Genomic DNA, 92846 nt, shown 5'->3' with positions numbered 1-92846 from the left:
CTCAGACATGGGCTGCTCTTCGGCCACGCCAGGCTCCGGTGCTCGGCTCGCTCTACGGCTCGATTCAAGTCAAAGGCTGGAAGCCGAAGCCGAAGCCGAAGCCGAAGCAAGAGCAAAAGCTTGAGGAATGTTGAAAGAACCGTCACTCCCGCCATACCAGACATGCGTCTGTTGAAAGCCGCGTGGATGACGAGCGCAACTCGACTTGATCAGCGGTGCTAGAAGCCGGCGCCTGGGCAGGCTGCGCCCGCAAAAGCAAACCCGGTCATCTGTCGTGACACGCCGGCATCGCCAAAACGAAAACGGGCGGAACCCTGAGGTTCCGCCCGTCGTCGTATCACGTGTCGCCCTGGATCAGCAGCAGCGGAATCCGCTGCGTCCGCCGAAGCGGGCTTCCTGCCGTTCGCGGAAGAACGTCTTGTAGTCCATCGGCTCGCGGTCGGGATGCTTCTCGAGGATGTGGCGCACGTAGTTGTCGTAGTCGGGGACGCCGCAGCACAGCCGCGCCGTCTGGACGACTCTCCGCCACACACGCTTGTGCGTGGCGAAGTACTCGACGGGAACCAGCGCGCCGGCCATCAGTTCGGCACTCCGGTCACGCGCCGCGCCGTCACAGCCAGGCCTGCTGCTGTTCGGGCGTCAGTTCGACGAACGCCGATTCCTTGGCCGTCGGCGCGGATGCGCGGCGGGCCTTGAGAATGGCGCGGACGGCGAAGAACAGCACGCTGAAGACCACGAACAGGAACAGCGCCGTCAGGCCGGCATTGACGTAGCCGTTGATGATGACCTGACGCATCTGGCCCGCGGTCTTGGCCGCACCCAGCAGTTCGCCGTTGGCCAGCGCCGCCTGGTAGTGGCGGGCCTGGGCGAGGAAGCCCATGGCCGGCTTCGGGTCGAACAGCTTGATCAGACCCGCGGCCGTGGTGCAGATCAGCAGCCACGATGCCGGCACGATGGTCACCCACGCGTAGCGGTCCTTCTTCATCTTGAAGAGCACCACCGTGCACAACATCAGTGCGATGCCCGCGAGCATCTGGTTGGCGATACCGAACAGCGGCCACAGGGTGTTGATGCCACCCAGCGGATCCACGACGCCCTGATAGAGGAAGTAGCCCCACAGCGCGACGCAGCCCGCGGTGCCGAGTGCGTTCGCACCCCAGTTGTCGGTCTTGCGCAGCACCGGCACGAAGTTGCCCAGCAGGTCCTGCAGCATGAAGCGACCGGCACGGGTACCTGCGTCGACGGCGGTCAGGATGAAGAGCGCCTCGAACAGGATCGCGAAGTGGTACCAGAACGCCATGGCGCCGTCGCCGGTGCCGGGCAGGGCGTCGTGCAGGATCACCGCGATGCCGACAGCGAGCGTCGGTGCGCCACCGGCGCGCGAGATGATGGTGCCTTCGCCGATCTGCTGGGCCTTGAGTTCCAGCGCCTCGGGCGTGATGACGAAGCCCATCTGGCTGACCGCGGCCGCCGCGCTCTGCACGTCTGTGCCGAGCACCGCTGCGGGGCTGTTCATCGCGAAGTAGATGCCCGGATCGAGGATCGAGGCCGCGACCAGCGCCATGATCGCCACGAACGATTCCATCAGCATGCCGCCGTAGCCGATGTAGCGGGCGTGGGTTTCGTTGGCGAGCAGCTTGGGCGTGGTACCCGAGGAAATCAGCGCATGGAAGCCCGAGACGGCGCCGCAGGCGATCGTGATGAAGAGGAACGGGAACAGGCCGCCCTTCCAGACCGGACCGTCGCCGGTGGAGGCGAACTCGGTCAGCGCCGGCATCTTCAGCGTGGTGACTTCCGGGCTGGCGATGACGATACCGATGGCCAGCGCGACGATCACGCCGATCTTGAGGAACGTCGACAGGTAGTCGCGCGGGGCCAGCAGTAGCCATACCGGCAGGGTCGCGGCGACGAAGCCGTAACCGATCAGCATCCAGGTGATCTGGGTGCCGGTGAAGGTGAAGGCCGGGCCCCAGTAGGGATCCGCGCCGACCTTGCCACCGAACCAGATCGCGGCGAGCAGAGCGATGATGCCGAAGATCGAGATCTCGCCGATCTTGCCCGGGCGGATGTAGCGCATGTAGATGCCCATGAAGACCGCGATGGGCATCGTCGCGATCACCGTGAACATGCCCCACGGGCTCTCGGCCAGTGCCTTGACGACGATCATCGCCAGCACCGCGAGGATGATGATCATGATCATGAAGGCGCCGAACAGCGCGATGGTGCCGGCGACCTGGCCCATTTCCTCGCGCACCAGATCACCGAGCGAACGGCCGTTCCGGCGCGTGGAAATGAAGAGGACCATGAAGTCCTGCACGGCGCCTGCGAGCACCACGCCGACGATCAGCCACAGCATGCCGGGCAGGTAGCCCATCTGCGCGGCGAGCACGGGACCGACCAGCGGACCGGCACCAGCGATGGCGGCGAAGTGGTGACCGAACAGCACGTGCTTGTTGGTCGGTACGTAATCGAGGCCGTCGTTGTTGACGTGCGCGGGGGTGGCCCGACGCGGATTGAGGCCCAACACCTTGTCGGCGATGTAGAGGCTGTAATACCGGTAGGCGACCAGATAGATCGAGACTGCGGCCACGACGATCCAGAGCGCGCTGATCTGTTCGCCTTGTCGCAGGGCGACAACGCCCATACAGGACGCGCCCAGCAGCGCGACCGCGCCCCAGACTACGTGATTGATGGCACCCTTCATTTTCAGTTAATCCCCGGGAAGACGCGCACAGGGTCGCCCCGGGGACGCGTGGGGTCAATGCGCAATCGGTCGAATGCGGCGCCAGGGTCTTAAGACTTTCGTCGTAGACATGTGCATCGCCTGCTAGCATCGCGCTTCCGAATTCCGTGTCGAGCGCCCATGCAGGCTGTCGCGAACGGCCTGCGCCGCAGGTCCGCCCCCGTTCCAGAATCGATCGAGCACGCGGCACGATGACCGGCGCGAACGACACCCCGACGCTGCGCGGGCAACTGCAGTCGCTGATCGCGCGCTTGCCCGATGGCGACGTGCAGGTCGGTCCGCTGGTCGATGAGCTCGGAACCCAGGGCATGTTGCTGCTGGTGATCCTGCTGACGCTGGTGTTCCTGATTCCGGTGTCGATTCCCGGCGTCAGCACCGTGTTCGGCGCGGTGATCGTGCTGATCGGATTCGCGCGCATGGCCGGTCGCGCGCTGTGGCTGCCCGATGCGGTGCGTCGGCGCACGGTGCCCGCGGGCCGGCTGCGCGGCGCGCTCGATACCGGCCTGACGTGGGTCCGTCGTCTGGAGCGCATCACGAAGCCAGGACGTCTGGCGCGACTGACCGACGGTCGCGCGATGGGTCTGGTCAACGACGGCGCGCTGGTCCTCGGCGCGGTGCTGCTGATGGCACCGTTCGGCTTCATTCCCTTCAGCAACACGATTCCCGGTGTCGCCCTGATGTGCCTGGCGATCGGCCTGCTGCAGCGCGACGGACTGATGGTGCTGCTGGGCCACGTCGCCAACGTGCTGACGATGGTCTACTTCGCGATCCTGATCGGCGGGGGCGGTCTGGCGATCCGCGAACTGTTCGTGCGCTTCTGGCCGGGTTGAGTCGGCAGGCGCGCGGCTACAGCCAGCGCGCCTTCTTGAACATCCGGTAGAGCACGACCATCACCACGCCCACGCCGCCGATCAGTACGGGATACGCGTAGCGTTCGTCGAGTTCGGGCATGCCGTGGAAGTTCATGCCGTACCAACTGGTGATCAGCGTCGGCGCGGCGAGCAGGGCGGCCCAGGCACCGAGCTTCTTGACGATCTCGCCCTGGGTCAGCGTCACCAGCGCCTGGTTGACGCCCAGCGCGGTGCCGAGGATGTCGCGGATCGCGTCGATGGTCTCGTTGATGCGCACCGAGTGGTCGAGCACGTCGCGGATGTAGAGCTTGGCGTCGCTGGGAATCAGCGGGCTGCTGCTGCGCACGAGCTGCGAGAGCACGTCCTGCAATGGCGTCACCGCGACGCGCATGTAGGTCAGCTCGCGCTTGAGCTGGTAGAGCCGGATCACGATGCCGCGATGGAACTGCTCGCTGATGATGTCCTGCTCGAGCGCATTGAGCGTGGTCTTGAAGTCGTCGACGATCGGCAGATAGTTGTCGACGATCGCGTCGAGCACCGCGTACAGCGCCGCCGGCGCGCCCATCGCCATCAGTTCGGGCTCGCGTTCGATGCGTTGCCGCGCCGGCGCATACGACAGCGACGCCCCGTGGCGCACGGTCACCAGATAGCGCGCGCCCAGGAAGATGTGGGTCTCCCCGTAGGCGATGCGTTCGTCGATCGCCTGCGCGGTGTTGGCCACGATGAACAGCGAATCGCCGTAGGCCTCAATCTTCGGCCGCTGGTGCGCCTTGCCGGCGTCCTCGATCGCGAGATCGTGCAGGCAGAACTCTTCCTGCAGCTGCGCGAGCACCTCGGCGGCCGGCTCGTACAGGCCGATCCACACGAAGCTGCCGTCGTCGACCGCCAGGACCTCGCTGATGTCGTCGAGCAGGATGTTCTGCTTGCGGCCATCCGGCCCGTATACGGCGCAATTGACCACGCAGGCTGGATTGGCGGCGGCGGGTGCCGCGGCGACGACTGGATCGGCTGGGGTCTGCATCGCGCCATCGTCCGCCAGCGCGGTCCGCTCGACAAGCGCGGCGCGCCCGGTAGGCGCGCGCCTGACGCTCAGCGTGCGATGAAACGCACCGCCTGGCCGCCGCCCGATGCCATCGCGATCGACAGCGTGTCGCCGGCGCCGACCTCGCGCGATTCGATCGCGATCGCATGCGGATCGGTGCGCCAGCCCGCGCCGTCGCCGTCGCGGTAGATCTGCGCGGTGTAGCGACGGTCCGGGTCGAGGAAATCCAGCGGCAGCGCGACCGTGCGCGCGGTGTCGTCGGTCACCGCGCCCAGATACCAGTCGTCGCCACTGCGCTCGCGGCGTGCGATCACCGCGAACTCGCCGACGGCGCCCTCGAGCGCGCGCGTCTCTTCCCAGTCCACCGGCACGTCGCGGACGAACTGGAATGCCTCGGGCCGCGATTCGTAGTGTTCGAGCAGATCGGCCGCCATCTGCAGCGGGCTATAGATCACCACGTACAGCGCCAGCTGCTTGGCCAGCGTCGTCGCCATCGGCGTGCCGGACTTGGTATCCATGCCGAAGATGCCCGGGGTGAAGTCCATCGGCCCGGCGAGCAGGCGCGTGTAGACCAGCGTCGCTTCGTGTTCCGGTGGATTGCCCGGCTGGCCCCAGGCGTTGTATTCCATGCCGCGCGCGCCCTCGCGCGTGACGAGGTTCGGATACGTGCGGCGCAGGCCGGTGTCCTTCACCGGCTCGTGCGGATTGACGCTGATGTGCTGCGCCGCCGCAGCCTCGATCACCTTCTGGTGGTGGCGCACCATCGCCTGACCTTCGTGCCAGGCGTAGTGCAGCGCGCCGTCGTCGCCACGCACCTTGGCCTGGCCCGCGTCGGCGACGTAACCGGTCTTGACCGCCTGTACGCCGAGGCGTCCGTAGAGCGCCATTGCATCGTCGAGCTGCGCTTCGTAGTGCGCGGCGTGGCCGGAGGTTTCGTGGTGGCCGATCAGGGTCACGCCCTTGTCGCGCGCGTGGCGGGTCACCGCTTCGATGTCGAAATCGGGGTAGGGCCGGGTGAAGCTGAAGGTCTCGCCGTTGCCGAACCAGTCGCCGTCCCAGCCGACGTTCCAGCCTTCCACCAGCACGCCGCCGAAGCCGTTCGCCGCGGCGAAATCGATGTGCCGGATCGCATGCGCGGTGGTCGCGCCGTGCTTGGGCCCCGACGCCCAGGTCTTGCGGTCGAGGTGCATCTCCCACCAGATGCCGACGTACTTCATCGGCCGCACCCACGACACATCGCCGAGCGCGTTGGGTGCATTGAGGTTGAGGATCAGGCCCGACTCGACCAGACCGCCTGCGCGATCACTGATCTGGATCGTGCGCCAGGGCGTCGCGAATGGCGTGGCCACTTCGACCTTGGCCGCGCCGATGCCCGGCGTCAGCGCGGCGCGGAAGCGGCGACCGTCGACGCGCGCCAGATTCATGCCCGAGTAGTCGACCAGCGCTGCTTCGTGGATCGACAGGTGCAGGCCGTCACCGGTGCGCAGCGTGACCGGCGTCTGCGCCTGGCCGACCTGCTCGACCGGCGTGCGGTGATAGATGTACTCCTCGCGGTTCCATTCGAACGCGGGAATCCACCACGCGGTCGCGGCATCGGCGATGTCGAACTCGGTCAGTTCCTCGGCGATCGACAGGCGATCCAGCCCGGGCTGTTTCGGAACGTCGTAGCGGAAGCCCACACCGTCGTCGAACACCCGGAACACGACGTCGAAGCGGCGCTTCGGTCCGGCGGTCTCGGCCAGCGTGACCCGCAATGCGGTGTGGTGGTCGCGCATCTCGCGGCGCTCGCCCCAGGGCTGCTCCCAGCGCTCATCGTGCGCCTGCGTGCGCTGGTCGACGATCGCCAGATTGCGTTCGAACTTGCGCGTGTCGGTGAACATCAGGCCCAGGCGCGACGGCGCGATGACCGGGCGGCCGTCGCGACTGACGGCGTAGCTGGCGCGGCCTTCGGTGTCGGTCGTGACCTCGACGGTGATGCGTCCATCCGGCGATACGGCACGCGCGCTGGTGCGCGGTTCGGCAGCGAGTGCGGTGAGGGTGGCGAGCGGCAGCAGTGCGGCCAGTAATCCGACGAGACGGTTCGACATCGTGCGGCGCCCTCCCAGACGCGTGCAATCGTGCGTGCGTCCGGATTCTTGCACGCGCATTCCGCGTGGTCGGGGTGCATACGTATGCAGCGATGCGCGTCCCCGCAGGCGTGGTCCTACCGGGCGTGTCGCCTGCGAAGCGCGCACCACAACCCCACATGCACCGGCATCAGCAGCGACAGCCACGCCGCATTGCGCTGCGGCAGTACCGGCAGCCAGTGCAGGAACAGCGCCACGATGCCGCACACCAGCACGACGGTCAGCACCCAGCCGAACAGTGCACCGGGTGCGCGTCCACGTGCCATGCGCCAGCCGCCCGGCAGCAGCAGCAGGCACAGCGGGTTGAACAGCAGCAGGTTGTGATTGCGCCAGGCGAAGACGTGTTCGCTGCCCAGCCACAGGAACAGCATCACGCCGCCGAGCAGGGCGCTCAGGGTCCAGAACGGCAGGGCGATCGCGGCCAACGCACGCGGTGCGAACCGGCCGGCGACGAGAATCGCCACGCCCAGTGCGAGACCGGCCACCAGCCACGGCCACAACAGACGCGCGCGCTCGACCGGTTCCGGTGCCTGCGTGTGCGGCACGATGATCTGCTCACCGGAGACCAGCGGACGGCCATCGACATTGCGCGCGCTGCGCAGCGCTTCGGCCAGCCGCATCGGCACGAAGGCGTCTTCCCACAAGGCATTCGGTCGATCGGCGGACGGCCCCAGGCCGATGTCGAAGCCCAGCCACATCCACGGCGCCGGCGAGGCCAGCCGCACCGCGTCGCCGCGGTAGGTGTTGCCACGCGAGCGGCCCTGCAACTGGCTGCGCAGCGCGCCGCCGAGCGCGGTGTCGATCGCGTCGCGCACGCGCGTGGAGCAGTTGTCGGTGAAGTAGTCGTAGCGGTAGTGCGCGTTCTCGGGTTTCGCGTTCTCGGCCAGCGCGCCGGCGAGCTCGCGCGCCTGCGCGGGGTCGAGATCCAGCCACTGGATCGACACGCCGCGGCCGACATCGCGGTAGTAGGCCAGGTCATCTGCCAGCGGCAACGCGGCCAGCATGTAACGCATGTCGCCGCGGATGAAACGCGGCACGAAATCCGGCTCGTTCGGATCGAAGAAGCCGAAGTTGTACGACAGCGGTTCCGGCTCGCCCGGATCGTCGACGACCAGCGCGTTGTGGCCGAAGCGTTCGAAGAACACGTCGCCGGGCTGCATCGTCGCCACGCCGATGCGCGGCGCGCCCGCGTCCTGTGCGACCGCGAGCAGCGGCCACAGCGTCAGGCACAGCAACAGGACACACGCACGCGCGAACGTGCGCGCCCGTCCGCGCAGCAGATCAGGCTTCGGCATGCACGCTGACGTGCAGCGCGTGCAGACGTCGCGAGTCGGCATCGGTCACCCGGAACGCGAAGCGGCCGAGCGTGAGTTCCTCGCCGACCTCGGGCAGATGGCCGATCGCACCGGTGATCACGCCACCGATCGTGTCGTACTCGGCGTCGTCGAAATCGGACCCGAAGCGCTCGTTGAAATCGGCGATCGGGGTCAGCGCGCTGACCGCGAACTGGCCGTCGGCCTGGGCCGCGATCAACGCGTTGGGATCCTCGGCGTCGTCGTGTTCGTCGTCGATCTCGCCGACGATCTCCTCCAGCACGTCCTCGATCGTCACCAGGCCGGCGACGCCGCCGTACTCGTCGATGACGATCGCCATGTGGTTGCGCGACAGGCGGAACTCGCGCAGCAGCACATTGAGCTTCTTGGATTCGGGAATCAGCACCGCGGGGCGCAGCAGCTCGTGGATCGAGCCGGGGCCGTTGTCGGCCACCACGCCGCGCAGCAGATCCTTGGCCAGCAGGATGCCGAGAATCTCGTCCTTGTCGTCGCCGTGCACCGGAAAGCGCGAGTGGCCGGAATCGACGACCTGCTTCATCAGCTCGAGGAAGGGCGCATCGGACGGCAACGCGACCATCTGCGCGCGCGGCACCATCACGTCACCGACCGTTTTGCTGGAAATGCCCAGCGCACCTTCGAACATGCGCAGCGTATCGGCGTCAATGAGGCCATCGGCATGGGTATCGCGGAGCAGTTCCACGAGGTCCTCGCGGTTGCTCGGCTCGCCTGAAATGGCCGAGCTCAGGCGCTCGAGCCAGCCGCGGCGGCGCTCCTGGGGTTCGGAAGCGGGGGAAGGTCGACTGTCGTCCTCGGACATGGCGTGCTGCGTGTTCGCGAATCGCCCGGATGGGCCTTGGTGGCAGTCTATCAGGCCGCCGTGGAGGCGCCCGTCAGCGCAGCTCGCCGGCGTAGGGATCGTCGATGCCGAGACCGGCGAGGATCTCGCGCTCGAGCTGCTCCATCGCCTCGGCGTCCTTGTCGTCCTCGTGGTCCCAGCCGAGCAGGTGGAGCACGCCGTGGACGGTGAGGTGCGCGTAGTGCGCGTTCAAGGACTTGGCCTGCTCCGTGGCCTCGCGCGCGACCACCGATGCGCAGATGACGAGGTCTCCGAGCAGCGGCAGATGCACGCCCTCGGGCAGGCCTTCCGGCAGTTCCGCGGGGAAGCTCAGCACGTTGGTCGCGTAGTCCTTGCCGCGGTAATGGCGGTTGAGCGCACGGCCTTCGTCCTCGTCGACGATCCGGATCGCCAGATCCGCCTCGCGGATGCGTCCGGCCAGTGCGGCCGCAGCCCACTTCCGGAAACTCGCCGCGGCCGGCAGGCCCTTGCGCGGCAGCGCATAGCCGATTGCGACATCGAGGCGGGTGGGGCCTTGCGTCATCCCTGCGCCGCCGGGCCGGTGGCCGCGTCGCTGGCGTCGCGGCGCTCGTAGGCGGTGACGATGCGCGCGACCAGCGGATGGCGCACCACGTCGCGTGCTTCGAAGAACGTGAAGCTGACGCCGTCGACCTCGTGCAGCACCTCGATCGCATCGCGCAGGCCGGACTTCACGTGCTTGGGCAGATCGATCTGGGTGAGGTCGCCGGTGACGACCGCGGTCGAGCCGAAGCCGAGGCGGGTCAGGAACATCTTCATCTGTTCGATCGTGGTGTTCTGCGCCTCGTCGAGGATCACGAACGCATCGTTGAGTGTGCGGCCGCGCATGTAGGCCAGCGGCGCGATCTCGATGACGTTGCGTTCCAGCAGCTTGGCCACTTTTTCGACGCCGAGCATTTCGTACAGCGCGTCGTAGAGCGGGCGCAGATAGGGATCGACCTTCTGGGTCAGATCGCCGGGCAGGAAGCCGAGCTTCTCGCCCGCCTCGACCGCCGGCCGCACCAGGATCAGGCGCTGCACCTTGGCTTCGTTGAGCGCCTCGACCGCCATCGCGACCGCGAGGAAGGTCTTGCCGGTACCCGCCGGGCCGACGCCGAAATTGATGTCGTGGCCGGTGATCTTGTGGAGGTATTTGGCCTGGTTCGCGCCGCGCCCGCGGATCGTGCCGCGCTTGACCCGCACCGAGACTTCCTGCGGTGTGTAGTCCTCTTCGACGTTCGCCGGGCTCAACCGCAGGTTGATGGCATGGCTGTCGAACACCTCGGCCTCGCTCTCGGCGTACAGCGCCTTGAGCAGCTTCTCGGTGCGGTCGAGCATGGCCTCGTCGCGCCCGGTGACGCGGAAGATGTTGCCGCGGTTGGCGATCTCCACGCCCAGGCGCAGTTCGATCTGGCGCAGATGGCCGTCGAACGGACCGGCGAGATTGGACAGGCGCTCGGAGTCCGCGGGCTCGAGCAGGAAGGTGCGTTCGGGGAGGGCGTTGGTCATGGCGCGGATTCTAGCGAGGGGCGCGACAGGAGAACGTGTAAAGCCGTGCCGCGGCGCGGTTCAGTCGGTGTCGCGCAGCACCAGGCGACCGCGCAGCGAATTGCTCAGCGCCGCGGTGATCTCGACGTCGACGAACTGGCCGATCAGGCGCGCCGGCGCCGGGAAGTTCACCGACCGCATGTTCTCGGTCTTGCCGGTGAGCTCGGCCGGATCCTTGCGAGAGGGACCTTCGACCAGCACCGTCTGCACGGTGCCGACCATGCGTTCGGAAATGCCGGCGGCATACGCATTGATGTGCGCCTGCAGACGCGACAGGCGCGCATGCTTTTCTTCCTGGGTCACCGAATCCTCGAGATCCGAGGCCGGCGTGCCCGGGCGGCGCGAATAGATGAAGGAGAACGACTGGTCGAAGCCGACGTCCTCGATCAGCTTCATCGTCTTCTCGAAATCGGCGTCGGTCTCGCCGGGGAAGCCGACGATGAAATCCGAACTGATCGAGATGTCCGGCCGCACCGCGCGGAGCTTGCGGATCTTCTGCTTGAATTCCAGTGCGGTGTAGCCGCGCTTCATCGCCGACAGGATGCGGTCGCTCCCGGCCTGCACCGGCAGATGCAGGTAATTCGCGAGCTGCGGCACGTCGCGATAGGCCTCGACCAGCGAGTCGGAGAACTCCAGCGGGTGCGAGGTGGTGAAGCGGATGCGGTCGACACCGTCGATCTCGGCGATCGTGCGGATCAGCAGGCCGAGATCGGCGACGGGCTGCTCCCGCGAGCCGAGGCTCGCGTCGGCGCCGTCTCCCATCGGGCCGCGATAGGCGTTGACGTTCTGGCCGAGCAGGTTGATCTCGCGCACGCCCTGGCCGGCCAGTTGCACGACCTCGACCAGCACGTCCTCGAACGGCCGGCTGACTTCCTCGCCGCGCGTGTAGGGCACCACGCAGAACGAGCAGTACTTCGAGCAGCCTTCCATGATCGACACGAACGCGCTCGGCCCCTCGGCGCGCGGCTCGGGCAGGCGGTCGAACTTCTCGATCTCGGGAAAGCTGATGTCGACCTGCGGCAGGCCGGTCTCGCGCTTGGCGCGGATCAGCTCGGGCAGGCGATGCAGGGTCTGCGGGCCGAACACCAGATCCACGTAGGGCGCGCGCTTGACGATCGCCTCGCCTTCCTGCGACGCCACGCAGCCGCCGACGCCGATCAGCACCGGCTTGCCGTCCTTCTTGAGCGCCTTCCAGCGGCCGAGCTGGCTGAAGACCTTTTCCTGCGCCTTCTCGCGGATCGAGCAGGTGTTGACCAGCACGACGTCCGCGTCCTCGACGTTGTCGGTGAGTTCCAGACCATCACTGGCGGCGAGCACGTCGGCCATCTTGGCCGAGTCGTACTCGTTCATCTGGCACCCGTGGGTCTGGATGTAGAGCTTGCCGCGCGGCGCGGCAGCGCCGGGCGCCGGCGAAACGGACAGGTCGGAAGCAGGCGCGCTCGGCGCCGCGGATGCGGTCTGGGTCATGGCATGTCCGGGGCGCGGTGTTGAGTCCGGGCCGGATGGCTGGAATGGGGCGGGCAGTGTACCGGCAAGCGCCGCGTCCGCGTCCTCCGGGCTGCGCCGGAGAACCGTCGGCGCCGTTCACAATCAAGCACTTGGCAACCGCCGCCGAACATCGGACACTCCGCATCGTGAAACGGGGATGGGGACTCATCGCGACACTCGGTCTGCTGGCGGCCTTTCCGGTTGCCGGCAGCACGCTGTATCGCTGCGATTCCGGTGACGGCATCCCGCAGTACGTCAGCAAGCGCGTCAGCGGCGCCAGTTGCCGGCTCGTCAGCAGCGCGCCCGCGGCGCCGCGTTCCAGCGGCACCCGCGCGTCGCGCCCGGCAGCGGCAACGCCCACGCCGGCGACGGCACCCGCGAACGTCGACAGCGGCGCGCCCGCGACCTTCATGGGCGGCACCTCTTCGCCTGCGCCCGCAGCCACGACGGCATCGGCACGGCCCGTCGCCACCGCGACCGCGGCACCGACACCGCGAGCCCAGCCCGGCAGCAACCAGCGGCGCCTGCAGCAGGGCCAGGTCTACTCGTATGTGAAGGACGGCGTGCGTCACTACAGCAGCAGCCGGCCGACCGGTGGTGCGCAGGTCGCCGCGGTCCGCACGATCCGCTACAGCTTCTTCGAGACCTGCTACGCCTGCGGCGCGGCGCCGGGGGTGAACTTCGGCAGCGTGCGGCTCAACGAGAACGCCTACCGCGACGAGGTCGCGCGCGCCGCCCGCGAGTTCGGGGTCGAGGAAGCGATCGTGCGGGCGATCATGCACGCCGAGTCCGCGTTCAATCCCAATGCGCTCTCGCGCGCCGGTGCCCAGGGCCTGATGCAGCTGATGCCGGCCACGGCCGCGCGTTTCGGCGTGGTCAACGCCTTCGACCCCGAGCAGAATATCCGCGGCGGCGTCGAGTACCTCGCGTGGCTGCTCAAGCGGTTCAACGGCGATCTGACCCTGGCCGCGGCCGGCTACAACGCCGGCGAAGGCGCCGTGCAGCGCCACGGCGGGGTGCCGCCGTACGCCGAGACCCAGCGCTACGTGGTCCGGGTCGGCACGCTGGCCGACCGGTATCGCGGCCAGCTCGCCAGCCGCTGAGCCGGGATCCGCATCCGGCATCTGCAAATCGATTGTCGGTCGATTCAGGGTTCCGCTACACTCGGGCCTCTCTATATGCGGCCAGCCGTCCCACGCGGGCGAAACGGTCCGCGGCAGCCAGTACGCAACAGCTACCGAAAGAGGGCGGGGTACCGGATGGTCGATGAAGCGGTGAGCGGACCTGGTGGGGATGGTCCAGTCAATGAGGGGCGGCGTCGGTTCCTGACCGCCAGTACCCTCGTCGTGGGAGCGGTGGGCGCGGGTGTGACCGCGATTCCGTTCATCAAGTCATGGAACCCCAGCGCCCGGGCCAAGCTCGCCGGTGCGCCGGTGACCGTGGACATCAGTGCGCTGCAGGAGGGCCAACGTCTGGTCGCCGAGTGGCGCGGGCAGCCGATTTGGATCGTCAAGCGCTCCAAGGCGATTCTCGAGGCGCTGCCGACGCTCGACGGCATGCTCAAGGATCCCGAATCCGGGAATCCCGACCAGCAGCCGGCGTACGTGCTGGAGGCGAACCCCGAACTGCGCTCGATCAAGGCCGACATCTCGGTGCTGGTCGGTCTGTGCACGCATCTGGGCTGCTCGCCGGAGATGGTCGCCGAGATCCGGCCGGCGCCGTTCGACGCCAACTGGAAGGGCGGTTACTTCTGTCCCTGCCACAAGTCGAAGTTCGACATGGCCGGCCGCGTCTACGACGGCGTGCCCGCACCGACGAACCTGCTCGTGCCGCCGCATCACTACGTCGACGACAACACGCTTGTCATCGGCGTCGATCCGCAGGGAGCCGCCTGATGGCCAACGTCCTCGTCCGCGGCGCCAACGGCGTCTTCAACTGGGTCACCGAGCGCGCACCGGCCTTGATGCCGATGTACCGCAAGCACATGACCGAGTACTACGCGCCGAAGAACTTCAACATCTGGTACATCTTCGGCGTGCTGTCACTGGTGGTGCTGGTCAACCAGATCCTGACCGGCATCTTCCTGACGATGCACTACAAGCCGAGCGCGACGGAAGCCTTCGCCTCGGTCGAATACATCATGCGCGACGTGGAGTGGGGCTGGCTGATCCGCTACATGCACTCCACGGGTGCGTCGCTGTTCTTCATCGTGGTCTACATCCACATGTTCCGCGGCCTGATGTACGGCAGTTACAAGAAGCCGCGCGAACTGGTGTGGATCCTCGGCATGCTGATCTACCTGGTGCTGATGGCCGAAGCCTTCCTCGGCTACGTGCTGCCGTGGGGCCAGATGTCGTTCTGGGGCGCGAAGGTCATCATCTCGCTGTTCGGCGCGATTCCGGTGATCGGCAACGGCCTGACCGAGTGGATCATGGGCGACTACCTGCCCAGCGATGCCACGCTCAACCGCTTCTTCGCCTTGCACGTCATCGCGCTGCCGCTGGTGCTGCTGCTGCTGGTGGTGCTGCACCTGGGCGCGCTGCACGAGGTGGGTTCGAACAATCCCGACGGCGTCGAGATCAAGTACGGCCCGAAGGGCAATCGCTGGTCGCCGACCGCGCCGGCCGACGGCATTCCGTTCCACCCGTACTACTCGGTGAAGGACGGCTTCTACGTCTGCTTCTTCCTGATCATCGCCGCCTTCATCATCTTCTTCGCGCCCGCGTTCGGCGGCTGGTTCCTCGAGCACGACAACTTCACCGAGGCCAACCGCCTGGTGACGCCCGAGCACATCAAGCCGGTCTGGTACTACACGCCGTACTACGCGATGTTGCGCGTGGTGCCGCACAAGCTCAGCGGCGTGCTGGTGATGTTCGGTGCAATCGCGATCCTGTTTCTTGTGCCGTGGCTGGACCGCTGCAAGGTCAAGTCGCATCGCTACCGCGGCCCGATCACCAAGATCATGCTCGCCGTGCTGGTGGTGTGCTTCGTGTGGCTCGGCAAGATCGGCGCAGGCCCCGGCACCGATCCCGTCGAGACCTGGATCGGCCGTGGCCTGACGATCCTCTACTTCCTGTTCTTCTTCACGATGCCGATCTGGACCGTGCTCGACAGAACCAAGCCTGTGCCGGAACGGGTGACGACCCATGACTGACCGTTCCTTCTTCCGCATGTGCGCCGCCCGCGTGGCGACAGCCATCGCCGGTCTGCTGCTGTCGTTCGGTGCGCTGGCTGCGGCCGGCGGACCGGTCGAACAGGCCGGCACCGACATCGGCGATCGCGCGTCGCTGCAGCGGGGCGCGCAGCTTTACATGAACTATTGTGCTGGCTGCCATTCGCTGAAGTTCATGCGCTACTCGCGCATGGCCGAGGATCTCGGGCTGACCGAGGACGAGGTGATGAACAACCTCAACCTCACCGGCGCGGCCTATGGCGAGCACATCGTGTCGTCAATGCCGGCCGAGCAGGGCGCCAAGTGGTTCGGCCAGGCGCCGCCGGACCTGAGCCTGATCACCCGCGTGCGCGGCAGCGACTGGGTCTACACCTATCTCAAGTCGTTCTATCTCGACGAGAGCCGTCCGCTGGGCTGGAACAACACGCTGTTCCCGAACGCTTCGATGCCCAATCCGCTTTGGGAAATGCAGGGCCTGCAGCGTCCGGTGCACGGCGAGGTCGACGACTCGGGCGAGCCGGTGGTCGCGCATCTGGAGCTGGGCACGCCCGGCAGCCAGGACGCCCGCCAGTTCGACCAGACCGTCCGCGACATCACCACGTTCCTGGAATACGTCGGCGAGCCGGCCGCGCTCAAGCGCCAGCAGCTCGGCGTCTGGGTGCTGCTGTTCCTGACCCTGCTGACGTTCCTGGCCTGGCTGCTGAAGCAGGAATACTGGCGCGACGTCCACTGATCGATCCCGTCCCCGGCGCACGCCGGGGGCAGTGTCCGCGTGCCGTCCGGCCCATTGCCGTCCGGATCACGTAGATGCGAGACTCGGGAAACCGCGACAACCGTCTGCGAGCAGCAGTCGGCGTCACCGGGCTGGCGGACTCCAGCCTCCGGACAGGCCGGGCGACGGCCGTGAGTGCATCCATGCGAAACGTGCTGACGCTGTTCTCTTCTGTCGACGACGTGCTCTGTCATCGCGCACGCCTGGTGCTGGCCGCCAAAGGCGTGAACTACGACATGGTGCCGGTCGATGCGCAGAATCCGCCCGAGGATCTGATCGATCTCAACCCCTACCACTCGGTGCCGACCCTGGTCGAGCGCGAGCTGGTGCTCTACGCCGCCAGCGTGGTCAGCGAGTATCTCGACGAGCGCTACCCGCATCCACCGCTGATGCCGGTCGATCCGCTGTCGCGCGCGCGCCTGCGTCTGGCGATGCTGCGCATCGAGCACGACTGGGTACCGCAGGTCCAAGCCATCCAGATGGGCAACAAGGCGCAGGCCGAGAGCGGCCGCAAGCGCCTGAAGGAGCTGGTGACCTCGGCGGTGCCGTTGTTCAAGGCCAGCAAGTTCTTCCTCAATCCGGAAATGAGTCTGGCCGACTGTGCGGTCGCGCCGATCGTCTGGCGCCTGCAGGCGCTCGACATCCCGCTGCCGAAGGACGGCGCCAAGGCCATCGAGGACTACGGCAACCGGATCTTCCGCAGCCCCGGATTCGTCCGCAGCCTGACGCCACAGGAGCGGCAACTGCGCGCGCTGCCCGACTGACGGCGGCTTGGCGCGCCATTCAGCCCTGCACATCTGAACGACGGAATGAACGGCTAAACTGTCGCGCATGACGGACAGCACGCCCCCGATGACCAGCCATCGCCCGTACCTGCTGCGGGCGCTCTACGAATGGATCGCCGACAACGGCATGACGCCGCACATCCTCGTGGATGCGCGGCAGCCGGGCGTGCGCGTGCCGGCCCATGCGGTCAAGGACGGGCGCATCGTGCTCAACGTCGCCGACCGCGCTGTCGGCCGGCTCGAAATGGACAACGACAGCGTGCGGTTCTCCGCGCGGTTCGGCGGTGTCAGCCAGTCGGTGCTGGTGCCGGTGGGCGCGGTGCTCGCGATCTACGCGCGCGAAACCGGGCAGGGCATGGCGCTGCCGGAAGAGATCGTCGGCTCGGGTGAGCCGCGCGACGATGCAGAGGACAGCGCGCCTTCGCTCCACGCGGTGGAAGACGACGGCAACGGCACGGCCGAAGGCCCCGACGATCCGCCCGATGGCGACACGCCGCCGGAGCCGCGTCGCGGCCATTTGCGGGTCGTGAAGTAGGCGGCGGCAGCCGTTACGGCGTGCGTGCGTCAGGACGTGAGAGCGTCGGAACGTAAAGCGTCAGTACGTCAAAGCGCGAGGGCGATGACGAGCGCCCTTCGATCTCAGTTGGTCCAGTGGATCGACGCGGGCTGCGGGCGGGTCGGGCCGCTGAAGGCGACCAGCTGTTCGCCGCGCAGCACCAGGTGCCCGATGTGGCGCTGCACGCCATCCTCCGAATACTCGAAACGGAAGCTGCGCTCGACGCGCAGGCGTCCGTCGTCACCACGGCGCAGCCGCATCGAATGCGCGTGTACCGCCTGGTCCAGCCACTGCACGCCCGCGCGTTCGCAGGCATCGCGTCCGAGCTGACCGGCGCGCTCGGCCGCCGCGCGCGCACCGCTCCACCACAGGAATGCGGCGAACGCGGCCAGCATCACGAAGATCATCGTCGGAAAGTCGGGCATGCGCGAACTGTGGCGGCGGCAGTGGCGGGATACAAGTGTGAATGTGGCAATGCCGTGTTGCGGCTTGCGGTCTGCGCGGCCCGTGGCTCGACGTTTCGCCTGGGCGTGAGAACGTCAGTGACGTGAGTGGGTCAGTGAAAAGCAGCCGCGTGCGAGCGGATTGCGACGCGCGAGCGCGATCAGGTCGGCGGCGGGCCGAGCTTGAGCGACAGATCGATCGCGCGGACGTGCTTGGTAAGCCCACCGATCGACACGAAGTCCACGCCGTCCTCGGCGATCGCGCGCAGGCCGTCGAGATCGACGCTACCCGAGACTTCCAGCGGAATGCGTCCGTCGTACGGCGCGGCGTGCGCGATCCGCACGGCCTCGCGGCGCGTGGCCGCGTCGAAATCGTCGATCAGCACGCGCGTGCAACCGGCATCGAGCGCGGCGCGCAGTTCGTCCAGCGTCTCCACCTCGATCACCAGCGGCAGGCCGGGCGATTGCGCACGCGCGGCATCGACCGCCGCGGCGATCCCGCCGGCCGCGCGCACGTGGTTTTCCTTGAGCATCACCGTGTCGTAGAGGCCGATGCGGTGGTTGTGGCCACCGCCGACCCGCACCGCGTATTTCTGCGCCAGTCGCAGGCCGGGCAGGGTCTTGCGGGTATCGAGAATGCGCGTGCCGGTACCGGCCACTGCGGCGACGTGGCGCGCGGTGACGGTCGCCGTGGCGCTCAGCGTCTGCATGAAATTGAGCGAGGTGCGTTCCGCGCTGACCAGCGTGCGGGCACGGCCTTCGAGCGTCGCGAGCACGGTGCCGGCGATGACGTGGTCGCCCTCGGCCACGCGCCACTCGATGCGCACCTCGGGATCGAGCGCGCGATGGCAGGCGTCGAACCAGGGACGTCCGCAGACCACGGCGTCTTCCTTGCACAGCAGGTACGCGACGTCGTCGTGATCGGGCAGCAGCGCCGCGGTGACGTCGCCGCTGCCGATGTCTTCGGCAAGCGCGGCTGCGACGTTGGCCGCGACCGCCGCGTGCGGGATGTCGAAGCGGTCGGTTCCGCTCATGCCTTCGGGAAGTCGGGAATCTGCGCGGTGCCGATCGCTTCCTCGACGAGCAGCACCGGAATGCCGTCGTCGACGCGGTAGACGCGCTTGCGATCGTGGGTGATCAGCGCTTCGCGCACCGGACCGGCCTGCGCGGCGCCGTCTTCGCGACGCGCCGATCCCGCGGCGATCGCCGCATTGAGCGCGTCGAGGCCCGCAGCATTGAGCAGCGTGAGCGGCTGGCGGCTGGCGGGGCAGACGAGAATATCGAGCAGCTTGCGGTCCATGGGCGGTCTTGTGCGGGCAACGGGAGCGGACCGGAAGGTTAGCATTCGGCGATGCGCCGCCGTGGCATCCAAGCACGATGGCGCCGGGACGGATAAAATGCGTCTTTGTGGCCGGGGACCCCCAAATGACCGCCAGTTCCGTTCCGCCGAAGGTCGGCATCGTGATGGGATCGCGATCCGACTGGGACACGATGCAGCACGCCGCGCAGAAGCTCGAGCAGCTCGGCGTCCCGCACGAAGTCCGCGTGGTGTCCGCGCACCGCACCCCCGACGTGCTGTTCGAATACGCCGCCAGCGCGCAGGCGCGTGGCCTGCGCGCGATCATCGCCGGCGCCGGTGGCGCGGCGCATCTGCCGGGCATGCTGGCGTCGAAGACCGCGGTGCCGGTGCTCGGCGTGCCGGTGCAGTCGAAGGCGCTCAACGGCATGGATTCGCTGCTGTCGATCGTGCAGATGCCGGCCGGCATTCCGGTGGCGACGTTCGCGATCGGCAATGCCGGGGCCGCCAATGCGGCGCTGTTCGCCGCGGCGATGCTGGCGTCCGATGATGCCGCGGTCGCCGCTGCACTCGCCGAGTTCCGTCAGCGCCAGACCGACGACGTCGCCGGCAACGACGACCCGCGTCGATGAGCGCGACGACGGTCGGCATCCTCGGCGGTGGCCAGCTCGCCCGCATGCTCGCGCTGTCGGGCGCGCCGCTGGGTCTGCGCTTCCTGGTGATGGACACCGCCGACGACGCCTGCGCGGGGCAGTTCGCGCCGCTGCTGGTCGGCGATTATCGCGACGAGGCCGCGCTGGCCGAATTCGCCGGCAAGGTGGATGTCGCGACCTTCGATTTCGAGAACGTGCCGGCCGAGAGCGCGCACTGGCTCGCCGAGCGCGTGCCGGTGTTTCCCAATCCCGGTGCGCTGGCACTCACCCAGGACCGGCTTGCCGAGAAGACGCTGTTCCGTGAACTCGACATCCCGGTGCCGGACTTCGGCGACGTCGCCACGCGCGCGCAGCTCGACGACGCCGTCGCGCGTATCGGCACGCCGTGCATCCTCAAGACCCGGCGGCTGGGGTACGACGGCAAGGGGCAGTTCCGGATCAAGTCGCCGGCCGACGTCGATGCCGCGTGGGATGCACTCGGTGCGCAGGCAGACACGGTCGGGTTGATCCTCGAAGGCTTCGTCGCGTTCCAGCGCGAACTCAGCGTGGTCGCCGTGCGCAGCCGCGATGGCGAGTTCCGCGCCTGGCCGTTGACCGAGAACTGGCATGTCGACGGCGTGCTGTCGGCGAGCCTGGCGCCGGCGCGTGTCGATGCGTCGCTGCATACGATGGCGCTGTCGCATGCGCGCGCGATCGCCGAGCGTCTCGGTTATGTCGGCGTGTTCGCGCTCGAGCTGTTCTGCCGCGATGGCGAACTGCTCGCCAACGAGCTCGCGCCGCGCGTGCACAACTCCGGGCACTGGACGATCGAGGGCAGTGAGACCTCGCAGTTCCAGAACCATCTGCGTGCGGTGCTCGGTCTGCCGCTGGGCGATACCGCCGTGCGCGGCGTGGTCAGCATGCTCAACTGGATCGGCGCGATGCCCGATGCCGCGCCGGTGCTGTCGACGGCCGGCGGACACTGGCACGACTACGGCAAGCAGTCGCGCGACGGCCGCAAGGTCGGCCATGCGACGCTGCGCGCCGACGAGGCGGAGGCACTCGCGCAGCGGCTGGCGGATGTCGGCGAAGCGCTGGGCCGGCAGGCGCAGGTCGCGCCGGTCGTCGCGCGTCTGCGCGAAGGCTGATTGCTGCATCGGAGCGCGCGAGCGCGCTCCCGACAGATCAGACGCTCACTCGGTCCACGGATCGTAGCTGCCGAACCACCACAGATGGCCTTCCGGGTCGCGGCAGGAATAGCCGCGACCGCCGTAGGGCTGATCGGCGATGTCCTGCACGATCTCCGCGCCCGCGGCCTTCGCGCGTGCGTAGTGCGCGTCGGGATCGGTCACGACGACGCAGGGACTCTGGGTGGTGCGGCCGCCGATGTCGCGCGGCTGGGTGATCAGATCGCCCCATTCACTGCCGCGCTGCGTCGAGCCGAGCATCAGCATCCCGCTGCCGAACACCAGCTGCGCGTGGTGGACGGTGTCGCCGTCGGCGTACACGGCCTGGACCTGGAAGCCGAAGGCGTCGCGGAGCCAGTCGATCATGCGCGGGGCGTCGTCGTAGCGCAGGCAGGGGATGATGGTGGAACCGGCGGAAGGGGACATCGCGGGTCTCCGGCTTTTGCGCGATTGGCTGCGGTGGCTCGATGATGCGCTGGTGGCTTCGCGGCGCCAAGTGGAGCGGGTTCTGGTGCGGCGCGAAGGAGTGTGCCCCTCACCAACCCCTCTTCCAGAGGGAGAGGGGCCTTGGACTTCGCGGGCGGCGGGTGTCGCTGACGACTGATGCGGTATCGAGTCGGCGTGTGTCGAACAGCGTGCGAACAGGCGGATCCGCTTGAATCAGCTCGGCGAGCGCGGATCGTCGCTGACCACCAGCGGCACGCCGCGGGTCGGGTGTTCGAGCACCAGGACCGGTTGCGCATAGACGCGTTCGATCGTCGCCTGGGTCAGCACTTCGCGCGGCGTGCCGTCGGCGGCGATGCGGCCCTGGTGCAGCATCGCGATGCGGTCGGCGTAGCCGGCAGCGAGGTTGAGATCGTGCAGGACGACGATCACGCAGGCGCCGTCGTCGGCGAGACCGCGGGCGATGCGCAGCACGGCTTCCTGATGCTGCAGGTCGAGTGCGGCGGTGGGCTCGTCGAGGAAGACGACCGGCGTGGTCTGGGCGAGCACGCGCGCGAAGGCCGTGCGTGAGGATTCGCCGCCGGACAGGGTCTGCACATCGCGCGCGGCGAGGTGGGTGACGTCGGCCGACACCAGCGCTGCGTCGACGATACGGCCGTCGGCGTCGGGATCCGGCGCATGCGGCAGACGGCCCATTGCGACGACTTCGCGCACGCTGAAGCCGAAGCGCACCGCGTGGTCCTGTGGCAGCACGCTGCGCTCGCGGGCGAGCGGTCGGGCTTTCCAGTCGCGGAGTTCAGCGCCCGACAGACGGACGCGCCCCGCGGCAGGCACGAGATCGCCGCTGGCGACCGCAAGCAGGGTCGACTTGCCGGCGCCGTTCGGGCCGACCAGTGCAGTGAGCGTGCCGCGTGCGAAGCGCAGGTCGACCGCGTCGAGAATCGCGCGGCCGTCCATGCGCACGGTCACGCCGTCGAGTGCGAGCACGTCGTGCGCGGCGTCGGCATGGTCGTGACTCATGCGGCGCCCTTGCGGCGCAGCACCAGCCACAGGAAGAATGGCGCACCGAGCGCGGCCGAGAACAGGCCGAGCGGGATTTCGGATGGCGGATCGAGGCTGCGCGCGGCCGTGTCGGCAACGACGATCAGCAGGCCGCCGGCAACGGCCGACAGCGGTACCAGCCAGCGATGGCCGGGGCCTGCGAGCAGACGCACGAAATGCGGTACGACGAGGCCGACGAAACCGACCACGCCGGCGAACGCGACCGCCGAGCCGACCAGCAGCGCGCAGACCGCGATCAGCATCAGCCGCGCGCGTTTGACGTCCAGACCGATGTGCTGGGCCTGACGTTCGCCGAGCGCCAGCATGTCGAGCGGCGTCGCGAGCGCGCGCAGTGCGACCGCGCCGAGTGCGAAGGCGGGCAGGGCCGCCAGCATCGAGTTCCAGTTCGCCATCGCCAGCGAGCCCATCTGCCAGAACACCAGCGACTGCAGTTCGTCGGCATCGGCGATGTAGGTGAAGAAGCCGATCGCCGCCGAACACGCGGCTGCGATCGCGATGCCGACCAGCAGCAGCGTCGCGGTGCCGGTGCCGCGATCGGGCCGGGCCAGCACGTAGATCAGCGTCGTCGTCGCGGCGCCGCCGAGAAATGCCGCGACCGGGATTGTCCACGCACCGAACGCGGTCATCCCGAGCACGATCGCCGACACCGCGCCGAGCGCGGCGCCATGGGTCACGCCGACGATGCCGGGATCGGCCAGCGGATTGCCGAACAGGCCCTGCAGCCCCGCGCCGGCCATCGCCAGCGACGCGCCGACGATCACCGCCAGCAGCGCACGCGGCACGCGCAGGTTCCAGACCACCGAGATGTCGCGTTGTGTGAGCGCGCCGGCATCGACGAGGCCCAGCTTGTGCGCGATCACGTGCACCACGTCGCCGGGCGGAATGCGCAGCGGACCGATGCCGAACGACAGCACGATCACGATCACCAGCAGGGCGAGCATGCCGACGAACAGCAGCCCGCCAGGCGGTCGCCGGACCAGGCCGGTGCGTCGTGCCGCTCCGGTCATGCGCCGGGCGCGGTGTCGAGTTCGGCGGCCAGCGCGGTCAGCGCCTGCGCCAGCGCGACCGCGCCGGTGCCGCCGCCGATGCTGCTGACCTTGAGCTGCGTGTCGGGCATCACCCAGACGCGATTGGCGAGGCCGGCCGGCGTCTGCTGCAGCGTCGGATACGCCTTCCACAGACCGGCTTCACCGCCGAACACGCGCAGGTCGTCCTCGCTGACGAGGATCACTTCCGGTTCGACCGCGACGATGCCCTCGTTGCTGAGCTGCGAGTAGTTGGCGACCTTGGCTTCGTCGCCGACGTTGATGCCGCCCGCGAGGCGGATCAGCACTGCGGCCGCGGTGTCGGCGCCGCCGACGGTCGGCGATCCGCCGCCACCGGTCGCGGAAATATGGATCACGCGCGGCTTGCGCGTGTGTGTGGCGGCGATGCGCGCGGCTTCGTCGAGCTGTTGCTGCACCTGCGTGGCGAGCTGTTCGCCTTCATCGGCGTGGCCGAACACGGTGGCGAGCTTGCGCACCTTGTCGGGAATCGGCTGCAGCTCGTCGACGATCACCAGCGTCTGCCCGGCATCGCGCAGCGGCTGCGCGAGCTTGCCGTGGCGGCGCAGGCTGTTGCCGACGAACAGGGTGCCGTCGAGGCTCAGGATGCCTTCGACGCCGGTGGTGCGGTTGAACAGAAAATGGTGTTGCGCATCGCGGCCGGTGTCGGTGACGGCATTGGTCGGCGCGGCGAACACCTGGTCGGACAGGCCGAGTGAATCCATGACCATCACGATGTCGTCGTTGCCGACGATCGTGCGGCTGGTATCGGCGATGGTGACGTCGACGCCGTCATCGGACCGCACCGTGACCGGCAGGTCCTGCTGCGAACGTGCGACGCGCGGGATGTCGGTACCGGCGATCCGCAGCCAGCCTTCCGACAACGCATCCGGCGTGGCGCGTGCATCGGTCGACGATGCAGCCTCGGGCGGCGTGGACGACGGCGCGCACGCGGCGAGCGCGCAGGCGAGGGCAAGGAGAAACGGAGCGCGCAGGCGATGTTCGGACATCAGCAATCCAGTTCGTAAAAGACGGCAGCCGGACCGGAGTCCGGCCGCCGTGGGGCCATTTTACCGCGGTTTCCTCACTCGGCCTTCGGCGCGATCCGGCGGATCTGGTCGCCGTCCTGGTCCTCGGCGCCGCGCGACTTGTTGACCGCGTACACCGTGCCGTCGCCGGTCGGCAGCACGTGGTTGGGGAACGTGCCGCCATCGAGGTTCGCGACGATGTTGCCGTTCGCGTCCACCGCCGTGATCGTGCCGGCACCGCGGCTCGCCACGTAGGCGAGCTTGCTGTGCGGATCGAAGGCGACGTACACGGCGCCGGCGCCGACGTAGACGTCGTGCAGCACTTCACCGGTGTCGGCGTTGGCGATCACCAGGTTGTCGCTGCCCTGCGCCGCGACGTAGAGACGACGGCCTTCGGGATCGATCGCGACGCCGATGCCGCCATTGACCGACGGGAAGCGGAACATCTTGTCGACCGCGCCGGTCGCGCCGTCGAGTACGACGACCTCGCCGGTCGACAGCCCCACCGAGTAGAGCTTGCCGGCCGCGCGGTCGAGCGTCAGCGCCATCGGACCGAACTCCTCGCCGCGCACTTCCGACGCGACGGTCAGGTCCTGCACCAGCTCGAGCGTCGTCGCATCGAAGGCCACGAACTTGCCGCCGCCGAAGCCACTGGCCCAGACGCGGTTGTCCTTGGTGTCGACGACCAGATCGCGGCCGTGCGGCAGCACGCCCTTGTCGAACTGCTTGACCAGCGACAGGTCGGACTGCTTGTAGACGGCGACCGTGTCGTCGCGGGTATTGGTGACCCAGACGTTGCCGTTGACGTCGTCGACGGCCACGCCGTAGACCGCGTACACGCGGCCATCGGTCTGGCCTGCGACCTGGGCCGGCGTGACCCGGGCCGTGACTTCGAGCGTGACGGGATCGAGCTTGAGCAGCTCCGACTGCGTGACCGGCGGACGGCCGACGGCGGCCGTCACGAACAGCGCATTCGACGCCTCGCTGTGCGCGACCTGGTACAGGCCCTGCACCAGCTTGTTGGTGGTCACGTCGTAACGCTCGGCGCCGGACAGCGGCAGTTCCTTCGAGATCTTCAGATCGAACACGACGGCGGCATCCGGGTTGGCGGCGCGCACGACGACCGGATGACGACCGGTCACGGCGTCGGCCGGGATCTGCACATTGCCCTTGAAGCGGCCTTCGGCATCGGCGGTCCAGGGCTGGGCGTTGAGCACGGTTTCGCCACGCAGCAGCGTGACCGACTGGCCGGGCTGGAAGCCGGTGCCGTTGAGCTCGACCGTGTCACCGGCCTTGATCACCGGGCTGCCGGCGCGCACGGCGCCCTTGAAGTCGATGGCCGGCTGGCCGAAGCCCTGCGCACCCGCGGCGCCGACGGCGGCGCACAGGGCGATGGACAGGGCGGCGAGCCGCAGACGACGCGAGGACAACTTTTGCATGACGAACTCCTGGAGCGTGGATTGGACCGGCGTTCCGTATCGCCGGAAGGACATTGCATGTAGAGGGGGCACAACGTGTGCTGGGCGGGCGACGGCAGTCATCGCGGCACCTGGCGTAAGGCGGCGGACCCGATCGCCGGCAACAGCGCCAACGCGGGAACGCCCGTAAGCGGCGCGAGTTGACGCGACAGCGCATCGGCCGACGTGTCGCGGCTCGACGGCAGGCAGGCATGCACGAAGCCGGCCCAGGTCAGGGCCTGCAACGCCTGGTTGAGCAGGCCCGGCGCGGTGGCGTAGGGCGCGCGCGTGCGCAGCTCGGCGAACGACAGCGGCCCCTGCGCGAGTGCATCGAGCGCCGGTGCGAACAGATCGCGCGCGCCGGTCACCGGGCCGATGCGGGTGTCGAAACGCAGATCGCCGGTGAGCGTGGTCGGCGCGCCGGGCAGGGCGGCGAACACCAGCGCATCGAGTGCGTCGAGATGCGCGGCGTCGTCGAGGCGACGCGCGTCGCGCTGGAACAGGTCGCGGCGCAGGCTCTGGTTGCGCGCGAGATCGCGTGCGGTCTCGGCGAGTGGCCCGGGCGGCAGTGTGCGCAGCCGTGCCTGCAGCTGGCCGGGAATCGACAGCGCATCGATGTTCTCGATCGGCGTTGCGCTGCCGAGAAAACCGCAGCCCACACCCGCGACGTCGCGGATCACGTCGGCGACGTGTTGCGGCTGCCAGTGCGCGCCGAGGAATTCGTGGGCGATGTAGCCCGCAGGTTCGCGCGCCATCGCATCGAGCTGGCGCGACGCGCCCGGATGCTCGGCGAAGAAACCCGCGCCGCCATCGGCGAGATTGCGCAGCAGCGACAGCGCGGTGGTGGTCCGCAATACCGTGTCGCCTTCGAGATGGCGGCTCGCCTCGTGCAGCAGACGCTGCGCGCCCTGCAGCTGCGAGGCGCCCGGATGACTCATGTAGCCGACTGCGACCAGACCCCCGGGCGCGAGACGCCTCTCGACGATCGCAAGGCACGCTGCGCGCACCGCGTCCGACACCCAGGCCCAAAGACCGTGCGAGACGATGAAATCGAAGGACTCGCCCTCGTGCGTGGCGTAATCGCGCAGATCGGCGTGGACGCACTCGAGATTCGCCAGGCCCGCGCGCTCGGCGATGTCGCGCGTCCGCGCGACCTGCGTCGCGTCGGCATCGACGGCGGTGAAACGGCCCGTCGGATTGCAGGCCGCGGCAACCAGTGCGGTCAGGCCTGCGCCGCTGCCGAGCTCGCACCAGCGGTAGGGCCGGGCCAGATCGGGGGCGCGGAAGCCGAGCGCGGTGGCGGTGGCGTGCAGCCACGCCGGCATCTGTTCGCGATGGAAATGCATCGGGTACGCGGCATCCGCCACGTAGCCGTCGATGTCCGTCGCGCGTGCGCTCACCGGTTCGGATCCACGCCGTCGGCGTGACTCGGCGTGTCGCTGTGATCGGCGACGCCGGTGATCGCGTGCAGCGCCCACATCAGCGAGGCGCGGAACATCGGGCCGTGGGTCAGCCCGGGGAACTGGCGGTATTCGACCTGCAGGCCGTCGACCTCGGACAGGCGCTGCGCGAGTTTCTCCGCCGAATCCGGCGGCGCGGCTTCGATGCGGCGCAGATGCACCTGCACGCGCGGATCGTTGAGATCGCGGTGCGCGACCTCGCGCGTGCGCTCGCCTTCGCCCAGGCCGATCAGTACGCGCGCCTGGCGGCCCGCGTTGTTGGCGACGAAGCGCTGCTCGGGCGCGCCGAGCAATGCGCCATCGCCCCACCACAGTGACGGGCTGCCGGCGGCGTAGGTGTCGAACGCGCCGGTGCGCGTGTACAGCACGTGCAGCGCGAACAGGCCGGCCAGCGAATGGCCCCACAGCGTCTGTTGCGTCGGATCGGTGGCAACGCGGCGCTCGACTTCGGGCCGGATCGACCGTTCGATGATTTCCAGCAGCGCATCCGCGCCACCGCCGCCGACGATCGTGCCGCCGTCGCGCACCGGGCGCTCGCCCGCGAACGGCGTGTAGTCGCGCGTGCGCGCTTCGGAATCGATGCGCAGGTCGTTGGCGTAACCCACGAACACCAGCGCGTGCGGCACCGGCTGCGCGGCGAGTTCGGCGAGCAGCGCGTCGTCGAATTCGATCAGTGCGGCGTTGCCGTCGAGCATCCAGAACGCCGGCCAGCCGCCCGCGGGCGCGGCACCCTTCGGCGCGGCGACGTGCACGCGCCAGGTGCGCTGGCCGTCGGCGCTGCTGACGTCGAAACGCTGGAACGCGTAGTGCTGCGAGGCGTGGTTGGCGACGGTGTCGGTGATGAGACGCGTCGGATCGCGCTGCTGCGCGGCGGCGGTCTGCGGCATGGCCTGCAGCGCGAACAGCAGGCCCGCGGCCGCGGCGAGCGTGGCCAGGCGCAGCGGACGGACGGCGTTGGATCGGCGGTTGGACATGCGGGACATCGTGGCGTGTGGGGTTCCGATCTTCGGGCGACGGGCCGGATGCGTCCAGAACGTCGCAAATGAGGGCCGGACCCTGGGCGGTCCGGCTGGTGCGGCATCAGAAGCCGATCTGCATGCTCACGTAGTACGCGCGGCCCGGCTCGTTGTAGGTCGCCGCGCCCGCGTACTGGCTGTTGGACTCGCGGAACAGACGCTTGTCGAACAGGTTGTTGACGCCACCGCCGAGGCTGACCGTCGGCGTGATGCGGTAGCGCGCGCCGATGCCCCAGACGGTGTAGGGCTCGCGCACCTGGCGGACGGACACGCAATCCGCGCCCGCTTCGTCGCAGCGGTCGTCGTTGTTGATGTCGCGCGTCGCCGGTTCCTGCCGGCCGTAGAACGTGCCGGTCAGCAGCAGCGACAGCGCATCGGTGGCCTGCCAGTCGAGCGAGGTGTTGACGGTGTATTCCGGGATCACCGACAGCGGCTGACCGGTCACCTTGTTCTCGTTCTCGATCATGTAAGTGACGTTGTTGTTCCACTTCAGCACGCGGCCGCGGTCGCCTATCAGCGGAATGTTGAGGTTGCCCTCCAGGCCCGAGACCACGGCCTCGGGCGCGTTCTCCCACTGGAAGAGGCGCGCGGGGCGCACGGTCGGCGTGCCCGGCGTCTGCCCGATCGGGGTGAAGCCGGCGACCACCTTGTCCTTGTAGTCGTTGTGGAAGTAGGTCAGCGACGCATGCTGGCCGGAGACCGGCGCCCACTCGATGCCGATTTCCTTGTTGATGCTGGTCTCGGCATCCAGATCGGCGTTGCCGAGGATGTAGCAGCCCGAGCCGAAGCTCGGGAAGTTGTCCGGGCAGCCGAAGCCCATCGTGTAGTACAGATAGTTCGGGTTCGACTGGTAGAGATTCGGCGCCTTGAACGCGCGCGCCACGCCGCCCTTGAGCTTGAGATCCTCGCTCAGCGCGAACTGCACGTTGAGGCTGGGGCTGGCGTTGTTGCCGAACTGGCTGTGGTGGTCGAAGCGCACGCCCGGGGTCAGGATCCAGCGCTCGCCGGCGTAGATGTTGTCTTCGACGAACACGGCCGACGTCTGCGCGTCGGCCTTGCCGCCGCCGCGGTTGGGGTCGAGGCCGGGAATGCCGCCGCCGTTGCCGCCCGACTGCGACATCGAGTACGGATCTTCCAGCGCGCTGTCGCGGTGCTCGAAGCCGACTGTCCAGATGTGCTCGGTCGCGCCGAGGGTCGTCGGCAGATTCACTTCGCCGTCGATCGCGTAGTTGCGCAGGCGCGAGGTCGACGACGCGGTCGCGCTGCCGATCGTGCCTTCCGGCCCGCCGGCCAGGCCTTCGTTGAGGCGCGTGTTGTTGGTGCCTTCGAACGCCAGCGTCACGCGCGAGGACGCATCGCCCCAGCGCCCGCGATGGGTCACCGCGCCGCTGTTGCGGTACATGCGATTGGTTTCGGCGCCCTGTTCGGCGAGCTCGGTCGTCAGCGGCGTGCCGTCGAGGCTGACCGCGCGGTCGCCGGCGTAGATGTTGCCCTGGCGGCTGGTGCCGGCCTCGAACTCGATCACATGCGCGTCGTTGATATCCCAGCGCAGCAGGGCGTTGATGTCGCGATTGCGTACGCCTTCGCGGCCCGCGGGCGGGGTGACGCCGGCATCGGTCAGGAAGTCGGCGTTGAGGTCGAGCGAGTCGGCCTCGGTCTTGTTGACGTTGCCGTAGAGGCGGAACGACAGCGCATCGGTCAACGGTCCGCTCAGGGTCACGCCGGCGCGCTGGCTGCCGCCTTCGACGCCGTGCTGTGGCACCTGGCCGAACAGGCTCAGCGAGCCGCTGAGATCGCCGGTCGGGCGCTTGGTGATGATGTTGACCACGCCGCCCGAGGCGCCGGAGCCGTACCGCGCGGCCGCGGGACCGCGCAGCACTTCGATGCGTTCGACCGCTTCGGCCGGCACCCAGTTGGTGTCGCCGCGCGTGTTGCGCTCGCCGCTGCGGCCCATGCGGATCGAATCGCGCGAACCGACCGGCTTGCCGTCGACGAGGATCAGCGTGTTCTCCGGGCCCATGCCGCGCAGGTCGATCTGGCGGTTGTTGCCGTACTGGCCGGACGAGCTGTTCCCGGTGAGGTTCACGCCCGGCATCGTGCGGATCAGTTCCGACAGATCGTTCGCCGGCGGGCGGCGCGCGATGTCCTCGACCGTGATCACCGAGGTGCCCAGCGCCTGGCGGGCGATGGCTTCGGCGGTCACGCGGACGGTGTCGAGTTCGACGGCGTCGCGATCGGTGTCGTCGGACACGCTCTGCGCCAGGGCAGGCGCGGACAGCAGCAGGGCGATCGAGGCGGACAGGGCAGTGCGGTGCAGAGGGGCGGACGACATGCGGAAACTCCGGCGCTGGTAACTCGCCATGGCGGCGGCAGGCGGTGACGTGGGAAGGGCGTCGCTGGGCGACGTTCGCGAATAGTAAAATGAATGCGAATTATTCTCAATAACGCCATGGCCGCGGAACGATGCATCCCGCGTCGCCAGGACCGCAGCTGGTAAATGCGATCTGTTATCATTTGGGGCTTCCAGCAGGCCTGGGCCCGTCACCCGCCGGATCGCTGATCCGTTGCCCCCGACGGGCCGCTGCTGGCGCCTGCGAACCGAGACCCCGATGCTCACTGCGACGACCGCGCCCCGCACCGCTTCCGCCCTGCCGGCGCTGGTGTTCACTGCCCTCGTGGGCACGATGGCGATGATGGCTTTCGTCGCGGTGGTCGGCCCGGTCGTGCGCCTGCTGGGGTTGGCCGAATGGCATGCCGGCCTGTCGGTCACCGCTGCGGGCGTGCTGTGGATGCTGTCGGCGCGACGCTGGGGCCGGCTCAGTGATCGCATCGGCCGTCGTCGCGTGCTGCTGATCGGTCTGACCGGCTACGCCGTGGTCTACATCGCGATGGCGGTGTTCGTGGACGTGGCGCTGCGGTCGCCGCCGGCGGTGCTGGTGTCGGTGGTGATGCTGGTGGGCACGCGCGCGTTGATCGGCCTGTTCTATGCGGCGATTCCGCCGACCGCCGGCGCGCTGGTCGCCGATGAGGTCGCGCCCGGTCTGCGCGGCAGTGCGATGGCCAAGCTCGGCACGGCGAATGCGCTGGGCATGGTGCTGGGCCCGGCCGCGGCCGGCTGGATCGCCTTCCACGGGATTGCGCTGGCGCTGTACATCGCCGCGGCGCTGCCGCTGCTGGCGCTCGTCGTGCTGTGGTGGCGGCTGCCCGACACGCCGCCTTCGGACAGCGTGCACCAGAAGCCGAAGACGGGCATGGCGCTGGCCGATCCACGCCTGCGCCTGCCGGTGTTCACCGTGTTCGCGGCGATGGTCTCGGTGACGATTGCCCAGGTCGTCGTCGGCTTCTTCGCGATCGACCGGTTGCAGCTGTCCCCGGCCGATGGCGCGCGCGTCGCCGGTCTGGCGCTGACGGCGGTTGGCATCGGTCTGATCCTCGCCCAGTCGCTGGTCATGCGTTTCAAGTCGGTGCCGCCGGCGCGCTGGATCGCGTTCGGCGCGCTGGTCTCCGGCATCGGCTTCGCGTCGTCGGCGCTGGTGGCCGTGCAATGGCAGCTGCTGGCGGCCTATGGATTCGCCGCGTTCGGCATGGGCTTCGTGTTTCCGTCGTTCCAGGCGCTGGCGGCTGATTCGGTCGAGTCGCACGAGCAGGGCGCGGCGGCAGGCACGGTCGCGGCGGTGCAGGGCATGGGCATGGTCGCCGGCCCGCTGCTCGGCACGCTGCTGTATCGCTGGTCGCCGTCGGCGCCGTATCTGTTCGTGGGCGTGGTGCTGGCAGTGCTGTCGCTGGTCGCCACCCTGCACGCGAGGCGGCCCGCATGAGCGCGACCCGCGCCCTCGACGCGCGCGATCCGAATGACGACGTCGCCAGCCTGTTCCGCCTGCACGCGCCGGACCGGCGCCTGGCGACCGACGGCATCCGCACCCGTCTGCCGGCCGGCCCGGCGGCCACGCTCGGCGAACGCGTCGCCACGTTCTTCGCCACGCCGCGCAGCGGACCGGCGCTGCTGGTCGGCGCGCTGCCGTTCGATCCGCACCAGGACGACGCGTTGTATCAGCCCGAGCGCGTCTCCACGCCCGGTACCGGCAGCCTGCCTTCGACGCTCGGCCCGCTGTTCGCCGCGGCGGAACTGCCACCGGCGGCCGACTACGCCGACGCGGTCGCGCGCTGCATCGCCGTGTTGCGCGATGCGCCGGCCGGAGAGGACGCGCTGCGCAAGGTCGTGCTCGCGCGCGGCCTGCGTGTGGAAGCTGCGGCGCCGATCGATCCGCACGTGCTCGCGGTCAAGCTCGGCAGCGATGCCAGCGTGACCACCTATGTCGTGCCGCTGCCGGTCGCGCCGGGCGAGGCGCCCGCCTGGCTGGTCGGCGCGACGCCGGAACTGCTCGTCTCGCGGCGTGGTCGCGCGGTCGTCTCACATCCGCTGGCCGGTTCGGCGCGTCGCGTCGGCAACGAGGCAGAGGACCGCCGCCGCACCGATGCGCTGCTGGCCTCGGACAAGGATCTGCACGAACACCGGTTCGTCGTCGAAGCGATCCTCGACGGCCTCGCGCCGCTGTGCAGCCAGTTGCAGGCGCCACCGCGACCGTCGCTGCATGCGACCGCGACGATGTGGCATCTCGCGACGCGTATCACCGGCACGTTGAAGACCTACGACATCTCGTCGGCGACGCTCGCCGGCGTGCTGCATCCCACGCCCGCGGTCTGCGGCACGCCGCGTCTGCCGGCGCTGCAGGCGATCCGCGATCTCGAACCCTTCGATCGCGGCTTCTACGCCGGCGCGGTCGGCTGGACCGATGCGTCGGGCGATGGCGACTGGTACGTGGCGATCCGCTGCGCGCGCGTGCAGGGCCACGCGATGCATCTGTTCGCCGGGGCCGGTATCGTGGCCGATTCGCAGCCCGCGCTCGAGGTCGACGAGACCGCGGCGAAGTTCATGGCCCTGCGCAACGCGCTCGGCATCGACGACGCCCGCGCGGCCTGAAGACACACCAGGACACCTGTTCCGCATGACCGATGCATCCCCACACACCGTGCCGCTGCGGCAGACGTGGCCCGACGATTTCGTCGCGCGCTATCGCGCTGCCGGCCACTGGCGCGGCGAGACCTTCCCCGGCTTCCTGCGCGAGCGCGCGGCGCGTTTCGCAGACAGCGTTGCCGTCATCGGCGGCGGCACGCGCTGGACCTATGCGCAGCTGTGGGCCGAGGCCGAACGCATCGCCGCGGGTCTGCTCGCGAGCGGTCTGGCGCCCGGCGACCGCGTCGTCGTGCAGCTGGGCAACATCCCCGAATTCGTCGCCGTGGTCTGTGCGCTGTTCCGCGCGCAGCTGGTGCCGGTGTACGCCTTGCCCGCGCACCGGCTGACCGAGGTCGCGCACTTCGCGCGCAAGTCGGAAGCCAGCGCCTACATCTGCGCGGAGCGCTACGAGACCTTCGATTACCGCACGCTCGCCCGCGAACTGCAGACCGAGGTGCCGGCAGTGCGGCAGGTCTTCGTCGTCGGCGATGCTGCGGAGTTCGTGTCCATCGAATCACTCGACGGCGCGCGCGACGCGTTGCCGGGCGATCCAGATCCGCAGTCGGTTGCGTTCCTGCAGATCTCCGGCGGTAGTACCGGGCTGTCGAAGCTGATTCCGCGCACGCACGACGACTACATCTACAGTTTCCGCGCCAGCAACACGCTGTGCGGTATCGATGCGGACAGCGTCTACATGGTCGCGCTGCCGGCCGCGCACAATTTCCCGATGAGTTCGCCCGGCTTCTTCGGCGCGCTGTATGCCGGCGCGCGCGTGGTGCTGAGTTCCGGCCCGGGGCCCGATGCCGCGTTCCCGCTGATCGCACGCGAGCGCGTGACCTGCGTCGGCCTCGTGCCGCCGCTCGCGCTGCTGTGGGCAGATGCCGCGGGCAAGACCGCGCACGATCTGTCGAGTCTGCAGGTGCTGCAGGTCGGCGGCGCCAAGCTGGTACCGGAAGCCGCGCGCCGCGTCGTCACGGGCCTGGGCTGCACGCTGCAGCAGGTGTTCGGCATGGCCGAGGGGCTCGTGAACTACACGCGCCTCGATGATGCCGATGAGCTCGTGCGGACCACGCAGGGCCGGCCGATCAGCGACGACGATGAAGTCCTCGTGGTCGACGATCACGGCGCGCCGGTCGCCGAAGGCGAAATCGGCCATCTGCTGACGCGTGGCCCGTACACGATCCGCGGCTATCACAACGACGACGCGGCGAATGCGCGCTCGTTCACCGACGACGGCTTCTACCGCACCGGCGACATGGTGCAGCGTCTGCCGAGTGGCCATCTGATCGTGCAGGGCCGGGCGACCGACCACATCAACCGCGCCGGCGAGAAGATCTCGGCCGAGGAGATCGAAGACCACCTGCTCGCGCACCCACAGGTGTTCGACGCGGCGGTGGTGTCAATTCCTGACGAATTCCTCGGCGAGCGCAGCTGCGCGTTCGTGATTCCCGGCGATACGAAGCCGCGCCCGGCCGAGCTCAAGGCCTGGGTGCGCGGACGCGGGCTCGCGGCGTTCAAGGTGCCGGACCAGATCGTGTTCGTGGATGCGTTCGGCACCACGGCGGTCGGCAAGATCAGCCGGCGCGAGCTGCGTGCGCAGCTGCGCGCGCGTTTCCTCGATGAACAGAAGGACGCTGGCTGATGGGGCTGCCGAAGATCGCACCGTACCCGCTGCCCACCGCCGCCGAACTGCCGGCCGCGCGCGGCCAGTGGCTGCCCGAAACCTCGCGCGCCGCGTTGCTCGTCCACGACATGCAGCGCTACTTCCTCGCCGCATTCGCGCAGGACGACGCGCCGCTGGCGCCTGCCGTGCAGAACCTCGCGCGCTTGCTCGCGCATTGCCGCGGCGCGGGCATCCCGGTGTTCTACACCGCGCAGCGCGGCCACCAGGACCGGCGCGATCGCGGCCTGCAGGCCGATCTCTGGGGCCCGGGCATGCAGGCGAGTGCCGAGCACGAGACCATCATCGACGCACTGGCGCCGGCCGACGGCGACCACGTGCTGGTCAAGCATCGCTACAGCGCCTTCCAGCGCAGCAACCTCGACACGCTGATGCGCGCGCGCGGACGCGACCAGCTGCTGATCACCGGCGTCTACGCGCACATCGGCGTGCTGTCGACGGCGACCGACGCCTTCCAGCGCGACATCGAAACCTTCGTCGTCGCCGATGCGGTCGCCGATTTCTCGCGCGCCGACCACGACCTCGCGCTGCACTGGATCGCGCGCACCTGCGGCGTGCCGCTGACCACCGACCGACTTCTGGAGATATTTCAGTGACTGTGGACCGCACCGGCCCGTTGACCCTCGAGCGCATGCGCGCCGATGTCGCCAAGCTCGTCGGCGAAGCGCCCGAAGACGTGCGCGACGACGACAATCTGATGGACCTCGGTCTCGATTCGATGCGCGTGCTGGGCCTGGTGATGGCCTGGGGCGAGCACGGCATCGCGCTGGAGTTCTCGCATCTGGCCGAGCACACCACGCTCGCCGGCTGGTGGCAGGTCGTGCAGGGCCTGCAACGCGACACGCCCGCCGCAGGATGACCGCGACGGCGTCCCGCGTCGAAGCCGAAGCCGAAGCCGTCGCGTCGGGCACGGGCTGGCCGCTGACCGAAGCGCAGACCGGCCTCTGGTATGCGCAGCGGCTGGCGCCGGACAATCCGGCATTCAACACCGCGCACGCCTTGTGGATCGACGGCGCGCTGGATGTCGAGGCCTTCGTGCGCGCCGCGAACCAGGCTGCCGACGAGGCGCCGGCGCTGGGCTTGCGCGTGCGCGAGACCGGCGACGGTCCGATCCAATGGATCGACGCGGGTCACGTGCCGCATCTGGACGTCGTCGATCTGTCGGCCGAACCGGCGCCGGATGACGCCGCGCGTGCGGCGATGACGCGCGATCGGCTCTCGCCGGTCGATCCCGCGCGCGATCGTCTCGCGCTGCAGCGGCTGTACGTGCTGGGCGGCGACCGCTACGTCTGGTATCTGCGCGTGCATCACCTCGCGACCGACGGCTACGGCATGGCGCTGCTGACCGAGCGCGCCTGCACTCTGTACGCCGACGCATCTGCCGGTGCGGCATTCGCGCCACTCGATGGCGTGCTGTCCGAGGACGCGACCTATCGCGCGTCGGACAAGCGCACGACCGATGCGGCGTACTGGCAGGAGACGCTGGCCGGCATGCCGGCGGCGTCCGGACTCGGCGGCGGTTTCGCCCATGCCGCGTCCGATTGCCTGCGTCATGTCGAAGCGCTCGACGCGGACTTCCGCGACGGCCTCGCGCGCGCGGCGACCGCGCTCGGCCAGCCCTGGCCGGACGTGCTGACCGCACTCACCGCCGCCTATTGCCAGCGCTTCGGCGGGCAGGGCGAAGCCGTCGTCGGTGTGCCCTTCATGGGGCGTCTCGGCAGCGCGTCCGCGCGCGTGCCGGCGATGGTCATGAACGTGCTGCCGCTGCGTGTGCCCGCGCTGCCGGATGCGAGCGTCGCGGATTTCATGCAGACGATGATTCGCGCGCTGCTGCGCGGCCGCCGGCATGGTCGCTATCGCGGCGAGCAGCTGCGGCGTGATCTCGGCCTGATCGGCGGCCAGCGTCGCCTGCATGGACCGCTGATCAATGTGCAGCCGTTCTACCGGCCGACGCTGCTCGCCGGCGCGCGCGCGTCGATGGAAATCCTCGGCACCGGACCGGTCGACGACATCACACTCGGCTTCCGCGGCGATGGCGTGCAGGCGCTCGATCTGGAGATCGAGGCCAATCCCGATCTCTACGCGCCGTCCGATGTCGTGGCGCACGCGACGCGTCTGCGCACGTTTCTTGCTGCGGCGTTCGAGCTTGCCGGGCACGCAGATGCACGGCTCGATGATGTGCCGCTCGCAACGCCGGCCGAAGCCGCGCGCACGCTGTTCGACTTCAATGCCACGGCACACCCGGTACCCGACACGACCCTGGTCGCGCTGATCGAAGCGTCGATGGCGGCCACGCCCGATGCGCCGGCACTGGTGTTCGGCGGCGAGATGCTGACCTACCGCGCGCTCGACACGCGCAGCCGCGCACTCGCGCAGGCGCTCCACGCGCGTGGTGCAGGCGCCGACACGGTGGTCGCGGTCGCATTGCCGCGCTCGATTGAACTCGTCGTCGCGCTGGTCGCTGTGTTGCGCGCCGGTGCGGCCTACCTGCCGATGGATCTCGCGCATCCGGTCGAGCGACGCGCGCGCATCCTGCGGTCCGCACAGCCGCTCGCACTGCTCGCGCACGCCGACGACGGGATCGACTGGCCGGACGATGCGCAGCCTTTCGCGCCGTCAGACTGGCCGCAGCGTGCGGACGACGGCGCCCTGCCGTCCGTCGACCCGCAGCATGCGGCTTACGTCATCTACACCTCCGGCTCGACCGGTGAGCCCAAAGGCGTCGTCGTCGCGCATCGCGCGATCGTCAACCGACTCGAATGGATGCGCACGCATTACGGCATCGACGCGAGTGATCGCATCCTGCAGAAGACGCCGGCCACGTTCGACGTCTCGGTCTGGGAGTTCTTCCTGCCGCTGCTGGCCGGCGCCACGCTGGTGGTCGCAGCGCCGGACGCACATCGCGACCCGGTCACGATTGCGCGGCTGATCCGCGAGGCCGGCATCACCACCCTGCATTTCGTGCCGTCGATGCTCGCCGCGTTCCTCAGCGCGCCGGAAGCGCGCGGGCTGTCGACGCGTCGCGTCTTCGTCAGCGGCGAAGCGCTGGATGCCGATCTGCGCGACCGCTTCCATGCGACGCTCGAGTCGGAACTGCACAATCTCTACGGACCGACCGAAGCTGCGGTCGACGTCAGTTTCTGGCCTGCCGGTGCGGATGACACTTCACGCCCGGTGCCGATCGGCTTTCCGGTCTGGAACACGCGGCTCTACGTGCTCGATGCGCGCATGCGCGCGTTGCCGCCGGGCGTCGTCGGCGATCTGTACCTCGGCGGCGTGCAGCTCGCGCGCGGCTATCTGGGTCGCAACGATCTGACCGCCGAACGCTTTCTCGCCGATCCGCATCTGCCGGGCGAGCGCATCTACCGCACCGGCGACCTCGCACGCTGGCGTGAGGATGGCGCGGTCGAGTTTTTCGGCCGCAGCGACCACCAGGTCAAGTTGCGCGGGCTGCGGATCGAACTGGGCGAAATCGAAGCCGCCATCGTCGCCAGCGGGCTCGCGTCGCAGGCGGCCGTCATCGTGCGCGAGGACCGCGCCGGCGACCGGCGTCTGGTCGGCTATCTGCAGCCGACGGCCAGTTTCGACGCTCCGTCGCTACGCACGTTCGTCGCCGCACAGCTGCCGGACTACATGGTGCCGTCGGCCTTCGTCGCGCTCGCCGACTGGCCGGTGACCGCGAACGGCAAGCTCGACCGCGACGCCTTGCCGGCACCCGCGTTCGAGGCAGGCGCCTTCGTCGCGCCCCGCACGCCGACAGAATCCGCGCTCGCCGCGTTGTTCGCCGAAGCCCTCGGCATGGACCGCGTCGGTGCGGACGCCGACTTCTTCGCGCTCGGCGGCGATTCGCTGCTCGCGGTGCATCTGCTGCTCGCGATCCAGCAGACCTTCGGCCGGGATCCGGGGCTCGGTGCCTTGTTCGCAACGCCGACGGTGGAAGGACTCGCCGCCGTGCTCGACGCGGGCGAGGGCGACGATCCCGATCACGGCCTGGCGCCGGTGATCGCCCTCGCGCAAGGCGAGTTCGCGCGCGCGCCTCTGTTCGTCGTGCATCCGGCCGGCGGCATCGCCTGGTGTTATCGCGACCTCGCACGCGCACTCGCGCCGGCGCGTAGCGTGTACGGCCTGCAGTCGCCCGCGCTCGATCTCGCGCAGGCGTTGCCCGGCAGCATCGACGCGCTGGCGGCCGAATATGCCGACCGTGTGGTTGTCCTGCAGCCGGACGGACCCGTGCATCTGCTCGGCTGGTCGGTCGGCGGCATCCTCGCCCAGGCGATGGCGGTGCGTCTGCGCGCGCTCGGTCGCCAAGTCGGTGTTCTCGCGCTGCTCGATGCGTATCCAGCGGAAGTCTGGCGCGCCGAGCCCGAACCCGACGCGATCGCCGCGTTGCGCGCCTTGCTCGCGATCGCCGGTTACGACCCGGATGCGTATCCCGCGCTGCGCACGCGCGAGGCGATCATCGATTTCCTGCGTCGCGGCGACAGTGCGCTGGGCAATCTGCCGGGCGCGGTGCTCGATGGCGTCGTGCGCGCGGTGACCGATACCAACCGCCTGGTGCGGCTGCATCACCACCATCATTTCGACGGCACGCTGCTGCACGTGCGCGCCGGCAACGACCACGCCGACCGCCCGCAGCTGCAGTCGTCGCTGTGGGCCGCGCATGCCGCGCACATCGAATCGATCGAACTGCCGTTCCTGCATGCCGAGCTGACGGGTCGAGATGCCACTGCGCGCATCGCGCCGTTGCTCGATGCGCGACTGGCGGTCTTCGACGCGCGCTGATCAGCCCATCATCCACTCGACAGAAGAAATACCGGGAACCGCACGCATGCAACTCACAGGCTTCGACGGAAAGATTGCCCTCGTCACCGGCGCGGCAGGTGGTATCGGTGCTGCGGTGGTGCGGCTGCTGCGGGAGAGTGGCGCGACAGTGGTGGCGACGGATCGGGAGGCGCCGGTTGTAGAAGGCGAATTGGAAAAAATCGCGCTTGCTGATGCCGCCCTCACCCCAACCTCTCTCCCGGAGGGAGAGGGGCTTGAGAGCGACAGTCCGCGAAATTCAAGCCCCTCTCCCTCCGGGAGAGGGGTTGGGGTGAGGGCAGGTTCCGCAACCCTCCATTCCCACGCCCTAGACGTCACCGACGCGACCGCCGTCGACACCCTGGTCAACGAGGTCGAAGCCGATCTCGGCCCCATCGATCTCGCCATCAACGTCGCCGGCATCCTCTCGACCGCCTCGATTCTCGACCTCACTGCCGACGAGTGGCGCCGCACCTTCGCGGTCAACACCGACGGCGTTTTCCACGTCTCCCAGGCCGTTGCCCGGGTCATGGCGTCGCGTCGCCGCGGCGCGATGGTGACCGTCAGTTCCAACGCCGCCGGCATCCCGCGCCAGAACATGGCCGCCTACGCCGCGTCCAAGGCCGCGACCACGATGTTCGTGCGCTGCCTCGGCCTCGAACTCGCGCCGCTGGGCATTCGCTGCAACATCGTCGCGCCCGGTTCGACGCGCACGCCGATGCAGACCGGAATGTGGACCGATGCCGGCGGCGAGGCGCGCACCATCGCCGGCACACTCGACACCTTCAAGAGCGGTATCCCGCTCGGCAAACTCGCCGAACCCGACGACATCGCACACGCGGTGATGTTCCTGCTGTCCGACCAGGCCGGGCACATCGCGATGAGCGATCTGTACGTCGACGGCGGCGCGACGCTGCGCGCCTGATGGACTTGTATCGGCGCATTGAAATAGCGCTGACTTCTGGACACGACGGGACACGGATATGACGACGCAAGTGCAGTCCGGCGCAGTCCTGGTGGGCGTCGGCGTGATCATCCTCCGCGACGGCAAGGTGCTGCTCGGCGAACGTGCCGGCTCACACGGCGCCGGCACCTGGGCCTTGCCGGGCGGCCATCTGGAATTCGGCGAAACGGTCGCGGACTGCGCGCGGCGCGAGGTGCTGGAAGAAACCGGGCTCGCGATCCACGACATCACGCCCGCGCCGTACACCAGCGATGTCTTCGCCGTCGAAGGCCGCCATTACGTCACCCTGTTCGTCACCGCGCAGGCGACCGGTGAGCCCGCGGTGCTCGAACCCGCGAAGTGCCTGGGCTGGGCATGGTGTCGATGGGCCGACTTCCCGAATCCATTGTTTCGGCCCTTGCAGACCCTGCGCGATTCCGGCTTCGTGCCCGCGGGCGCGGTCTGATCCTTCGTCCCGGATGCGCGCTGCGCACAGGCACGTCTTCCGCACGGCACGACCGAAGCGCGTCGCGCGGGCGCACGGCATTGGGGCATCATCCGCGCAACCACACCGGAGCCCCGCCATGCCCGCCCACGAAAAGCTCAACTACGTCGAACTTCCCGCCCGCGATCTGGATGCGACGAGGCGCTTCTTCGCCCAGGTATTCGGCTGGACCTTCGAAGACTACGGTCCGGACTACATCGCGTTCGCGAATGAAGGACTCGACGGGGGCTTCTATCGCGCGGATCTGCAGGCGCGCAGCGAGGCGGGCAGTGCACTGCTGGTGTTCTACAGCGCCCGCATCGAAGAGACGCTGGCGAAGGTCGAGGCCGCGGGCGGCACGATCCTGAAATCTGTCTTCGAGTTTCCGGGCGGTCGCCGGTTCCACTTCGCCGAGCCGAGCGGCAACGAGTTCGCGGTGTGGTCGGATCCGGTCGCCTGAGCGTTCCGACTGCGCGCTGCACATCCCGATGCGCGGATCAAGCGGCAGGACTCACCCGCATCGATAGGCTGGTGAAAATTTGACCGCACGAAACCGGGCCGCCTGCGAGGCGGGCTCGCGGTGCTTATCCACACCTTTGTCATCAGACCATCCACATCCGATGTGGACAACGCGCGCTGGAGTGGTCGACGCGGTGCAGTCAAGCGCGGCGTCGACGCCGCATCGCCGGTCAGGCCGGCGCGCTGTCGTCCGGCTGCAGCAGCGACATCGCGACTGCGCGTCCGCTGTCGGTGAGTTGCGCGAGCGTCCGCTCGCCATCCTCGACCGTGCGCACCCAGCCCGGCCCTTGCGCATCGCCGATGCGTTCTTCGCCGAGATAGGCGAGGGTGCGCAACAGCACGCTCATGCGGATGCCGAGCCGCTTGCACAGTCGCGGCAGCGACATGCCGTCCGGCGCTGCCGCCAGTTCGGTCAGCAGCGCCTGCAGCAGGGCCTCGTCAGCGGACAATGGTGGCCGTGATGTCGCGCTGGCGCGGCATGTGCGCGCCGACGTCGGCGACGTGCGGCGTCACGATGACCGGCACCGATTTCGAGGTCGGCGTGCGCGATTCGTCGGCGAAGCTCGACAGCGGCACCAGCGGATTGGTCTCCGGGTAGTACGCCGCGAGGCAGCCGCGCGGGATGTTGTACTCGACCAGCAGGAAACGCGGCGCCTGACGGCGCACGCCGTCCTCGCACAGGCTCTCCAGATCCACCCAGTCGCCGGCTTTCATGCCGAGCGCGGCGATGTCGTCCGCGTTCGCGAACAGCACGCGACGCTCGCCGAACACGCCGCGATAGCGGTCGTCGAGACCGTAGATCGTGGTGTTGTACTGGTCGTGCGAACGCGTGGTCGCGAGCGTGAACACCGGTTGCGTGCCGTGCATGCGGCGCGCGCGGTGGATCGGGTTGTCGGTCGGCACCGGACAGGCGAAGAACACCGCCTTGCCGGCGGGGTTGGCCCACTTGCGGTCACGCGCCGTGTTCGACAGCCGAAACCCGCCCGGCACGCGCACGCGGGTATTGAAGTCGTGGAAGTCGTCGAAGGTCGCGGCGATCGCATCGCGGATGCGGTCGTAGTCCTCGACCATGCCCAGCCAGTCGATCTTCGAACGCGCGCCGAGCGTGGCGTGCGCGAGACGCGCGACGATCGCCGGTTCCGACAGCAGCGTGTCCGACGCCGGCGGATTGATGCCCGACGACAGGTGCACCATGCTCATAGAATCCTCGACGGTCACGCCCTGCGGGCCAGCAGCCTGGATGTCGATCTCGGTGCGGCCCAGGCACGGCAGGATCAGCGCATCCTTGCCGTGGATCAGATGGCTGCGGTTGAGCTTGGTGGTGACGTGCGCGGTCAAGGCGCAGCTGCGCAAGCCGCGCGCGGTGGCGTCGGAGTCGGGCGTGGCGATGGCGAAGTTGCCGCCCATCCCGAAGAACACCTGGCCGCGGCCGTCGAGCATCGCCTCGATCGCGCCAACGGTATCGAAGCCGTCCTCACGCGGCGGCTCGAAGCCGAACACGTCGCGGATGCGATCGAGAAACGCGACCGGCGGCTTCTCGTAGATCATCATCGTGCGGTCGCCCTGCACGTTGCTGTGGCCACGCACGGGGCACGCGCCGGCGCCGGGGCGACCGAGGTTGCCGCGCAGCAGCAGCAGGTTCATCAGCACATTGATCGTCGCGACCGAATGCTTGTGCTGGGTGATGCCCATGCCCCAGCACGCGATGACGCGTTCGCACGACAGATACAGCTCGCCGGCGCGGCGGAGCTGCGCCTCGTCGAGTCCGGATTCCTCGATGATCACGTCCCAGGATTCGGCCAGTACGTCGACGACGAACTCATCGAAGCCCGTCGTGTGCTCGGCGATGAACGCATGGTCGAGCAGCGACGGCCGGCCGAGCCCCGTCTCTTCGACGTCGCGTTCGAGCACGTGCTTGATCATGCCTTTCACGGCCGCGAGGTCGCCGCCGATCTTGAGCTGGAAATAGTCCGACGAGATCTTCGTCGAACCGTAGGTCGCCATCTCCAGCTTGTCCTGCGGATCGGCGAAGCGTTCCAGGCCGCGCTCGCGCAGCGGATTGAACGAGACGATCTTCGCGCCGCGCTTCGCCGCCTCGCGCAGTTCGCCGAGCATGCGGGGATGGTTGGTGCCGGGGTTCTGGCCGAAGATGAAGATGCCGTCGGCGAGTTCGAAATCGTGCAGCGACACCGTGCCCTTGCCGACGCCGATCTGTTTCTTCAGTGCCGTGCCGGACGACTCGTGACACATGTTCGAGCAATCGGGGAAATTGTTGGTGCCGTACTCGCGCACGAACAGCTGGTACAGGAACGCGGCCTCGTTCGAGGTGCGGCCCGAGGTGTAGAAGATCGCGTTGTCGGGCGAGGGCAGGGCGTTGAGATGCTGTGCGACGAGGCCGAACGCATCGTCCCAGCTCACCGGCACGTAATGATCGGTCCCCGCGTTGTAGCGCATCGGCGTGGTCAGGCGGCCCTGCTGTTCCAGCCAGTAGTCGCTGTACTCGGCGAGTTGCGAGACCGTATATTTGGCGAACAGCTCGGGGCCGGCGCGGAACTTCGTCGCTTCGGCGGCGACGGCCTTGGCGCCGTTCTCGCAGAACTCGAAAGTCGAAGTGTGGTCGCGGTCCGGCCAGGCGCAGCCGGGGCAGTCGAAGCCGTCGGGCTGGTTGGCCTTGAGCAGGGTCTTCGCGCCGCTGACCGCGATCTTCTGTTCGGTCAGATGCCTGGCCACACTCTTGAGCGCGCCCCAGCCACCGGCGGGACCGTCGTACTTGCGGATCGTGTCGTTGCTCATGGGGCAAAGCTCCTGCCTGTGCGCGCGGCGACCGGCGATGTCGCCGGCGGGGGCAGCAGCCGCTGCGCGTGGGTGTACACGGCATGCCCGTCGTCGCGGGCGAAACCGATCAGGGTGAGATGGGCGCGCTGCGCCAGCGAGATCGCCAGCGCGGTCGGCGCGGAAATCGCCGCCATCAATGCGATGCCGACGCTCGCCGCCTTCATCGCCATTTCGTAGCTGGCGCGGCTGGTGACGACGAGAAAACCGTTTGCCGGATCGAAATCATCCGCGTGCAGCGCGCCGATCAGTTTGTCGAGCGCGTTGTGGCGGCCGACATCCTCGCGTGCGAACTGCAGTGTGCCGTCGAGCGACGCCCAGCCTGCCGCATGCGTCGCGCCAGTGAGCGCGGCGATGGATTGCGCATCTCGCAATGCGCGCAATGCGCGTGACAGTGCTTCGGGTGACACACGGACATCAGTCGTGACCGGCGCCGGGTAGCGCAAGGCGGCTTCCAGCAACTCGCTACCGCAGACGCCGCAGCCACTGCGTCCGCTCATGCTGCGGCGACGCAGGGCCAAAGCTTCGGCGCGCGCCTCGGGAATCCGCAGGCGGATCTCGATGCCTTCGATGAAATGCGCGATGCCTTCGATCGCCACATCGCCCGGTACATTGACGATGCCTTCGCTGATCGCGAAACCGCGCGCGAAATCCTCGAGATCGGCGGGCGTCGCCATCATCACCGCGAACGGCACGTCGTTGTAGACGAAGGCCACCGGCACTTCTTCGGCGACATGGTCGTCGACCTGACGCACCGCACCGGCGCGCCAGCGTTCGACCGGACGGCGCACCGCGCCGGCCGTCGTGTCGTTCTGAAGAAGATCTGTGTCGGGGGGACGTGTCATGTCGGGAGGGTACCGGCGACCGCGTGAGCGGCCGCCGGTCCTTGGCCGGGCCTCAGGCGAACAGCACCAGGGCTTTTTCCAGCGTTTTCCAGATGCCGAAGGCGAGCGGAATGCTGACTGCGGCCCAGCAGAACGCGACCAGTGCCGGGTTGCCACCCGCGCCGATGCGATCCATCTCGTCCTGCGAGATCAGCGACTTGCCGCTGGCATCGACCTTCTCGTGCGCCAGCTGCTTCTCGTGCGCCAGTTCCTCGGGCGACATGAAGTACTTCGGGTTCACCGGGCGCACCAGCAGGTTGCAGATCAGGCCCAGCACCAGCATGCCGGCGAGGATGTACATCGTGGTGTTGTAGACCTGCGACGGCGGCATGCCGAGGCTCAGCTGATGCTCGCGCATGTAGCCGATCACCAGCGGGCCGAGGATGCCGGCAGTCGCCCATGCGGTCAGCAGGCGGCCGTGGATCGCGCCGACGTGCTGGGTGCCGAACAGGTCGGCGAGATACGCCGGCACGGTGGCGAAGCCGCCGCCGTACATCGACAGGATCACGCAGAACGCCGCGACGAACAGTGCGATCGAGCCCGCGTTGCCGAGTGTCGGCGCCGAGGCGTAGAGCGCGATACCGAGCACGAAGAAGATCGAGTAGGTGACCTTGCGGCCGAACTTGTCCGACATCGACGCCCAGAAGAACCGGCCGATGATGTTGGCCAGGCTCAGCATGCCGACGAAGCCCGCGGCGATCGCGGCGATGGCCGACAGCTGCTCGGTGCTCAGATCGCCGAAGCCGACATCCAGACCGATCAGACGGCCCCCGAACATCTCCTGCAGCATCGGCGACGCCAGACCCAGCACGCCGATACCGGCCGACACGTTGAGGCACAGCACGCCCCAGACCAGCCAGAACTGCGGGATGCCCCAGACGCGCTTCACGTGCACGTGGCCCTGGGTGATCATCGCGTTGTCCTGCGCCGGGGGCGGCGTCCAGCCCTTCGGCTTCCAGCCGGTCGGCGGCACGCGATAGCCGAATGCGCCGGCCATCATGAAGACGAAGTAGGCCGCGGCCATCACCAAGAAGGTTTCCTTCACGCCGACCGAGGTCGGGGTGGCGAAGTGGCGCATCAGCATGTCGGCCAGCGGACTGCCGATCAGCGCACCGCCGCCGAAACCCATGATCGCCATGCCGGTCGCCATGCCGCGGCGGTCCGGGAACCACTTGATCAGCGTCGACACCGGCGAGATGTAGCCCAGGCCCAGACCGATACCGCCGATCACGCCCGACCCCAGCCACAGCATCCAGATCTGGTGCAGGTGCACGCCGAGCGCCGAGATCAGCAGACCGCCGCACCAGCACAGCGCGGCGACGAAGCCGGCCTTGCGCGGGCCGACGCGTTCCAGCCAGCCGCCCCAGATCGCCGCCGAGCAGCCCAGCAGCACGAAGAACAGCGTGTACATCCACTGCAGTTCGCTGATCTGCCAGTCGCAGCTGGCCGAAGTGATGCGGGCGAAGAAACCCATGTCGGCGCTGCAGGCGATGGCCGCATCGATGCCGACCGCCTTCGACAGCGGCAACCAGAACACGCTGAAGCCGTAGGCCATGCCGATGCACAGATGGATCGCCAGCGCGGCGGGCGGGACCAGCCAGCGGTTGAAGCCGGGCTTGGCGATGATGCGTTCTTTCGAGAGCAGGCCGCCTTCGCGGGCGCTGCTGGCGGGTGGTGTCGTTGCGGAACTGGTGGCCATGAATCCTCCCCGGGTCGATGTGCCGATCTCTGACCTTCGTCGCGTAGTTATGTTATTGGATACATATTGGCTGCGACAAATCGCCGCAACGGTACCCCCGCAGCCCTTGTGCCGCCAGTTCCAATGGTCGAATATCCGGCTTTCAGGAACATATTGAACCTGCGGCGGATGTGCGCTGCGCTGCAGCAGGTTCGACGGGAGTCGCGCATGTACAAGGTCCGCATCCAGCCACGCTGGGAACTGGAAAGCGCCGCCGGCGCCAAGCTGCCGTCGCATCTGGTCGAGCTGCTGATCGCGGTACGCGGGACGGGCTCGCTGGCCGCCGCGGCGCGCAAGGTCGGCCTGTCCTACCGCTACGCCTGGGGCCAGCTGCAGGACGCGCGCGAAGTCTTCGGTCAGCCGCTGCTACGCATGACCCGCGGCCGTGGCGCGCGCCTGACCCCGATCGGCGAGCGCCTGGTCTGGGCCGACAACCGCATCGCCGCACGCCTGTCGCCGATGCTCGACAGTCTGGCCACCGAACTCGAAGCCGAACTCGAACGCACGGTCAGCGCGCATGCCACGCCGCTGCGCATCCACGCCTCGCACGGCTTCGGCGTTGAAACACTGCGCCGGACGATGGCCGAAGCCGACCTCGCGCTGGACCTCAAATACCGCAGCCCCGACGACGCGCTGGTCGCGCTGCGCAGCGGTGCCTGCGACATCGCCGGCCTGCATCTGCCGATCGGCGATCTGGAACCGGCGCTGTTCGCGCACTATCGCGACCGTCTCGATCTCGACGCCGACCGGGTGATCCATCTGGCGATGCGCCGCCAGGGCTTGGTGCTCGCGCCGGGCAATCCGCGCGGTATCGAGACGCTGCAGGATCTCGAACGCCCCGACATCCGCATGATCCACCGCCAGCCCGGGTCGGGCACGCGCCTGTTACTGGAAGCGATGCTCGCGCGCCACGGCATCGCATTCGACCGCATCCGCGCCTGCGATGTCGAGGAACTCACGCACGCTGCGGTGTCTGCGTATGTCGCCAGCGGCCTCGCAGATGTCGGCTTCGCCCTGGAACCACCCGCGCGCAAGTACGGACTGGATTTCTTCCCGCTGATCACCGAGCACTATTTCTTCCTATGCCACAACGATGTGCTGGATTCCGGGCGCCTGACGGAACTGCTGACGCTGCTGCGCAGCGACGGCTTCCGGCGTGATCTGGGCATGCTACCGGGGTATGACCCGAGCTATTGCGGCAAGGTGCAGACGTTGCCCGAGGCGTTCGAGGCGGCGCGGGGGTAGGGCGAGCGCTCCGCGCGAACGTCAAAATGGGCTCCAGCGTGCGCTGGAGCGACGCGCAGGATCGGTTGCAATCTCGTCCGCCGTCATCCCGGCGGACACCGGGATCCAGTGACTTGAGTTCGGCCAGTCGGCGCCTCGTTGAAAGGTCGTGCAAGTCGCTGGGCCCCGGCCTGCGCCGGGGCGACGGCAAGGTGATGCCGCGCCGCGCGCAGGTACGGCGATCCGAAGGTAAAGGCAGCGGGAGGTGAATCGGGAATCTACAACCCCTCCGCAGCCAACTTCGCCTTCAGCGCCGCCACCGTGTCCGCATCCCATCCGTCGGGCGCCGACGTCGCGATCCATGCATCGACGTAATCCTCGGCCGCGAACACATGCCCGTAGCCGGTCGGTGTCGAAGTCGCGACCGCCATGTCCATGCCGAGCTGCAGGAACGTCACCAGCGGAAACCAGTGCAGCGAATCGGAGACGTCCTCGGCGCGTGGCCCGGACAGCCATGCCGGCCGGCGCAATGCCGAGCCGGCTTCGAAGAACGTGATCGGGTCGCTCGGATACTGCAGGTAGACGATGCGTGTGCCGTTCCATGACGCGTTGCCCGGGGGCGCGCCGTCCTGGGTCATGAAGCGCACGACCGCGCCGTCGCCGTAGCGCGGTCGCCATGCCGGTGTGGCGGGATCGCGCCCGAGCGTCGCGTGACGCCACGTGCGACTCGGAAACGGCGGGCCCGCCCACAGTGCGCCATCGAAGGGCTCGCCGAGGATGTCGAACAGATCCACCGACAGATCGGAATTCAGCGCGCCCAGACTCAAGCCGTGCAGATACAGGCGCGGGCGTTGATCACGCGGCAGCGTGCGCCAGTGGCCGTGCACCGCGGCGAACAGGGCGCGCGCCGAATCCGCGCCATAGGTCGGATCGACCATCAGCGCCAGCCAGCTGGCGAGGTACGAGTACTGCATCGAGACCGTGGCCACGTCGCCGCGCTGCAGGTATTCGATCGCTTTCTGGCTCGCGGGATCGAGCCAGCCGGTGCCGGTCGGCGTGTTGATCACCAGCGCCGAGCGCTCGAACGCGCCGACGCGGATCATCTCCGCCAGTGCGAGATCGGCACGCGCCCGGATGTCCGGCGCGGAATTGAGACCGACGTAGATCCGCAACGGTTCCTGCGCAGGCTGTCCGGTCAGCGCTTCGATCTCGGCCTGCGTCGGGCCGGCGGCGACGGCGGCGCGGCCCATGCGGCCGAGCCCCGACCAGCCGATCAGCGACGCGTCGCTGCCCGTCTTCAATGGATCTGAAGGGGGATCGAGGGCGGTATCGACGACCGAATCGAGTTGCCGGTACGACGAATCCAGCGCACGCAGGCCGGCCTCGAACACGACGCCGTTGCCGATCGACCAGAACAGCAGGCCGGCGAGCGCGACGCTGACGATCAAGGACACGCGTCGCGGCAGATGCCGGCCGAGGCGTTGCGACAGCACGTAGACCACGCCGCCGAACACACGGCCGAGCAGCAACAGCACCAGCGCGACACCGCCCGCCACCAGACCGACGAACAGCGGCCGCGCGCTCGCGACGGCCTCCATGCCCATGCGCGCGCGGATGTCGTTCTGCCAGCCGGAGGCCTGCGCGAGGAACCCGATCACCATCGCCGCGCACACGACGACCGCGAGCCCGGTCGCGATGCGTCCGATCGCCAGATCGCGCAACCGCGGGAGACCGAGAAAAATCCACAGCCAGCGCATCAACACGCCGATGCCGTAACCGGCGGCGAACGCGATGCCCGACAGCACGCCCTGCAGCAGTGCGTCCCGCGGAATCAGGCTGGGCGTCAGCGACGCCGCGACGCACAGCGTGCCGAGCCACAGGCCCATGCTGCACAAGGGATCGAGCATGCGCGCGGCGGCGTGGCGGAGAGAAGCGCGTGTGGGCATGACGCGATGATATCGCGGGTGCCTTAATCACCTGGGTCACGTTCACGGCCAAGAGCGCCATAAGGCGTTCGAGTGTCGCTACCGCGTTTCAGTCGTCAACGAGTCTTACGACCCGTCATCCCAGCGAAGGCTGGGATCCATTTCGATCTTGCTCTTGTGCAAGAAAATAAAATGGGCCCCAGCTTCCGCTGGGGCGACGTGACGTGGCAATCGACGGATCGACAACCAGCCGCTTACTCGATGGTCTCGTCCAGCATCAGCTGACGCGCGAAGCGCACCGGCGGGGCGCCCTGCGCGAGCATGTCGTCATGGTACTGCTTGAGGTTGAACGCCTCGCCGGCCTTGGCTTCGGCCGCCTTGCGCGCGTCGAAATGTTCCTGCGCGCCGACGAAATATGTGGCGAGCTGGGTCGACGACAGCTGCGCGCGGATCCACTTGCCTTCGGCTTCGCTGGTCTGCTGGAAGGTCTGGCGGACCATCAGGTCCATCGCCTGTTCCTTGGTCCAGTTGTCGACGTGGATGCCCTGGTCGAGGATCGCGTTGGCCACCGCGCGCGCGTAGAACTTCAGCTGCATCAGGCGGAACAGCGGGTCGTTGTCGGCGTAGCCGGCGTCGGCCATCATCCGCTCGGTGTAGACCGCCCAGCCTTCGGCGAACGGCCCCGAGCGGAACACCGCGCGCAGCGTCGACGGGTGGTTCACCGAATGCGCGCCTTCGAGGTAATGACCGGGCATCGCCTCGTGGATCGTCAGCACGTGGATCATGTGCTTGTTGTATTCGCGCAGGAACGAATCGACCTGCTTGTCGTCCCAGTCGTCGGGAATGGGCGAGATCGCGTAATAGGTGTCCAGGCCTTTGTCGAGCGGGCCGGGCGAATCGCAGTACGCGACCGCGACGCCGCGCTGGAATTCCGGCATCAGGATGATCTTGACCGGATCGTCGGGCACGGTCACCAGATCGTGCTGGCGGTTGAATTCGGTCGCGACGTCCAGCGTGTGCTTGGCGAAATCGACGACTTCATTGCGGCCCGGCTTGTCGGCGTAGGCGACTTCCATCGCCGCTTCGATCGCGGCCTGGCGCTGGTCTTCGCTCGGCTGCGCCGGCGTCTCCGGTGCGCCTTCGCGATCCTTCAGCACGGCCTGGGCGACGACGTACATCTCGTCGCGGATGCGCACGAGTTCGGCTTCCGCGCGCTGACGGATGTCCTGGCGGCTGAGCGAGGAATTGAGCGCGAACTTGAGCTTCTGGTCGTAGATCTCCGCACCGACGCGGAACTCGCCCTTGGCATTCGGCACGAGCGTGTCGTCGAGCCAGGTCTGGTGTTCGTCGACGGCGGCGCGCAGCGTTTCCACCGCGGCGTCGAGACGCGTGCGGTCCTCGCCCTGCAGCTGGTCGGCGTTGGGCGTGATGAAGGTGTCGATCAGCGACAGCACGCCCTTGTTCTGCGCGGCGACGGTGCGCGCGTGCGTCGCGGGCACGCGCGCCGGGTCGAGGTTCTCGCGGGCCTGGGCGAGGATTGCCGGGATCTTCTCCATGCGCGCAGTCGCCGACTTCAGGCGCTCGGGCATCGGCGCGAACTCGCGCGCCATCAGGTTGTAGATCGCGCCACCGGCCAGGCCGCTGTACATCTGCGTATCCCAGGCCCAGCTCTGCAGCGTCTCGGTATCCCAGATGCCGTATTCGAGGGTGTTCTTCAGAATCAGCGCATCGACATGGTTGTCGCGCGAGAGCTGGGCGAAATCGATCGCCTCGAGTTCGGTCAGGTAACGGCGGTTGAAGTCGAGACCCGCCTGGCGACCGGCGGCCGAGAGATCATCGACTTCAGAATCGAAGCGGTGATCGCCGATCTGCGTGGCCGAGATCGGCGAGAACTTCATGCCTTCGTCGAGATAGCGCTTCGACAGTTCGGCGAACGCGGCGTCGGCCTGCGACGGTGCGGTGGCGGCCGCGCCGTCCTGCGCGGTGGCGGGCGCGGTCGGCGCCTCACGATTGCAGCCGGCGAGGGCGGCGGTGAGCACGGCGACGGCGAGCAGGGAACGGCGCATACGGAATCCTGGGGCGAAAGATCGACAGGATAGCCGGGCTTCTTCCCGCAGATGCGGGAATGTGGAAGAGTGCGTGCAAACTTGAGGGGACAGGGATGTTGAAGATGCGATGGACGGCTGCTGTGGGTGCGTTGCTGGTGCTGGCGTCTGCCGCTACGGCCAAAGCACCTTCACTGGACGACCTGCTTCGCCAGCCCGCCGTGAACTGGATGGCGCTGTCACCCAAGGGCGACTACTACGCGATCAGTGTGCCGATGTCCGACCGGGTGATGGTGGCGGTCCTGCGTCGATCCGATCTGCAGGTCACCGCCCGGATCGATCCGGGCAAGGACGGCAGGGTCGACTCGATCGTATGGGTCGAAGATGAGCGTCTGTTCGCGAGCTGGTCGTTCAAGTCCGGACAGACCGCGCAGCCCGTGAGCGCGAACATGATCTACGCGATCAACGCGGACGGCAGCGGGCGACGGGGTTTCTACGGCGCGCTGGTCGATCCGCTCGTCGACAAGCCGGGCCGGGTGCTGGTCCAGAGTTGTGTCCGGGTGCAGCGGCGCCAGTGTCTGATGCGGCTGCAGGAGGTGCCCGCCCAGGGCGGCGGCAAGAGCATCGACATCGTGGATGGTCCGGTGCCGGATGCAATGTTCATGACCGACCGTCTCGGAGCGCCGCGCTTTGCCTGGGCGATCGATGACGACGACGTGCAGACGGTATATGTGCGACGTGACGACACGTGGGTGCTGGTCAACGACGAAGCGAAAAGCGGTTTGCGCGTTTCGCCCGTCGGGATGGATTACGCACTGCAGGCCGCCTACCTGTGGGCCGAGCGGACGGACGGACCGGATGTAATCGAACGCATGGATCTGGCGACCGGCTCCCGTCGTGTCGTGGCCTCGCATCCCAGGCTCAGCCCCCACAGCATCGTCAGATCGCTCGACGGGCGGGAGCCGATCGGGGTGCGGTACGGCACTGGCGTTCCTACTGTAACCTTTTTCGACGACACGCATCCGCATGCGGTGCTGATCCGCGCGCTGGAGGCGGAGTTTCCCGGGCAGTTCGCACGCGTCGTGAGCAGCAGCCGTGACGGCCGGTCCGTGGTCGCGCTCGTGTCGAGTGACCGCGAGCCCGGCCGGTTCTATTCGCTGGAGTCCGAATCGGGAGAGATGCGCGCGATCATGCGCAGCCATGCCTGGCTGGAACCGGACGCGTTGTCGGCCACGACGCCCGTGGAGTTCGCCGCGCGCGACGGCCTGTCGCTCGACGGCTACCTGACCCGTCCGGCGCACGTCGAAGGCGACGCGCCCCTGGTGGTGCTGGTGCATGGAGGTCCCTTCGGCGTGCAGAACGCGTGGGGCTACGACAAGGAAGTGCAGATCCTCGCCGCGCAGGGTTACGCCGTCATGCAGGTGAATTTCCGCGGCTCCAGCGGTCGCGGTCGAGGCTTCGAGCGGCTGGGCTATCGCGAGTGGGGTGGCGCGATGCAGCGCGACGTAACGGACGCGACGCGCTGGGCGCAGGCGCAGGCCGGCATCGATCCGGTGCGCGCCTGCATCATGGGCGGCAGCTATGGCGCGTATGCCGCGCTGATGGGGGCGGCGCGGGAGCCGGAGCTCTATCGCTGCGCCATCGGATTCGCCGGCCCATACGATCTGCCGACCATGTTCCGCTGGGGTGATACGCAGCGCTCGAGGTGGGGCCGGAACCGGCTTGCGGACATCATCGGAACCGAACCTGTGGAACTGCGCGAAGCATCGGTCACGACGCATGCAGCGCGCATTCGCGCGGATCTGCTGCTCGTGCAGGGTGCGCGGGACCCGCGCGTGTCGCCGGAGCACTTCCGCGCGATGCGCCGCGCGCTCGATGCAGCGGGGGTCCCCTATCAGAGCCACATGCCGCTGAGCGAGACACACGGCCTGTACGATCGTGACAACGAGCGGGTCTACTACGGGCTCGTGCTGGAAACGCTTCGCCGCAATCTGGCGACGAACGCAGCGGAGGTTGCGGCGACGCGCTGATCATCCGCGCTCGTTCTGTCGGTGCCCAGTCCGTCGGCGGTGCGCGCGTGCGATGAGGCAGAGTCTGCGCGCAATGTGCCGAAGGGCATTTGACGTGCGCGGTACCGCCACCGAAGAATCGGGCGGTGTGCGGCCATCGCCGCGGGGAGAGTGGAATGCGGCGTCGTGACTTCATGGCTTACAGTGGAATCGGGCTCGGCAGCCTGTTGTTGCCGGGCGGCATCGGCCGCGCGATCGCCGCGGAAGACCTCGTCAGCACCCTCGACCCGGCACTGAAGAAGCGGCTTGCCGATGTGGCCTTGCAGGCCTCGCGCTATGGCGGTGGCAGCTATTGCGACGTGCGCATCGGGCGTTATCTGCGCCAGTACGTGATGACCCGCGAGACGCGGGTGGAGAACGTGGTCAACGAGGAGTCGACCGGCGTCGGCATCCGCGTGATCGCGAACGGTGCCTGGGGCTTCGCGGCGACGCGATCGCTCGATCCCGACGGCATTGCCGAAGCGACGCGGCAGGCGCTGGAGATCGCCAAGGCCAATGCACGCATCCAGACCGAGCCGGTGCAACTGGCGCCGGTGCGCGGCGTGGGGGAAGTGTCGTGGGCCACCCCGGTGCGGCGCAACGGCATGGCCGTGCCGCTGGAGGACAAGGTCGCGCTGCTGATGGACGTCAATGCCGCGGCGACCGCGGAAGGCGCGGACTTCGTGAGTTCACGACTGTTCCTGGTCAACGAGCAGAAGTACTTCGCCAGCACCGACGGCTCGTACATCGACCAGGACGTGCACCGGATCTGGGCACCGTTCACCGTCACCGCCGTCGACAAGGCCAGCGGCAAGTTCCGCACCCGCGACGGCCTGTCGGCGCCGATGGGTTTGGGCTATGAGTACCTCTCGCCCGATCCCGCGCAGCGCTTCGAACTTCCGGGTGGCGTGATCGCCTACGGACAGGCCTACGACATGCGCGCCGATGCCGCAGCCGCGGCGCGTCAGGCGCGCGAGAAGCTGTCCGCGCCGTCGGTGCAGCCGGGGCGCTACGACCTCGTGCTCGATCCGTCGAACCTGTTCCTGACCATCCACGAGAACGTCGGTCACCCGCTCGAACTCGACCGCGTGCTCGGCTACGAAGCCAACTACGCCGGCACCAGCTTCGCCACGCTCGACAAGCGCGAAGCGGGGTATCGCTGGGGCAGCGACATCGTCAATTTCTTCGCCGACAAGACCCAGCCGGGCAGTCTCGGCGCGGTCGGTTTCGACGACGAAGGCGTGCAGTGCAAGCGCTGGGATCTGGTCAAGGACGGCATCCTCGTCGACTACCAGACCACGCGCGACCAGGCGCACATCCTCGGCAAGACCGAGTCGGACGGCTGCAGTTATGCCGATGCGTGGTCGAGCGTGCAGTTCCAGCGCATGCCCAACGTCTCGCTGGCGCCGGGCAAAACGCCGCTGACGGTCAAGGAGATGATCGCCGGCGTCGAACGCGGTCTCTACATCCACGGCCGCGGCTCGTACTCGATCGACCAGCAACGCTACAACGCGCAGTTCGGCGGGCAGCTGTACTACGAGATCAAAAACGGCGAGATCGCCGGCATGGTCGAGGACGCGGCCTACCAGATCCGCACGCCGGAATTCTGGAACGCCTGCTCGGCGATCTGCGACGAACGCGATTTCCGACTCGGCGGCTCGTTCTTCGACGGCAAGGGCCAACCGAGCCAGGTCTCGGCGGTGTCGCACGGTTCGGCGACGACGCGCTTCGACGGGATCAACATCATCAATACGGCGCGGAATATTTGAGACGTGCAACGCGCTTCGTAGGATGGGTCGAGCGCAGCGAAACCCATGCTGTATGGCTGAAGTCGGCATCGATGCGAGCGTTTGCCCTCACCCCAACCCCTCTCCCCGAGGGAGAGGGGCTCGCTCAACGTGCGTCTAAGGATTCTCATTGCATCCAACGCATCGCATGACCCAGCACATCTCCCTCCGGGAGAGCGCCTACCCTTGACTTGATCCGGGGTCGACGCGCGCAGCGCGTCGGGTGAGGGCTGTCAGTGAGGCGGTGCAGGACGCCTCTTGCTCGATCCGCGGACAATCGACCGGGACACACCCGCCCCGCGACCCCCATCACACACGCGTATGCCGAAAGTCACTGGACGCTGTGCACGCATCGCGTCAAGAATCGGGATGGCGCCGCAGGACGCGATGCCACCCTTGCCAACCCCGTCCACGGCGAACGCCGCTGCGGACCCGTTCCGGGAGAGCTCCCTTGCATAGACGCGACTTCCTCGCCCTCGCTGGTGTCGGCGCGGGCGGCCTGATGCTGCCTGCCGTCTTCGGCCGGGTCATCGCCGCCGAGCAGCTGGTGTCCACGCTCGATGTCGGCTTCAAGAAGCGGCTCGCCGATGCCGGCCTCAATGCCGCGACGTCCGCGGGCGCCACCTACTGCGATGTCCGCGTCGGCCGCTATCTGCGCCAGTTCGTGATGACGCGCGAGGACAAGGTGCAGAACGTCGTCAGCACCGAGTCGATCGGTGTCGGCGTGCGCGTGATCGCGGGCGGGGCCTGGGGCTTCGCGGCGACCAATACGCTGACCGAGCAGGGCGTGGCCGAGGCCGCGCGCCAGGCGACGGCGATCGCGATGGCGAATTCGAAGGTGCAGACCGCGCCGGTGCAGCTCGCCCCGGTCAAGGGCGTGGGCGAAGTGTCCTGGCGCACGCCGCTGACCAAGAACGGCATGGAAGTGCCGGTGGCCGAGAAGGTGGAGCTGCTGCTCGGCGTCAATGCCGCGGCGATGGGCGCGGGCGCGAGTTTCGTGAACTCCACGCTGTTCCTGGTCAACGAGCAGAAGTATTTCGCCAGCACCGACGGCTCCTACATCGATCAGGACGTGCACCGCATCTGGGCGCCGATGACGGTCACCGCGATCGACAAGGCCAGCGGCAAGTTCCGCACGCGCGAAGGCCTGTCCGCGCCGATGGGCATGGGCTACGAATATCTGGACGGCGCGGCGTCGGGCAAGATCGTCTCGCCCAACGGTGTCGTCAACTACGGCAACTCCTACGACATGCGCGAGGACGCGATCGCCGCGGCGAAGCAGGCACAGGAGAAGCTCAAGGCGCCGACGGTCAAGCCGGGCCGCTACGACCTCGTGCTCGACCCCTCGCACACCTGGCTCACCATCCACGAGGCGATCGGCCATCCGCTCGAACTCGACCGCGTGCTCGGCTACGAGGCCAACTACGCCGGTACCAGCTTCGCCACGCTCGACAAGCGCGAGCAGCGCTTCCAGTACGGCAGCGACATCGTCACCGTGTTCGCCGACAAGACCCAGGCAGGCAGCCTCGGCGCCGTGGGCTTTGATGACGAAGGCGTGGCGACCAAGCGCTGGAACATGATCACCGACGGCAAGCTGGTCGATTACCAGGCGATCCGCGACCAGGCCCATATCCTCGGCAAGACCGAATCCGACGGCTGCTGCTACGCCGATTCGTGGTCGAGCGTGCAGTTCCAGCGCATGCCCAACGTCTCGCTGGCGCCGGGCAAGGCAAAGCTGAGCGTCGCGGACATGATCAAGGACGTCGAGGACGGTATCTACATCGTCGGCGACGGTTCGTTCTCGATCGATCAGCAGCGCTACAACGCGCAGTTCGGCGGCCAGCTGTTCTACGAGATCAAGAACGGCGCGATCACCGGCATGATCGAGGACGTGGCCTACCAGATCCGCACGCCGGAATTCTGGAACGCCTGCGTCGCGATCTGCGACGAGAGCGACTATCGCCTCGGTGGTTCGTTCTTCGACGGCAAGGGCCAGCCGAGCCAGGTTTCGGCGGTTTCGCACGGTTCCTCGACCGCGCGCTTCAACGGCATCAACGTCATCAACACCGCGCGTTCGCTCGGCTAAGGAGATCCCACCATGACCATCTTCACCGAAGCCCAGGCGCGCGAGATCCTCGAGAAGACCGTCGCCCTGTCCACCGCCGACGAATGCACGGCCACGCTGGCCGGCTCCGTCGACGGGAACATCCGCTTCGCGCTCAACAACGTGTCCACCAGCGGCATCGTCAGCAATGCCGAGCTCGCGGTGCAGGTCGCGTTCGGCAAACGCGTCGGCACGGCCAGCATCAACGCCTTCGACGACGCCTCGCTGCGCAGCGTGGTCAAGCGCGCCGAAGACCTCGCGCGCCTGGCGCCCGAGAATCCGGAATTCCTGCCGGCGATCGGCAAGCAGGAGTATCGCCCCAGCCCGACCTTCAGCGAATCGACGGCCGCGATCACGCCGGAATTCCGCGCCCAGGTCGCCGCCGGTTCGATCACCCCGTGTCGCGCCGAGCAGCTGATCGCCGCAGGCTTCCTCGACGACGGCAAGAACTTCGTCGCCTTCGCCAACAGCAACGGCAACTTCGGTTACCAGCAGGCGACGAACTTCAACTACACCTGCACCGTGCGCACCGAAGACGGTCGCGGTTCGGGCTGGGTGGGCCGCAATCTCAAGGACGCGAGCGCGTTCGATGCCGGCCGCGACATCCGCGTGGCGATGCGCAAGGCCAGTGATTCGGCCGAGGCCAAGGCCTTGGAGCCGGGCAAGTACACGGTGATCCTGGAGCCGGCCGCGGCCGCGGGCCTGATCAGTTTCATGATGCGGTTCTTCGACGCGCGCACCGCCGATGAAGGCCGCAGCTTCCTGTCCAAGCGCGGCGGCGGCAACAAGCTCGGCGAGCAGGTCTACGACCCGCGCGTGAACATCGTCGCCGACCCGTGGCACCCCGAAGCGGCGGTGATGCCGTGGGACGGCGAGGGTCTGCCGCGCGAGAAGATGCCGATCATCGAGAACGGCAAGATCGCCAACCTCGACTACTCGCGCTTCTGGGCGCAGCAGCAGGGCAAGCGCGCGGTGGGTCGTCCGGGCAACCTGCTGATGTCGGGCGGCGAGGGCACCACGGCCGACCTCATCCGCGGCACCGATCGCGGCATCCTGGTCACGCGCACCTGGTACATCCGCATGGTCGATCCGCAGACCGTGCTGCTGACGGGTCTCACCCGCGACGGCACGTTCTACATCGAGAACGGCGAGATCAAGCATCCGGTGAAGAACTTCCGCTTCAACGAGTCGCCGGTGATCATGCTCAATAACATCGACGAACTGGGGCGCCCGGTACGCGTGGGTGGCGACGAGTCGTCGATGGTGATGATGCTGCCGCCGATGCGGCTGCGGGACTTCACGTTCACGTCGTTGTCGGATGCGGTCTAACGCACGGTGCTCCGACGTCGCCTGACAGCGCGAGGCTTCTGCTTTCCGTGACGTACGCAGTGCAGTGTGCAGACCCGAAGGGCGCCGGCCATGGATGGCCGGTGTTTTCCGACCGAGGCAGGATGCCGAGTCGGAAAATCCCGGTGCACGTAACCCCGGAGGCTTCGGACTTGTCGGGGAGACGTTTTTCTTTGGTTCCGTTTCTTTTGGCGTCAACCAAAAGAAATGAACTAGGCCGCGTCAGCGGACGAAAGCCTTTGATTTACGCCTGTGCGTTTGCCTGCGGCACGAAAAGCAACGTCAAACGCTTCCACTCGCCTTGCGGCGAGCGGGTTCATTTCTTTTGCTGGCCCTACGCACGCAGTGCGAACGGCGAAGCCGGCCCCGAAGGGGCGAGCATCGAAGATGCGAGTCAAAGAAACGGAACCAAAGAAAAGGGCCAGCCCCGATCACAGCGTCAGGGCGAGTCAGTCATTCCGGGATTTTTCGACTCGCCATCCTTGGCTCGGTCGAAAAACGCCGCACATCCATGTGCGGCGCCCTACGGGTCTGCGCCCTGTATCGACCAATCAATGCAAAGCCAAAGCCAAAGTGACTGCGCGCTGTATCGGCGACACCGCAGGCGTGCGGAGGCGTGCGCGCGATGAACCGCCGCCAATCCCTGCAACTGCTGCTCGCCAGCGCCGCAACGCTCGCGCTGCCGCCTGTGGCGGCCCAGTCCGCCCGCTACGACTTCTGGTTCACCCGCCTGCGCTACGAATCAGGCAACTGGGATGTGGACCAGCGGATGCCGTCCAACGTCATCACCTCGCTGATCGACTACACGAACCTGCGGGTCGATCCCGAGGAGCGCGTCGTCGCGCTGTCGGATCCGAAGATGCTCGCCTCGCCGTTCTGCTATCTCGCCGGGCACAAGCTGGTCGAGTTCAGCCCCGCCGAGCGACGCAATTTCGAGCGTTATGTACGCGGCGGTGGCTTCGTGTTCGTCGATGACTGCAACCACGACATCGACGGGCTGTTCGCGAAGTCCTTCGAGGCGCAGATGGCGGCGATCTTCGGCGCGACTGCGCTGAAGAAGCTGCCGAACACGCATGCGCTCTACCGGAGCTTCTTCCAGTTTCCCGACGGGCCACCGGCGACGAGTTTCGAGCTCAACGGCTGGGGCGACGATCTGGTGCACGACTATCTGAAAGGCATCACGATCGACGGGCGCCTGGCCGTGCTCTACAGCAACAAGGATTACGGTTGCGAGTGGGACTACGACTGGCGCAACAAGCGGTTCCTGGCCGAGGACAATACGAAGTTCGCGGTCAACATCGTCATGTATGCGTTGAGCGCATGACCCGGATTCTTTCGCCCGTGGGAGCGCGCTTGCGCGCGATGGCGCTCTACCGGGACAGCCTGATCGCGCGCGAGCGCGCTCCTACAGGAATTTCTGCATGACCCCTACCGCTCCCACCGAAGCCGATCTGCAGGCCCGTCTCGCCGAGCTCGATGCATTGCGCGCCGCGATCGGCCGCGCGGTCGTGGGCCAGGCCGACGTCGTCGAACAACTGCTGGTCGCGCTGCTCGCGGGCGGTCACGTGCTGCTCGAAGGCGTGCCCGGGCTCGGCAAGACGCTGCTGGTACGCACGCTGGGGCAGGCGCTCGATCTGGGCTTCCGGCGCGTGCAGTTCACGCCCGACCTGATGCCCAGCGATCTGCTCGGCACCGAACTGCTCGAAGAAGATCACGGCACCGGCAAGCGTCACTTCCGGTTCCAGGAAGGCCCGGTGTTCACCCAGTTGCTGTTGGCCGACGAACTCAACCGCACGCCGCCCAAGACCCAGGCCGCGCTGCTCGAAGCAATGGCCGAGCACACCGTCAGCCATGCCGGCGTCACGCGCGCGCTGCCGCAGCCGTTCTTCGTGCTGGCGACGCAGAATCCGATCGAACAGGCCGGTACCTATCCCTTGCCCGAAGCGCAGCTCGACCGCTTCCTGCTGCACGTCGCGCTCGGTTATCCCGATGCGGATGAAGAGCAGGCGATCCTCGCGCGCACCACAGGCACGGCCGGGGCCGAAGTGCCGCGCGTCATGGGCGCCGACGCGGTGCTCGCGCTGCAGGCGCTCGTACGCGAGGTGCACGTCAGCGAAGACCTGCTGGCGTGGATCACCGCGCTGGTGCGTGCGACGCGACCTGGCGAGGGCGCGCCGGAGGTCGTGCGCGAGTACGTGCGCTGGGGCGCGGGTCCGCGCGCGGGCCAGTCGCTGGTGCTCGCAGCGAAGGCGCGTGCGTTGCTGCAGGGCCGGCTCGCGGCGACACGCGAGGATGTCGCGGCCTTGCTCGCGCCGGTGCTGCGCCATCGTCTGGTGCTGTCGTTCGCGGCCGAGGCTGCGCAGATCGATGCCGACGCGGTGATCGCCGGCCTGCTGCGCGCCTTGCCCGCGCCGGCACGCTGATTCCCGCGATGGCGACTGCGGGACCCGATGCACCCGGAACGCCCGCGGTCGATGCCGCGGGCGACCTGCTGTCGCCTGCGTTGCGATCATGGCTGGCGACCCTGCGCCTGCGGCCGCGTCGTGCGCTCGGGCGACAGGGCATCGGCCATCATGCGAGTCGCAACCGCGGCAGCGGACTCGAATTCTCCCAGTACCGCGCCTACGAATCCGGTGACGAACCCCGGCAGATCGACTGGAAACTCTACGCGCGCAGCGATCGTTTCTTCGTCCGCGAGGCCGAGCGCGACAGCCCCGTGCGTGCGTGGGTGCTGCTCGACACCACCGCATCGATGACCCAGGCCGACGAGGCCGCGTCGACGCGCACGCGCTTCGATGTCGCGTGTTTGCTGGCGACCTGCATCTACGAGATCGCGCAACGGCAAGGCGATGCCTGCGGCCTGGTGCTGTGCGGTGGCGCGGGTGTCACGCTGGTGACCCCGGGCACCGGCCCGCGTCAGCGCGACCGGTTGCGGCATGCGATGGCCGCGGTGCGTCCGCAGGGCGAATGGCCCGACGCGAAGGCGCTGGCGCCCGCGTGGGGCCGCATCGCGCGTGGCGATCTCCTCATTGCGGTCGGCGACTGGTTCGACGACGTCGCGGTCGAGCATCTGGTGCAGCTGGCCAACGCGGGCCGCGACGTGGTCGCGCTGCAGGTGCTGACCGCGGACGAGCGGGATTTCCCGTTCCGCGACGGACGCCGCTTCGTCGAACCCGAGGCCGGCGAGGCGCTGCTCGGCGATGGTCCTGCGCTGCGCACGGAGTACCTCGCGCGCTTCGGGGCGGCGCGACACGCGCTGGCGGCGCGGCTCGCCGCGGCCGGCATCCGCTTCGCCACGCATGTGATCGATACGCCGCCGGAGTCCGTGCTGCGCGCACTGTTCGGTGACCGCGCGCCATGAGTGTCGGTCTGCTCGCGCCTGCCGCGCTCGCGACGCTGGTGGCACTGCTGTTGCCGCTGCTGCTGCATCTGGCACGCCGCGATGCGACGCGGCCCACGCCGTTCGCCGCGTTGCGCTGGCTGCGCGAGCGGCCGAAGCCGCGACGTCGCCTGCGCTTCGACGACTGGCCTCTGTTGCTGGTGCGGCTGCTGCTTCTGGCACTGCTTGCGCTGTGGCTGGCGTGGCCGGTGCTGCACGGCGAAACCGCGCCGGCGCGCTGGACCGTCGTCGTGCCCGGCGTCGCCGACGGGGCGCTGCCGCCAATCGAAGAAGGCGCGCCGGCACCGCGGTGGCTCGCGCCAGGCTTCCCCGAAGTGGGACGCGACCCCGTGCCCGCGGACAGCGGCGCCAGTGTCGCCAGCCTGCTGCGCGAGCTGGACATGACCGCACCGGTCGGCACCGCCCTGACGGTGCTGGTCCCGGATACGGTCGATGGCGCGGACGGCAGCCGCATCGTGCTGTCGCGTCCGGTCGATTGGCGCATCGTCGCCGGCGATGCGACTGGCACGGACGCGACGCCGATCCTGCCGCCGCGTCTCGATGTCTTCGGGATCGCCGCCGACGATCCGGCGTTGCGCGTGCTGCGCGCCGTCGCACGCGCGTGGCGCCCCGATGATGCCGATGCGTTGCGCATCGCGAACGCCGACGATGCGCCGCGCGCGGATGCGATTGCCGTGTGGTGGGGCGCGTCCGCGCCGCCCGCCGCGTTGCTGGCCGGACGTGCCGGCCGTGTGTTGCTGCTGGGTCCGGATGTGCCGCGCGACGACATCGACTGGCAGCCGCTGCAGCAGACCGCGGACGGCGCCCCGTTGTTCGAGCGCGGCAGCTGCGCTGATGGGGTCTGCCTACGTTTCGCGCAGGCCGTCGACCCGGCGACGATGCCCGGCGTGCTCGATCCCGCATTCCCGTCGCGTCTGCGCGATCTGCTGCAGCCGCCGCCCGCACCGCGGCGCATCGCTGCCCCTGACCTGGCGCCATCGACAGGGGCCGATGCCTGGCCGCCGACACCACGCGATCTGCGGCCGTGGTGGGCGCTGCTCGTAGCGCTGGCATTCGCCCTGGAGCGCTGGATGGCTGCGGCGCCACGTCGGAATCACGCGGCATGAGCGTCATCGCGCAGCTGACCCGCACGCTGGATGTCGCACGTCGACGCGCAGCCGCCATCGTGCTGCTGATCGCGCTGCCGCTGGTCGCAGGCAGCGCGATGCTGGCGTGGCGACTCGCGGGCATGCCGTTCGCGGCCGGTATCGCGCTGGTGGGTGCGGTGATCGTCGCGTGGCTGGCGTCGCGTCGCACGGCGCGCTTCGATCGCGCATGGCTGACACGACGCCTGGACGCGGATCGCGCCGACATGGACGACAGCGCCGCGCTCGTGTTCGCACGCCCCGAGGCGCTCGGTGTGCTGCAGCGGTTGCAACAGTCGCGTCTGCAGGCGCGACTCGGGGCAACGCCGTGGGTTCCCGCACCCGCACCGTTGCCGAAGCGCGCGATCGCGGTGGCCTGGGTGTCGGGCGCGCTTCTCGCCGCTGCGGCCTTGTGGTGGCCGCCGACCACGTCGCATGCGGATGCGCAAACGCGAGCGACGTCGCGTGCTGCCGCGATACGCGGCGCGCCGGTTCTGCAATCGCAGTCGCTGCGGATCAACGCGCCGGCCTACACCGGTCAGGCGGTGCGCACGCAGACCGAACTCGATGCGCAGGCACCGGTCGGCGCGACCTTGCGCTGGATGCTGCGCTTCGCCCCGCAGCCGCAAGGTGTCGCGCTGCGCCTGCACGACGACAGCGAGATCGCGTTCGTACGCGAGGGCGAGGACTGGGTCGCGACACTGCGGCTCGACCAGTCCTGGCTTTACCGCATCGCCGTCGACGGCGACACCGATCACATCCTGGCGCGCGCGCAGCCGTGGCGGCTGGATGCGGTGCCGGACCGGCCGCCCGAAGTACGGGTGCGCACACCGGAGGAGACGCTGTCGACCTATACCCGCGGACAGCGCGCTTGGCCGTTGGTCTTCGAAGCCAGTGACGATCACGGCGTCGCACCGGACGCGCAGCTGCGGATCACGGTCACACGTGGCAGCGGCGAGGCGATCACGTTCGAGGACCGCACGATGCCGCTGCGGGGACGCGGCGATCCGCGCGCGATGACGTTTGCGACGACGCTCGACCCGGTCGCACTCGGACTGGAAGAGGGCGGCGATCTCGTCGCCCAGCTCGAAGTGCGCGACACCCGCGCGCCCGAACCGCAACGCGCCCGCAGCGCCAGCCTGATCCTGCGTTGGCCACCGCCGGCACCGGTCGATGCGGATGGGCTCGAAGGACTCGCGCGCGATGTGCTGCCCGCGTACTTCCGCAGCCAGCGGCAGATCATCATCGATGCCGAAGCCCTGATCGCCGAGCAGCCCCGCATCGCGCGCAGCGCCTTCGAAGGACGCTCCAATGCCCTCGGCGTGGACCAGCGCATCCTGCGGCTGCGCTACGGCCAGTTCCTCGGCGAGGAATCGGAAGGGGGGCCACGTCCGCCGCCGACCGACGATGCGCAGGCGCCACCTCCACCACCTCGCAAGCCGTTGCCGATCGACGACTTCGGCCAGACGGATACGCCGCCAGTGGACGCGCATGACGATAACGATCATGCGCACGACGATGCGCCCGCCGCACAGAGCGCGGCCACGCGCGACGACCACGATCACGATCACGCACCGCAGGACGCGATGACCTTCGGCCGCGCCGACGACGTGCTGGCGACGTTCGGCCACACCCACGACCTGCCGGAAGCCGCGACGCTGCTCGACCCGAAAACGCGCGAGATCCTGCGCGGCGCGCTGCAGGCGATGTGGCAGTCGGAACTGCACCTGCGCCAGGCCGCGCCGCGCGAGGCGCTGCCGCACGCCAACCGCGCGCTCGAACTGATCAAGCAGGTGCAGGAAGCAGATCGCATCTACCTGGCGCGTGTCGGTGCTTCGTTGCCACCCGTCGATCCCACGCGACGCCTCGGGGGCGATCGCGACGGCATCGCGCCGCGTGCCGTGCCCGCACCCGATGTGGACACCGACGCAGCACCCGCGGACGCCTGGCGCGCGCTCGCCTGGCACGATGCGCCGGATCTCGAAGGATTGATCAGCTGGGCGCAGGCACATCCGCGCCAGGTCGACGATCCGCTCGCATTGCTGGCCGCCGTCGATGCACTGCGCCGCGACGCGGCCTGCGCCGACTGCCGCCAGGCACTGCGCGGACAGCTGTGGCGCGTGCTGCAGCGGCCGTTGCCGGCGCCCGCTCGGCGCGCTGCGCCCGATGCGATGGGCGCGCGTTATCTCGACGCGTTGCAGGAAGACGCGCCATGACCCCGGATCGCTGGCTGCTCGTCGTGCTCGTCGTCGGCGCCGCACTTGCGGTGCTGCGGCTGGTCGTAGGCCATTTTCGCGCGACGCCCGATGCACGGCCTGCCGTGTGGCGCACGGGTGCGCTCGTCGCGCTGACGCTGGTGTCGACATCTCTGCTGTATCGCGGTCTGTTGCCGCCGCCCGTCGCGGTCGAGCACGGCACGCTGGTCGTGCTGACGGCCGGCGCTGATGGGCTTGCAGTGCCGACAGCCGAGACCGTCGTGGCCTTGCCGGAATCCGGTGATGCGCCGCCGGGTGCCGAACGCATGCCGGATCTGGCGACCGCGCTGCGTCGGCATCCCGATGCGCGCGCACTGGTCGTCGTCGGGCATGGACTCGAAGCGCGGGATCGCGATGCGGTCGATGGTCGCGCGCTGCGTGTCGTGCCGGCCGACGCGCCGCCCGGACTCGTCGAACTCGTCGCGCCGGATCGCATCGGCGCCGGTGCGCGCTTCGACGTGCAGGGCCGGGTGGCGGGGCTAGAGGGGGCACGCGTCTCGCTGATGGATCCCGCAGGGCGCCTCGTGTCCAGTGCGGAGACCGACGACATCGGACGTGTCCGGCTGGGGGCGACCGCGCGCGATGCCGGCGCGATCCTGTTCGACGTTGTCGTGCACGACGCGGACGCGCGCGAGATCGAGCGCGTGCAGGTGCCGGTGATCGTCGACGCGGCAGCGCCGCTGCGTGTGCTGCTGATCACAGGCGCTCCGAACCCGGACATGCGCGCGCTGCGTCGTTGGGCCGAGGATGCGGGCCTCACCTTGCGCTGGCGCACGAGCTTCGGCGGCGGCGCGGGCGTGGGCGATGCGCCGGCCCTCGATGCCGCATCGCTCGCCGCGCAGGATCTGGTGCTGCTCGACACGCGCGCCTGGGACGGCCTCGGCGCCGGTGCGCGTGCGTCGTTGCTGACGGCCGTGCGCGGTGGCCTGGGCGTGCTGATCCATGCGCCGCAGACGCCATCCGCGGCGCTGCGTGGCTGGCTGCGTGGCGCCGGTCTGACGGTCGGGACCGGACGCGCCGTCGACTGGCAGCCGGACGTCGGCCCCGACGATGTCGCGCGTCTGCGTGCCTGGATGGGGCCGGGCAGCGACGACGCGCCTTTCGATCCTGCGCTGGCCGGCGAAGCCGCACCCACGCTCACGTATCTGCCGCTGACCGGTGGTGCACCGGGGCAGGGGGACGGACCGCCCGGGATGATGCGCTGGCAGGCCTTCGGGCAGGGGCGGCTGGGCGTGGTCACACTGGCCGACAGCTGGCAACTGCCGCTGTCCGGTCGCGCGGATCTGCATGCAGGGTTGTGGAGTGGCTGGGCGGGCACGCTCGCGCGCCCTGGCGACGCGCAGCCGCCGCGATTCGACGGCGAGTTCCGTGTCGGCACGCGTTCGACGGTCTGTGGCCTGGACGCCGGGGCCCGTGTCCAGGTGCCCGACGGCACGACGATCGCGCCGATCCCCGATCCCACCGCGAACGGCTGCGCCGGTATCTGGCCGACGGTGGCGGGCTGGAATCGCATCGACACTGCCGCCGGCAGCTGGCCGGTCCTGGTGCGGGCTGAAGGCGACGCCGGTGGTCTCCACGTCGCTGCGTTGCAGCGCGCGACGCAGGCGCTGGTGCGCGCGTCGGACGCGACCGTCGGCACGATGCCGGCGACACGCCCCGGCCGCGCCTGGCCGTGGCTGCTCGCGTGGTTGTGCGTCACCGCTGCACTGTGGTCACTCGGCCGTGCGCGCATCGGTCGCCGCCGGGTGCCGGCGTCCTTCCCAGGCGCATAATCCCGGCGCACAACCGGAGAGACGACGATGGCGCATACGGGGCGCTGCCACTGCGGCAGCCTGGCGTTCGAACTGGACGGCGACATCGCCGAGGCCTACGACTGCAACTGCTCGATGTGCCGCCGGCGGGGTGGCCTGCTGGCATTCGTGGCCGCCGACGCACTGCGCGAAACCGGCAGCGGCACGCCGCAGACCTACCGCTTCAACACCCACAACATCGCGCATCACTTCTGCGGCACCTGCGGCATCGCGCCGTACAGCCGTGGCGTGGGTCCGGATGGTGTGCAGATGGCCTGTGTCAATGTCCGGTGTATCGACGCGATCGATCTCGCGGCGTTGAAGGTCGTGCAGATCGATGGGGCTCGCTTCTGATGCGCGACCTCTGGATGTCATCACCACGGCGTCGGTTCGGTGTCGCTCTGTGCGCCACGTTGCTGCTGGTCGGGTGCTCTTACAAAGAGACGGCGGCTGACGCGGGCGGCTCAGCATACGCCGAAGCCACGGGCGCCTCCGCCGGCGATGCGAACGGCGCGTTGCTGGCCTACGAGCACAGCGTCGGCGTGCAGCTCGACCGGGCGGCGATTCTGCCGCGCCTGCAGGCGATCCAGGCTGCGTGCCGCGATGCGCGTTTCGGTGCGTGCACGCTGATCGAAGCGCAGCAGTCGGCCGGCGATCGTCCGTCTGCACGTGCGGTGGTGCGCATGGCGCCTGCGGGTATCGAACCGATGATCGCGTTGGCAGGCGAGGGCGGCGACGCCGGCGAGCGCAGCACGCGTGCCGAAGATCTCGCGGTCGTCGTGCGCGACAACACCACCGAGCAGGATCGGCTGACGAAGGAAATGGCGCGACTGCAGGCGTTCGAAGCGCGGCGCGATCTGTCGGTGGCCGACATGATCGCCCTGTCGGAGCGCATCGCCGCAACCGAAGCACAGATCGAGGCCGCACGTCGAGATGGCGCCCAGCATCGCCGCCGGATCGACACGCAACTGCTGACCGTGCGACTGCGCGCACGCGATGGCGAGCAGGGTCGCAGCGAGATCGCGATGGCGTTCCGCGAATTCGGCGGCACGCTCGCCACCGGCACCGCCTGGACGATCCGCGCGACTGCGTTCCTGTTCCCGTTGGCGATCGTCGGCGTCGCGCTGTTCGCCCTGCTGCGCGCGCTGTGGCGGCGACGTCGCCGCGGCTGATCGCATCAAGCGCGTCGGTTGCCCGAGGCGTCGGGCTATTGCAGACTCGGGACGCCGCAGGTCATGCCGGCATTCCGGGCGCGCAGCGCAATTTTGATACCGCGCCGGTTCACGACGCAGGCCTTCGCCTGCGCCATCCATGCAAGGAGGACGCCATGGTCACCCGTCGCGATGCCCTGAAACTCTCACTTGGTACCGGCCTGTCGCTGGCATTGCCCGGCACGCTGTTCGCCGCCACGCCCGCGCCGATGCTGACGCGGCCGATTCCGTCGAGCGGCCAGCGCATTCCCGTCGTCGGTCTCGGCAGCTCGGCGACGTTCTCGTCGGCCGCGCGCGACGATGCATCCGCGCTCGATGAAGTCCTGCGCACGCTGGTCGACCAGGGCGGCGCCGTGTTCGACACCGCGCCCAGCTACGGCGCGTCGGAAGAAGTCGCCGGCAAGGCCGTGCAGACCCTCGGCATCGCCGACCGCGTGTTCTGGGCGACCAAGGTCAACGTCGCCGGTCGCGAAGCGGATGCGAAGGCCGACCCGGCCGCGGCGCGCGCGCAGATCGAAGCCTCGTTCGCGCGCCTGGGCCGCGACACGATCGATCTGATCCAAGTGCACAACCTCGGCGACGTGCCGACCCAGCTCGGCATCCTCAAGGAACTGAAAGACGCAAAGCGCGTGCGCTACATCGGCGTGACGTCCACCAGCAAGCCGGCGTATCCGAAGCTGATCGAGACGATGCGCAACGAGCCGCTGGATTTCATCGGCGTGGATTACGCGATCGACAACCGCGACGTCGAAGAGACGATCCTGCCGCTGGCCGCCGAGCGCGGTATCGGCGTGCTGGTGTATGCGCCGTTCGGACGGACGCGGCTGTGGCGTCGCGTCGGCGAAACCCTGGTGCCGGACTGGGCGGCGGAGTTCGATGCGGCCACCTGGGGCCAGTTCTTCCTGAAGTTCGTGCTGTCGCATCCGGCGGTCACGTGCGCGACGCCGGCGACGAGTCGTGCCTCGAACCTGATCGACAATCTGGGCGCCGGCCGGGGCCGTCTGCCGGACATCGCGCAGCGCGAACGCATGGCCAAGCTGATCGAGGCACTGCCGGCGGCGAGCTGAGTCCAGCGCGCCCGCCGCCGCGAAGGGTGTGCGGGCTTCAGCCCTCTTCTTCGGTCTCGAACTCGACCACGGCGTCGAGATCGAAGGCCAGCGCTTCGATCGCCTCGCGCACCTTGCGCTCGGTCGAGGGATTGCCGACTTCGACTTCGATCTCGTGCATCTTCGGTCCGGCGACATCGCTGAGACCGGCGGAGCTGGAATCGGCATCGTCCATGTGCGACATCAGGTCGTCGATTTCCTCGACGTGCTCGATGCCCTCCACGCTCGACAGAAGATTGATCACCGCGCGTGCGGTGTCGTCGCTGCCGGTGAGGCGGATGCGGAGCATGGGCATGTCGGTTCCTTGGTGCGGGGGATGACGTGCAGGCTAGGCAGCGAAACGGAAAGCCGACGTGACGACACCACGCCTCTGTCACCGGCGGGGCGTAGGCTCGCGCCCATGAATGCGACCGCGTCCACCCCAGCCACTGCCGGCGAACAACCGCCGGTCCTGCTGCGTCCACTCGAACGCGGCGATCTGCACTTCGTCCACGAGCTCAACAACAACCGCACGGTGATGAGCTACTGGTTCGAGGAACCCTACGAGTCCTTCGTCGAACTCGAGGAGCTGTTCCGCAAACATATCCATGACCAGAGCGAACGCCGCTTCATCGTCGAAGACGGCAGCCACACGCGCGTGGGCATGGTGGAGCTGGTCGAGATCGACCATCTGCACCGGCGCGCCGAGTTCGCGATCATGATCTCGCCCGCGCACCAGGGCCGCGGCTATGCGCGACCGGCGACGTCGCTGGCGATCGCCTACGCGTTCCGCGTGCTCAATCTCTACAAGCTGTTCCTGCTGGTCGACGTGGACAACGCCGCGGCGATCCACGTCAACGAGTCGCTCGGCTTCCAGCGCGAAGGCGTGCTGGTCGACGAGTTCTTCAGCGACGGCCGCTATCGCAGCGCGATTCGCATGTGCCTGTTCCAGCACCAGGCGCTGGGCAGCGACGACAGCCGCCGCGACGCCTGATCAGGCGCGCGGTCGCAGGCGCTCGAACGTCAGGATGGTCTCGTCGTGGTATTGCGTCGGGCCGGTTTCGACGTAGCCGAGCTTGCCCGCCAGTGTCCGCGACGGCGCGTTGTCCGGATTGATGATGCAGACGCTGCGCCCGCCGAAGGGCTGAGCGTCGAACCAGTCATGGATCGCCTGCGTGGCTTCCGAGGCGATGCCGCGTCCGTGCGCTTCCTTCGCGAACACCCACGCGCCTTCGGGCGAGGCGGAGAACGCCTCTCCGAGGTCGCGACGGAAATCCGCGAAGCCGGCGCCGCCGATGGTGCGGCCGGTCTCGCGTTCGACCACCGCGAAGATGCCGAAGCCGAACGCGGTCCAGTGGCCGATGTAGCGCAGCAGCCGGTTCCAGACATCCTCGTCGCTGGGCACGATCGAGGTGATGTGCCGCATCACCTCGGGGTCGCGGATCATCGTCCGCAGCGCGTCGAAATCCTCGATCTTGTGCGGGCGCAGCAGCAGGCGTTCGGTCTCGATCCGCATCGCGGTCAGCCTGCCGGCGGCGTGCGCACCGGCACGTTGATGTTGCACAGGTCGATGTGCCCGGCCGGACGCACGTACCAGCCGTCGCGGCGGTTGCGGCGCGATTCCACCACGGCGTCGAACAGCGGCGTGTCGGTGCGCAGCACCTGCAGTGGCGTGCGCTCGGCCGCGGGGACTTCGGACGCAAGGCGGATGCGGCGGATCGGCGTGCGCTGCTTCGGGTCCTCGTAGAAGCCCAGCGGGCCGGTGCCGCGCGGCAGCACGCTCAGCAGCTCCATGCCCTGCAGCACGCGGCCGACGGTGGTGATGTTGCGGTCGAGCTGGCGCGGCGACTGGCCGGTGACGATGTAGAGCTCGGTGCCGTTGCTCGAATCGGGCGCCATGTCGCGGCCCGCGCCCAGCGTGCCGTAGCAGTGCGCAAGCCAGCTGCGGCCGGCGCCGGTGCGGTCGTCGCGCGCGGCCGGAAAGCCGTCGGCGAAACCGGCCTGCGCCGCCCAGCCATCGGGATCGGGCAGCGCGTGGAAGGCGAGGCCGGCCGAGGCGCGGTCGAATTCGGCCGGCAGCTTCGCGCGTGCACTGCCGATCGGCTTGCCGGGTGCGCCTTCTTCGGTGACGTCGCCGAACTGCACGACGAAGTTGTCCTGCGAGCGGTACAGCGTGAGTCCGTTCCAGAAGCCGCCGCGGGCAAGGGTGCGGATGTTGGCGACGTGTTCGGGCGCGAACGCCGGCGCCAGTTCGATCACCACACGGCCGCCGTCGACGTCCATGTACAGCAGGTTGGCCGGATCGGGCGTGCGCCAGTCCGCGGGTGTCGAGGCATCCAGCAATTCCTGCGTGGAGCGGGTCTCGACGCTCGCCGGCGCGCCGGACGTGGCGCAGCCGGCCAGCGCGATCACGCAGGCGGCGAGGGTGGCGGACAAGGCGTGGCGCGACAGCTGGCGCATGGATGGATTCCCCGGAAGACAGACCCCCGATTGTGGCCGAGTCGATGGTCTGCGTGACTACCGGCACATCCGCTATAGCGAAGTCCGCACTAGTATCTGGATCAACCTAGCGGAGGTGGCCCATGGCCGATGCCCCGGATGACAGCGAGCTGCAGCTGCGCAAGTTCCAGAAGGAACTGAGCGCGGGCACGGTGTCGCTGGCGTTGCTGGCGGTGCTGGGCAGTGCGGCCAAGCCGATGTACGGCTACCAGATCGCCAAGCGTCTCGAATCGCTCGACGGCGTGCTCAGCGGCAAACAGAGCGCGCTGTATCCGGTGCTGCGCAACCTCAGCGCGGCCGGGCTGCTCGACAGTCACGTGGAACCGTCCGTCGCCGGACCGCCGCGCCGTTACTACCGCATCACCGAGGCAGGGCGGACCACCCTGCAGCACTGGACCGCCGCCTGGCGGGCCACACGGGATTCCGTCGACGCCGTCCTGGAGGGGATACGCGAATGAACATGCACACGCCACCGCAGAGCATCCCCGAGTACCTGGAACAGCTGCGCGTCGCGCTCACCGGCGCGGATCCCGCACTCGTGCAGGACGCGCTCTACGACGCCGAGGAATACCTGCGATCGGAACTGGCCGAACAACCGGGCCGTTCGGAAGCCGAGGTCATCGCCTCGGTCGCGTCGAGCTACGGCGCGCCGGACGAGGTGGCCGACATCTACCGCGACACCGAGGTCAAGGTGCAGACCGCGCTGCGACCGCCGGCGCCGAAGCCGCGCACGTCGCTGGTCGGTCGCTTCTTCGGCGTCGCCGCCGACCCGCGCACCTACGCATCAATGTTCTACATGGTGCTGTCGCTGGCGACGGGCATCTTCTACTTCACCTGGGTGGTGACCGGCCTGTCGGTGTCGCTGAGCCTGGTGGTCGTGCTGATCGGCATTCCGCTGCTGATCCTGTTCTTCGGGTCGGTGCGGCTGCTGTCGCTGGTCGAAGGCCGCCTGGTCGAAGTGATGCTCGGCGAGCGCATGCCGCGCAGGCCGCTGTACTCGGCGCGCGGGCGCAACTGGCTGCAGCGCATCGGCGACATGTTCACCGACGTGCGCACCTGGAGCACGCTGTTCTACCTGCTGCTGATGCTGCCGCTGGGCATCGTCTACTTCACGATCAACGTGACCCTGCTGTCGCTGTCGCTGAGCATGATCGCCGCGCCGCTGCTGGTATGGACGGGCATGGCGACAGCCGGTGTCAGCAATTACGGCTGGTCGGTCTTGAACTGGTCCAACGATTCGGGCCTGTCGACGTCGTTCCCGCTGATCGCGACGCCGCTGCTGCTGGTGACCGGCGTGCTGACCCTGTTCGCCAGCTTGCACCTGTTCCGCGGCATCGGCCGCATGCACGGCGGCATCGCCAAGCACCTGCTGGTGAAGACGGCGCAGTACAGCTGAGCAACCGTTGTGTGATCCATGAGAAAGGCGCGCCGGTGTCGACCGGCGCGCCTTTCTCTTTGCGTGATCCGCGTCTGCGTGGCGCGCGGGATCAGGTCGGCTTCTTCGTCGTCCGCTTCGCAGCCTTCTTGCGTGCGGTCTTCGCTGCCAGCTTCGCCTGCGCCGGGCTCGCGCCCTGCGCATGCGATGCGATGAAGGCGCGCACCTGCGGATACACCTGGGTGCGCCAGCGGCGGCCGCTGAAGATGCCGTAGTGGCCGGCGCCCTCGACGGTCAGATGTGCGCGATCGGCTTCCGACACGCCGGTGCACAGCGTGTGCGCGGCGCGCGTCTGGCCTTCGCCGGAAATGTCGTCGAGCTCGCCTTCGATCGTCAGCAGCGCGGTGCCGGTGATCTTCGACGGATCCACGCGCTCGCCGGCCACGACCCACTTGCCGCGCGGCAGCAGGTGCTGCTGGAACACGACGCGGATGGTGTCGAGGTAGTACTCGGCCGGCATGTCGAGCACGGCGTTGTATTCGTCGTAGAAGCGGCGGTGCGACTGCGCGTCGTCGTCGTCGCCCTTGACCAGATCGCGGTAGAAATCCCAGTGCGATTCGAGATGGCGCTCGGGGTTCATCGCCATGAAACCCATGTGCTGCAGGAAGCCCGGATACACCTGACGACCGCGACCGGGATAGTTCATCGGCACCGGATGGATCACGTTCTGCTCGAACCAGGCGAGCGGCTTTTCGGTCGCCAGGTTGTTGACCGCGGTCGGCGACTGACGGGTGTCGATCGGGCCGCCCATCATCACCAGCGAACGCGGCGTGGCTTCGCCGCGGCCGGCCATCAGCGAGACGGCGGCGAGCACCGGCACGGTCGGCTGGCAGACGCTGACCACGTGCAGGTCTTCGGCGCCGATGTGGCGGATGAAGTCCTCGATGTAGGCGATGTAGTCGTCGAGCGAGAATGCGCCGGCGTCGGCCGGCACCATGCGTGCGTCGATCCAGTCGGTGACGTAGACCTTGTGGTCGCGCAGCAGCGTGCGCACGGTGTCACGCAGCAGCGTCGAATGGTGGCCCGACAGTGGCGCGACGACGAGCACCGTCGGCTGCGCCTTGATGACCTCGAGATGCGCCGGATCATCGGTGTAGCGCTTGAAGCGCAGCAGCTTGCAGAACGGTTTCACCAGCGCGTCGAGCTGCACGACCGGATAGGTGCGGTCGTTGTCGTCGTTCTCGACGGCGTGGATGCCGAACGCCGGCTTCTCGTAGTCCTTGCCGATGCGGTACAGCAGCTCGTTGGCGGCGGAGAGCTGCTCGGCGCCGGGCAGGTTGGACAGCCAGGTGCCGTGGGCGCCGAACGCCTTCGCGTTCGCGTCGGCCAGCAGCGTCCACGGCTTCATCCAGGCGCGGCCCATCTCGTGCAGTTGGTAAAACAGCATCGGCATCCCGGTCAGTGGTGTTGCTGCGACGCAGCATAGCGCATCGGCCGTGAATGGCCGGGGCGGCAGCGGGCTGGATTCAGCGCGCGCTCGGGCGTTGGATCAGGCGGTTTCGAGCGCCGTGGCGGCATCGGCCAGCTGCGGCGACAGCCAGCAATGCGAGCCCAGCGCGCGGAAACCGGCGGCGGCGAAACGTGCCCGGTAGAAGCGGGCGGGGCGCTGCTTGAAACCGTCGTCGTCGCCCTCGGCGCCGTCCTCGCGGGCGAAGCATTCGAGGAACGCGACGCCGCCGGTGAGGTCGGCCAGGCCGGGCAGGCCGCGATCGAGTTCGCGGGTGTCGAGGTAGTGCAGCACGTCGCTGCAGATCAGCAGGTCGACCGGCGGGCAGGGCCGCAGCATCTCGAAATCGGCGAAGCGCGCGTGATGCAGATTGCGCGCGCGCCCGAAACGCGACACCGCGTATTCGCTGGCATCGAAACCGAGGTACTGCGCCTTCGGCCGCAGCTTGAGCAGCGGCGCGCGCCACGCGCCTTCGCCGGCACCGATGTCGAGCACGGTGCGCAGCGGACGCTCCAGGTGGTACTCGGCCGTGGCGACCGCGAGCGCGACCTTGCGCGCGAGACGCGCAGGCCCGCCGATGTCGCCGGCGCGGTACCAGCGGTCGAAGTAGGCGCGGTCGTATTGCTTGGACATCGAAGAGCCGGACGGATGCGGGGACGCGCATTCTAGGCGCTGGTGGCGACTGCGACACAGCGTCGCAGCACACCCCTGTGATGCGAACCGCACCTGCGGGCGTGCGATCCTTGCCCGTCAGCCGAGGGAGCCAGCGCGATGCAAGCCTATCTGTGGGTCAAGACCTTCCATCTCGTGTTCGTGATGGCGTGGATCGCCGCCGCGTTCTATCTGCCGCGCATCCTGATCAACCTCGTCGAGGCCGGCGATACCGTCGACGTGCGCGCACGCCTGGTGCTGATGGGTCGTCGCCTGTACCGCTTCGGCCACGTGATGCTGGGCCTCGCGCTCTTTCTGGGGCTGGTGTTGTGGATGGGCTACACCTTCATCACCGACTTCCCGACGATGGCCCCGATGGGCGGCGGCGCGGGCTGGCTGCACGCCAAGCTGGGCCTCGTGATGCTGCTGATCGTGCACTTCGTCGTCGCCGGACGCTGGCTCAAGGGCGTCGACGCGGGCCGCGCGCTGCCGTCGACGAAGGCGCTGCGCTGGTTCAACGAGATCCCGGTGCTGCTCTTGGTCGGCGTGGTGTGGCTGGTGCTCGCGAAGCCGTTCTGAGTGCCGCATCGATGCCGGGCCGTCACATCGACCCGGTGACAGCCGCATCCACTCAGTCGCCCGCACGCGTCCGATGGATATCGTGCGTCGCCACGCCCTTCGCGCGATCGGGCAGATCGAACCAGCGCGGATGCGCCAGCGTGCGATCCATGTCGCGACGGCCGCTGTCCCAATGCTCGCGCAGCGGGATGTGGCCGAAGGCATAGTCCTTGTTCTGCTGCTCGTGCGGCTTGGTCTGGTAGATCAGGTGGATCACGTTGAACACGCGATCGTCGAGATACGGCGACAGCGCCTCTTCGAGATGCGCCGGCAGCGCGCGGCCCGGCAGATGCTCGATCAGTTCCTTCAGCGACGTGCGCAAGGTCTGCGCCATCTCGACCATGCGCGTGCCGTGGCGCGTGCGGCTGGAGAAGCGGATGTCCTTCATGCGCTCGAGCACATCGAGCATCGATGCCGGCGCCACGCCGCGTGCGCTCCACAGGTCGACCTGGAACGCGAGCGTGTCCTCGTGCGGTCGGCAGTCGAGGATGTATTCCAGCGGCGTATTGGAGACGATGCCGCCGTCCCAGTAGGGCTCGCCGTCGATCTCCACCGCGGGAAACGCCGGTGGCAGCGCGCCCGAGGCGAGGATGTGCTCCACGCGGATGGGCTCGAGCGCACTGTCGAAGTAGCGGAAGTTGCCGCGGGTCACACTGGTCGCGCCGACGGTGAGGCGCACGCCACGGTCGCGGTTGATGCGGTCGAAATCGACGAAGCGCAGCAGCGTTTCGCGCAGCGGCGAGGTGTCGTAGAAACTCGTCGCCGCATCGCTGCCGTCGCCGGGCAGCAGCAGCGGCGAGATCGGTCGCGCTTCGAAGAAGCCGCGTTGGCCCTGCAGCAGCGCGCCCATCGCGCTCATGCCGCGCGCCCACGACAACAGCATCGGATCTTCGGGCAGACCGGCGATCGCGGTGCGGATCGCCAGGGCCGGCAGCGACATCGGGCCGGCCGGCTCGGTGATCGTGTGCCAGAAGGCCTGCAGTTGCGCGATGCGGTCGTCGGGCGCGTTGCCGGCGAGGATCGCCGCGTTGATCGCGCCGATCGAGATGCCGGCGAACCAGTTCGGCGCGATGCCGGCCTCGTGCAGGCGTTCGTAGACGCCGCACTGGTAGGCGCCGAGCGCGCCGCCGCCCTGCAGCACCAGGGCGACGGTGGGGTAGCGCGCGACGTGCCGGCGGACCGCGGCCTCGCTCACTGCATGTACCAGCCGTGGCTCACGACGAGGCTCTGGCCGGTCAGCGCATTGGTCTCGAACGCGGCGAGCGTCAGCGCGACATTGGCGACGTCGTCGACGGTCGTGAACTCGCCGTCCACCGTGTCCTTGAGCATCACGTTCTGGATCACCTCGTCCTCGCTGATGCCGAGCTCCTTCGCCTGCTCGGGAATCTGCTTGTCGACCAGCGGCGTGCGCACGAAGCCCGGGCAGATCACGTTGGCGCGCACGCCATAGGCCGCGGCTTCCTTGGCGACCGTGCGCGCCAGGCCCAGCAGGCCGTGCTTGGCGGTCACGTAGGGCGCCTTGAGCTTGGAGGCGGTATGCGAATGCACCGAGCCCATGTAGATGATCGCGCCGCCGGTCTTGCGCGTTTCCATGTCGCGCAGACACTCGCGCGTGGTCAGGAACGCGCCGTCGAGATGGATGGCGAGCATCTTCTTCCAGTCGGCGTAGCTGAAGTCGGTGACCTTGTTGACGATCTGGATGCCGGCGTTCGAGACGAGCACGTCGACCTGGCCGTAGTGCGCCACGGCCTTGGCGATGCCGTCGACTACCTGCGCCTCGTCGGTGACATCCATCGCCACGGCCAGCGCATCGCCGCCATCGTTGCGGATTTCGGTGGCCGTCGCTTCCGCCGCATCGAGCTTGAGGTCCGCGATGACGACCTTGCCGCCTGCCCGGGCGTAGACCTCGGCGATGCGCTTGCCGATGCCGCTGGCCGCGCCGGTGACCACGCAGACCTTGCCGTCGAGTCGATTCATGGGTGCCGCTCCGCTTCGAATGGGGATGCGGCCAGCTTAGCCCGTCGATGTTGCGGGCCGCGTCGTACTTTCGGGCGAGGCGCGACGCCGTGCGTGGAACGCTGCGTACGCGATCGGGCGGGCCGATCGCGTACCAATTATTGGAACCGGCTTCAGTCGGCCGCGCGCAGCGGCGCGTCCACCGGCGTCATCACCGGCAGGTCCACCGGCACGCCGTCGGCATTGCAGTGGCCGGTCGCGCACAGCTGCGCGCGCAGCGCAGGCGTGGCCTGCACGATCAGGTGGTAGATGACGTTCTGCTCGACGGTGCCGCGCACCGCGTCGCTGCCCGGGCCGCGCGCCCAGATGCCGACGTCGTCGCCGCCGTGCGACTCGCTGCGCATCGGCACCAGCGCCTCCTGCATGAAATCCGGATGCTCGGTGTCGACTTCGCGCAGGTCCGGGCGGCCGTCGGAGGGCTCGAAGCTGCTGGGCTTGTGGTAATGGACCTTCGGCCCGGCCGGCTGCTGGTTGCTGGCGCCCGTGTAGCCCGGACCGTTGGCATAGACCAGCGTGGTGTAGGGCAGGCCGGTCGCATCGAGCGCATAGGCGTTCGGATCGTCGTCCTCGCTGACCCGGCCGCGCACCTTGCCGAGGATCGGGTTGCCGCGGGTCGGATAGCCGACGAAGTTCAACGTGTGCGAATGGTCGGCGGTGACGAGGATCAGCGTGTCGTCGGCCGATGTCGCCTCGGCCGCGGCCTGCACCGCGCGCGACATCGCGACGGTCTCGTCGAGCGCGCGGTAGGCGTTGCCCTCGTGGTTGGCGTGGTCGATGCGCCCGCCTTCGACCAGCAGCACGTAGCCCTTGCCGTCGCGTGCCAGCCGCTCGATCGCGAAGCGGGTCATCTCCGCCAGATCCGGCTCGCCGTCGTCGCCACGGTTGCGGTCGTGCTCGTACTGCATGTGGTCGGGTTCGAACAGGCCGAACACCGCGTCGGCATCCCGTGCCCCGCGCAGCTGCGCGGTGTTCCACACGAATGCGCCGCCGGGATTCGCCGCGCGCCATTCGGCGGTGAGGTCGCGGCCGTCGAGGCGCTGGCCGACCTTGTCGTCGTACTCGGGATCGCGCTCGCCCGCGGGCAGGAAGTTGCCGCGGCCGCCGCCCATCAGCACCTTCGGCCCACGACCGGGTGCGAAATCGAGGATCTGCTGGGCGATGTCGCGGCAGCCCTGCGCGCGCGCCTCGTCCGGCACGTCGACGTCGTTTTCCCAGTTGCGGTCCGGCACGTGGGCGTAGGTCGCCGCCGGGGTCGCGTGGGTCAGACGCGCGGTGGTGACGATGCCGGTGTCGAGACCGGCGTCGCTGGCCAGACGCAGCCAGGACTGCACGTGGCGCTGGCGGCTGTCCTCGCAATCGAAGCGCCTGCCGGACGAGACGCCGATCGCGCCCATGTGCGACTTCACGCCGGTCGCGACCGCGGTCATCGTGCCGGCCGAATCGGGGGTCTGCGAATCGGTGTTGTAGGTCTTGGACAGGCCGGTGTTGGGGAACTGTTCCCAGCTCAGCGCGTGCTCCTCGCCGCTGCCGCCCAGGCGCTGGCCTTCGAGGATGCGCGCCGCCGCAACCGTGGTCAGGCTCATGCCATCGCCGAGGAACACGATGACGTTCTTCGCGTGGCCGCCCATCGCCCCGTTACCGGCCGCGCGCGCGGCGCCGCTGCGGTACCACCACTGCGCGGTCTCGTCGGCGCGGGACGCGGCCGGCGGCACATCGACGGGTCGGACATGGCCGGCGGTGGAGGTGCCGGAGGACGCGCACGCGGCGCAGAGCAGGGTCAGCGAGCAGGCGAGGCCTGCGGTCAGAAAGCGCATGGGGCAGGGGATTCCGGAAAAAACGCCGCGCAATTATGCCCGGCCTGCATTGCACGTTCGCGGCAGACGCGCGTCGCGGCCCTGCGCGTGCGGCGACGCGCTAACATCAGGGGGCTCCGGCGATGCGATCCCCCGACGTATGCCGGAGTCCAGGATTCCGGTGATGACGCTGAAGATTGCGCTCCTCGAAGACGACGACATGCTGCGCGAGCGCGTGCTGCTGCCGCGCCTCGCCGACTTCGGGTTTTCCGTCGACGGGATGGCGAGCGCGGCGGAGCTGGAGACCCTGCTCGTCCGCGAGGTACCCGACATCGTCGTGCTCGATGTCGGCCTGCCCGACGCCAGCGGCTACGACGTCGCGCGCAGTCTGCGTGCGCGGTATCCGCACATGGGCATCGTGATGCTGACCGCGCGCCGCGAGACGCCCGACCGCGTACGCGGGCTCAACGAAGGCGCCGACGCCTATCTGTCCAAGCCGGTGGAGATCGATCTGCTGGCGGCCACCCTGCACAGCCTGGCGCGGCGTCTGTACGACGGCTCGGCCAGAGTGCCGATGGCGACGACCGCCTGGCATCTGGCCGACAACGGCTGGAGTCTCGTGGGACCCGGCGGCGGCAGCGCGGCGCTGACCAAATCCGAGCGCCGGATGCTGCAGTGCCTGGTCGACGCGGAAGGCGAGACCGTCTCGCGCGACCGCCTGATCGCCGCGGTCTCCGACAACGTCCACGATTTCGATCCGCATCGCCTCGACACGCTGATCTATCGCCTGCGGCGCAAGGTCGCCGATGCCTGCGGCGAACCGATGCCGCTGCTCGCCGTGCACGGCGAGGGCTACGTGCTGACCTCGATGGGCTGAACGTCCGCGTCTGCCGTCACGCGCGGCAGGCGGATGCGGAACGTCGTGCCCGCGCCCGGCGCGCTGTCGGCGGCAATCGTGCCGCCGGCGCTGCTGACCAGACTGTGCGCGACCGCGAGTCCCAACCCGGTGCCGCTGCCGGTCGGTTTGGTCGAGAAGAACGGTTCGAAGATGCGTTGCCGCACCGCCTCGGGCATGCCGGTGCCGTCGTCGCGCAATACGATCTCCACCGCGTCGTCGCCGGTCACCGCTGCACCCACGTCGAAGCGGCCGCCATCGGGCATCGCATCGCGTGCGTTGGAGGCGATGTTGAGCAGCATCAGATCGAACTGGTGGCGGTCGATCCGCGCCAGCAGCGGTACGTCGCTGCGCTGCACGTGCACGCGCACGTCCGGCCCGAAGGTCTGGCGCAGCATCGGCGTCAGCGCCTCGATCGCCGCGCCCAGTTCCACGGTTTCGAGCTTCGCCGGCAGCGGGCGCGCGAAGGTCAGCAGTTTGCGGGTCAGGGCCATGCCGCGTTCGGCGGCCTGTTCGACACCGTCGAGTGCGTCGGCCAGTGCGTCCGCTCGCGCATGCGCGGACGCTGACGGATCCACGCGATGGCGCTCGCTGGCGAAGGCCGACATCAGCGACAGGATGTTGTCGAAATCATGGGCGACGCCGCTCGCGAGTCGACCGGTGGCCTCGAGCTTCTGCGCTTCGATCAGCTGCGCCTGCGCGCGCTCGCGCTCGCGCATCTCGTTCTCCAGCCGCACGCCACGGGCCTTGGATTCTGCAAGTGCCTCGCGCAACGCCGCGATGATGCGGTCGAGCACCAGCGTGACGACGAGATAGCTCATCACGAACGACGGGAGGATCACCGCCGCGCGCGTCATCGCCTGCGCGGTGCGGGTCTCCGGCAGTACGTGCACCAGTACGCCGATCGTCGCCACCGCCAGCAGCATCAGGAACACCGTCCACAGGGCCTTGCGGCCGAGGATCAACCCGGCGATCACCAGCGACAGGATCTGCAGGCTCTGGTCGAACATCACCGCCGTGGTGACGTAGCCGATACAGGCCGCGGTGAGCTGCGCGCAGACGAACAGCGCGATGCCGCCGCGCAGCCAGCCGCGGCGGATCAGCCAGATGCAGGGAAAGCACACCAGCGCGGCGATCACGTCTGCGGCCATGAAGGTCTGCAACTGCGGCGTGACCATGCCGGCGGCCGCATGCCGCCACCAGTTCAGCGGAATCGTGGTGCCCAGAAACAGGAACAGCACCTGCAGGGTCGCCGCATTGCGGCGATCCATCGGCTCGGCGAGGGGCACGCGCTGCAGCCACCGGACGAGATCGGAGACGCCCGAAGCGATGCGTCGAAACGGCGGAGCGGGCGGACTGGACGACATCGTCGGAGCCGCCTGCAGACGGAATGTGAGAAGTCGTGATCATCCGGCCAGATTCTGAGTGTGACAAGTCACGCGATTGAAACTTAGTGTCGACGCGTGCCTTCGAGCACGCGGCGCGGCCTTCGGGGGACGCGCACCGTCGACAGGATTCGACATCCATTTCACGGCATGACCGACGCGCCCCACGGGCAGGCGTCGCGGGCTGCCGATGCCGTCTCATTCTCCAGGGGTTGAACGATGAACAGGATTTACAGAAAGGTCTGGAACCGCGCGGCCGGCCAGCTGGTGGTCGCCTCCGAACTCGCACGCAGTGGTCGCGGCGGCATCGCGGGTCGCACGACCGGCGCGTCGCCGCGCGCGTTTGCACGGGCTGCGCTGCTGGTCGCCCTGGCCGCGGGCCAGGGGGTCGCGTTCGCCGAGGAGGCGCATTGCGTCGACGCGGACGGCAACGTGCTCGGCACGACCGGCGGCACCGGCGATGCGGTGGTCTGCGGCGACGGCGCGTCGGCAGCGGGATCGGGCGCAGTGGCGGTCGGCGCCGGTGCGACGGCATCGGGCGGCGTGTCGGTCGCGGTCGGTTTCGATTCCACCGCCTCCGGTGGCGAAGCGACGGCGATCGGCAACGGCACCGTCGCCTCTGGCTACGGCAGTTCGGCGCTGGGGTCCTATGCCTGGGCGAGTGGCGGCGGCAGCGTCGCGCTGGGCATCGAGTCCTGGGCCGACGGCCAGAACGCCATCGCGATCGGCGGCGCCACGCGCGCCTTTGCGCTGGGCGGCATCGCGCTGGGCGAGAACGCAGTGGTGTGGGCCGATGCGCCCGACAGCGTCGCGATCGGTCGCAACGCCTCCGCGCATCGTCCGAACACCGTGTCGTTCGGCCAGCAGGATGACGAGCGTCAGCTGACCAACGTCGCCGCCGGCACAGAAGCAACCGATGCAGTGAACCTGGCGCAGCTGGAAGACGCAACGGCCTCGAACAAGTACTTCGCCGCGGTCGGTCGCGCGAATGCGGACGAGGATGCGGGCGCATTGGCCGTTGGCGAGGAGGCGACCGCAGCGGGCGAAACCGCAACTGCGATCGGCTTCGGCGCGTCCGCCTACGGCGCGGGCGCGACGGCCTACGCCGACGGCGCGCTGGCGATCGGCCACAACGCGCTCGCCGTGGCCGACAACGCCATGGCGCTCGGCCGCAACGCGCAAGCGTCGAACTTCAACACCGTCGCGATCGGCACGGATGCGGCGGCACTCGGCGACCAGAGCATCGCGATCGGTCTCGGGTCGATCAGCGACGGTCCGGCGAGCATGGCGGTCGGTGCGTTCAGCAGCGCCGACGGTCTGTGGGCGACGGCGTTCGGCTACAACGCGAATGCGGTCGGCGAGATGGCGCATGCACTCGGCGTCGGTGCGAATGCCAACGGCTACGACAGCACCGCGGTCGGCGGGACGGCGTTCGCCGGCGACATGGGCGCGACCGCACTGGGCGCCAATGCGCGCGCGGACGTGATGTACGCCACCGCCGTCGGCAACAACAGCTTCGCGCGCGGCATCCAGTCGGTGGCGCTGGGCAATGGCGCGTACGCGAACAGCGACGCGTCGATCGCGGCCGGATTTCTGTCCACGGCCGAAGGCGAGGGCAGCCTGGCCTTCGGCTACTTCGCCAACGCCGGCGGTTTCCGGCCCTGGGAACTCGGCGGCGACGGCTCGCGCGAGGCGGCGCCGTTCGCGGTCGCGCTCGGTGCCTACAGCACGGCGCTGGGCCGGGGCGCGCTCGCGCTGGGCCACTACACGATGACGCTCGAGGACGGCGCCGTCGCACTCGGCGCCGGCTCGCTCGCTGACCGCGGCAACGCGATCTCGGTCGGTGCGTCGCAGGCCTGGATCAACGGTTACGACGGCACGGAAACCGCAGCCTTCACTCGTCAGATCATCAACGTCGCCGACGGCACCGAAGCCACCGACGCGGTGAATCTCGGCCAGCTCGAGGACGCGACCGCGTCGAACAAGTATTTCGCGGCGGTCGGCCGCGCCGATCCCGACGAGGATGCAGGCGCATTCGCGGCGGGCGAAGAGGCGACCGCATCGGGAGAAACGGCGACGGCGATCGGTTACGGCGCGTCCGCCTTCGGCGCGGGCGCGACGGCCTATGCCGATGGTGCACTCGCCGTGGGCCACAACGCCCTCGCATCGGCCGACAACGCACTCGCGCTGGGTCGCAACGCGGAAGCGTCGAACTTCAACACCATCGCGATGGGCACCGATGCGCTCGCGCTCGGCGACCAGAGCATCGCGATCGGCCTGGCCGCGACCAGCGACGGTCCGGCGAGCATGTCGGTCGGTGCGTTCAGCAGTGCCGACGGGTTGTGGGCGACAGCATTCGGCTACAACGCCGACGCGGTCGGCGAGATGGCGCACGCACTCGGCGTCGGCGCGCGGGCGTCAGGCGAGAACGCGACCGCCGTCGGCGGCGGCGCCTGGGCGTCGGACTGGGGCGCGACCGCGATCGGCGCGAATGCGCAGGCGCGGGTGATGTTCTCCACCGCGCTGGGCAACAACAGCTTCGCGTCCGGCATCCAGTCGGTGGCGCTGGGCAACGGTGCGTACGCAAACAGCGACACGTCGATCGCCGCCGGGTTCCTGGCGACGGCCGAAGGCGAAAGCGCCATCGCGCTGGGTACGTTCGCCAACGCGGGCGCCTTCCGCCCATGGGAGTTTGGCGGCGACGGCACGCGCGAGGCGGCGCCGTTCTCGGTCGCGCTCGGTGCCTACAGCGCGGCACTCGGTCGCGGTGCGCTGGCGCTGGGGCACCACACCCTGACGCTCGACGACGGCGCGGTCGCGCTCGGCATGGGTTCGCTGGCCGATCGCGGCAATGCGATCTCGGTCGGCGCCTCGCAGCAATGGATGAACGGCGACGACGGCACGCTGACCGGCGCCTTCACCCGTCAGATCATCAATGTCGCCGCCGGCACCGAGGACACCGATGCGGTGAATCTCGGACAGCTCAAGGCGGTCGCGGGTGAAGTCGACGCGCTGGTCGAAGGCGTCGTGCGCTACGAGGACACCGGCAAGGGCCGCGTCCGCTTCGAAGGTGCAGATGGCACCGTGCTCGCGAACGTCGCGGCCGGCGAACTGTCGGCCGACAGCACCGAGGCGGTCAACGGCAGCCAGCTGCACGCGACCAATGTCCGCGTCGACGACATCGAAACGCGGATCGGCGACGTCGGCGGGATCGTCGCGAACGCGGTGGTCTACGACTCTGCGCAGCGCGACAGCGTGTCCTTCGGCGGTGCGGCCGGCACGCGTCTGGGCAATGTCGCCGCGGGCGCAGTGGCGATCGACAGCCGCGACGCGGTCAACGGCGGACAGGTCCACGCGGCGCTGCAGAGCGTGGCCGACGTGCTCGGCGGCGGCGCCGCTGTCACCGCGTTCGGCACCCTCTCCGCACCGGGTTACGTGCTGCAGGGCACGCAGTACACCTCGATCGGCGCGGCCTTCGGTGCGCTCGACGCGCGCATCGGCGCACTCGATGCCCGCATCGGCGCAGTCGAAGGCGCGCCGGGCAACGGCGGCAGTGACCCGGGCCTGGCGATCGGCGGCGACGGCGCCGCGAGCGTCGGTGCAGACAGTCCGAACGGGGTGGCGATCGGCAGCGGCGCGGCCGCCAACGGCGAGAACGGTGTCGCGATCGGCGGCGGTGCCTACGCACACGGTCCCAACGACACCGCGATCGGCGGCAACGCGCAGGTGCGTGCCGACGGCAGCACCGCGCTGGGTGCGAACACGTCGATCTCGGCGAACGCGACCAATGCGGTGGCCGTGGGCGAAGGCGCCTCGGTGTCCGCGGCCTCGGGCACCGCGATCGGGCAGGGCGCATCGGTGACCGCGGAGAACGCGGTCGCACTGGGCCAGGGCGCGGTGGCCGATCGGGCGAACACGGTCTCGGTGGGCAGCGCGGGCAATACGCGCCAGATCACCAACGTCGCCGCCGGCACGGCGCCCACCGATGCCGCCAACGTCGCGCAGGTGCAGGCCGGTGTCGCCGAGTCGCGCGCCTACACCGACACCACGGCGACGAAGACGCTGTCGTCGGCGAACGCCTATACCGACCAGCGCTTCGCGGCATGGAACGAGGATTTCAGCGCCTATCGCGGCGATGTCGAACGTCGTTTCAGCGATGTCGACCGTCGCATGGACAAGCAGGGCGCGATGAGCGCGGCGATGCTCAACATGGCCACGAACGCGGCCGGCACGCAGAGCCCACGCGGGCGCGTGGCGGTGGGCGCCGGCTTCCAGAGCGGCGAGCGCGCGCTGTCGCTGGGCTACGCACGCAAGGTCGGCGAGCGCGCATCGATCAGCCTCGGCGGTGCTTTCAGCGGTGACGAGAGTTCGGCCGGCATCGGCTTCGGCATCGACCTGTGATTCCGCGCCGGCGCATCGATGCGCCGGCGTTCCGATCTTCCACCTCCACGGTCCGCGCCGGTGCGCGGGCCGCTCCCTGACCGCATCGAGGACATCACCATGAAGAAGACCACCATCAGCCTCGCGCTGACCGCCGCGCTCGTCGGCGCCCTGGGCATGCAGTTCGCCGACGCCGCGTCCACGCGCGCCAAGATCGTCCAGCGCATCGGCGCGCCCGCACCGGCCGATGCACCCTCGGATCGTCTCGTGATCCGCTACGCCGCCACGCGCATCGCGTCCGGCGACGCGGCCGGCAAGCTGCAGATCGCGACCGCCGCGATCCGCCGCGCCGGTGTCGAGCGGCCCATCGTGTCAGGACGCGCCGCGAAGGCGCTGCCCGCGCTGCAGGTCGCGCACCTGCGCACGACCGCCGTCGGCTTCGACGTGCTGCGCCTGTCGCGCAGCCTGTCGGCGCGCGATCTCGATGCGCTGGTGACCGAGCTCGCCGCCGATCCCGCGGTCGCCTCCGTGCACGTCGAGCGCCGCATGCAGGCGACCGGCGTCGCCAGGGCGCCGGTGACGCCGCAGTTCACCCCCAACGATGAATTCTTCGCCAGCTACCAGTGGCATCTGAGCGGGTCGGCCGGCGCCATCAACGTCACCAATGCCTGGGACAGTTCGACCGGCGCGGGCGTGGTCGTGGCCGTGCTCGACACTGGCATCCTGCCCGACCATCCGGACTTCGCCGACAACCTGCTGCCGGGTTACGACTTCATCACCGACAGCTTCGTCTCGCGCCGCGACAGCGACGCGCGCGTGCCGGGTGCACTCGATCTGGGCGACTGGAACCCGGTTGCCGGCGAGTGCTACGCGGGCTCGCCGCAGATCCCGAGCTCGTGGCACGGCACGCACGTCGCAGGCACGGTCGCGGAGGCCACGCACAACGGCATCGGCGGCGCAGGCGTCGCGTTCGACGCCCAGGTCCTGCCGGTGCGCGTGCTCGGCCGCTGCGGCGGTTATCCGTCCGATATCGCCGATGCGATCGTCTGGGCCTCGGGCGGCGAAGTGGCCGGCGTGCCGCGCAATGAGACGCCGGCCGAGGTCATCAACCTGAGTCTCGGCGGCCTGGGCGCGTGCGACGCGCAGACCCAGTCGGCGATCGACGGCGCGGTCTCGCGCGGCAGCACGGTCGTGGTCGCGGCCGGCAACGCCAACGACAACGCGCAGAACTATTCGCCGGCCAACTGCGACAACGTGGTGACCGTGGGCGCGAACCGCATCAATGGTGGCCGCGCGTTCTATTCGAACTTCGGTCCGCGCGTGGACGTGTCCGGCCCCGGCGGCGGTGGCGAGTTCGATCCCGGCAACGGCGGCTGGAACGGTTACGTGCTGCAGGCCGGCTACGACGGCCTGACGACACCGACCTCCGGCGAGTATCTGTACGTGGGACTGGCGGGGACCTCGATGGCGTCGCCGCACGTCGCGGGCATCGTGGCGCTGGTGCAGAGCGCACTGGCCGGACAGGATCGCGATCCGCTGACCCCGGCCCAGGTCGAGGCGTTGCTCAAGGACACCGCGCGTCCGTTCAATGTCGCACCGCCGGCGAGCACGCCGATCGGCGTCGGCATCGTCGACGCGACGCGCGCGCTCGCCAAGGCGCTGGAAGTGCCCTGCGACCCGGCCACCGAAACCTGCGTGATCGGCACCGAGCTGATCAATGGCGTGAACGTCACCGGCCTGTCGTCGAACGGCGAGGGCGCGCTGTACCGCTTCGAAGCACAGGCCGGGCGCGTGCTGAGTTTCATGACGCTCGGCGGCAGTGGCGACGTGACCCTGCACGCGCGGCATGGCGAAGTGCCGACGTCGGCGGCGTACGAATTCCGCTCCGCGCGTGCGGGCAACATCGAAACCATCCGCATTACCGCGCCCAGGACCGGCACCTACTACCTGCAGCTGAGCGGCAGCTACAACGGCTTGACACTGGTCGCGCGACAGTAAGCGCCGTTCGCGGCGTCCGTCGCCCGCTGGCGGACGTCGTGCCGGATCCCCGAGCGCCAGCGTTCCGGAAATAGGACGCTGGCGTCCGGGTGCCGGCATCGCCAACATGGATGGCGTCACGTATCGTCGCCTGTTGATGTCGCGGACAACCCTCGAATGAATGCTCTGGCCTGGTGGTTCCGGATTCCGTTCTGGCAGCGGGTGCTGGGCGCGTTCGTGCTCGGTGCGCTGGTCGGTTGGCTGATGGGACCGGCCGCCGGCACGTGGCTGCAGCCGCTCGGCACGCTGTACGTCAACCTGATCCGCATGATCGCAGTGCCGCTGGTGTTCTTCGCGGTGATCAATGCGGTCGCCGCGCTGCACGGGCAGCAGTCCATCGCTGCACTTGGCGGACGCACCTTCGGCTGGTTCGCCGCGACCGCAGTGCTCGCAGTCGGCGTGGGCTTCGCCGTCGCCTACACGTTCAATCCGGGCCTGAGCATCGAAGCGGGTTCGTTGACCGCGGCCGCGGACTACACGGTGCGCGAAGTGCCGACGCCGGTCGAAGTGCTGCTCAACGTGGTGCCGACCAATCCGTTCGCGGCCTTGTCGGAAGGCAAGATCCTGCAGGTGATCTTCTTCGCCGGCCTGCTGGGCTTCGCGCTGGTGAAGCTCGGCGAGCGTGTCGCGGCCTTGCGCGCGCTGGTCGGGCAGGCGTCTGATGCAATGATCCAGGTCACGCGGTTCGTGCTGGAGCTCACGCCGCTCGGCACCTTCGGCCTGATCGCTGCGCTCGTCGGCACCTACGGGTTCGAACGGCTGCTGCCGCTGGGCAGTTTCGTCATCGCGCTGTACGTCGCGTGCGCGGTGCACATCGTCTTCGTCTACGGCGGCCTGCTGTTGACGCACGGCCTCAATCCGCTGAAGTTCTTCCGCGGCGCGGCGCCCGGTATGCAGGTCGCGTTCGTCAGTTCGTCGAGCCTGGCGTCGATGCCGGTCGCGATCCGCGCGGTCACCCACAACCTCGGCGTCAACCGCGACTACGCCGCGTTCGCCGTGCCGCTGGGCGCGACGATCAAGATGGACGGCTGCGGGGCGATCTATCCCACGCTCGCGTCGGTGTTCATCGCGCAGTACTTCGGCATCGAGCTGAGCTTCGCCCAGTACGCGGCGATCCTGCTGGCCTCGGTGCTCGGCAGCTTCGGCACCGCGGGCGTACCGGGCACGGCGGTGGTGATGGCGACGGTGGTGCTGTCGGCGGCCGGTCTGCCGCTCGAAGGCCTTGGGCTGCTGCTGGCGATCGACCGCATTCTCGACATGATGCGCACGATGACCAACGTGACCGGCCAGATGCTGGTGCCGGTGCTGGTGGCGCGCGAGACCGGGCTGCTGGACCGAGAGATCTACGAGTCGGCGCGCAGCAATGTCGGACTCGACGATCCGGGCGTCGAAGAAACGAAGTGAGCGCCGCCCGTCACGACGCGCAAGCAGAAGGCCGCCCCCGGGCGGCCTTCGTCGTCATCGGTCTCGAAGCTCGACGCTGATCAGCGATGCAGGAACCGGTTGAGCGGCGCATTCGGTCGCGGCTCGAACATCGGCACCACCTGCTCGCGCAGCGGCTCGCCTTCGGCGTTCCACACGGCGGTCTCGGCGGGGAATGCTTCGCTGCGGGTGATGGCGCCCACCACCGTCGGCAGCGCCTGCACCGATGCCGGCACGTCCGGATTCCAGCGGAACACGCCGTAGTCGGGCGAGAACACCACGGCGACGTCGCCTTCGAGGCGACGGTCCGGGCACAGCACCGCGCCGTGTTTGGCCAGCACGCGCAGCGCGCCGACCGGCATCGCGCGCACCGTCGGACCAGTGGCCGCGTTGGAATGTCCCGGGCACACCTGCGCGGCGGTTTCGATCGCACGTTCGGCGACTTCGCGATCGCTCTGGGCAAGGACGACGGTCGCGGCGAACAGCAGCGGCAGGGCGAGGGCGGGCGTGAGGCGCATCGAGAACTCCGTGTCTGGACGTGGGCCGCGATCATCGCGTGCGTCTGCACCGCAGTTGTTAGCGCCGCGTGCATGGCGTCGCATGATCGCTGGCACGCGCGCACGCGGCCTCGCGACTTATAGTCGGGGTTCGTGCCCCCGGGGAGCGGGGCGGACAGGGAACCGACCATGAAACGACTCGCAGGACTGGGTGGCGCGTGCGTGCTGCTCGCGATGCTGGCCGCGCCCGCGGCCGCGCAACAGGCCGACTGGCGTCTGCCGATCGAAACGAAAACGCTCGACAACGGCCTGACCGTCGTCGTCTCCGAGGACCGCAGCTCGCCGACCGTCGGCGTCAGCGTGGTCTATCACGTGGGCATGCGTCTCGAACCCGAGAACCGCACCGGCTTCGCGCATCTGTTCGAACACCTGATGTTCCAGGGCACGCCGGTCGCGCCCAAGGGCACGTTCGATCGCGTGATCCAGGGCGGCGGCGGTCGCCTCAACGGCTCCACGCGTCCCGACTACACCAACTACATCGAGACCGCGCCGGTCTCGGCGCTGCGGCCGATCCTGTGGCTGGAAGCGGACCGCATGAAGACGCTGGATTTCTCGGCCGAGAACCTCAAGAACCAGCAGGACGTGGTCAAGGAGGAGATCCGCGTCAACGTGCAGAACCAGCCCTACGGGCTGTTCTTCGTGTTCGACATCAACCGCCTCGCGTTCTCGAAGTGGGCGAACGCGCACGACGGCTACGGCAGCTTCAAGGATCTCGAAGGCGCGACGCTCGCCGATGTCGAAGCCTTCCATCGCGATTACTACGGCCCCAACAACGCGGTCATCGGCATCGCCGGCGACATCTCGCCCGAAGAAGCCTTCGCGATGGTCGAGGAATACTTCGGCGCCATCCCTTCGCGTGCAGCGCCCGCACGTCCGGACGTGTCCGAACCGCTGAACACCGAAGGCAGGCGCGAAGCCCAGGCTGATGCGCTGGCGCAGGTGCCGGCGCTCGCGGTGGGCTGGAAGATGCCCGCACGCGACACGCCCGACCATGCGCCGATGGCGGTGCTGTCGCAGCTGCTGGCCGGCGGCGACGCCTCGCGCCTGTACCAGGGCCTGGTCAAGGGCCGCGAGCAGCTGCTCAACATCGACGGCGGCCTCGGCTGGCCACTGGGCCATGCATGGGATTACG

General features: G+C 68.7%; 76 protein-coding genes and 2 pseudogenes (1 of these 78 cut by a window edge). 42 read left to right on the top strand and 36 right to left on the bottom strand.

All coding sequences use genetic code 11. The features are described from left to right. Positions 1 to 354: 354 nt before the first annotated feature. Together AC3A5T_RS15340 and AC3A5T_RS15335 are read right to left on the bottom strand one after the other, a co-directional pair. A complete protein-coding gene (locus AC3A5T_RS15340; RefSeq protein WP_332076593.1) occupies positions 355 to 579 on the bottom strand; it encodes a YbdD/YjiX family protein in 225 nt (74 codons plus the stop codon). Between the two features lie 31 nt (positions 580 to 610). Then, positions 611 to 2704 carry a carbon starvation CstA family protein gene (locus AC3A5T_RS15335; RefSeq protein ID WP_332076594.1) on the bottom strand — a complete coding sequence of 698 codons (2094 nt, stop codon included), beginning with the start codon at positions 2702 to 2704 and terminating at the stop codon, positions 611 to 613. A gap of 230 nt (positions 2705 to 2934) precedes the next feature. Here AC3A5T_RS15335 and AC3A5T_RS15330 point away from each other — a divergent pair, with 230 nt between their 5' ends. After that, the gene (locus tag AC3A5T_RS15330; RefSeq protein ID WP_487629287.1) at positions 2935 to 3573 is read left to right on the top strand and encodes an exopolysaccharide biosynthesis protein; all 639 of its coding nucleotides are present in this window, start codon (positions 2935 to 2937) and stop codon (positions 3571 to 3573) included. Positions 3574 to 3589: 16 nt separating this feature from the next. Here the strand turns inward: AC3A5T_RS15330 and AC3A5T_RS15325 are convergent, their stop codons facing one another. The 7 genes from AC3A5T_RS15325 to miaB all read right to left on the bottom strand — a co-directional run bounded on the left by AC3A5T_RS15325 (position 3590) and on the right by miaB (position 11964). Further along, positions 3590 to 4615 carry a magnesium and cobalt transport protein CorA gene (locus AC3A5T_RS15325; RefSeq protein WP_487629286.1) on the bottom strand — a complete coding sequence of 342 codons (1026 nt, stop codon included), beginning with the start codon at positions 4613 to 4615 and terminating at the stop codon, positions 3590 to 3592. Between the two features lie 68 nt (positions 4616 to 4683). Further along, on the bottom strand, positions 4684 to 6723 hold the full coding sequence (locus tag AC3A5T_RS15320) for a glycoside hydrolase family 97 protein (RefSeq protein ID WP_487629285.1): 2040 nt from the start codon (positions 6721 to 6723) through the stop codon (positions 4684 to 4686). Between the two features lie 116 nt (positions 6724 to 6839). After that, the gene (locus AC3A5T_RS15315; RefSeq protein ID WP_487629284.1) at positions 6840 to 8057 is read right to left on the bottom strand and encodes a lipoprotein N-acyltransferase Lnb domain-containing protein; all 1218 of its coding nucleotides are present in this window, start codon (positions 8055 to 8057) and stop codon (positions 6840 to 6842) included. Then, complete coding sequence (locus AC3A5T_RS15310) at positions 8044 to 8913, bottom strand: CorC family transporter (RefSeq protein ID WP_332076598.1); 870 nt, start codon at positions 8911 to 8913, stop codon at positions 8044 to 8046. The genes AC3A5T_RS15315 and AC3A5T_RS15310 overlap by 14 nt, the downstream gene beginning before the upstream one ends. 73 nt (positions 8914 to 8986) lie before the next feature. After that, on the bottom strand, positions 8987 to 9475 hold the full coding sequence (ybeY, locus tag AC3A5T_RS15305; protein ID WP_487629283.1) for an rRNA maturation RNase YbeY: 489 nt from the start codon (positions 9473 to 9475) through the stop codon (positions 8987 to 8989). Next, positions 9472 to 10458, bottom strand: a complete 987-nt coding sequence (locus tag AC3A5T_RS15300) for a PhoH family protein (RefSeq protein ID WP_487629282.1) — start codon at positions 10456 to 10458, stop codon at positions 9472 to 9474. The genes ybeY and AC3A5T_RS15300 overlap by 4 nt, the downstream gene beginning before the upstream one ends. Before the next feature lie 60 nt (positions 10459 to 10518). Next, positions 10519 to 11964, bottom strand: a complete 1446-nt coding sequence (gene miaB / locus AC3A5T_RS15295; RefSeq protein ID WP_487629281.1) for a tRNA (N6-isopentenyl adenosine(37)-C2)-methylthiotransferase MiaB — start codon at positions 11962 to 11964, stop codon at positions 10519 to 10521. Positions 11965 to 12131: 167 nt separating this feature from the next. Between miaB and AC3A5T_RS15290 the strand changes: the two genes are divergently transcribed. From AC3A5T_RS15290 to AC3A5T_RS15265, 6 genes are all read left to right on the top strand, one after another. Further along, positions 12132 to 13088 carry a lytic transglycosylase domain-containing protein gene (locus AC3A5T_RS15290; RefSeq protein WP_487629280.1) on the top strand — a complete coding sequence of 319 codons (957 nt, stop codon included), beginning with the start codon at positions 12132 to 12134 and terminating at the stop codon, positions 13086 to 13088. Between the two features lie 156 nt (positions 13089 to 13244). Then, positions 13245 to 13880, top strand: coding sequence for a ubiquinol-cytochrome c reductase iron-sulfur subunit (gene petA / locus AC3A5T_RS15285; protein ID WP_425497184.1), 636 nt, complete (start codon positions 13245 to 13247; stop codon positions 13878 to 13880). Continuing rightward, on the top strand, positions 13880 to 15139 hold the full coding sequence (locus AC3A5T_RS15280) for a cytochrome b (protein WP_487629279.1): 1260 nt from the start codon (positions 13880 to 13882) through the stop codon (positions 15137 to 15139). Before petA ends, AC3A5T_RS15280 begins: the two co-directional genes overlap by 1 nt. Before the next feature lie 16 nt (positions 15140 to 15155). Beyond that, positions 15156 to 15890 (top strand): cytochrome c1, encoded by a 735-nt coding sequence (locus tag AC3A5T_RS15275; protein WP_487629292.1) that lies wholly within the window; start codon positions 15156 to 15158, stop codon positions 15888 to 15890. Positions 15891 to 16072: 182 nt separating this feature from the next. Beyond that, a complete protein-coding gene (locus tag AC3A5T_RS15270) occupies positions 16073 to 16693 on the top strand; it encodes a glutathione S-transferase N-terminal domain-containing protein (protein ID WP_332076605.1) in 621 nt (206 codons plus the stop codon). A 67-nt stretch (positions 16694 to 16760) separates the two neighbouring features. Then, positions 16761 to 17249, top strand: a complete 489-nt coding sequence (locus AC3A5T_RS15265) for a ClpXP protease specificity-enhancing factor (protein WP_332076606.1) — start codon at positions 16761 to 16763, stop codon at positions 17247 to 17249. Positions 17250 to 17353: 104 nt separating this feature from the next. Here AC3A5T_RS15265 and AC3A5T_RS15260 read toward each other — a convergent pair whose 3' ends face one another. The 3 genes from AC3A5T_RS15260 to AC3A5T_RS15250 all read right to left on the bottom strand — a co-directional run bounded on the left by AC3A5T_RS15260 (position 17354) and on the right by AC3A5T_RS15250 (position 19013). Further along, positions 17354 to 17695, bottom strand: coding sequence for a DUF3301 domain-containing protein (locus tag AC3A5T_RS15260; RefSeq protein WP_487629278.1), 342 nt, complete (start codon positions 17693 to 17695; stop codon positions 17354 to 17356). 179 nt (positions 17696 to 17874) lie between these two features. Next, complete coding sequence (gene nadC / locus AC3A5T_RS15255; protein ID WP_487629277.1) at positions 17875 to 18747, bottom strand: carboxylating nicotinate-nucleotide diphosphorylase; 873 nt, start codon at positions 18745 to 18747, stop codon at positions 17875 to 17877. Beyond that, positions 18744 to 19013, bottom strand: coding sequence for a Trm112 family protein (locus AC3A5T_RS15250; protein WP_487629276.1), 270 nt, complete (start codon positions 19011 to 19013; stop codon positions 18744 to 18746). The genes nadC and AC3A5T_RS15250 overlap by 4 nt, the downstream gene beginning before the upstream one ends. A 125-nt stretch (positions 19014 to 19138) precedes the next feature. On the opposite strand from AC3A5T_RS15250, the gene purE reads away from it, so the two are divergent. Next, positions 19139 to 19642: a 5-(carboxyamino)imidazole ribonucleotide mutase gene (gene purE, locus AC3A5T_RS15245; protein ID WP_487629275.1), complete on the top strand. Its 504-nt coding sequence runs from the start codon at positions 19139 to 19141 to the stop codon at positions 19640 to 19642. Then, complete coding sequence (locus AC3A5T_RS15240; protein ID WP_487629274.1) at positions 19639 to 20790, top strand: 5-(carboxyamino)imidazole ribonucleotide synthase; 1152 nt, start codon at positions 19639 to 19641, stop codon at positions 20788 to 20790. Before purE ends, AC3A5T_RS15240 begins: the two co-directional genes overlap by 4 nt. A 45-nt stretch (positions 20791 to 20835) precedes the next feature. Here the strand turns inward: AC3A5T_RS15240 and AC3A5T_RS15235 are convergent, their stop codons facing one another. The 8 genes from AC3A5T_RS15235 to AC3A5T_RS15200 all read right to left on the bottom strand — a co-directional run bounded on the left by AC3A5T_RS15235 (position 20836) and on the right by AC3A5T_RS15200 (position 30671). After that, positions 20836 to 21255, bottom strand: a complete 420-nt coding sequence (locus tag AC3A5T_RS15235) for a VOC family protein (RefSeq protein ID WP_487629273.1) — start codon at positions 21253 to 21255, stop codon at positions 20836 to 20838. A 234-nt stretch (positions 21256 to 21489) separates the two neighbouring features. Then, positions 21490 to 22293 carry a heme ABC transporter ATP-binding protein gene (locus AC3A5T_RS15230; protein WP_487629272.1) on the bottom strand — a complete coding sequence of 268 codons (804 nt, stop codon included), beginning with the start codon at positions 22291 to 22293 and terminating at the stop codon, positions 21490 to 21492. Beyond that, on the bottom strand, positions 22290 to 23342 hold the full coding sequence (locus AC3A5T_RS15225; RefSeq protein ID WP_487629271.1) for a FecCD family ABC transporter permease: 1053 nt from the start codon (positions 23340 to 23342) through the stop codon (positions 22290 to 22292). The genes AC3A5T_RS15230 and AC3A5T_RS15225 overlap by 4 nt, the downstream gene beginning before the upstream one ends. Continuing rightward, positions 23339 to 24388 carry a heme/hemin ABC transporter substrate-binding protein gene (locus AC3A5T_RS15220; protein WP_487629270.1) on the bottom strand — a complete coding sequence of 350 codons (1050 nt, stop codon included), beginning with the start codon at positions 24386 to 24388 and terminating at the stop codon, positions 23339 to 23341. The genes AC3A5T_RS15225 and AC3A5T_RS15220 overlap by 4 nt, the downstream gene beginning before the upstream one ends. Before the next feature lie 74 nt (positions 24389 to 24462). Beyond that, positions 24463 to 25845 (bottom strand): Vgb family protein, encoded by a 1383-nt coding sequence (locus tag AC3A5T_RS15215; RefSeq protein ID WP_487629269.1) that lies wholly within the window; start codon positions 25843 to 25845, stop codon positions 24463 to 24465. Between the two features lie 98 nt (positions 25846 to 25943). Then, entirely contained in the window at positions 25944 to 27263 is a 1320-nt protein-coding gene (locus AC3A5T_RS15210; RefSeq protein WP_487629268.1) for a class I SAM-dependent methyltransferase, read from the bottom strand. Further along, a complete protein-coding gene (locus AC3A5T_RS15205) occupies positions 27260 to 28297 on the bottom strand; it encodes an alpha/beta hydrolase (protein ID WP_487629267.1) in 1038 nt (345 codons plus the stop codon). The genes AC3A5T_RS15210 and AC3A5T_RS15205 overlap by 4 nt, the downstream gene beginning before the upstream one ends. A 106-nt stretch (positions 28298 to 28403) precedes the next feature. After that, positions 28404 to 30671 carry a TonB-dependent siderophore receptor gene (locus AC3A5T_RS15200; RefSeq protein ID WP_487629266.1) on the bottom strand — a complete coding sequence of 756 codons (2268 nt, stop codon included), beginning with the start codon at positions 30669 to 30671 and terminating at the stop codon, positions 28404 to 28406. Between the two features lie 277 nt (positions 30672 to 30948). On the opposite strand from AC3A5T_RS15200, the gene AC3A5T_RS15195 reads away from it, so the two are divergent. From AC3A5T_RS15195 to AC3A5T_RS15155, 9 genes are all read left to right on the top strand, one after another. Then, positions 30949 to 32157 carry an MFS transporter gene (locus AC3A5T_RS15195; RefSeq protein WP_487629265.1) on the top strand — a complete coding sequence of 403 codons (1209 nt, stop codon included), beginning with the start codon at positions 30949 to 30951 and terminating at the stop codon, positions 32155 to 32157. Continuing rightward, entirely contained in the window at positions 32154 to 33320 is a 1167-nt protein-coding gene (locus AC3A5T_RS15190) for an isochorismate synthase (protein WP_487629264.1), read from the top strand. The genes AC3A5T_RS15195 and AC3A5T_RS15190 overlap by 4 nt, the downstream gene beginning before the upstream one ends. Positions 33321 to 33345: 25 nt before the next feature. Continuing rightward, entirely contained in the window at positions 33346 to 34995 is a 1650-nt protein-coding gene (locus AC3A5T_RS15185) for a (2,3-dihydroxybenzoyl)adenylate synthase (RefSeq protein WP_487629263.1), read from the top strand. Then, on the top strand, positions 34995 to 35630 hold the full coding sequence (locus AC3A5T_RS15180) for an isochorismatase family protein (protein ID WP_487629262.1): 636 nt from the start codon (positions 34995 to 34997) through the stop codon (positions 35628 to 35630). The genes AC3A5T_RS15185 and AC3A5T_RS15180 overlap by 1 nt, the downstream gene beginning before the upstream one ends. A 35-nt stretch (positions 35631 to 35665) precedes the next feature. Beyond that, entirely contained in the window at positions 35666 to 35893 is a 228-nt protein-coding gene (locus tag AC3A5T_RS15175; protein ID WP_487629291.1) for a phosphopantetheine-binding protein, read from the top strand. Beyond that, entirely contained in the window at positions 35890 to 39816 is a 3927-nt protein-coding gene (locus tag AC3A5T_RS15170) for an amino acid adenylation domain-containing protein (protein ID WP_487629261.1), read from the top strand. Before AC3A5T_RS15175 ends, AC3A5T_RS15170 begins: the two co-directional genes overlap by 4 nt. 46 nt (positions 39817 to 39862) lie before the next feature. Further along, positions 39863 to 40759, top strand: a complete 897-nt coding sequence (locus AC3A5T_RS15165) for a 2,3-dihydro-2,3-dihydroxybenzoate dehydrogenase (RefSeq protein ID WP_487629260.1) — start codon at positions 39863 to 39865, stop codon at positions 40757 to 40759. Positions 40760 to 40817: 58 nt separating this feature from the next. After that, entirely contained in the window at positions 40818 to 41243 is a 426-nt protein-coding gene (locus AC3A5T_RS15160) for a nucleotide triphosphate diphosphatase NUDT15 (protein WP_487629259.1), read from the top strand. A 118-nt stretch (positions 41244 to 41361) separates the two neighbouring features. Next, positions 41362 to 41721, top strand: coding sequence for a VOC family protein (locus AC3A5T_RS15155; protein WP_487629258.1), 360 nt, complete (start codon positions 41362 to 41364; stop codon positions 41719 to 41721). Positions 41722 to 41950: 229 nt separating this feature from the next. On the opposite strand, the gene AC3A5T_RS15150 is transcribed toward AC3A5T_RS15155, so the two are convergent. From AC3A5T_RS15150 to AC3A5T_RS15135, 4 genes are read right to left on the bottom strand one after another with little or no spacing between them, the layout of a single operon-like run. After that, the gene (locus AC3A5T_RS15150; protein WP_487629257.1) at positions 41951 to 42229 is read right to left on the bottom strand and encodes a hypothetical protein; all 279 of its coding nucleotides are present in this window, start codon (positions 42227 to 42229) and stop codon (positions 41951 to 41953) included. Beyond that, positions 42219 to 44573: an FdhF/YdeP family oxidoreductase gene (locus tag AC3A5T_RS15145; RefSeq protein WP_487629256.1), complete on the bottom strand. Its 2355-nt coding sequence runs from the start codon at positions 44571 to 44573 to the stop codon at positions 42219 to 42221. Before AC3A5T_RS15145 ends, AC3A5T_RS15150 begins: the two co-directional genes overlap by 11 nt. Next, positions 44570 to 45457 (bottom strand): formate dehydrogenase accessory sulfurtransferase FdhD, encoded by an 888-nt coding sequence (fdhD, locus tag AC3A5T_RS15140; protein WP_487629255.1) that lies wholly within the window; start codon positions 45455 to 45457, stop codon positions 44570 to 44572. The genes AC3A5T_RS15145 and fdhD overlap by 4 nt, the downstream gene beginning before the upstream one ends. A gap of 52 nt (positions 45458 to 45509) precedes the next feature. Further along, positions 45510 to 47195: an OFA family MFS transporter gene (locus tag AC3A5T_RS15135; protein WP_487629254.1), complete on the bottom strand. Its 1686-nt coding sequence runs from the start codon at positions 47193 to 47195 to the stop codon at positions 45510 to 45512. 207 nt (positions 47196 to 47402) lie between these two features. Between AC3A5T_RS15135 and AC3A5T_RS15130 the strand changes: the two genes are divergently transcribed. Further along, positions 47403 to 48479 (top strand): substrate-binding domain-containing protein, encoded by a 1077-nt coding sequence (locus AC3A5T_RS15130; RefSeq protein WP_487629253.1) that lies wholly within the window; start codon positions 47403 to 47405, stop codon positions 48477 to 48479. A gap of 257 nt (positions 48480 to 48736) precedes the next feature. On the opposite strand, the gene AC3A5T_RS15125 is transcribed toward AC3A5T_RS15130, so the two are convergent. Together AC3A5T_RS15125 and AC3A5T_RS15120 are read right to left on the bottom strand one after the other, a co-directional pair. Beyond that, the gene (locus AC3A5T_RS15125) at positions 48737 to 50404 is read right to left on the bottom strand and encodes an alpha/beta hydrolase (RefSeq protein WP_487629252.1); all 1668 of its coding nucleotides are present in this window, start codon (positions 50402 to 50404) and stop codon (positions 48737 to 48739) included. Between the two features lie 233 nt (positions 50405 to 50637). Further along, positions 50638 to 52449, bottom strand: a complete 1812-nt coding sequence (locus AC3A5T_RS15120) for a DUF885 domain-containing protein (RefSeq protein WP_487629251.1) — start codon at positions 52447 to 52449, stop codon at positions 50638 to 50640. Positions 52450 to 52544: 95 nt separating this feature from the next. Between AC3A5T_RS15120 and AC3A5T_RS15115 the strand changes: the two genes are divergently transcribed. The 13 genes from AC3A5T_RS15115 to AC3A5T_RS15055 all read left to right on the top strand — a co-directional run bounded on the left by AC3A5T_RS15115 (position 52545) and on the right by AC3A5T_RS15055 (position 70561). Then, on the top strand, positions 52545 to 54458 hold the full coding sequence (locus tag AC3A5T_RS15115) for an alpha/beta hydrolase family protein (RefSeq protein ID WP_487629250.1): 1914 nt from the start codon (positions 52545 to 52547) through the stop codon (positions 54456 to 54458). Between the two features lie 155 nt (positions 54459 to 54613). Then, the gene (locus AC3A5T_RS15110) at positions 54614 to 56245 is read left to right on the top strand and encodes a TldD/PmbA family protein (RefSeq protein ID WP_487629249.1); all 1632 of its coding nucleotides are present in this window, start codon (positions 54614 to 54616) and stop codon (positions 56243 to 56245) included. A 469-nt stretch (positions 56246 to 56714) separates the two neighbouring features. Then, the gene (locus tag AC3A5T_RS15105) at positions 56715 to 58349 is read left to right on the top strand and encodes a TldD/PmbA family protein (RefSeq protein WP_332076637.1); all 1635 of its coding nucleotides are present in this window, start codon (positions 56715 to 56717) and stop codon (positions 58347 to 58349) included. Positions 58350 to 58361: 12 nt separating this feature from the next. Then, positions 58362 to 59696: a TldD/PmbA family protein gene (locus AC3A5T_RS15100; RefSeq protein ID WP_332076638.1), complete on the top strand. Its 1335-nt coding sequence runs from the start codon at positions 58362 to 58364 to the stop codon at positions 59694 to 59696. A gap of 643 nt (positions 59697 to 60339) precedes the next feature. Beyond that, complete coding sequence (locus AC3A5T_RS15095) at positions 60340 to 61038, top strand: DUF4159 domain-containing protein (protein ID WP_487629248.1); 699 nt, start codon at positions 60340 to 60342, stop codon at positions 61036 to 61038. 97 nt (positions 61039 to 61135) lie between these two features. Continuing rightward, positions 61136 to 62137 (top strand): AAA family ATPase, encoded by a 1002-nt coding sequence (locus AC3A5T_RS15090; RefSeq protein WP_487629247.1) that lies wholly within the window; start codon positions 61136 to 61138, stop codon positions 62135 to 62137. Between the two features lie 8 nt (positions 62138 to 62145). Beyond that, positions 62146 to 63075 (top strand): DUF58 domain-containing protein, encoded by a 930-nt coding sequence (locus AC3A5T_RS15085; RefSeq protein ID WP_487629246.1) that lies wholly within the window; start codon positions 62146 to 62148, stop codon positions 63073 to 63075. After that, complete coding sequence (locus AC3A5T_RS15080) at positions 63072 to 64220, top strand: BatA domain-containing protein (protein WP_487629245.1); 1149 nt, start codon at positions 63072 to 63074, stop codon at positions 64218 to 64220. The genes AC3A5T_RS15085 and AC3A5T_RS15080 overlap by 4 nt, the downstream gene beginning before the upstream one ends. Beyond that, positions 64217 to 66454, top strand: a complete 2238-nt coding sequence (locus tag AC3A5T_RS15075; protein WP_487629244.1) for a hypothetical protein — start codon at positions 64217 to 64219, stop codon at positions 66452 to 66454. Before AC3A5T_RS15080 ends, AC3A5T_RS15075 begins: the two co-directional genes overlap by 4 nt. Continuing rightward, positions 66451 to 68265, top strand: a complete 1815-nt coding sequence (locus AC3A5T_RS15070) for a carboxypeptidase regulatory-like domain-containing protein (protein WP_487629243.1) — start codon at positions 66451 to 66453, stop codon at positions 68263 to 68265. The genes AC3A5T_RS15075 and AC3A5T_RS15070 overlap by 4 nt, the downstream gene beginning before the upstream one ends. A gap of 27 nt (positions 68266 to 68292) precedes the next feature. Further along, positions 68293 to 68637, top strand: a complete 345-nt coding sequence (locus AC3A5T_RS15065; protein ID WP_487629242.1) for a GFA family protein — start codon at positions 68293 to 68295, stop codon at positions 68635 to 68637. Then, positions 68637 to 69455 (top strand): DUF4349 domain-containing protein, encoded by an 819-nt coding sequence (locus AC3A5T_RS15060; RefSeq protein ID WP_487629241.1) that lies wholly within the window; start codon positions 68637 to 68639, stop codon positions 69453 to 69455. Before AC3A5T_RS15065 ends, AC3A5T_RS15060 begins: the two co-directional genes overlap by 1 nt. Positions 69456 to 69610: 155 nt before the next feature. Continuing rightward, positions 69611 to 70561, top strand: a complete 951-nt coding sequence (locus AC3A5T_RS15055) for an aldo/keto reductase (RefSeq protein WP_487629240.1) — start codon at positions 69611 to 69613, stop codon at positions 70559 to 70561. Between the two features lie 37 nt (positions 70562 to 70598). Here AC3A5T_RS15055 and AC3A5T_RS15050 read toward each other — a convergent pair whose 3' ends face one another. Next, positions 70599 to 70895: a hypothetical protein gene (locus AC3A5T_RS15050; RefSeq protein ID WP_310231409.1), complete on the bottom strand. Its 297-nt coding sequence runs from the start codon at positions 70893 to 70895 to the stop codon at positions 70599 to 70601. A gap of 105 nt (positions 70896 to 71000) precedes the next feature. Here AC3A5T_RS15050 and speG point away from each other — a divergent pair, with 105 nt between their 5' ends. Next, positions 71001 to 71573: a spermidine N1-acetyltransferase gene (gene speG, locus AC3A5T_RS15045; RefSeq protein ID WP_487629239.1), complete on the top strand. Its 573-nt coding sequence runs from the start codon at positions 71001 to 71003 to the stop codon at positions 71571 to 71573. Here the strand turns inward: speG and AC3A5T_RS15040 are convergent, their stop codons facing one another. Both AC3A5T_RS15040 and AC3A5T_RS15035 read right to left on the bottom strand, forming a co-directional pair. Then, complete coding sequence (locus AC3A5T_RS15040; protein ID WP_487629238.1) at positions 71574 to 72095, bottom strand: GNAT family N-acetyltransferase; 522 nt, start codon at positions 72093 to 72095, stop codon at positions 71574 to 71576. Between the two features lie 5 nt (positions 72096 to 72100). Beyond that, positions 72101 to 73039 (bottom strand): peptidylprolyl isomerase, encoded by a 939-nt coding sequence (locus tag AC3A5T_RS15035; RefSeq protein WP_487629237.1) that lies wholly within the window; start codon positions 73037 to 73039, stop codon positions 72101 to 72103. Positions 73040 to 73161: 122 nt separating this feature from the next. Between AC3A5T_RS15035 and AC3A5T_RS15030 the strand changes: the two genes are divergently transcribed. Continuing rightward, on the top strand, positions 73162 to 73536 hold the full coding sequence (locus AC3A5T_RS15030; RefSeq protein ID WP_487629236.1) for a PadR family transcriptional regulator: 375 nt from the start codon (positions 73162 to 73164) through the stop codon (positions 73534 to 73536). Then, complete coding sequence (locus tag AC3A5T_RS15025; RefSeq protein ID WP_487629235.1) at positions 73533 to 74474, top strand: sensor domain-containing protein; 942 nt, start codon at positions 73533 to 73535, stop codon at positions 74472 to 74474. The genes AC3A5T_RS15030 and AC3A5T_RS15025 overlap by 4 nt, the downstream gene beginning before the upstream one ends. A 91-nt stretch (positions 74475 to 74565) precedes the next feature. On the opposite strand, the gene AC3A5T_RS15020 is transcribed toward AC3A5T_RS15025, so the two are convergent. Then, on the bottom strand, positions 74566 to 75906 hold the full coding sequence (locus tag AC3A5T_RS15020) for a polyhydroxyalkanoate depolymerase (RefSeq protein WP_487629234.1): 1341 nt from the start codon (positions 75904 to 75906) through the stop codon (positions 74566 to 74568). Between the two features lie 96 nt (positions 75907 to 76002). Further along, positions 76003 to 76593 (bottom strand): class I SAM-dependent methyltransferase, encoded by a 591-nt coding sequence (locus tag AC3A5T_RS15015; RefSeq protein WP_332076655.1) that lies wholly within the window; start codon positions 76591 to 76593, stop codon positions 76003 to 76005. Between the two features lie 138 nt (positions 76594 to 76731). Between AC3A5T_RS15015 and AC3A5T_RS15010 the strand changes: the two genes are divergently transcribed. Continuing rightward, complete coding sequence (locus AC3A5T_RS15010; protein WP_487629233.1) at positions 76732 to 77190, top strand: CopD family protein; 459 nt, start codon at positions 76732 to 76734, stop codon at positions 77188 to 77190. Positions 77191 to 77242: 52 nt separating this feature from the next. On the opposite strand, the gene AC3A5T_RS15005 is transcribed toward AC3A5T_RS15010, so the two are convergent. The 3 genes from AC3A5T_RS15005 to AC3A5T_RS14995 form a co-directional block, all read right to left on the bottom strand. Continuing rightward, the gene (locus tag AC3A5T_RS15005) at positions 77243 to 78424 is read right to left on the bottom strand and encodes a patatin-like phospholipase family protein (RefSeq protein WP_487629232.1); all 1182 of its coding nucleotides are present in this window, start codon (positions 78422 to 78424) and stop codon (positions 77243 to 77245) included. Next, positions 78421 to 79206, bottom strand: a complete 786-nt coding sequence (locus AC3A5T_RS15000) for a 3-hydroxybutyrate dehydrogenase (protein ID WP_487629231.1) — start codon at positions 79204 to 79206, stop codon at positions 78421 to 78423. The genes AC3A5T_RS15005 and AC3A5T_RS15000 overlap by 4 nt, the downstream gene beginning before the upstream one ends. Before the next feature lie 152 nt (positions 79207 to 79358). Then, on the bottom strand, positions 79359 to 81059 hold the full coding sequence (locus tag AC3A5T_RS14995) for an alkaline phosphatase family protein (RefSeq protein ID WP_487629230.1): 1701 nt from the start codon (positions 81057 to 81059) through the stop codon (positions 79359 to 79361). Positions 81060 to 81222: 163 nt separating this feature from the next. On the opposite strand from AC3A5T_RS14995, the gene AC3A5T_RS14990 reads away from it, so the two are divergent. Next, positions 81223 to 81915, top strand: a complete 693-nt coding sequence (locus AC3A5T_RS14990) for a response regulator transcription factor (RefSeq protein WP_487629229.1) — start codon at positions 81223 to 81225, stop codon at positions 81913 to 81915. Here the strand turns inward: AC3A5T_RS14990 and AC3A5T_RS14985 are convergent. Beyond that, on the bottom strand, positions 81891 to 83300 hold the full coding sequence (locus AC3A5T_RS14985; RefSeq protein ID WP_487629228.1) for a sensor histidine kinase: 1410 nt from the start codon (positions 83298 to 83300) through the stop codon (positions 81891 to 81893). The genes AC3A5T_RS14990 and AC3A5T_RS14985 overlap by 25 nt on opposite strands. A gap of 237 nt (positions 83301 to 83537) precedes the next feature. On the opposite strand from AC3A5T_RS14985, the pseudogene AC3A5T_RS14980 reads away from it, so the two are divergent. The 4 genes and pseudogenes from AC3A5T_RS14980 to AC3A5T_RS14965 form a co-directional block, all read left to right on the top strand. Continuing rightward, positions 83538 to 86699: pseudogene (locus AC3A5T_RS14980) on the top strand (ESPR-type extended signal peptide-containing protein); the annotation flags it as partial. A gap of 192 nt (positions 86700 to 86891) precedes the next feature. Further along, positions 86892 to 87719: pseudogene (locus tag AC3A5T_RS14975) on the top strand (YadA family autotransporter adhesin); the annotation flags it as partial. A gap of 99 nt (positions 87720 to 87818) precedes the next feature. Then, positions 87819 to 89696 (top strand): S8 family peptidase, encoded by a 1878-nt coding sequence (locus AC3A5T_RS14970; protein ID WP_487629227.1) that lies wholly within the window; start codon positions 87819 to 87821, stop codon positions 89694 to 89696. A 156-nt stretch (positions 89697 to 89852) separates the two neighbouring features. Next, positions 89853 to 91139 (top strand): dicarboxylate/amino acid:cation symporter, encoded by a 1287-nt coding sequence (locus tag AC3A5T_RS14965; protein ID WP_332076664.1) that lies wholly within the window; start codon positions 89853 to 89855, stop codon positions 91137 to 91139. Between the two features lie 80 nt (positions 91140 to 91219). Here AC3A5T_RS14965 and AC3A5T_RS14960 read toward each other — a convergent pair whose 3' ends face one another. Next, positions 91220 to 91675 carry a hypothetical protein gene (locus AC3A5T_RS14960; protein ID WP_487629226.1) on the bottom strand — a complete coding sequence of 152 codons (456 nt, stop codon included), beginning with the start codon at positions 91673 to 91675 and terminating at the stop codon, positions 91220 to 91222. A gap of 168 nt (positions 91676 to 91843) precedes the next feature. On the opposite strand from AC3A5T_RS14960, the gene AC3A5T_RS14955 reads away from it, so the two are divergent. Further along, positions 91844 to 92846, top strand: partial view of a M16 family metallopeptidase gene (locus AC3A5T_RS14955; RefSeq protein WP_487629225.1) — the 5' portion only. Its footprint extends 419 nt past the window's final position; only the first 1003 of its 1422 coding nucleotides appear in the window; it begins with the start codon at positions 91844 to 91846; its stop codon lies off the right edge, out of view.

The sequence above is a fragment of the Luteimonas sp. Soil_C_16 genome, assembly GCF_057657295.1.
The sequence above is the reverse complement of the archived record's forward strand: the minus strand, read 5'-3'. Positions and strand labels throughout refer to the sequence as shown.

What these genes read in the sequence shown, in the direction of transcription:
- AC3A5T_RS15325 (WP_487629286.1), bottom strand. Translation starts at nt 4,615, where the DNA reads ATGCAGACCCCAGCCGATCCAGTCGTCGCCGCGGCACCCGCCGCCGCC.
- AC3A5T_RS15190 (WP_487629264.1), top strand. Translation starts at nt 32,154, where the DNA reads ATGAGCGCGACCCGCGCCCTCGACGCGCGCGATCCGAATGACGACGTC.
- purE (WP_487629275.1), top strand. Translation starts at nt 19,139, where the DNA reads ATGACCGCCAGTTCCGTTCCGCCGAAGGTCGGCATCGTGATGGGATCG.
- AC3A5T_RS15025 (WP_487629235.1), top strand. Translation starts at nt 73,533, where the DNA reads ATGAACATGCACACGCCACCGCAGAGCATCCCCGAGTACCTGGAACAG.
- AC3A5T_RS15050 (WP_310231409.1), bottom strand. Translation starts at nt 70,895, where the DNA reads ATGCCCATGCTCCGCATCCGCCTCACCGGCAGCGACGACACCGCACGC.
- AC3A5T_RS15125 (WP_487629252.1), bottom strand. Translation starts at nt 50,404, where the DNA reads ATGCCCACACGCGCTTCTCTCCGCCACGCCGCCGCGCGCATGCTCGAT.
- AC3A5T_RS15060 (WP_487629241.1), top strand. Translation starts at nt 68,637, where the DNA reads ATGCGCGACCTCTGGATGTCATCACCACGGCGTCGGTTCGGTGTCGCT.
- AC3A5T_RS15310 (WP_332076598.1), bottom strand. Translation starts at nt 8,913, where the DNA reads ATGTCCGAGGACGACAGTCGACCTTCCCCCGCTTCCGAACCCCAGGAG.
- AC3A5T_RS15110 (WP_487629249.1), top strand. Translation starts at nt 54,614, where the DNA reads ATGCGGCGTCGTGACTTCATGGCTTACAGTGGAATCGGGCTCGGCAGC.
- AC3A5T_RS14960 (WP_487629226.1), bottom strand. Translation starts at nt 91,675, where the DNA reads ATGCGCCTCACGCCCGCCCTCGCCCTGCCGCTGCTGTTCGCCGCGACC.
- AC3A5T_RS15120 (WP_487629251.1), bottom strand. Translation starts at nt 52,449, where the DNA reads ATGCGCCGTTCCCTGCTCGCCGTCGCCGTGCTCACCGCCGCCCTCGCC.
- AC3A5T_RS15030 (WP_487629236.1), top strand. Translation starts at nt 73,162, where the DNA reads ATGGCCGATGCCCCGGATGACAGCGAGCTGCAGCTGCGCAAGTTCCAG.
- AC3A5T_RS15080 (WP_487629245.1), top strand. Translation starts at nt 63,072, where the DNA reads ATGAGTGTCGGTCTGCTCGCGCCTGCCGCGCTCGCGACGCTGGTGGCA.
- AC3A5T_RS15335 (WP_332076594.1), bottom strand. Translation starts at nt 2,704, where the DNA reads ATGAAGGGTGCCATCAATCACGTAGTCTGGGGCGCGGTCGCGCTGCTG.
- AC3A5T_RS15185 (WP_487629263.1), top strand. Translation starts at nt 33,346, where the DNA reads ATGACCGATGCATCCCCACACACCGTGCCGCTGCGGCAGACGTGGCCC.
- AC3A5T_RS15165 (WP_487629260.1), top strand. Translation starts at nt 39,863, where the DNA reads ATGCAACTCACAGGCTTCGACGGAAAGATTGCCCTCGTCACCGGCGCG.
- AC3A5T_RS15010 (WP_487629233.1), top strand. Translation starts at nt 76,732, where the DNA reads ATGCAAGCCTATCTGTGGGTCAAGACCTTCCATCTCGTGTTCGTGATG.
- AC3A5T_RS15145 (WP_487629256.1), bottom strand. Translation starts at nt 44,573, where the DNA reads ATGAGCAACGACACGATCCGCAAGTACGACGGTCCCGCCGGTGGCTGG.
- AC3A5T_RS15000 (WP_487629231.1), bottom strand. Translation starts at nt 79,206, where the DNA reads ATGAATCGACTCGACGGCAAGGTCTGCGTGGTCACCGGCGCGGCCAGC.
- AC3A5T_RS15020 (WP_487629234.1), bottom strand. Translation starts at nt 75,906, where the DNA reads ATGCCGATGCTGTTTTACCAACTGCACGAGATGGGCCGCGCCTGGATG.
- AC3A5T_RS15315 (WP_487629284.1), bottom strand. Translation starts at nt 8,057, where the DNA reads ATGCCGAAGCCTGATCTGCTGCGCGGACGGGCGCGCACGTTCGCGCGT.
- fdhD (WP_487629255.1), bottom strand. Translation starts at nt 45,457, where the DNA reads ATGACACGTCCCCCCGACACAGATCTTCTTCAGAACGACACGACGGCC.
- AC3A5T_RS15340 (WP_332076593.1), bottom strand. Translation starts at nt 579, where the DNA reads ATGGCCGGCGCGCTGGTTCCCGTCGAGTACTTCGCCACGCACAAGCGT.
- AC3A5T_RS15195 (WP_487629265.1), top strand. Translation starts at nt 30,949, where the DNA reads ATGCTCACTGCGACGACCGCGCCCCGCACCGCTTCCGCCCTGCCGGCG.
- AC3A5T_RS15035 (WP_487629237.1), bottom strand. Translation starts at nt 73,039, where the DNA reads ATGCGCCAGCTGTCGCGCCACGCCTTGTCCGCCACCCTCGCCGCCTGC.
- AC3A5T_RS14985 (WP_487629228.1), bottom strand. Translation starts at nt 83,300, where the DNA reads ATGTCGTCCAGTCCGCCCGCTCCGCCGTTTCGACGCATCGCTTCGGGC.
- AC3A5T_RS15135 (WP_487629254.1), bottom strand. Translation starts at nt 47,195, where the DNA reads ATGGCCACCAGTTCCGCAACGACACCACCCGCCAGCAGCGCCCGCGAA.
- AC3A5T_RS15100 (WP_332076638.1), top strand. Translation starts at nt 58,362, where the DNA reads ATGACCATCTTCACCGAAGCCCAGGCGCGCGAGATCCTCGAGAAGACC.
- AC3A5T_RS15265 (WP_332076606.1), top strand. Translation starts at nt 16,761, where the DNA reads ATGACGGACAGCACGCCCCCGATGACCAGCCATCGCCCGTACCTGCTG.
- nadC (WP_487629277.1), bottom strand. Translation starts at nt 18,747, where the DNA reads ATGAGCGGAACCGACCGCTTCGACATCCCGCACGCGGCGGTCGCGGCC.
- AC3A5T_RS15200 (WP_487629266.1), bottom strand. Translation starts at nt 30,671, where the DNA reads ATGTCGTCCGCCCCTCTGCACCGCACTGCCCTGTCCGCCTCGATCGCC.
- AC3A5T_RS15225 (WP_487629271.1), bottom strand. Translation starts at nt 23,342, where the DNA reads ATGACCGGAGCGGCACGACGCACCGGCCTGGTCCGGCGACCGCCTGGC.
- AC3A5T_RS15230 (WP_487629272.1), bottom strand. Translation starts at nt 22,293, where the DNA reads ATGAGTCACGACCATGCCGACGCCGCGCACGACGTGCTCGCACTCGAC.
- AC3A5T_RS15170 (WP_487629261.1), top strand. Translation starts at nt 35,890, where the DNA reads ATGACCGCGACGGCGTCCCGCGTCGAAGCCGAAGCCGAAGCCGTCGCG.
- AC3A5T_RS15220 (WP_487629270.1), bottom strand. Translation starts at nt 24,388, where the DNA reads ATGTCCGAACATCGCCTGCGCGCTCCGTTTCTCCTTGCCCTCGCCTGC.
- AC3A5T_RS15320 (WP_487629285.1), bottom strand. Translation starts at nt 6,723, where the DNA reads ATGTCGAACCGTCTCGTCGGATTACTGGCCGCACTGCTGCCGCTCGCC.
- speG (WP_487629239.1), top strand. Translation starts at nt 71,001, where the DNA reads ATGAATGCGACCGCGTCCACCCCAGCCACTGCCGGCGAACAACCGCCG.
- AC3A5T_RS15240 (WP_487629274.1), top strand. Translation starts at nt 19,639, where the DNA reads ATGAGCGCGACGACGGTCGGCATCCTCGGCGGTGGCCAGCTCGCCCGC.
- AC3A5T_RS15070 (WP_487629243.1), top strand. Translation starts at nt 66,451, where the DNA reads ATGACCCCGGATCGCTGGCTGCTCGTCGTGCTCGTCGTCGGCGCCGCA.
- AC3A5T_RS15155 (WP_487629258.1), top strand. Translation starts at nt 41,362, where the DNA reads ATGCCCGCCCACGAAAAGCTCAACTACGTCGAACTTCCCGCCCGCGAT.
- AC3A5T_RS15205 (WP_487629267.1), bottom strand. Translation starts at nt 28,297, where the DNA reads ATGTCCAACCGCCGATCCAACGCCGTCCGTCCGCTGCGCCTGGCCACG.
- AC3A5T_RS15090 (WP_487629247.1), top strand. Translation starts at nt 61,136, where the DNA reads ATGACCCCTACCGCTCCCACCGAAGCCGATCTGCAGGCCCGTCTCGCC.
- AC3A5T_RS14970 (WP_487629227.1), top strand. Translation starts at nt 87,819, where the DNA reads ATGAAGAAGACCACCATCAGCCTCGCGCTGACCGCCGCGCTCGTCGGC.
- petA (WP_425497184.1), top strand. Translation starts at nt 13,245, where the DNA reads ATGGTCGATGAAGCGGTGAGCGGACCTGGTGGGGATGGTCCAGTCAAT.
- AC3A5T_RS15055 (WP_487629240.1), top strand. Translation starts at nt 69,611, where the DNA reads ATGGTCACCCGTCGCGATGCCCTGAAACTCTCACTTGGTACCGGCCTG.
- ybeY (WP_487629283.1), bottom strand. Translation starts at nt 9,475, where the DNA reads ATGACGCAAGGCCCCACCCGCCTCGATGTCGCAATCGGCTATGCGCTG.
- AC3A5T_RS15175 (WP_487629291.1), top strand. Translation starts at nt 35,666, where the DNA reads ATGCGCGCCGATGTCGCCAAGCTCGTCGGCGAAGCGCCCGAAGACGTG.
- AC3A5T_RS15280 (WP_487629279.1), top strand. Translation starts at nt 13,880, where the DNA reads ATGGCCAACGTCCTCGTCCGCGGCGCCAACGGCGTCTTCAACTGGGTC.
- AC3A5T_RS15015 (WP_332076655.1), bottom strand. Translation starts at nt 76,593, where the DNA reads ATGTCCAAGCAATACGACCGCGCCTACTTCGACCGCTGGTACCGCGCC.
- AC3A5T_RS15270 (WP_332076605.1), top strand. Translation starts at nt 16,073, where the DNA reads ATGCGAAACGTGCTGACGCTGTTCTCTTCTGTCGACGACGTGCTCTGT.
- AC3A5T_RS15250 (WP_487629276.1), bottom strand. Translation starts at nt 19,013, where the DNA reads ATGGACCGCAAGCTGCTCGATATTCTCGTCTGCCCCGCCAGCCGCCAG.
- AC3A5T_RS15160 (WP_487629259.1), top strand. Translation starts at nt 40,818, where the DNA reads ATGACGACGCAAGTGCAGTCCGGCGCAGTCCTGGTGGGCGTCGGCGTG.
- AC3A5T_RS15065 (WP_487629242.1), top strand. Translation starts at nt 68,293, where the DNA reads ATGGCGCATACGGGGCGCTGCCACTGCGGCAGCCTGGCGTTCGAACTG.
- AC3A5T_RS15275 (WP_487629292.1), top strand. Translation starts at nt 15,156, where the DNA reads ATGTGCGCCGCCCGCGTGGCGACAGCCATCGCCGGTCTGCTGCTGTCG.
- AC3A5T_RS15115 (WP_487629250.1), top strand. Translation starts at nt 52,545, where the DNA reads ATGTTGAAGATGCGATGGACGGCTGCTGTGGGTGCGTTGCTGGTGCTG.
- AC3A5T_RS15330 (WP_487629287.1), top strand. Translation starts at nt 2,935, where the DNA reads ATGACCGGCGCGAACGACACCCCGACGCTGCGCGGGCAACTGCAGTCG.
- AC3A5T_RS14990 (WP_487629229.1), top strand. Translation starts at nt 81,223, where the DNA reads ATGACGCTGAAGATTGCGCTCCTCGAAGACGACGACATGCTGCGCGAG.
- AC3A5T_RS15300 (WP_487629282.1), bottom strand. Translation starts at nt 10,458, where the DNA reads ATGACCAACGCCCTCCCCGAACGCACCTTCCTGCTCGAGCCCGCGGAC.
- AC3A5T_RS15040 (WP_487629238.1), bottom strand. Translation starts at nt 72,095, where the DNA reads ATGCGGATCGAGACCGAACGCCTGCTGCTGCGCCCGCACAAGATCGAG.
- AC3A5T_RS15235 (WP_487629273.1), bottom strand. Translation starts at nt 21,255, where the DNA reads ATGTCCCCTTCCGCCGGTTCCACCATCATCCCCTGCCTGCGCTACGAC.
- AC3A5T_RS15075 (WP_487629244.1), top strand. Translation starts at nt 64,217, where the DNA reads ATGAGCGTCATCGCGCAGCTGACCCGCACGCTGGATGTCGCACGTCGA.
- AC3A5T_RS15130 (WP_487629253.1), top strand. Translation starts at nt 47,403, where the DNA reads ATGTACAAGGTCCGCATCCAGCCACGCTGGGAACTGGAAAGCGCCGCC.
- AC3A5T_RS15085 (WP_487629246.1), top strand. Translation starts at nt 62,146, where the DNA reads ATGGCGACTGCGGGACCCGATGCACCCGGAACGCCCGCGGTCGATGCC.
- AC3A5T_RS15180 (WP_487629262.1), top strand. Translation starts at nt 34,995, where the DNA reads ATGGGGCTGCCGAAGATCGCACCGTACCCGCTGCCCACCGCCGCCGAA.
- AC3A5T_RS15260 (WP_487629278.1), bottom strand. Translation starts at nt 17,695, where the DNA reads ATGCCCGACTTTCCGACGATGATCTTCGTGATGCTGGCCGCGTTCGCC.
- AC3A5T_RS14995 (WP_487629230.1), bottom strand. Translation starts at nt 81,059, where the DNA reads ATGCGCTTTCTGACCGCAGGCCTCGCCTGCTCGCTGACCCTGCTCTGC.
- AC3A5T_RS15215 (WP_487629269.1), bottom strand. Translation starts at nt 25,845, where the DNA reads ATGCAAAAGTTGTCCTCGCGTCGTCTGCGGCTCGCCGCCCTGTCCATC.
- miaB (WP_487629281.1), bottom strand. Translation starts at nt 11,964, where the DNA reads ATGACCCAGACCGCATCCGCGGCGCCGAGCGCGCCTGCTTCCGACCTG.
- AC3A5T_RS14965 (WP_332076664.1), top strand. Translation starts at nt 89,853, where the DNA reads ATGAATGCTCTGGCCTGGTGGTTCCGGATTCCGTTCTGGCAGCGGGTG.
- AC3A5T_RS15095 (WP_487629248.1), top strand. Translation starts at nt 60,340, where the DNA reads ATGAACCGCCGCCAATCCCTGCAACTGCTGCTCGCCAGCGCCGCAACG.